This is a genomic window from Pseudomonas sp. Tav-5-1A (assembly GCF_055755055.1).
On record NZ_CM146901.1, the window covers coordinates 1,809,315 to 1,914,717 of the forward strand.

At 63.6% G+C, this 105,403-nt stretch carries 128 protein-coding genes and 7 tRNA genes (2 of these 135 only partly in view); 100 read left to right on the forward strand and 35 right to left on the reverse strand.

Annotation, left to right across the window (positions count from 1 at the left end; translation table 11 throughout):
* Window positions 1–349, forward strand: the end of a protein-coding gene (locus AC0J42_RS08020; protein WP_416423092.1) for an alpha-E domain-containing protein. 602 nt of this gene lie to the left of the window's left edge; only the last 349 of its 951 coding nucleotides appear in the window; its start codon lies off the left edge, out of view; its stop codon occupies window positions 347–349.
* Window positions 346–1,149: a transglutaminase family protein gene (locus AC0J42_RS08025; RefSeq protein WP_473005744.1), complete on the forward strand. Its 804-nt coding sequence runs from the start codon at window positions 346–348 to the stop codon at window positions 1,147–1,149. The genes AC0J42_RS08020 and AC0J42_RS08025 overlap by 4 nt, the downstream gene beginning before the upstream one ends.
* Window positions 1,150–1,225: 76 nt before the next feature.
* Here AC0J42_RS08025 and AC0J42_RS08030 read toward each other — a convergent pair whose 3' ends face one another.
* Window positions 1,226–1,642: a rhodanese-like domain-containing protein gene (locus AC0J42_RS08030; protein ID WP_416423094.1), complete on the reverse strand. Its 417-nt coding sequence runs from the start codon at window positions 1,640–1,642 to the stop codon at window positions 1,226–1,228.
* A gap of 609 nt (window positions 1,643–2,251) precedes the next feature.
* Between AC0J42_RS08030 and AC0J42_RS08035 the strand changes: the two genes are divergently transcribed.
* Window positions 2,252–2,965, forward strand: coding sequence for an amidotransferase (locus AC0J42_RS08035; protein ID WP_416423095.1), 714 nt, complete (start codon window positions 2,252–2,254; stop codon window positions 2,963–2,965).
* A 99-nt stretch (window positions 2,966–3,064) separates the two neighbouring features.
* Here AC0J42_RS08035 and AC0J42_RS08040 read toward each other — a convergent pair whose 3' ends face one another.
* The 3 genes from AC0J42_RS08040 to AC0J42_RS08050 form a co-directional block, all read right to left on the reverse strand.
* Window positions 3,065–4,036 carry a magnesium and cobalt transport protein CorA gene (locus tag AC0J42_RS08040; RefSeq protein ID WP_416423096.1) on the reverse strand — a complete coding sequence of 324 codons (972 nt, stop codon included), beginning with the start codon at window positions 4,034–4,036 and terminating at the stop codon, window positions 3,065–3,067.
* Window positions 4,037–4,109: 73 nt separating this feature from the next.
* Window positions 4,110–4,829 carry a lysophospholipid acyltransferase family protein gene (locus AC0J42_RS08045; protein WP_416423097.1) on the reverse strand — a complete coding sequence of 240 codons (720 nt, stop codon included), beginning with the start codon at window positions 4,827–4,829 and terminating at the stop codon, window positions 4,110–4,112.
* A gap of 156 nt (window positions 4,830–4,985) precedes the next feature.
* Window positions 4,986–5,681: a crotonase/enoyl-CoA hydratase family protein gene (locus AC0J42_RS08050; RefSeq protein WP_416423098.1), complete on the reverse strand. Its 696-nt coding sequence runs from the start codon at window positions 5,679–5,681 to the stop codon at window positions 4,986–4,988.
* A 271-nt stretch (window positions 5,682–5,952) separates the two neighbouring features.
* On the opposite strand from AC0J42_RS08050, the gene AC0J42_RS08055 reads away from it, so the two are divergent.
* A tRNA-Ser gene (locus AC0J42_RS08055) sits at window positions 5,953–6,042 on the forward strand.
* Window positions 6,043–6,122: 80 nt separating this feature from the next.
* Here AC0J42_RS08055 and AC0J42_RS08060 read toward each other — a convergent pair.
* From AC0J42_RS08060 to AC0J42_RS08105, 10 genes are all read right to left on the reverse strand, one after another.
* Window positions 6,123–7,382, reverse strand: coding sequence for an Arm DNA-binding domain-containing protein (locus AC0J42_RS08060; RefSeq protein ID WP_473005746.1), 1,260 nt, complete (start codon window positions 7,380–7,382; stop codon window positions 6,123–6,125).
* On the reverse strand, window positions 7,375–7,590 hold the full coding sequence (locus AC0J42_RS08065) for a DNA-binding protein (RefSeq protein WP_473005747.1): 216 nt from the start codon (window positions 7,588–7,590) through the stop codon (window positions 7,375–7,377). The genes AC0J42_RS08060 and AC0J42_RS08065 overlap by 8 nt, the downstream gene beginning before the upstream one ends.
* Before the next feature lie 2 nt (window positions 7,591–7,592).
* Complete coding sequence (locus tag AC0J42_RS08070) at window positions 7,593–7,961, reverse strand: hypothetical protein (protein WP_473005748.1); 369 nt, start codon at window positions 7,959–7,961, stop codon at window positions 7,593–7,595.
* Window positions 7,945–8,244, reverse strand: coding sequence for a hypothetical protein (locus tag AC0J42_RS08075; RefSeq protein WP_473005750.1), 300 nt, complete (start codon window positions 8,242–8,244; stop codon window positions 7,945–7,947). The genes AC0J42_RS08070 and AC0J42_RS08075 overlap by 17 nt, the downstream gene beginning before the upstream one ends.
* A 2-nt stretch (window positions 8,245–8,246) precedes the next feature.
* The gene (locus tag AC0J42_RS08080; protein ID WP_473005751.1) at window positions 8,247–8,432 is read right to left on the reverse strand and encodes a hypothetical protein; all 186 of its coding nucleotides are present in this window, start codon (window positions 8,430–8,432) and stop codon (window positions 8,247–8,249) included.
* Entirely contained in the window at window positions 8,429–8,758 is a 330-nt protein-coding gene (locus AC0J42_RS08085) for a hypothetical protein (protein WP_473005752.1), read from the reverse strand. Before AC0J42_RS08085 ends, AC0J42_RS08080 begins: the two co-directional genes overlap by 4 nt.
* Window positions 8,755–9,387, reverse strand: a complete 633-nt coding sequence (locus AC0J42_RS08090) for a hypothetical protein (protein ID WP_473005754.1) — start codon at window positions 9,385–9,387, stop codon at window positions 8,755–8,757. The genes AC0J42_RS08085 and AC0J42_RS08090 overlap by 4 nt, the downstream gene beginning before the upstream one ends.
* Entirely contained in the window at window positions 9,374–9,571 is a 198-nt protein-coding gene (locus AC0J42_RS08095; protein ID WP_473005755.1) for a carbon storage regulator, read from the reverse strand. Before AC0J42_RS08095 ends, AC0J42_RS08090 begins: the two co-directional genes overlap by 14 nt.
* Window positions 9,572–9,697: 126 nt before the next feature.
* Complete coding sequence (locus AC0J42_RS08100) at window positions 9,698–10,009, reverse strand: LuxR C-terminal-related transcriptional regulator (RefSeq protein ID WP_473005756.1); 312 nt, start codon at window positions 10,007–10,009, stop codon at window positions 9,698–9,700.
* Between the two features lie 167 nt (window positions 10,010–10,176).
* Window positions 10,177–10,851, reverse strand: coding sequence for a LexA family protein (locus AC0J42_RS08105; protein ID WP_473005757.1), 675 nt, complete (start codon window positions 10,849–10,851; stop codon window positions 10,177–10,179).
* Between the two features lie 94 nt (window positions 10,852–10,945).
* On the opposite strand from AC0J42_RS08105, the gene AC0J42_RS08110 reads away from it, so the two are divergent.
* The 49 genes from AC0J42_RS08110 (at window position 10,946) to AC0J42_RS08350 (ending at window position 45,694) form a co-directional block, all read left to right on the forward strand.
* Window positions 10,946–11,236 carry a YdaS family helix-turn-helix protein gene (locus AC0J42_RS08110; RefSeq protein ID WP_473005759.1) on the forward strand — a complete coding sequence of 97 codons (291 nt, stop codon included), beginning with the start codon at window positions 10,946–10,948 and terminating at the stop codon, window positions 11,234–11,236.
* Window positions 11,237–11,488: 252 nt separating this feature from the next.
* A complete protein-coding gene (locus AC0J42_RS08115; RefSeq protein ID WP_473005760.1) occupies window positions 11,489–11,926 on the forward strand; it encodes a hypothetical protein in 438 nt (145 codons plus the stop codon).
* On the forward strand, window positions 11,923–12,174 hold the full coding sequence (locus tag AC0J42_RS08120; RefSeq protein WP_473005761.1) for a hypothetical protein: 252 nt from the start codon (window positions 11,923–11,925) through the stop codon (window positions 12,172–12,174). The genes AC0J42_RS08115 and AC0J42_RS08120 overlap by 4 nt, the downstream gene beginning before the upstream one ends.
* Window positions 12,171–12,419 (forward strand): hypothetical protein, encoded by a 249-nt coding sequence (locus AC0J42_RS08125; protein WP_473005762.1) that lies wholly within the window; start codon window positions 12,171–12,173, stop codon window positions 12,417–12,419. Before AC0J42_RS08120 ends, AC0J42_RS08125 begins: the two co-directional genes overlap by 4 nt.
* Window positions 12,416–12,715, forward strand: a complete 300-nt coding sequence (locus tag AC0J42_RS08130) for a hypothetical protein (protein ID WP_473005763.1) — start codon at window positions 12,416–12,418, stop codon at window positions 12,713–12,715. The genes AC0J42_RS08125 and AC0J42_RS08130 overlap by 4 nt, the downstream gene beginning before the upstream one ends.
* Window positions 12,712–13,539: an ORF6N domain-containing protein gene (locus tag AC0J42_RS08135; RefSeq protein ID WP_473005764.1), complete on the forward strand. Its 828-nt coding sequence runs from the start codon at window positions 12,712–12,714 to the stop codon at window positions 13,537–13,539. The genes AC0J42_RS08130 and AC0J42_RS08135 overlap by 4 nt, the downstream gene beginning before the upstream one ends.
* Window positions 13,536–13,847, forward strand: a complete 312-nt coding sequence (locus AC0J42_RS08140; RefSeq protein ID WP_473005765.1) for a hypothetical protein — start codon at window positions 13,536–13,538, stop codon at window positions 13,845–13,847. Before AC0J42_RS08135 ends, AC0J42_RS08140 begins: the two co-directional genes overlap by 4 nt.
* Window positions 13,844–14,440, forward strand: a complete 597-nt coding sequence (locus AC0J42_RS08145; protein WP_473005766.1) for a hypothetical protein — start codon at window positions 13,844–13,846, stop codon at window positions 14,438–14,440. Before AC0J42_RS08140 ends, AC0J42_RS08145 begins: the two co-directional genes overlap by 4 nt.
* Window positions 14,437–14,859: a GIY-YIG nuclease family protein gene (locus AC0J42_RS08150; RefSeq protein WP_473005767.1), complete on the forward strand. Its 423-nt coding sequence runs from the start codon at window positions 14,437–14,439 to the stop codon at window positions 14,857–14,859. Before AC0J42_RS08145 ends, AC0J42_RS08150 begins: the two co-directional genes overlap by 4 nt.
* Window positions 14,856–15,659 (forward strand): helix-turn-helix domain-containing protein, encoded by an 804-nt coding sequence (locus AC0J42_RS08155; RefSeq protein WP_473005768.1) that lies wholly within the window; start codon window positions 14,856–14,858, stop codon window positions 15,657–15,659. The genes AC0J42_RS08150 and AC0J42_RS08155 overlap by 4 nt, the downstream gene beginning before the upstream one ends.
* Window positions 15,640–16,458 carry an ATP-binding protein gene (locus AC0J42_RS08160; protein WP_473005769.1) on the forward strand — a complete coding sequence of 273 codons (819 nt, stop codon included), beginning with the start codon at window positions 15,640–15,642 and terminating at the stop codon, window positions 16,456–16,458. The genes AC0J42_RS08155 and AC0J42_RS08160 overlap by 20 nt, the downstream gene beginning before the upstream one ends.
* The gene (locus AC0J42_RS08165) at window positions 16,455–17,852 is read left to right on the forward strand and encodes a replicative DNA helicase (RefSeq protein WP_473005770.1); all 1,398 of its coding nucleotides are present in this window, start codon (window positions 16,455–16,457) and stop codon (window positions 17,850–17,852) included. The genes AC0J42_RS08160 and AC0J42_RS08165 overlap by 4 nt, the downstream gene beginning before the upstream one ends.
* On the forward strand, window positions 17,845–18,456 hold the full coding sequence (locus AC0J42_RS08170; RefSeq protein WP_473005771.1) for a hypothetical protein: 612 nt from the start codon (window positions 17,845–17,847) through the stop codon (window positions 18,454–18,456). Before AC0J42_RS08165 ends, AC0J42_RS08170 begins: the two co-directional genes overlap by 8 nt.
* Before the next feature lie 179 nt (window positions 18,457–18,635).
* The gene (locus tag AC0J42_RS08175) at window positions 18,636–18,950 is read left to right on the forward strand and encodes an FxLYD domain-containing protein (RefSeq protein WP_473005772.1); all 315 of its coding nucleotides are present in this window, start codon (window positions 18,636–18,638) and stop codon (window positions 18,948–18,950) included.
* Window positions 18,951–19,000: 50 nt separating this feature from the next.
* Window positions 19,001–19,077: transfer RNA gene (locus AC0J42_RS08180), tRNA-Met, on the forward strand.
* Window positions 19,078–19,415: 338 nt separating this feature from the next.
* Window positions 19,416–19,919 carry a hypothetical protein gene (locus AC0J42_RS08185; RefSeq protein WP_473005774.1) on the forward strand — a complete coding sequence of 168 codons (504 nt, stop codon included), beginning with the start codon at window positions 19,416–19,418 and terminating at the stop codon, window positions 19,917–19,919.
* A 51-nt stretch (window positions 19,920–19,970) separates the two neighbouring features.
* Window positions 19,971–20,285: a peptidase M48, Ste24p gene (locus AC0J42_RS08190; RefSeq protein WP_473005775.1), complete on the forward strand. Its 315-nt coding sequence runs from the start codon at window positions 19,971–19,973 to the stop codon at window positions 20,283–20,285.
* Window positions 20,282–20,566, forward strand: a complete 285-nt coding sequence (locus tag AC0J42_RS08195) for a hypothetical protein (protein ID WP_473005777.1) — start codon at window positions 20,282–20,284, stop codon at window positions 20,564–20,566. Before AC0J42_RS08190 ends, AC0J42_RS08195 begins: the two co-directional genes overlap by 4 nt.
* Complete coding sequence (locus AC0J42_RS08200) at window positions 20,566–20,823, forward strand: hypothetical protein (protein ID WP_473005778.1); 258 nt, start codon at window positions 20,566–20,568, stop codon at window positions 20,821–20,823. Before AC0J42_RS08195 ends, AC0J42_RS08200 begins: the two co-directional genes overlap by 1 nt.
* Before the next feature lie 63 nt (window positions 20,824–20,886).
* Window positions 20,887–21,249: a hypothetical protein gene (locus AC0J42_RS08205; RefSeq protein ID WP_473005781.1), complete on the forward strand. Its 363-nt coding sequence runs from the start codon at window positions 20,887–20,889 to the stop codon at window positions 21,247–21,249.
* Window positions 21,249–21,587: an HNH endonuclease gene (locus AC0J42_RS08210; protein ID WP_473005782.1), complete on the forward strand. Its 339-nt coding sequence runs from the start codon at window positions 21,249–21,251 to the stop codon at window positions 21,585–21,587. Before AC0J42_RS08205 ends, AC0J42_RS08210 begins: the two co-directional genes overlap by 1 nt.
* A 149-nt stretch (window positions 21,588–21,736) precedes the next feature.
* Entirely contained in the window at window positions 21,737–22,210 is a 474-nt protein-coding gene (locus tag AC0J42_RS08215) for a terminase small subunit (protein ID WP_473005783.1), read from the forward strand.
* Entirely contained in the window at window positions 22,207–23,904 is a 1,698-nt protein-coding gene (locus AC0J42_RS08220) for a terminase large subunit (RefSeq protein ID WP_473005784.1), read from the forward strand. Before AC0J42_RS08215 ends, AC0J42_RS08220 begins: the two co-directional genes overlap by 4 nt.
* Window positions 23,904–25,301, forward strand: a complete 1,398-nt coding sequence (locus AC0J42_RS08225) for a phage portal protein (protein WP_473005785.1) — start codon at window positions 23,904–23,906, stop codon at window positions 25,299–25,301. The genes AC0J42_RS08220 and AC0J42_RS08225 overlap by 1 nt, the downstream gene beginning before the upstream one ends.
* A gap of 14 nt (window positions 25,302–25,315) precedes the next feature.
* Window positions 25,316–26,194, forward strand: coding sequence for a head maturation protease, ClpP-related (locus tag AC0J42_RS08230; protein ID WP_473005786.1), 879 nt, complete (start codon window positions 25,316–25,318; stop codon window positions 26,192–26,194).
* Between the two features lie 2 nt (window positions 26,195–26,196).
* A complete protein-coding gene (locus AC0J42_RS08235) occupies window positions 26,197–27,411 on the forward strand; it encodes a phage major capsid protein (protein WP_473005787.1) in 1,215 nt (404 codons plus the stop codon).
* 41 nt (window positions 27,412–27,452) lie between these two features.
* Window positions 27,453–27,890, forward strand: a complete 438-nt coding sequence (locus tag AC0J42_RS08240) for a hypothetical protein (protein WP_473005788.1) — start codon at window positions 27,453–27,455, stop codon at window positions 27,888–27,890.
* 3 nt (window positions 27,891–27,893) lie between these two features.
* A complete protein-coding gene (locus AC0J42_RS08245) occupies window positions 27,894–28,370 on the forward strand; it encodes a head-tail connector protein (RefSeq protein WP_473005791.1) in 477 nt (158 codons plus the stop codon).
* A complete protein-coding gene (locus AC0J42_RS08250; RefSeq protein ID WP_473006825.1) occupies window positions 28,370–28,711 on the forward strand; it encodes a phage head closure protein in 342 nt (113 codons plus the stop codon). Before AC0J42_RS08245 ends, AC0J42_RS08250 begins: the two co-directional genes overlap by 1 nt.
* Window positions 28,704–29,165 (forward strand): HK97-gp10 family putative phage morphogenesis protein, encoded by a 462-nt coding sequence (locus AC0J42_RS08255; protein WP_473005792.1) that lies wholly within the window; start codon window positions 28,704–28,706, stop codon window positions 29,163–29,165. The genes AC0J42_RS08250 and AC0J42_RS08255 overlap by 8 nt, the downstream gene beginning before the upstream one ends.
* Window positions 29,166–29,167: 2 nt before the next feature.
* Window positions 29,168–29,536: a DUF3168 domain-containing protein gene (locus tag AC0J42_RS08260; protein ID WP_473005793.1), complete on the forward strand. Its 369-nt coding sequence runs from the start codon at window positions 29,168–29,170 to the stop codon at window positions 29,534–29,536.
* A gap of 64 nt (window positions 29,537–29,600) precedes the next feature.
* A complete protein-coding gene (locus AC0J42_RS08265) occupies window positions 29,601–30,092 on the forward strand; it encodes a phage tail tube protein (protein ID WP_473005794.1) in 492 nt (163 codons plus the stop codon).
* Window positions 30,093–30,101: 9 nt separating this feature from the next.
* Window positions 30,102–30,467, forward strand: coding sequence for a phage tail assembly chaperone family protein, TAC (locus AC0J42_RS08270; protein ID WP_473005795.1), 366 nt, complete (start codon window positions 30,102–30,104; stop codon window positions 30,465–30,467).
* Between the two features lie 17 nt (window positions 30,468–30,484).
* Window positions 30,485–30,751, forward strand: a complete 267-nt coding sequence (locus AC0J42_RS08275) for a phage tail assembly protein T (protein ID WP_473005796.1) — start codon at window positions 30,485–30,487, stop codon at window positions 30,749–30,751.
* Between the two features lie 53 nt (window positions 30,752–30,804).
* The gene (locus AC0J42_RS08280) at window positions 30,805–31,176 is read left to right on the forward strand and encodes a hypothetical protein (protein WP_473005797.1); all 372 of its coding nucleotides are present in this window, start codon (window positions 30,805–30,807) and stop codon (window positions 31,174–31,176) included.
* A 57-nt stretch (window positions 31,177–31,233) separates the two neighbouring features.
* The gene (locus tag AC0J42_RS08285) at window positions 31,234–34,767 is read left to right on the forward strand and encodes a phage tail tape measure protein (RefSeq protein ID WP_473005798.1); all 3,534 of its coding nucleotides are present in this window, start codon (window positions 31,234–31,236) and stop codon (window positions 34,765–34,767) included.
* A 17-nt stretch (window positions 34,768–34,784) separates the two neighbouring features.
* The gene (locus tag AC0J42_RS08290) at window positions 34,785–35,369 is read left to right on the forward strand and encodes a hypothetical protein (RefSeq protein ID WP_473005799.1); all 585 of its coding nucleotides are present in this window, start codon (window positions 34,785–34,787) and stop codon (window positions 35,367–35,369) included.
* Entirely contained in the window at window positions 35,369–35,971 is a 603-nt protein-coding gene (locus AC0J42_RS08295; RefSeq protein WP_473005800.1) for a hypothetical protein, read from the forward strand. Before AC0J42_RS08290 ends, AC0J42_RS08295 begins: the two co-directional genes overlap by 1 nt.
* Before the next feature lie 4 nt (window positions 35,972–35,975).
* Window positions 35,976–36,374 carry a DUF6950 family protein gene (locus AC0J42_RS08300; RefSeq protein ID WP_473005801.1) on the forward strand — a complete coding sequence of 133 codons (399 nt, stop codon included), beginning with the start codon at window positions 35,976–35,978 and terminating at the stop codon, window positions 36,372–36,374.
* Window positions 36,374–41,665: a phage tail tip fiber protein gene (locus tag AC0J42_RS08305; protein ID WP_473005802.1), complete on the forward strand. Its 5,292-nt coding sequence runs from the start codon at window positions 36,374–36,376 to the stop codon at window positions 41,663–41,665. The genes AC0J42_RS08300 and AC0J42_RS08305 overlap by 1 nt, the downstream gene beginning before the upstream one ends.
* Window positions 41,662–41,997 (forward strand): hypothetical protein, encoded by a 336-nt coding sequence (locus AC0J42_RS08310; RefSeq protein ID WP_473005803.1) that lies wholly within the window; start codon window positions 41,662–41,664, stop codon window positions 41,995–41,997. Before AC0J42_RS08305 ends, AC0J42_RS08310 begins: the two co-directional genes overlap by 4 nt.
* On the forward strand, window positions 41,997–42,680 hold the full coding sequence (locus AC0J42_RS08315) for a hypothetical protein (RefSeq protein WP_473005804.1): 684 nt from the start codon (window positions 41,997–41,999) through the stop codon (window positions 42,678–42,680). The genes AC0J42_RS08310 and AC0J42_RS08315 overlap by 1 nt, the downstream gene beginning before the upstream one ends.
* Before the next feature lie 9 nt (window positions 42,681–42,689).
* Complete coding sequence (locus AC0J42_RS08320; protein ID WP_473005806.1) at window positions 42,690–43,238, forward strand: hypothetical protein; 549 nt, start codon at window positions 42,690–42,692, stop codon at window positions 43,236–43,238.
* The gene (locus tag AC0J42_RS08325; RefSeq protein ID WP_473005807.1) at window positions 43,238–43,555 is read left to right on the forward strand and encodes a hypothetical protein; all 318 of its coding nucleotides are present in this window, start codon (window positions 43,238–43,240) and stop codon (window positions 43,553–43,555) included. Before AC0J42_RS08320 ends, AC0J42_RS08325 begins: the two co-directional genes overlap by 1 nt.
* The gene (locus AC0J42_RS08330; RefSeq protein ID WP_473005809.1) at window positions 43,552–43,827 is read left to right on the forward strand and encodes a tail fiber assembly protein; all 276 of its coding nucleotides are present in this window, start codon (window positions 43,552–43,554) and stop codon (window positions 43,825–43,827) included. Before AC0J42_RS08325 ends, AC0J42_RS08330 begins: the two co-directional genes overlap by 4 nt.
* Window positions 43,828–43,901: 74 nt before the next feature.
* Complete coding sequence (locus tag AC0J42_RS08335) at window positions 43,902–44,117, forward strand: hypothetical protein (RefSeq protein ID WP_473005811.1); 216 nt, start codon at window positions 43,902–43,904, stop codon at window positions 44,115–44,117.
* Window positions 44,118–44,178: 61 nt separating this feature from the next.
* The gene (locus tag AC0J42_RS08340) at window positions 44,179–44,706 is read left to right on the forward strand and encodes an HNH endonuclease (RefSeq protein WP_473005813.1); all 528 of its coding nucleotides are present in this window, start codon (window positions 44,179–44,181) and stop codon (window positions 44,704–44,706) included.
* Window positions 44,703–45,131 (forward strand): structural protein, encoded by a 429-nt coding sequence (locus tag AC0J42_RS08345; RefSeq protein ID WP_473005814.1) that lies wholly within the window; start codon window positions 44,703–44,705, stop codon window positions 45,129–45,131. Before AC0J42_RS08340 ends, AC0J42_RS08345 begins: the two co-directional genes overlap by 4 nt.
* Window positions 45,128–45,694 carry a lysis system i-spanin subunit Rz gene (locus AC0J42_RS08350; protein WP_473005815.1) on the forward strand — a complete coding sequence of 189 codons (567 nt, stop codon included), beginning with the start codon at window positions 45,128–45,130 and terminating at the stop codon, window positions 45,692–45,694. The genes AC0J42_RS08345 and AC0J42_RS08350 overlap by 4 nt, the downstream gene beginning before the upstream one ends.
* A 440-nt stretch (window positions 45,695–46,134) precedes the next feature.
* On the opposite strand, the gene AC0J42_RS08355 is transcribed toward AC0J42_RS08350, so the two are convergent.
* From AC0J42_RS08355 to AC0J42_RS08365, 3 genes are all read right to left on the reverse strand, one after another.
* Complete coding sequence (locus tag AC0J42_RS08355; protein WP_473005816.1) at window positions 46,135–46,638, reverse strand: GNAT family N-acetyltransferase; 504 nt, start codon at window positions 46,636–46,638, stop codon at window positions 46,135–46,137.
* Between the two features lie 340 nt (window positions 46,639–46,978).
* A complete protein-coding gene (locus AC0J42_RS08360; protein WP_416423100.1) occupies window positions 46,979–47,371 on the reverse strand; it encodes a hypothetical protein in 393 nt (130 codons plus the stop codon).
* Window positions 47,372–47,407: 36 nt separating this feature from the next.
* Window positions 47,408–48,607 carry an MFS transporter gene (locus AC0J42_RS08365; RefSeq protein ID WP_473005817.1) on the reverse strand — a complete coding sequence of 400 codons (1,200 nt, stop codon included), beginning with the start codon at window positions 48,605–48,607 and terminating at the stop codon, window positions 47,408–47,410.
* A gap of 105 nt (window positions 48,608–48,712) precedes the next feature.
* Here AC0J42_RS08365 and AC0J42_RS08370 point away from each other — a divergent pair, with 105 nt between their 5' ends.
* On the forward strand, window positions 48,713–49,633 hold the full coding sequence (locus tag AC0J42_RS08370) for a LysR family transcriptional regulator (protein ID WP_473005818.1): 921 nt from the start codon (window positions 48,713–48,715) through the stop codon (window positions 49,631–49,633).
* Here AC0J42_RS08370 and AC0J42_RS08375 read toward each other — a convergent pair.
* Window positions 49,585–50,334 carry a 3-oxoacyl-ACP reductase family protein gene (locus AC0J42_RS08375; protein WP_473005820.1) on the reverse strand — a complete coding sequence of 250 codons (750 nt, stop codon included), beginning with the start codon at window positions 50,332–50,334 and terminating at the stop codon, window positions 49,585–49,587. The genes AC0J42_RS08370 and AC0J42_RS08375 overlap by 49 nt on opposite strands.
* A 124-nt stretch (window positions 50,335–50,458) precedes the next feature.
* Here AC0J42_RS08375 and AC0J42_RS08380 point away from each other — a divergent pair, with 124 nt between their 5' ends.
* Window positions 50,459–51,379 carry a LysR family transcriptional regulator gene (locus AC0J42_RS08380; RefSeq protein WP_416423104.1) on the forward strand — a complete coding sequence of 307 codons (921 nt, stop codon included), beginning with the start codon at window positions 50,459–50,461 and terminating at the stop codon, window positions 51,377–51,379.
* A 174-nt stretch (window positions 51,380–51,553) separates the two neighbouring features.
* On the opposite strand, the gene AC0J42_RS08385 is transcribed toward AC0J42_RS08380, so the two are convergent.
* Together AC0J42_RS08385 and AC0J42_RS08390 are read right to left on the reverse strand one after the other, a co-directional pair.
* Window positions 51,554–52,036, reverse strand: a complete 483-nt coding sequence (locus AC0J42_RS08385; RefSeq protein ID WP_473005821.1) for a GreA/GreB family elongation factor — start codon at window positions 52,034–52,036, stop codon at window positions 51,554–51,556.
* A 1-nt stretch (window position 52,037) separates the two neighbouring features.
* Complete coding sequence (locus AC0J42_RS08390; RefSeq protein ID WP_473005822.1) at window positions 52,038–52,406, reverse strand: hypothetical protein; 369 nt, start codon at window positions 52,404–52,406, stop codon at window positions 52,038–52,040.
* Window positions 52,407–52,509: 103 nt separating this feature from the next.
* Here AC0J42_RS08390 and earP point away from each other — a divergent pair, with 103 nt between their 5' ends.
* Entirely contained in the window at window positions 52,510–53,643 is a 1,134-nt protein-coding gene (gene earP, locus AC0J42_RS08395) for an elongation factor P maturation arginine rhamnosyltransferase EarP (RefSeq protein ID WP_473005823.1), read from the forward strand.
* 47 nt (window positions 53,644–53,690) lie between these two features.
* Window positions 53,691–54,260, forward strand: coding sequence for an elongation factor P (locus AC0J42_RS08400; protein ID WP_008370499.1), 570 nt, complete (start codon window positions 53,691–53,693; stop codon window positions 54,258–54,260).
* A 77-nt stretch (window positions 54,261–54,337) separates the two neighbouring features.
* Here AC0J42_RS08400 and AC0J42_RS08405 read toward each other — a convergent pair whose 3' ends face one another.
* The 3 genes from AC0J42_RS08405 to AC0J42_RS08415 form a co-directional block, all read right to left on the reverse strand.
* The gene (locus tag AC0J42_RS08405) at window positions 54,338–54,757 is read right to left on the reverse strand and encodes an organic hydroperoxide resistance protein (protein WP_416423108.1); all 420 of its coding nucleotides are present in this window, start codon (window positions 54,755–54,757) and stop codon (window positions 54,338–54,340) included.
* Between the two features lie 126 nt (window positions 54,758–54,883).
* A complete protein-coding gene (locus AC0J42_RS08410; RefSeq protein ID WP_416423109.1) occupies window positions 54,884–55,357 on the reverse strand; it encodes a MarR family winged helix-turn-helix transcriptional regulator in 474 nt (157 codons plus the stop codon).
* A gap of 131 nt (window positions 55,358–55,488) precedes the next feature.
* Window positions 55,489–56,343 carry a LysR family transcriptional regulator gene (locus AC0J42_RS08415; RefSeq protein WP_416423110.1) on the reverse strand — a complete coding sequence of 285 codons (855 nt, stop codon included), beginning with the start codon at window positions 56,341–56,343 and terminating at the stop codon, window positions 55,489–55,491.
* Window positions 56,344–56,439: 96 nt separating this feature from the next.
* Here AC0J42_RS08415 and AC0J42_RS08420 point away from each other — a divergent pair, with 96 nt between their 5' ends.
* Together AC0J42_RS08420 and AC0J42_RS08425 are read left to right on the forward strand one after the other, a co-directional pair.
* Window positions 56,440–56,661: a DUF1127 domain-containing protein gene (locus AC0J42_RS08420; protein ID WP_416427557.1), complete on the forward strand. Its 222-nt coding sequence runs from the start codon at window positions 56,440–56,442 to the stop codon at window positions 56,659–56,661.
* A gap of 58 nt (window positions 56,662–56,719) precedes the next feature.
* A complete protein-coding gene (locus tag AC0J42_RS08425; RefSeq protein WP_473005824.1) occupies window positions 56,720–57,910 on the forward strand; it encodes a winged helix-turn-helix domain-containing protein in 1,191 nt (396 codons plus the stop codon).
* Between the two features lie 7 nt (window positions 57,911–57,917).
* Here AC0J42_RS08425 and AC0J42_RS08430 read toward each other — a convergent pair whose 3' ends face one another.
* A complete protein-coding gene (locus tag AC0J42_RS08430; protein WP_473005825.1) occupies window positions 57,918–59,264 on the reverse strand; it encodes a class II 3-deoxy-7-phosphoheptulonate synthase in 1,347 nt (448 codons plus the stop codon).
* Between the two features lie 271 nt (window positions 59,265–59,535).
* Here AC0J42_RS08430 and AC0J42_RS08435 point away from each other — a divergent pair, with 271 nt between their 5' ends.
* Window positions 59,536–60,237 (forward strand): spermidine synthase, encoded by a 702-nt coding sequence (locus tag AC0J42_RS08435; protein ID WP_416427558.1) that lies wholly within the window; start codon window positions 59,536–59,538, stop codon window positions 60,235–60,237.
* 1 nt (window position 60,238) lies between these two features.
* Here AC0J42_RS08435 and AC0J42_RS08440 read toward each other — a convergent pair whose 3' ends face one another.
* The gene (locus AC0J42_RS08440) at window positions 60,239–61,030 is read right to left on the reverse strand and encodes a crotonase/enoyl-CoA hydratase family protein (protein ID WP_416423113.1); all 792 of its coding nucleotides are present in this window, start codon (window positions 61,028–61,030) and stop codon (window positions 60,239–60,241) included.
* Window positions 61,031–61,422: 392 nt separating this feature from the next.
* On the opposite strand from AC0J42_RS08440, the gene AC0J42_RS08445 reads away from it, so the two are divergent.
* Window positions 61,423–63,087, forward strand: coding sequence for a DEAD/DEAH box helicase (locus AC0J42_RS08445; protein WP_473005826.1), 1,665 nt, complete (start codon window positions 61,423–61,425; stop codon window positions 63,085–63,087).
* Between the two features lie 139 nt (window positions 63,088–63,226).
* On the opposite strand, the gene AC0J42_RS08450 is transcribed toward AC0J42_RS08445, so the two are convergent.
* Window positions 63,227–63,994, reverse strand: a complete 768-nt coding sequence (locus AC0J42_RS08450) for a DODA-type extradiol aromatic ring-opening family dioxygenase (protein WP_416423114.1) — start codon at window positions 63,992–63,994, stop codon at window positions 63,227–63,229.
* A 102-nt stretch (window positions 63,995–64,096) separates the two neighbouring features.
* On the opposite strand from AC0J42_RS08450, the gene AC0J42_RS08455 reads away from it, so the two are divergent.
* Complete coding sequence (locus AC0J42_RS08455) at window positions 64,097–64,750, forward strand: thiopurine S-methyltransferase (protein ID WP_416423115.1); 654 nt, start codon at window positions 64,097–64,099, stop codon at window positions 64,748–64,750.
* A 105-nt stretch (window positions 64,751–64,855) separates the two neighbouring features.
* Here the strand turns inward: AC0J42_RS08455 and htpX are convergent, their stop codons facing one another.
* Window positions 64,856–65,743, reverse strand: coding sequence for a protease HtpX (htpX, locus tag AC0J42_RS08460; protein WP_473005828.1), 888 nt, complete (start codon window positions 65,741–65,743; stop codon window positions 64,856–64,858).
* A gap of 260 nt (window positions 65,744–66,003) precedes the next feature.
* Window positions 66,004–67,215, reverse strand: a complete 1,212-nt coding sequence (locus AC0J42_RS08465; RefSeq protein ID WP_416423117.1) for a pyridoxal phosphate-dependent aminotransferase — start codon at window positions 67,213–67,215, stop codon at window positions 66,004–66,006.
* 167 nt (window positions 67,216–67,382) lie between these two features.
* On the opposite strand from AC0J42_RS08465, the gene msrB reads away from it, so the two are divergent.
* The 3 genes from msrB to AC0J42_RS08480 all read left to right on the forward strand — a co-directional run bounded on the left by msrB (window position 67,383) and on the right by AC0J42_RS08480 (window position 68,860).
* A complete protein-coding gene (gene msrB / locus AC0J42_RS08470; protein WP_416423118.1) occupies window positions 67,383–67,778 on the forward strand; it encodes a peptide-methionine (R)-S-oxide reductase MsrB in 396 nt (131 codons plus the stop codon).
* Window positions 67,779–67,931: 153 nt separating this feature from the next.
* Window positions 67,932–68,417, forward strand: a complete 486-nt coding sequence (locus tag AC0J42_RS08475; RefSeq protein ID WP_416423119.1) for a glutathione peroxidase — start codon at window positions 67,932–67,934, stop codon at window positions 68,415–68,417.
* Window positions 68,414–68,860: a MarR family winged helix-turn-helix transcriptional regulator gene (locus tag AC0J42_RS08480; protein WP_416423120.1), complete on the forward strand. Its 447-nt coding sequence runs from the start codon at window positions 68,414–68,416 to the stop codon at window positions 68,858–68,860. The genes AC0J42_RS08475 and AC0J42_RS08480 overlap by 4 nt, the downstream gene beginning before the upstream one ends.
* On the opposite strand, the gene AC0J42_RS08485 is transcribed toward AC0J42_RS08480, so the two are convergent.
* Entirely contained in the window at window positions 68,844–71,165 is a 2,322-nt protein-coding gene (locus AC0J42_RS08485) for a hybrid sensor histidine kinase/response regulator (RefSeq protein ID WP_416423121.1), read from the reverse strand. The two genes, AC0J42_RS08480 and AC0J42_RS08485, sit on opposite strands and share 17 nt — an antisense overlap.
* Window positions 71,166–71,300: 135 nt before the next feature.
* Here AC0J42_RS08485 and AC0J42_RS08490 point away from each other — a divergent pair, with 135 nt between their 5' ends.
* Together AC0J42_RS08490 and AC0J42_RS08495 are read left to right on the forward strand one after the other, a co-directional pair.
* The gene (locus AC0J42_RS08490; RefSeq protein ID WP_473005832.1) at window positions 71,301–72,191 is read left to right on the forward strand and encodes an ATP-binding protein; all 891 of its coding nucleotides are present in this window, start codon (window positions 71,301–71,303) and stop codon (window positions 72,189–72,191) included.
* A complete protein-coding gene (locus AC0J42_RS08495; RefSeq protein ID WP_416423123.1) occupies window positions 72,188–72,670 on the forward strand; it encodes a GAF domain-containing protein in 483 nt (160 codons plus the stop codon). The genes AC0J42_RS08490 and AC0J42_RS08495 overlap by 4 nt, the downstream gene beginning before the upstream one ends.
* A gap of 76 nt (window positions 72,671–72,746) precedes the next feature.
* Here AC0J42_RS08495 and AC0J42_RS08500 read toward each other — a convergent pair whose 3' ends face one another.
* A complete protein-coding gene (locus AC0J42_RS08500) occupies window positions 72,747–73,511 on the reverse strand; it encodes a hypothetical protein (protein WP_416423124.1) in 765 nt (254 codons plus the stop codon).
* Window positions 73,512–73,764: 253 nt separating this feature from the next.
* Here AC0J42_RS08500 and AC0J42_RS08505 point away from each other — a divergent pair.
* The 5 genes from AC0J42_RS08505 (at window position 73,765) to AC0J42_RS08525 (ending at window position 74,569) form a co-directional block, all read left to right on the forward strand.
* Window positions 73,765–73,840, forward strand: a tRNA-Glu gene (locus AC0J42_RS08505).
* 2 nt (window positions 73,841–73,842) lie between these two features.
* Window positions 73,843–73,918 (forward strand) — tRNA-Gly (locus tag AC0J42_RS08510).
* A 104-nt stretch (window positions 73,919–74,022) separates the two neighbouring features.
* Window positions 74,023–74,098: transfer RNA gene (locus AC0J42_RS08515), tRNA-Glu, on the forward strand.
* Between the two features lie 3 nt (window positions 74,099–74,101).
* Window positions 74,102–74,177, forward strand: a tRNA-Gly gene (locus tag AC0J42_RS08520).
* Between the two features lie 316 nt (window positions 74,178–74,493).
* Window positions 74,494–74,569, forward strand: a tRNA-Gly gene (locus AC0J42_RS08525).
* A gap of 115 nt (window positions 74,570–74,684) precedes the next feature.
* Here AC0J42_RS08525 and AC0J42_RS08530 read toward each other — a convergent pair.
* The gene (locus AC0J42_RS08530) at window positions 74,685–75,098 is read right to left on the reverse strand and encodes a PA2817 family protein (protein WP_416423125.1); all 414 of its coding nucleotides are present in this window, start codon (window positions 75,096–75,098) and stop codon (window positions 74,685–74,687) included.
* A gap of 59 nt (window positions 75,099–75,157) precedes the next feature.
* A complete protein-coding gene (locus tag AC0J42_RS08535; protein ID WP_473005833.1) occupies window positions 75,158–77,605 on the reverse strand; it encodes an acyl-CoA dehydrogenase in 2,448 nt (815 codons plus the stop codon).
* Window positions 77,606–77,788: 183 nt separating this feature from the next.
* Between AC0J42_RS08535 and AC0J42_RS08540 the strand changes: the two genes are divergently transcribed.
* From AC0J42_RS08540 to AC0J42_RS08550, 3 genes are all read left to right on the forward strand, one after another.
* Window positions 77,789–78,412 (forward strand): glutathione S-transferase, encoded by a 624-nt coding sequence (locus AC0J42_RS08540; RefSeq protein WP_473005835.1) that lies wholly within the window; start codon window positions 77,789–77,791, stop codon window positions 78,410–78,412.
* Between the two features lie 143 nt (window positions 78,413–78,555).
* Window positions 78,556–79,488, forward strand: coding sequence for an ABC transporter ATP-binding protein (locus AC0J42_RS08545; protein WP_416423128.1), 933 nt, complete (start codon window positions 78,556–78,558; stop codon window positions 79,486–79,488).
* A complete protein-coding gene (locus tag AC0J42_RS08550) occupies window positions 79,485–80,264 on the forward strand; it encodes an ABC transporter permease (protein WP_416423129.1) in 780 nt (259 codons plus the stop codon). The genes AC0J42_RS08545 and AC0J42_RS08550 overlap by 4 nt, the downstream gene beginning before the upstream one ends.
* A 52-nt stretch (window positions 80,265–80,316) precedes the next feature.
* Here the strand turns inward: AC0J42_RS08550 and AC0J42_RS08555 are convergent, their stop codons facing one another.
* The gene (locus tag AC0J42_RS08555; RefSeq protein ID WP_473005837.1) at window positions 80,317–80,868 is read right to left on the reverse strand and encodes a DUF2062 domain-containing protein; all 552 of its coding nucleotides are present in this window, start codon (window positions 80,866–80,868) and stop codon (window positions 80,317–80,319) included.
* 147 nt (window positions 80,869–81,015) lie between these two features.
* Here AC0J42_RS08555 and AC0J42_RS08560 point away from each other — a divergent pair, with 147 nt between their 5' ends.
* The 9 genes from AC0J42_RS08560 (at window position 81,016) to AC0J42_RS08600 (ending at window position 88,442) form a co-directional block, all read left to right on the forward strand.
* The gene (locus AC0J42_RS08560; protein WP_473005839.1) at window positions 81,016–83,238 is read left to right on the forward strand and encodes a DNA internalization-related competence protein ComEC/Rec2; all 2,223 of its coding nucleotides are present in this window, start codon (window positions 81,016–81,018) and stop codon (window positions 83,236–83,238) included.
* Between the two features lie 62 nt (window positions 83,239–83,300).
* Entirely contained in the window at window positions 83,301–83,936 is a 636-nt protein-coding gene (locus AC0J42_RS08565; protein ID WP_473005840.1) for a MotA/TolQ/ExbB proton channel family protein, read from the forward strand.
* Window positions 83,933–84,358: an ExbD/TolR family protein gene (locus AC0J42_RS08570; protein ID WP_416423133.1), complete on the forward strand. Its 426-nt coding sequence runs from the start codon at window positions 83,933–83,935 to the stop codon at window positions 84,356–84,358. Before AC0J42_RS08565 ends, AC0J42_RS08570 begins: the two co-directional genes overlap by 4 nt.
* Window positions 84,358–85,359: a tetraacyldisaccharide 4'-kinase gene (gene lpxK, locus AC0J42_RS08575; RefSeq protein WP_473005841.1), complete on the forward strand. Its 1,002-nt coding sequence runs from the start codon at window positions 84,358–84,360 to the stop codon at window positions 85,357–85,359. The genes AC0J42_RS08570 and lpxK overlap by 1 nt, the downstream gene beginning before the upstream one ends.
* Window positions 85,360–85,400: 41 nt before the next feature.
* Window positions 85,401–85,586 (forward strand): Trm112 family protein, encoded by a 186-nt coding sequence (locus AC0J42_RS08580; RefSeq protein ID WP_027977460.1) that lies wholly within the window; start codon window positions 85,401–85,403, stop codon window positions 85,584–85,586.
* Entirely contained in the window at window positions 85,583–86,347 is a 765-nt protein-coding gene (gene kdsB, locus AC0J42_RS08585; RefSeq protein ID WP_416423135.1) for a 3-deoxy-manno-octulosonate cytidylyltransferase, read from the forward strand. The genes AC0J42_RS08580 and kdsB overlap by 4 nt, the downstream gene beginning before the upstream one ends.
* On the forward strand, window positions 86,347–86,811 hold the full coding sequence (locus AC0J42_RS08590; protein WP_473005842.1) for a low molecular weight protein-tyrosine-phosphatase: 465 nt from the start codon (window positions 86,347–86,349) through the stop codon (window positions 86,809–86,811). The genes kdsB and AC0J42_RS08590 overlap by 1 nt, the downstream gene beginning before the upstream one ends.
* Window positions 86,808–87,827, forward strand: coding sequence for a UDP-N-acetylmuramate dehydrogenase (murB, locus tag AC0J42_RS08595; RefSeq protein WP_473005844.1), 1,020 nt, complete (start codon window positions 86,808–86,810; stop codon window positions 87,825–87,827). The genes AC0J42_RS08590 and murB overlap by 4 nt, the downstream gene beginning before the upstream one ends.
* Before the next feature lie 21 nt (window positions 87,828–87,848).
* Window positions 87,849–88,442, forward strand: coding sequence for a nucleotidyltransferase family protein (locus tag AC0J42_RS08600; RefSeq protein ID WP_473005845.1), 594 nt, complete (start codon window positions 87,849–87,851; stop codon window positions 88,440–88,442).
* Between the two features lie 178 nt (window positions 88,443–88,620).
* Here AC0J42_RS08600 and rne read toward each other — a convergent pair whose 3' ends face one another.
* Window positions 88,621–91,947, reverse strand: coding sequence for a ribonuclease E (gene rne / locus AC0J42_RS08605; protein WP_473005846.1), 3,327 nt, complete (start codon window positions 91,945–91,947; stop codon window positions 88,621–88,623).
* A gap of 740 nt (window positions 91,948–92,687) precedes the next feature.
* Here rne and rluC point away from each other — a divergent pair.
* Genes rluC through AC0J42_RS08620 form a run of 3 tightly spaced genes read left to right on the forward strand, consistent with a single transcriptional unit; the run spans window position 92,688 to window position 95,306 of the window.
* Complete coding sequence (gene rluC, locus AC0J42_RS08610) at window positions 92,688–93,647, forward strand: 23S rRNA pseudouridine(955/2504/2580) synthase RluC (protein ID WP_416423140.1); 960 nt, start codon at window positions 92,688–92,690, stop codon at window positions 93,645–93,647.
* Window positions 93,637–94,299, forward strand: coding sequence for an HAD-IA family hydrolase (locus AC0J42_RS08615; protein ID WP_473005847.1), 663 nt, complete (start codon window positions 93,637–93,639; stop codon window positions 94,297–94,299). Before rluC ends, AC0J42_RS08615 begins: the two co-directional genes overlap by 11 nt.
* 23 nt (window positions 94,300–94,322) lie before the next feature.
* Entirely contained in the window at window positions 94,323–95,306 is a 984-nt protein-coding gene (locus tag AC0J42_RS08620) for a S49 family peptidase (protein WP_473005848.1), read from the forward strand.
* A 47-nt stretch (window positions 95,307–95,353) separates the two neighbouring features.
* Here AC0J42_RS08620 and AC0J42_RS08625 read toward each other — a convergent pair whose 3' ends face one another.
* Window positions 95,354–95,932 (reverse strand): Maf family protein, encoded by a 579-nt coding sequence (locus tag AC0J42_RS08625; protein WP_473005849.1) that lies wholly within the window; start codon window positions 95,930–95,932, stop codon window positions 95,354–95,356.
* Between the two features lie 94 nt (window positions 95,933–96,026).
* On the opposite strand from AC0J42_RS08625, the gene AC0J42_RS08630 reads away from it, so the two are divergent.
* The 13 genes from AC0J42_RS08630 to AC0J42_RS08690 all read left to right on the forward strand — a co-directional run.
* On the forward strand, window positions 96,027–96,554 hold the full coding sequence (locus AC0J42_RS08630) for a YceD family protein (RefSeq protein WP_158155984.1): 528 nt from the start codon (window positions 96,027–96,029) through the stop codon (window positions 96,552–96,554).
* A gap of 13 nt (window positions 96,555–96,567) precedes the next feature.
* Window positions 96,568–96,750, forward strand: coding sequence for a 50S ribosomal protein L32 (rpmF, locus tag AC0J42_RS08635; protein WP_008375086.1), 183 nt, complete (start codon window positions 96,568–96,570; stop codon window positions 96,748–96,750).
* 3 nt (window positions 96,751–96,753) lie between these two features.
* A complete protein-coding gene (plsX, locus tag AC0J42_RS08640) occupies window positions 96,754–97,764 on the forward strand; it encodes a phosphate acyltransferase PlsX (protein WP_473005850.1) in 1,011 nt (336 codons plus the stop codon).
* 127 nt (window positions 97,765–97,891) lie between these two features.
* Complete coding sequence (gene fabD / locus AC0J42_RS08645) at window positions 97,892–98,833, forward strand: ACP S-malonyltransferase (RefSeq protein ID WP_416423145.1); 942 nt, start codon at window positions 97,892–97,894, stop codon at window positions 98,831–98,833.
* A 16-nt stretch (window positions 98,834–98,849) separates the two neighbouring features.
* Window positions 98,850–99,590 carry a 3-oxoacyl-ACP reductase FabG gene (fabG, locus tag AC0J42_RS08650; protein ID WP_416423146.1) on the forward strand — a complete coding sequence of 247 codons (741 nt, stop codon included), beginning with the start codon at window positions 98,850–98,852 and terminating at the stop codon, window positions 99,588–99,590.
* A 196-nt stretch (window positions 99,591–99,786) separates the two neighbouring features.
* The gene (gene acpP / locus AC0J42_RS08655) at window positions 99,787–100,023 is read left to right on the forward strand and encodes an acyl carrier protein (RefSeq protein ID WP_003175607.1); all 237 of its coding nucleotides are present in this window, start codon (window positions 99,787–99,789) and stop codon (window positions 100,021–100,023) included.
* 110 nt (window positions 100,024–100,133) lie between these two features.
* Window positions 100,134–101,378 (forward strand): beta-ketoacyl-ACP synthase II, encoded by a 1,245-nt coding sequence (fabF, locus tag AC0J42_RS08660; protein WP_416423147.1) that lies wholly within the window; start codon window positions 100,134–100,136, stop codon window positions 101,376–101,378.
* Entirely contained in the window at window positions 101,378–102,193 is an 816-nt protein-coding gene (pabC, locus tag AC0J42_RS08665; RefSeq protein WP_473005851.1) for an aminodeoxychorismate lyase, read from the forward strand. The genes fabF and pabC overlap by 1 nt, the downstream gene beginning before the upstream one ends.
* Before the next feature lie 3 nt (window positions 102,194–102,196).
* Entirely contained in the window at window positions 102,197–103,354 is a 1,158-nt protein-coding gene (mltG, locus tag AC0J42_RS08670; protein ID WP_473005852.1) for an endolytic transglycosylase MltG, read from the forward strand.
* Window positions 103,351–103,983, forward strand: a complete 633-nt coding sequence (tmk, locus tag AC0J42_RS08675; protein ID WP_416423150.1) for a dTMP kinase — start codon at window positions 103,351–103,353, stop codon at window positions 103,981–103,983. Before mltG ends, tmk begins: the two co-directional genes overlap by 4 nt.
* Window positions 103,976–104,962, forward strand: a complete 987-nt coding sequence (locus tag AC0J42_RS08680) for a DNA polymerase III subunit delta' (protein WP_416423151.1) — start codon at window positions 103,976–103,978, stop codon at window positions 104,960–104,962. The genes tmk and AC0J42_RS08680 overlap by 8 nt, the downstream gene beginning before the upstream one ends.
* 60 nt (window positions 104,963–105,022) lie before the next feature.
* Entirely contained in the window at window positions 105,023–105,379 is a 357-nt protein-coding gene (locus AC0J42_RS08685) for a PilZ domain-containing protein (RefSeq protein ID WP_416423152.1), read from the forward strand.
* A gap of 14 nt (window positions 105,380–105,393) precedes the next feature.
* Window positions 105,394–105,403: the beginning of a TatD family hydrolase gene (locus tag AC0J42_RS08690; protein ID WP_473005853.1), read on the forward strand. 776 nt of this gene lie beyond the right edge of the window; only the first 10 of its 786 coding nucleotides appear in the window; the start codon lies at window positions 105,394–105,396; the stop codon falls past the right edge of the window.

Genomic DNA, 105,403 nt, shown 5'->3' on the forward strand with positions numbered 1-105,403 from the left:
CTACCAGTGGAGCGCGCTGCTGCGGGCGTTGTCGTCGTTCGAGGCCTACACCGAGATCTACCGCGACGCGCCCTCGGCCAACAACGTGGCGGAGATGTTGCTGCTGCGCGCCGACGTGCCGCGCTCGCTGCGCGCCTGCACCGAGGAAATCGACCAGATCCTGGCCTCGCTGCCCGGCCTCAACGGCCGCCCGGCCCAGCGCCTGGCCGCCGAGCTGGACGCGCGCCTGCGCTACACCGGCATCGGCGAGATCCTCGACGAAGGGCTGCACGCCTGGCTCACCGAATTCATCCCGCTGGTGGCACAGTTGGGCAACGCCATTCACAGTTCCTACCTGGAGGCAGTATGAGACTCTCCATCAGCCACGAGACCGCCTACCACTACGATGACGAAGTGCGCGCCAGCATCCAGTACCTGCGCCTGACGCCCCACGACAGCGAGCGCCAGCACGTGCTCAGCTGGCAGTTGGACCTGCCACGCCATGTGCGCGCGCAGATCGACCCGTTCGGCAACATCCTCCACGTACTGACCCTGGACGAGCCGCACCACGACATCATCATCGGCGCCCGCGGCCAGGTCGACATCGACGAGACCCGCGAGGCCGAGCACGAATCGCAGTCGCCATTGCCGTTCCGCCGCTTTACCCGCCTGACCGAGGCCGACGAGGCGCTACGTACGTTCGCCGCGAAAGAATGCGGGCAGCGTACTGACCGTACGGCGCTGATCGACCTGATGCAGGCGCTGAACCAGCACATCACCTACAGCCCCGGCGCCACCGAGGTGGACACCAGCGCCGCCCAGGCCTTCGCCGCCCGTGCCGGCGTGTGCCAGGACCACACCCACGCGTTCCTGGCCTGCGCCCGCAGCCTGGGCGTGCCGGCGCGTTATGTGTCGGGGTACCTGTTCAGTGGGGACAGCGAGCACCTGGCCAGCCACGCCTGGGCCGAGGCCTGGCTGGACGACGCCTGGTACAGTTTCGACGTGACCAACCAGCTGGCGCGCCCCGAGCGCCACCTGAAGCTGGCCGTGGGCCTGGACTACCTGGACGCCTGCCCGGTGCGCGGCATGCGCCGTGGTGGTGGTTTCGAGCAGATGCACGCCAAGGTGCACGTGACCCCGACGCCGATGGTGCAAGTGCAGGTGCAGTAACCCCCAGGCCATCGGCAGCCGCTACGCCCTGTAGCCGCTGCCGTAGGCTGCGCGGGCCCTGGAGGCCCCTCGCAGGTCAGCAGTAGAAACTGTCCTTCTGGCACAGCCGGAACAGCGCCGAGTTCAAGTCCATGTAATTGCCGCCGTTGACGATGGCCAGGAACCCGGCTTTCTTCAGCGCCGCTTCCGCCTTGTTGGCGTTCGCGTCGGTGTCGCTGTACAGCACCACGACCTGGGCCTTGTTCTGGATCGCCTTGCCCAACTGGTAGGCCAGGCCGCGCGCGTCGGTGTCGCTGGAGGAGAGCGGGCGCAGCGACATGTCGACTTGCAGCGCGTTGTTGATGTGGCCAGCAGAGTACTGGTCATCGGTGCGCACATCGAGAATCATCACGCCGTTTCCGATCTGGTCCACCGCCTCGTCAATGTCGACGTAGGCGTGGGCCTGGGTGCTGATCAGCAGTGAAAGGGAAAAGGGGGCAATCCATCTGCGCATGGGCCAATCTCCAGGAATTCAACCTGAAGATTGGCACAGATGCGCAGCGCCCGGTAGCAACGGGTGGCAAATTTTATTCGGCAACCGGTCGGTTGTGTTCAGCCGAACAACCGGGTGAGGTTGGGGAGGATGAGTAGCAGGGTGGTGATGGCGACGATAATGCCCGCCTGGCGTACTTTGTCGTGTTTGAACATGGTTGGCTGCCTTCTTGTTATTCTTCCTTTGCGCCGACTGCGGGCCTTTGGGCCGGGCGAAGACGTGCACCTTTACCGCGATCGCCTGGCGTGCTCGAAAAAGGTCTCGGGCAGCTGAAGCGATATTTCTAACAGTAGGGCCCGGGAAGCCTGTGGCTTAGAACGCTTTGGTCTGGCTTATTCGATAAATAATCGCCAATTTGTCTAGCAGTGGTCTGAACATCTGCTTGATACCCATGCTAGAGAGGCTGCCTGCCTCTGAAGTCAGCTTTGTCGGCCTTGCACCGTTCGTCAGGCGCCGCCCAACGGTACAAAAAGCGCGGTGATCAGCCTTCATGGTCTTGCAAGGCCGCGTCGATTCGCGCAGTCTCAGCGCCGTGCACTGTTGCCTCTAATCGTGTCGGGTATTCTTTCTATGTCGTTACGCATCTGCATCCTGGAAACCGATGTCCTGCGGCCTGAGCTGGTCGAGCAATACCAGGGCTACGGCCGGATGTTCGAACAGCTGTTCGCGCGCCAGCCCGTTGCCGCGCAGTTTTCCATCTATAACGTGCTGAACGGCGAGTACCCGCCCGAGGGCGAGGTGTTCGACGCCTACCTGGTCACCGGCAGCAAGGCCGACTCCTTCGGCACCGACCCCTGGATCCAGACCCTCAAGACCTTCCTGCTGGAGCGCTACAAGCGCGGTGACAAGCTGCTGGGCGTGTGCTTCGGCCACCAACTGCTGGCGCTGCTGCTGGGCGGCCGTGCCGAGCGGGCCAACCAGGGCTGGGGCGTGGGCGTGCATGACTACCAGGTGGACACCACTGCCGAGTGGATGAGCCCACCCGCCAGCGAACTGGCGCTGCTGATCAGCCACCAGGACCAGGTCACCGCGCTGCCCGAAGGCGCCACCGTGGTGGCGTCCAGCGCGTTCTGCCCGAACGCCGCTTACCACATCGGTGATCAGGTGCTGTGCTTCCAGGGCCACCCGGAGTTCATGCATGACTATTCCCGCGCGCTGCTGGACCTGCGCGTGCAGAGCCTGGGTGAAGCAGTGCACGGCAAGGCCGTGGCCAGCCTGGCGCGCGAACACCAGGGCACCCTGGTAGGCGAATGGATGATGCGCTTCGTCGCGCAGGGCCGCTAACGTCGCTGTGACGCTGTGTGTGGGAGCTGGCTTGCCAGCGAGCTTTTAGGGCCTCAACAGCTCGCTGGCAAGCCAGCTCCCACATGATCGAGTGTTTTGTTACAACCAGCCGGAGCGCTTGAAGCTGGCGTACAACGCCCCACACCCCACCGCAATCGCCCCCAGCACCACGAAGTAGCCGTACTGCCAGTGCAGCTCCGGCATGTTCTGGAAGTTCATTCCGTAGATGCCCGCCACCGCCGTGGGAAACGCCAGGATGGCCGCCCAGGCGGCGAACTTGCGCTGCACGATGCTTTGCCGCGACGACTCCAGCAGCATGCCCACCTCGATGGTCTGGCTGGCGATGTCGCGCATGGTGCCCAGGTCTTCCATCTGCCGCGTCACGTGGATCTCCACGTCGCGGAAATAAGGGCGCATGTTCCGGTCGATGAACGGGAAGTCCAGGCGCTGCAGTTCCTCGCTGATCTCCACCATGGGCGCGACGTAGCGGCGCAGGCGCAGCAGCTCGCGGCGCAGGCTGTGCAGGCGCTGCACGTCGGCCTCGCGCAGGCAGTCGGCGAGCACCGCGGCCTCGATCTGCTCGATCTCGGCGTGGATGGCCTCGCTCACCGGCTGGTAGTTCTCGGTGACGAAGTCCAGCAGCGCGTACAGCACGAAGTCCTCGCCGTGCTCCAGCAGCAACGGCCGCGCCTCGCAGCGCTGGCGCACCAGCGAGTACGAGGCCGAGTGGCCGTTGCGGGCGGTGATGATGTAGCCCTTGCCGGCAAAAATGTGGGTTTCGATGAACTCCAGCTTGCCGTCCTGGCGCACCGGCGAATAGGTGACGATGAACAGCGCGTCGCCGAAGGTTTCCAGCTTCGGCCGGCTGTGTTTTTCCAGCGCGTCCTCTATGGCCAGTTCGTGCAGGCCGAACTGGCGCTGCAGGTTGGCCAGTTCCGCGGCATTGGGCTGTTCCAGCCCGATCCACACGAAGTGCCCGGGCTTCTTGGCCCAGGCAGCGCCTTGATCAAGGCTGATATCAACGACTTTCTTCCCGGCGCTGTAGACCGCCGCGGCAACGACTCGACCCATGGCTTGGCTCTTGTTCTGGTGGCAGTGAATGCAGCTTGGCCTCAGTGTTGAGAGTCGGCAAGCGGCGCGGGGTTCAAGCGCTTCGCACGTCCTGGTCGAGGCCGTCGATGCACTGCTGCATCTGCTCGCGGCACTGGCGCATCAGTTCCGGGATGTCCTTGCTGGTCAGCCCCTGGGTGGAAATGGCCGGCAGCGAGCGCACGGCAATGCGCCCGGCGCGCCAGCGGTTCAGACGCACACTGCGGGTGTAGCGGCTCACGCACAGCGGCACGATGGGCACGCCGGCGTCGATGGCCATCTGGAACGCGCCTTTCTTGAAGGGCAGCAGGTCGTTGCTGGCGTTGCGCGTGCCTTCGGGGAACACCCAGATCGAGGTATCGCGCTGCAGGGTGCGGGTGGTGGTCTGCAGCGCGCGGCGCGCCTGGTAGGCGTTGCCGCGGTTGATCAGCACGTTGCCGCCCAACCAGAACAGCTGGCCGAAGAACGGCACCCACTTCAGGCTCTTCTTGCCGATGCACACCGTGCGGCGTGGCACCACCTTGCCGAGCATGAACAGGTCGTAGTTGGACTGGTGGTTGGCGATGATCACGCAGCCGGGCGGCTGGTCGAACAGCGGGCCCACCTGGGCGTCCAGGTCGACCCCAAGGATCTTGAGGGCCGGTCGCGAATACAGGCGGGCGAACACCCGGCTGTTGTCGGGATGAAAGGGGCGGCACAGCCCTATCACCAGGCCCACGCCACCCACTGCAAGAAAATGCAGCCCCATCAGAAACATGCGAACGATAAAAAGCATCCAGCGACTCACCTTTGGCAGAGCGCTGGAGTTTAAGGGCGGGGTGGCGATTGGATCAATTAACTATATGGATAGCCCTGACGCGGCCCACGGGCCGCTGCTACACCCCAGTCCCGTAGCAGCGGCCGCCAGGCCGCGTCCGGCCACACCTCAACCTCACGCCGTAACCGAATGCTCCTGGTCGCGGATGATCGCGTCGTCCAGCAACTCCAGCAGCGCCTTGCGTACCTTGAGCTTGGTCTTGCGATGGGCGCTCATGTTGATCTTCTTCAACTGCTGCGCCGCCGCCAGCGCCTGCTCGCGCAATTGCTCGGCCGGCACCACCACGTCGAGGAAGCCTGCGTCCACGGCCGTCTTGGGCGTGAACATCTCGCCATTGATCACCGAGCGGTGGAAAGCCGCCTTGCCCAGGCGGTCACGGGCCAGCTCGATGCCGGCGTGGTGCATGGTCATGCCGATCTGCACCTCGTTCAAGCCAATGCTGAACGGCCCCTCGACGCCGATGCGGTAATCCACCGACAACAGCAGGAACGCACCCTTGGCCACGGCATGGCCCGGGCAGGCGACGACGACGGGGAAGGGGTGCGACAGCAACCGGCGCGCCAGGGTCGAGCCCGACGTGACCAGGCCGATGGCCTGCTGCGGGCCAGCGGTCATGACCTTGAGGTCATAGCCGCCGCTCAGGATGCCAGGCTGGCCGGTGATGATGACCACGGCGCGATCCTGCTCGGCACGGTCCAGCGCTGCATTGAAGGCGGCGATGACCTCCGGGGAAATCGCGTTGACCTTGCCGTTGCTCAGCGTCAGCGTGGCAATGCCATCTTCCAGGTGGTAATCGATCAACTCGCTCATGACGGTGTTCCTTGTTAGGGTTTTGCCGCTGACGTTACCCAGCCCGCAGGGCCAGGTAAAGCGCCGTGACTGACCCACCAGTCACGCTTGCCGCCGCTACCCGCACCGGCCGGGCAACCCCCGCTCGCCATGGCCGGTTTGCCCCGAACACAGGCCATTTTCCCCGGATCGGCATAACTGCATGAAAAAATTGAAAAAAATGTTTGCCATCAGAAAAGCTTTCGACTACATTAGCGCGCCTCGACAGACAGAACATGTTTGAAGAGAAAACGGTGAAGTGTCCGAGTGGCTGAAGGAGCACGCCTGGAAAGTGTGTATACAGGAAACTGTATCAAGGGTTCGAATCCCTTCTTCACCGCCATATTCGATACGTCAGAGACCCCCGGAAAGCCTAGGCTTCCGGGGGTTTTTGGTTTCTGGCCTCGGTGGTTTAGGGCAAATTTAGGGCAAAATTGGGGTTTTCCAGTCCGCCCCAGTCCCTGCTTCGGCAGCCCTGAAGCCCATCATCTGAGAGACCAGGCCTGCCAGGCTTTTGGTGTCGCTGGGGATCCACCGGCCGTAATGCTTCTTCACCATGGTTGTATCGGTGTGCCCAAGCTGGCGCGATACCCATTCAACTGGCACGTAACTCGACAGAGCCTGGCTGGCAAATGTGTGCCGGCATTGGTTGGGCCCGCGATGGCGAACTCCAACTTTCTTCAAGTGGCTGGTGAACCAGCGGCCCAGACTTGAGCCGTACCATGGTTCACCGCTCACGCCATTTCGGAATACGAACTTCACGTTCTCGCGCTTTATCGTGATGTTGTCCCGCTGAGTTACATTGACCGAAATTGGCGGCAAGTGGCCGGTGTATTGCCACTGCTTGCGCAGGTACTCAATTGCCGGGTCGATAAGTTCCAGCGTCCTTGCGCGACTCTTCTCTTTTGGAATCTTGAATTCCGTGTTCACCTTGGCTCGGCGGACATGCACCGTGCCTCCCTCCAGATCCACATCATCCCAACTAAGCGCAATCAGTTCGGATACTGAAAGTCCGGCCCAGCAATCGAACAGGATCATGTTCGCGTCTTGGGCGCGTGATGCTTTGATCTTGCCGAGCTTCTCAATCTCCTCCCTGGTAAACGGATCTGCACTGTCCTCGTCGTTGTCCCGCTCGATATTTCGAATGCGGTCAAGTGGGTTCGCCCGGATCACCCCGTCGTCGAAGGCGTCCGCCCATACCCCGCGCACGATCGTGAAGATGTCATTCACTGTCTTGGGGGCCAGGCCCTCTTTCAGCAGATGCGCCTGGAACAACTCCAGGTCGCTCTTGGTCACCTCGGCCAGGCGCCGGCTGCCGAGCTTTTCCACCACCCGGTTGGCCTTGTACTGGTAGTTGCGGCTGGTGCTGCTCGCCTTCTTGACGTTCTGCACCTCCATCCAGCGCATCACGCCATCCTTCACGGTCATTTTGCTGTTCAGGCCGGGGCGGCCGGCGAGCTCCGCGCCTCGGCGCGAGTCAGGGAAGTGGGCCAGGTAGTCGAAGCGCCCCTCCTTGATTTCAGCCAGGATCGTGCGGCGCTTGTTGTCGGCGTAGGCGAGGGAGGCCTTGTTGATCTTGACGACCCCGGCCAATGGCTCGCGGCAGCGCTGCCCATTGAGCATGAACACGATGCGCAGTTGCTTGCCGTTGATCTCGACCCCGGTGGGCAGCTTGTCAGTCATGGCCGGCCATCCAGGCTTCAATGGCGGTGCGGTTGTAGACGATGCGCCCGGCAGGGTCCTTGCGCCAATGCTTCCCCTCCAGCCAGACGCCGCGCTCACGGTATTTGCGGGCGGCCTCCGGCGTGATGCCGAAGATGTGTGGCATGAGTTCAGGGCGGAACCAGGCGCCCGGGTGTGTAAATGTCGAAATCTTCTGTGCTGCTGCCACGGCTATTCCCCCTGACTCGTCAGTTTTACTACGGTTGCACCAACTAGCGCGCTGGCCTCCTTCAACGCACGGACGACCGAATCGATACCGCTGGCATAGCTGCCTGGGCGGCCTGCTGCTGCCCCTTCCAGGCGCTCGATTACGGTGTCCACCGGGCTGGCTCGCAGTGATTTCACCAGGTCAAGCGCCCAGGCGCGTCCCTCGCGGAACATCACCTTGTTGATGGGCCCGGTGATCTCATGTCGAGCGCCGGCGGCACGCGCAGGCGGCGCGATGACCTTCTCGACCCGTGATGCAAGCCTACGCAGTGATTTCTTTGGCGTGAGGCTGGCGCGCGCCTTGGCCAGGGCCTGGTTAGCGAGATTGCCCATGGCTGCCCTCCGAGCCTTGAACTACGTGGGTTTCAGGCGTTACTTCACCCTGGTGGTGGCCGGCCTCAAGCGAGTGATCAACGGTCACCTCGATCTGCCAGCTGTGCCTGCAGCCGGTCGAGGAGTCCTCCGACTTGTGGTAGCCCCGACAGCGCACGCTGGCGCTATCCAGAGTGATCCCCTGCTGTTCTGCCAGGATCTTGCACAGGGCCTCGGTGATCTCGCGCTCCGGAACCGTGGCGGAGTAGGTGGTGACGTTGGTGCGGGTGGCAATGAGCTTCACGGTTATGCCTCCAGGCTGCCGACTTTCACCGCCGGCGCTGCAAAGTGGTTGGCCAGCACCTGGCGACCGTCAATGCCGCAGGCGGTGGAAAGGCTTAGGATCTGCCCGAACGTCGTGTCACGGCGCTGCAAGGCCTGGTAGAGCTCGACCAGCAGCAGGCCGAGCGGGCCGTTGATGTGGCGTGTCATAGCTGAAATACCTCCCGATGCCTGCGCGGGGTGGGGGTGCTCGCTGGGTTCACCCCGTCCTGGGGCTGGCCGGCGGCCGGGGCAGCGCGGTTCTGGAGCGGCAGGGCGACCGGGCTATTGTCGCCGTGCAGGTGCTGCAGGTGCTGCAGGTGCTGCAGGTGCTGCAACTGGCTGTCGGGCAGGCAGCTCAGCGCAGTATCGTTCAGCACCCAGCAGGTAACGCCGCGGTAGGTGTCGTGCTGAACGCTGATGACGTTCAGGTCCTGGCTGGCGCTGGCACCGGTGGCGACCAGCAGTAGGACCAGCAGCAGTTGGGCGCGCTTCACGATTCCACCCCCTGCGCGGCCCGGAAGCCGGCCAAGAAAATCAGGTAATCGGCGTGAGTGCGCTCATCCACGAAGCCATTGCGACCCTTCTCCAGTTCATCGCTGGAAGCGCCGATCGGGTTCGCAGCGACGAACAGGTCGCGCGGGTCCATGGCGGACTCCTCGATTTTCAGGAGCCCAGGTTGGTGATTGGCGCCAGGCGACTCTTCGGCCACGGGGTACTTGTTCATGGTGTGATCCATGAGCCTATCCAGCGCATCGCCCCGGAACGGGTCGCCGATGCCACTGCGCACCATCGGCACATTGGCGTTGCCCGTTTGTAAGGTGTGGTCGCGCAGGAACTCGTAGCGGCGCGAGTTGGCCACCGTAGCGATCCAGTCGTCGATGCGCAGCCCGCAGCCCGGGCGCACGCCGCGCTTGATGGTGTGTTCGGCCAGCACCAACTGCTGCTCGAGCTGGTGTGCCTGTTCGATCTGGTCGCCCTCGCTGGCGGCTGTGACAACAGCGCCATGGCGGCCTACCAGCACGGTCGCGCCCAGGCTGATGAAAGGGGCGACGTGCTGCGCCAGTGACTCGCCTTCGCGAGCCCGCAGCGTGACGGTGATGCGTGACAGTTCAGGCGTCAGCATGGCGGCGGCCCTCCTGGCGGGGATTGGTCAGCTTGGCGGTGCGCACTTCGGCGCGGTCAACGGCAACATCCGCAGGGGCATCAATGCCCAGGCGCACCTGGCCATCGCGGGTGCTGATAACGGTGACGGTGATGCCGTCGCCGATGACAATCGATTCGCCAAAGCGGCGGGTGAGACAGAGCATGGGTGAACTCCTTGTGGTTTTCTTCAGGCAAGCCGGCGCCCGGCCGCGTTGTTGGCTTTCGCAAAAATTTGAAGGGGTGGTGGTTACATCACCGGACTGCGCCCGCGCACCGGCGCACGCCGGTACTTACGCCACGAGCACGCCCTGATGCTGGTTCTGGTCTTCATCTTGGTGGCGCTGCGGGGAGGGCATCATGCTGCCGGTGAAGGCGATCAGGCCCAGCCGAAATGCCTCAGCTACCAGCGCCGCCCGGCGCGTAACCCCGAGTTTTGTGGTTGCGGAAAGCAGGCGCTTGTCGACCGTATCTGGAGCAACGCCCAATTCCTTCGCTGCTTCCTTGCTGGTCATGCCTGCCGCCACTGCGATCAGGCACTGGAGCTCGCGAGGCGCCAAGCCTTTGTCGAGGATGCCGGTGATGCCGTGGGCGGTAACGTTCATGATTCGGTGCTCCGTGCTGGTTTGGATGATTGAAATCTACAACCAAAACCAGATATCTACAATATAAAATTGTAAAAAGATTCACGGCAAGCCGGTCCTGAGTTGCTCAGGCCGGCCGATCTTGAAATTTTGAAGTGAAGCTGGCGAGGGCGAGGGTCAGTGAAGACTCAAAAGAAAGCCGACTTCGGCATTTTGCCATCCACCACGGTACCGACGATTTCCCACTCGTCGTCCATAGGTGTCGTCGGGTAGGAGGGGTTTAATGGCTTGAGGTAGAAGCGGCCAGTGTCACGTATGAATTGCTTGAAGGTTGCCTCATTGGAGTCAACCATCCTGGCGACAACGAACTGGCCTGAGCGAGGCTCGGCTTCTGGCGCCACCAAAATCAAAAAACCTTCAGGAAAAGAAGTACCTACGGGACTAGTCATCGACGATCCAACAACGCGCAGCCAAAAACCATCCTCCCCAGCCCAAACGTCTGAAGTGTGTCGAGGGCAGGATGCGATGTTTGTGATCTCCATTGCCTCTGAAGCAGCTCCTGCTTGGACCCAACTGATTTCTGGATACTGGAAATATCGAGTCGGCGCCAAGGCTGCCTGGACATTTGAGTCAATTGCCTCCATTGCGGGGGTGCGGCCTTGCTCGCCCATCAGGTAAGCAGCAGACACACCAAGTGCGTCGCCGATCTCCTTGAGCTTTTTGTGCCGGGGCAGGTTCTTGTCTGCCTCCCAAGCTTGGACGGATTGAGGCGTCACTCCGACCCGCCTTGCGAGCTCGGATTGATTGATGCCCAGTTGTTCGCGGGCAAGCGCGATGAGTTGGCCAGTCGTTCGATTTTTCATGATGCAAAAATACAACTTTGGATTGTAGTTAGCATTGCAATTCTCAATTTCAGTGAGTAACCTGACCTGTAATTTAAACTTGTAGGCGCTGAAGATGAGCGAACAAACTGCGATTCAGGTGGCTGTTTCGGTGGCAGGCGGGCAGTCCGCCTTGGCCAGGATCTTGGCCTGCACCCCGCAGCACGTGCAAAAAATGTGCGCCACCGGTCATGTTCCTGCCAGCCGGGTCTTGAAGATTGAGCTTGCCACCGGCGTCTCTCGCCATTTGCTTCGCCCCGACCTTTATCCAGAAAGCTTTCACGCCATGGATCAAACGATACCAGTCGGCCGCCACGCTTCGAAGTCCCCGGATCCTGCTGGTTTTTCATCCAGTAATCCACGGTGACACCAAACCACAAGCACTACCCGCTGCGCATCTTATCTTGAGGATGAAATTTGTGATCGAACGCATCGCTTCGCTCTCTCCCCCTTTGGGCTAGGAGCACCACCCCAGCAGGGGGCTACATCTGATTTTTTGTGGGCGGCAGTTTGGAGAGCACAAATTCCGGACACAAAAAAACCCGCTTGCCGGCGGGTTTCTTAACCCCACTCCTTGCCGGGAGTGGTTCGTACTGCATCGTCTGTAGGAGACGAAACTATGTCGCACCCAGAAAATAGCACTGCACGCACCCTGTTGCAAGAGCCCGGGCATCTCGAGGCGGAAACATCGCCGAAGGTTCCAGCATTCTCGCGCGAGCAGAAGTCATTCATCGTGGGCCTGCTCAAGGCTGAACGCGCCCACGCCAGCCGTTGGTGGACGTTTTGCAACGAACTGAGGCTGCGCGGGGATCTTCCTGAATGGGTAGCCCGACAGGAGGTTGGCCGCCACGCCGATTACGACCGCTGGAACGAAGACTGCCAGACCACAAACCGGGAGCTCCTCGGGATCATCCACCATTTGAATGGCTTCGACCCAGACAATCTGGTGGATGAGACCGTGGGGACTTGGCTGCGCAACGAGATTGTCCCGGAGGATTTCGCGCCACAAAACACCAGCCTGCCAATTCGTGGCGCGGAAGTGGAGGGCGGGCAATGAGTGCTCATTCCGCATCTTTCGACGACTTCGAATGCCTGGCCGAACAGATGCATGAGCTCGCTTGTGATCGCTCGACCATCACAGGCACACCCTTGGGCGCCGTCCTCGGCGGGGTGATCTTCCATCTGGCAGTCGAAGCGCAACTCAACGGCGTTCCTGCTGATCTGCTCATCGCGACCATTGGCGCTGCGGCTGGTCGCTACCAGGGCTATGAGCATGACGCGGAAGTCGCGGAGGCTCACCAATGAAAAAGCCAATCTCTGCATACACCGAGGTCGCCAGGCGGGTCGAAGACACGCTCGACACCATCCGTTTGTTGACGGAAGTACTGCTGAACAATGGTGGGTACAAAGGCGATCCAGAAAACTGCGATCCGCCTGCTCAGATCGACGACCGTGGCGAGTCGGGCATTCAGCAAGCCATTAACTTGCTTGCTTCAGCGGCGCACCGCGATTTCTGCCAACTGGCTACTGAGCTGGGGATTCCACAATGAAGCAGCCTATCCCCGACACGCCCGCCAGGCTCCACGGCTCGTTCAATTACGGCACCAAGAAACTATCGGCTGAGGAGGTCGTCGATGAGTTCTTGCGCCGCGTTGAGATCACCACAGAACCATCCGAGAAAGCCATGCAGGCCCAGCGTACGGTCGGTGCGCTGATGGCTCTCACTGCCTTGGCCGCGCCAGGCGCTGGCTCTGGTTTTTTTCACAAGGACGTTTTCCGCCGTCTTGCCGAACTGACCGGCGAGACCCCAAACAGCCTCGTGACGATGGCAGGAGCAGCCCTATGAACCAGATCACTATCCACAACGCCACCATGCCCATCGTCGAGTACCGCGGCCAGCGTGTCGTCACTTTGGCAATGATCGATCAGGTGCATGAACGGCCTGAAGGTACTGCGCGCCGGAACTTCAACGAGAACCGCGATCGCTTTATTGAGGGTGAAGATTTCTTCCAGGTCCTGGGTGAAGAAATTCGTACGCAGTCGGACCTGGCCGGGGTCTTCGCTGCTCGGACTCCAAAAGGCACATTAGTGACTGAGCAAGGCTACTTGATGATCGTGAAGTCGCTTACTGATGACCTCGCATGGTCTGTTCAGCGACAGCTCGTGAGCAGTTACTTCCGCCCGACTCAACCTCCATCACTCCCACAAGATCTGCCCGCCGCTCTCCGCCTCGCCGCTGACCTTGCAGAAGAGAAGGCCGTGCTGGCGCTGGAAAACAAGCAGCAGGCCAAGAAGATCGAGGCCTTGGAAAACCTGTTCATGCCTGGCGAAACAGTTCCGCAATTCGCCAAGCGGCTGAACGGCGTGAACTCGCAGCTCGTCTTGGGATTTCTAGCTGAGCTCAAGTGGATCTACAACACCGAAGCAGATCCTGAGCACTCGCCAAAGTACCGAGTGTACGCCATGGCCCGCGATAAGCACCTACTCACCGAAAAGCCCTACAAGGTGAGCGCGGAGGGTATCCCAGGCTTCATCCGCTATGCCCCTGTGATGCTCGAGAAAGGCGCCCAACGTCTGCACGATCTCTACATGGCTGGTCGTCTGCCCATGAAGAAAACGTGGGACGGCCAGTTCTTTTACGAAAAATTCAACCCGGAGAAGTCCCTGTGAGCAAGAAAATCACCTACGAGCAACTCATGGGGCAAATCGCCGAGGCAGCCGTTGCCTTCCAGCACGCCGAGATCTTGCGCAACTCCCTGAAGCGCGAGCTGAGTGCGATGTACGCCACCTATTTTCGGGCGCACGGCCGCCCAGGGAACGGCGAGCGCACGCGTTTCGACTTCGAAGACCCGGCGTATCGCGGAGTGGTGGAGTTCACCCAAGCGGCCTATAGCCGTTGGTTTGATCAGCGTGCCCTCACCACCAAACTCAAACGCAAACTGCGCACGCTTGTTGAGCGCCTGGAGCGTGCGCAATGAGCAAGGTGATCGATTTTCCAAGGACGCCTGCCGTTGAAGTTATCAACGAGGATTTCTTCGAGCGGTTCGATGACGCCGCGCTCATGCTGACGGCATTCGAGAGCTTGGCAAATGCGGTGGAGGTGCTCGAAGAGGGCAGCGAGATCCATCTGCGCGACGAAAACCACGTTGGCCTGGTGGAAGCGTGCATGGCTTTGGCGGTGATGTTCAGGCGCAGGACGGGGCACGACGTGCAGACAGTTTCCGCCGATCACCTTGCGCATCAGCGGCAGTGCCTTATGGATGGGGTTGAACTCACGTCCCTGCCTATTCCGATAAGGCCTCCTGCGATACGACCTCTCCCAGTTGAGGCCTTCCGGGGGGTTGCAACCGCTGACCTGGCCCAAGTCGGATTCAACTACGTCAGTCGCGTGCACGAGCATATCAAAGGGAATTGCCCGCAGCTGATCGAGTTGGATCTCGCCCGTGCGCACTCGCTTGATGCCATGGGCTCCCTCACCGTTCTGATCGAAAGGCTGTCTGGCGGGGTGGTTTCGGCTCCCGCCGGCGAGACCCCCATTGCCAATGCCCCGGGCCCGGAGACCTTGCAATGAGCGGCTGGGGATTCGTTTACATCATGGGTAACCAGTCGATGCCAGGCATTTACAAGGTGGGAACGACTAAGTTCTCGCCTCACCGGCGTGCTCAGGAGCTCTCGCGTGGAACTGGCGTACCTCAAGAATACGAGGTGTTTTATTACGCCGAATTTGAACATGCCTCTGCTTGGGAAAAATCGGTTCATCGCCAGCTAGTAGATCGCCGCGTCTCTGAGCATCGCGAGTTCTTCAAAGGCCCCCTAATTGACATCATTCGCGCCGTTGAGGGTGATGGCGAGACGCACAGTGATTGGGATTCGGACGAGGCGAAAGAGGCTCGCCAGCCTGGCTGCATCAATCGTCGTGCCCCCCTCTGGTTTGAGGTCAATCTCTACCCGCCAGGTTACATAGAGCGCCTCCGGAGGGCTCACGAATGAGCGTACAAGCAATGTCCTGGGCGCTATCTCAGCAGGTCGTCACCGAGTCCCACGCTCGTCATGTGCTGCTGTGCTTGGCCAACTACGCGGATCAGTCGGGCAGGGCAGCGTTTCCCGCTGTATCGAGCCTTGCATTGGACACTGGCCTGGCGCCTCGCACGGTTCAATATCGCCTGCGCGAGCTCGAATCCATTGGGCTGATCAAGCGTGGAAATCAGGCGATCGCCGCGGCTTACATCACGCAGCGGGACCGCATCCCAGTGTGCTACGACCTGGACCTTTCACGGGGTGCACAGGATGCACCCCGTACTGAACGGGGTGCACACGAGGACGCAACGGGGTGCACGCCAGAACAGAACGGGGTGCACGCCACGACAGAACGGGGTGCACAGCGTGCACCCAATCCATCCATTAACCACCCATTAACCATCCATAACCAAAAAGAAGGCGCGGACGCCCCAGTGAAGGGGAAATCCAAGGCCGGGAAGTTTGATCCGCTGACCGCAAAGCCAAGCAACGTTTCCATGGATGCCTGGACTGGATTCTGTGAGATGCGAAAGGCGAAGCGCGCACCGTTGACACAGCGCGCCTGTGAATCCATAGCCAAGCGCCTGATCAACCATGCCGAGCCTGATGCAGTGCTCGACAAATCCACCACCAACAGCTGGAGCGATATCTATCCCGAATCGGTGTTGCCAGGTAGTGGCGCCAAGGCTGGAAAGCCCTCGGCTTACCACGGCTTGTCCAAGCACACCCCCGATATGTACCAGGAGGCGCCAGATGGCCAAGCAAACTTCTAACTTCAGCCCGGCGCCTCGCATTGATGACCGTGAGAGCCTGCTGGAAAACTGCCCCCATGCTGGGCACGCGCCATTCATCAACGTGCACGTCGAGCAGTTCGACGGCACCTGGCTGGCTACTGGCTGCCCAAGCTGCAACTGGGCCGCACTGAACACTGCGCCTACCGACAGCCTGGCCCACAAGGCCGAGAAATCGCGCAGGAGCGCCGAACACCTGAATACCCTGCTGGTGGCCTCCGGTATCACGCCGCGCTTCCGTGGCTGCACGCTGGACACGTTCGTGACCGGTGGTGATCGGGAGAAGGTGAAGGCGCTGGAGACTTGCCGGGGCTATGTCGACCGTTTCGAGGAGAACTTCCTGGCCGGCCGTTCACTGATCCTGGCGGGCGGTGTGGGCACCGGCAAGACCCACCTGGCATCCGGCATGGCCCAGGCTGTGATCCGGCAGCACGGCGTCAAGGCCCTGGTGGTGCCCGTCGCTGAGATCGTCCGGGTGGCGAAGGGCACGATGGCCAAGGGCGCGACCTACAACGAGCGCGACTTGATCAACGAACTGGCCGAGGCCGATCTGCTGGTCATCGATGAGGTTGGCGCCCAGCGCGGCAGCGACTACGAGCTGGGCCTGGTCCATGAGGTGATCGACCGCCGGTATCAGCTGATCCTGCCCACGGTGGTGGTGTCGAACCTGCTGGTGGAGGACTTGAAGACCTACATCGGCGAGCGCGCCATTGACCGGCTGCGCCAGGGTGGCGGCAAGGCCGTGGGGTTCACTTGGGCATCGGCGAGGGCGAGCGTATGAGCCAAGAGCGTGAGCTGTACCTGCCTGAGGCCGAGCACGGCGTGCTGGGGGCCATCATGATTGCCTCGCTGGACGGCAATCGGGCGCTGATGGACGACATCGTTGGCCAACTGACCTCGGCGGACTTCTACCACCCGGACAACGCCGCGCTGTTCGACACGATCAGCGACTGCATGTCGCAGGACATGCCGGTGGACCCGGTTACCGTGTCGGCTGTCCAGCGGCTGCTGCCCAGCGGCGAGCCTACCCTGGTCTACGCGGCGATCATCAGCGACAACGTGCCGTCGACAGCCAACGCCTTGGTCTATGCACGGCACGTCAGGGAGTGGTCTGTACTGCGCCGGATTATCGATATCGGCAGGCTGGCCGCGCACCAGGTCCAGGAGGGCGCTCCGGCGCCGCAGATCATCATTGAGGCCCAGCAGGCCATGGCTGACCTGCGCGATCTGCAGGCGGCCGGCAAGGCCGGGTACAAGCGTATGGCCGATGTGATCCCCATGGTGCTCGACAAGATGGATGACGTGCTGAACGACAAGGCCCCGCCGAAGCTATCCACGGGCCTGGTCGATCTGGACAAGCTGATCGGCTTCCTGCGCCCCAAGAGCATGGTCGTGATCGCCGGCCGGCCTGCCAGCGGCAAGACGATGCTCGGTCTGCAGATCGTCAACCATGTGGCCATCCGTGGGCGTGGGGTTGGCCTGGTCATCTCCCTGGAGATGGGCGAGGAGGAGCTGACGGTCCGCACCATCGCCTCCCAGGGCGGAATCGACCTTCGTCGCATGGAGCAGGTGAAGTGCCTGGAGCAGGACGAATGGAATCGTATTGGTGTGGCAGCCAGCCAGATCAAAGGTGCAGAGCTCTACCTGAACGACACCCCGGGCCTGACCATGGGCGCCATCCGCATGGAGGCGCGCCGCCTCAAGCGGGAAAAGGGGCTCGATATCCTGATGGTCGACTACCTGGGCCTGGTGGGCACCGACGCGAAGGCGCAGAACCGCGCCGATGCGGTGGCCAAGGTGTCGATCGCCATGAAGAACCTCGCTAAGGAACTGGACGTGCCGCTGCTGGTTCTGGCGCAGCTCAACCGGAACCCGGCAGCCCGGCCGGACAAGAAACCCAAGTCCAGCGACCTGCGGGACTCTGGGCAGATCGAGCAGGACGCCGACGCGGTGATCCTTGTGCACCACGATCCAGAGTCGGAGGCCGGGCAGCAGGGGGTAACTGAGCTGATCCTCGACAAGGGCCGCCAGGCGCCGCCTGGGTCGTGCCTTGTCCAGCGCCAGGGCCAGTACGCCCGATTCGTCAATTTTGCAGGCCGCGAGCCCAGTTGGGAGGAGGTCGAGCAAGGCCGATCCTTCGCTGATCGCGCCAGGGGGAGAAAAAACAATGGGTAACCAAGCAAGCGCCGAAGCTGGCAAAACCATGGAAATCTACAGCCCGGGCATCTACCGGGGCGTCATGTCGGCAATCGTCCGGGTGCTGGCGGCTGACAGCATCGACAACTCGACCAAGCAGAGCTGGCAAAAGCTGATCGATTCCGGCGCGAGTACGGGGGGCTTCAGGGCGCTCCTGTCTGCCCGGGATCAGTTCGATTACGACTGCTGCCTGCACGCGCTCCTGCACCGCGAGCTGAGCGCGGCGCATTGGGACATTCTGGTGGGCAAGTACTCAACCGCCAAAGGTAACCGGGTCGGGGCGATCTCGCGGACCATCCCGCGCATCAGTTCTCCGGCGCCTGCTCTGTTCGTCTACAAGGCGACGACGGTGTGGTTCATCCCGAAGATGAAGGGCAGGCAGGGCAAGCGATCCACCGACGTTGCTGTGCTGCCTGACGAATTTTACGACATCAATACTTGGGACACGGAAGCCCGGCCAGACTCGACCCGTGGGCGCTGGCGCCTTGGAATTCACAAGTGCTTGGCAGCGATGGAGGAGGCCGCAGTGGTCCATGTCACGGAGATTCTGGACAGGGAGCAATTGCTTGATGAAGTGTGTTGACAGTAGTGAGCAAATGAGCGAAATTGCTACCCATCAATTGATCCCTGCGCGTTAAGGGGATCGACAGAAAGCCCGGCCTTTGAGTCGGGCTTTTTTGTATGTGTCATTTCCCCTCTTGATTGACACGATTGTCGGCGATAGGCGATGGTGTCTTTTTTCAATAGGTGAGAGGCCACGGAATGAAAAAATTAATCGCCATCGCGGTATTGCTCCTCGCTGGTGCAGCGTCAGCGAGCGATAAGGTCGAGGTTCGGGATATTCATGTGGTTGCCGCGCCTGGCGGTTTTGCAGTGCAAGGTATCGCGCACAACAATACAGACGCTGTCATCAAGAACATGTTTGTGAACTTCAAGCTTTATGATGAGCAGGGAAATGTTGTAGGCAACACCCTTGCCAATGGGCAGGACATCGGCCCAGGCGAAAACTTCAAGTTTTCAGCCCTCACTCCTTTGAGATTTGCTGAGGCTCGACTCAGTGGCGTTGATACGTACTAGCCGCTTTCCGGTTTAGAAGGCCCAGCCACTGCGCTGGGCTTTTTCGTTTTTGCGGGGTGGAACAGCCTGGTAGCTCGTTGGGCTCATAACCCAAAGGTCGCTGGTTCAAATCCAGCCCCCGCAACCATATTTTCAGGCCTCGCCATCGTGCGGGGCCTTTTCGTTTTTGATGTGGAGCCACAGCCAGGGTGGGCCTTCGGGCAGTCCTGGACACGGTATAGCCGGTAGTCACGTGTTGCAGAAGAACACCGGCAGTCAAGGAGCCCCAGTCCTCGTTGTGCTAATGGGGCGGCCTTGGCGGGCAGCGTGGGAAGACACGCACGTTATGCAGATGAGAGCGCAGGCTGATGCGCAGAGCCGTGCACGGGCAATGAACCTGCACAACCGGGCCGATCAGCACCCGGCATCTGCACCTATTTTGAGCCTCGGCATCTACCGGGGCTTTTTGCCATCTGGAGCGCAACCATGCAGAGCAAGAACTACGCGCCGGGCGTCTCCGGCTGGAAGCTTCACGCCGACACCGGGTTCCTGGAGGTAAACGGTGTGATGAGGATGGGCGGCCTACTCGGCGCTGACGTGAAAGCGCCAGAGCCTGCGCCATTCATTATTGTCGACGGCGTGACTTATATCCGCCGGGCGGAGGTGGATGCAGGAACGGTCAACCAAGCAAAGCTCGACAGCAACTGGTCGCTGAAGATGTCCATCAATTCGAATGGCCAGATCGTCGCCGCAGGGGTTGGTCTGGGCTCTAAGTTTCTGGCAGACGTTGACCGGCTTGCGTTCGAACAATCACAGCGCGACGCGACCAAGCTTCTGGACGATCTTGCTGCCCAGATTTCCAAAACCGAGGTTGGTAGCGAGCTCGCCGAACACCTTGAGCGGTGCTCCAGTGAGGAACAACTCGCTGAGCAGGTCCGCAAAGTGATCTGCAAGGAGCTTCGGCCCGGCGGGCTGCTGCATCGCCGCTGAACCACCTCACCCGTCGCTATGCGGGCTTTTTTATTCCTGCCGGAGTTTCCAATGGAACCAGCCACTACTGCCACAGGAGCACTGTTGGCGAAGTACGGCGTTGCCATCGCTGGATTCGCCGGCGCCATCCTCTCGCTCACCTTCCTCCGCGGACTGACTCGCAAGCAGGCAGCCGCAGCGGTGGTCACGGGCTTTGTGTCCGCGATCTTCACCACGCAACTCGTCGTTGCCTACTTCAAGCTGCCGACTGACGCAGACTCACAAAATGGGGTGGCCTTCCTGATCGGCCTGCTGGCGATGAACATCATCCCCGGCCTCAAGGCCATTGCTGGGCAGATCGGGTCTTTCAGAGGTACCGGACCATGAACACCATCTTGAGTGCAGTCGACGCGGTGCTGTGCAGCCTGGTCATCCTGGCTGCGATTGACTACCTGCGGCGCATCCATCCGTTTGAACAGCCCATGCTGGCCGTGTCGTTCTACCTAGTCGCCGTGAGCGCGTTCGCCCTGCTGGCTGCTCAGTTGCGAGGCCACGCTACCCACCCGGCTGAGGTCTCGCTGCATGCGGGCATCGTCATGTACGCCTGGGCACGGCGCCACCACATCTTCGTATGGCGCGGCCAGGAGCGGCGCAAGGCAGGCACTTGATGACCATCCGCGCCATCATCGAATCCATCCGCGCCTGGTTCGCCGGGCCAACTACCCAGAAGGAGCCAGTCATGGCTGATGAAGCTGCTGCACAACAATCCGCCAATGCACCTGCCACCGCCGTTTCCTCTCTCTCGGCTCGGACCACCGCGCCGACTACGGACACCGACCTGCTCAAGAAGCTGCTCACCACCCTGGGCCACGACGTGGAAGCCGAGTGGGAACACCTGGTCGCTCTGTCGCAGAAGGCTGCCTAACCATGGCCTGCGCCGGGTGCGCCGCCCGGCGCGAGTGGATTTCCAAGTGGAGCAAGGTGGCCTATGAACGAGCCCAACGATTATTCGAGCCAGGTCCAGCAGCTCAGGCCCAGCCCGGGCGACCTGCTGGTGATTTACCCGAAGAGCGCGATGACCAGGGAGCAGCACCAGCTGACGGTCAAGACCCTGAAGCCTCTAGCTGAAAGGCTCGGCTGTACGATCCTGGTGTCTCAGCCTGATATCAAAGTCGCGATCCAGCCTGGTTCCGCCGCGCTGCTGGCTGAGATGCAGAAGCAGACGGCGATACTTGAGGCCATGGCCGAGCAGCAGGCCATCCTCCTCCAGGAGTTGGCCGGCGATGAAGGCGATGATGACCGGCAACCGTTGGCCTACATGGATGGCTCACCCATCAAAGGCAGTACCTGATGAAGCTGACCACGCTCAAGACCAGGGTGCAGACCAGCCCGGACCGACTTTCCACCATCAACGCTGACTCCTGGCGCGCGGGCAAAGAGACGGCAGCCCAGCGTGGCTACGGCTACAAGTGGCAGAAGGCTCGGCTGGTGCACCTGCAGGCTCACCCGCTGTGCGCCTACTGCGAGAAGGCAGGCCGCGTGACCGCAGCCAACGTGGTCGACCACGCCATCCCGCACCGTGGCGACATGACTCTGTTCTGGGACAGGTCGAACTGGGTGTCCCTGTGCACGACCTGCCACTCCTCGGTGAAGCAGCGCGAGGAGGCAGAGGCCCGCGGCGCGCGGTAAGCACGTCAATGGCGTGCCACAAATGCACCTTTTCGGTGCGGCACGTCACTTCCCCGATGGGGGGAGGGTAAAAAGTTCGGACCTTTTCGTTCCAAGACCACCCGCCCCCGCACGCGTGAATTTTTTTCCCGTTTCAGAGGTTTTTGTTAATGGCGTTAACAGAGAAAAAGCGCCGTTTTGTCGAATCCAAGGCCGCTGGTGCCTCGAATCGCGAAGCGGCTGAAGCCGCAGGTTACGCGGCGGGCAGCGCATCGGCGGCAGGTTCTCGGCTCGCCAAAGACCCTGATGTGGCTGCCGCCCTGGAAAAGTTAAAGGCGCCCCGAAATGTTAAGCCGGAACCGGGAGGCGAGACCCTCGGTGACGCCTCGCTGGGGGATGACTCCAGCGACCTGGTCAACCTGCCCAACACTGATGACCCGCTCGTTTGGTTGCTGGCTCTGATGAACGATCCCCAGGCCAAGATCTTTGACCGGCGCAACGCGGCCCAGTCGGCGCTGCCTTACTTCCACGGCAAGAAATCCGGTATGGGCAAGAAAGAACAGAAGCTCGAAGAAGCTGCGAAGGTGGGTTCCAGCGGTAGCCGCTTCGGGCTGCGTGAGCGTCATTTGAAGGCCGTCAAATGAATAGGTGGACTACCGCGTGTCCCGACTGGGAAAGCCGGATCGTCCGCGGGCAGTCGCTTGTGCCGTTAGAGCCCATCTTCCCCGAGCAGGCAGAAGACGCTCTAGACGTGTTCGGTAACCTTCGAATGGTTGATGCCGACGGCAGTCCTCTGATGGGGGATACCTGCCGCAGTTGGGTGCTCGACTTGGTGGCCGCGCTCTTCGGCGCGTATGACGCGGAGACCGGCCGTCGACTGATCACCAACTACTTCTTGATGGTCAGCAAGAAGAACGGCAAGTCGACGATCGCTGCGGGAATCATGCTGACGGCGCTGATCCTGAACACCCGGCCGTCCGGCGAGTTCCTGATCCTGGCGCCGACGAAGGAAGCGGCAGACAACGCATTCAAGCCGATTCGGGACATGATCGATGCGGACGAGGATCTGCAGGCGAGGTTCCATGTGCAGGAATACAACCGGATCGTAACCGACAACTTGAACAAGGCAACCTTGAAGGTGGTAGCGGCTGATTCGGCCACCGTCACCGGCAAGAAAGCCACTGGCGTGTTCATCGACGAACTCTGGGAGTTCGGCAAGCAGGCCAAATCGGCGAAGATGCTGGTTGAGGCCACCGGCGGGTTGGCATCACGTCCAGAGGGTTTCGTTTTCTACTGCACCACCCAATCTGATGAGCCACCGGCCGGCGCTTTCAAGGCCAAACTGGACTATGCGCGCAAAGTGCGTGACGGAGAAATCGAGGACCGGCGCTTCCTGCCGGTGATCTACGAATTCCCGAAAGGGATGATTAATCGGAACGAGCACCGCGACCTGGCAAACGCCCATGTGACCAACCCCAACTGGGGGCTTTCTGTCGATCGGGAGGTCATCGAGCAGAAGTACCAGGAGGCTCAGGCAGAAGGCGAGGGGGCTATACGCGGCTTCCTGGCGAAGCATCTCAATGTCGAGATCGGCCTGGACCTGCGCTCAGACCGATGGGCAGGCGCCGATCATTGGGAATCTGCAGCTGAGACGGGCCTAACCCTGGAGAGCCTGCTGCAGCGATCTGAAGTGGTGACGGTAGGCATCGACGGTGGCGGTCTAGACGACTTGTTGGGGTTAACCGTCATCGGCCGGGAGATCGAGACACGTCGTTGGCTGCATTGGTCGCACGCTTGGGCCCACAAGATCGTGTTTGAGCGTAGGAAGGATATTGCCAGCGTGCTGCACGACTTCGAGCGGGATGGAGACCTAACCGTCGTTGAGCGACCAGGCGATGACGTCCAAGCCGTCGCCGACATCATCTGCGATATCCGTGATCGGGGCCTCCTGCCTGAGAAGATGGCAATCGGTGTCGACGCTGCGGGTATCGGTGACATCGTCGATGAGCTCACAACCGAGGAGCGTGGCATCGAGATGGAGCAGATTGTCGCCATCTCGCAGGGTTGGAAGCTGAACGGGGCTATCAAGACGACTGAACGCAAGGTGGCAGGGGGCGAGTTGGTGCACTGCGGCAGCGCGTTAATGAGCTGGTGCGTGGGTAACGCTCGGGTTGTCCCCCAGGGCAACGCGATAACCATCACCAAGCAGGCCAGCGGATCGGCCAAGATCGACCCTCTGATGTCCACATTTGACGCCGTCTCACTGATGGCCCTCAACCCTGAAGGTGCTGGCGACCTCCAGGGCTTCTTCGACAACCCGATCATGGTAGGAATGTGATGGCCAACAAGAAACCAGGCCGGGTGAAGGCTGCGCTGCAAAATTGGCTCGGCGTCCCTATTGGCCTAAAGGATGGGGCTTTCTGGCAGGAGTGGTTCGGCACCTCCGCCGCGGGCAAGCATGTTTCAGTGGACAAAGCGATGCAGCTATCCACTGTCTGGGCTTGTGTTCGCCTGCTGTCGGAGTCGGTCTCGACGCTTCCGCTGAAGTTGTACCAGCGCATGCCAGATGGTTCGCGCACGCCGGCCAAGGATCACCCGCTCTACCGGGTGCTCTGCCGCACACCTAACTCAGAAATGACCCCGCAGCGGTTCATGCTACTGGTCGTTGCCAGCATCTGCTTGCGTGGCAATGCCTTTGTCGAGAAGAAGATGATTGGCAGCCGGATCATTGCCCTGGTGCCGCTTCTGCCACAGTGCATGCGGGTAAAGCGCGATGACACCGGCCGGCTGAAATACACCTACACCGAGGATGGTGTCGAGCGAGACATCCCCGAAAAAAACCTGATGCACATCCGCGGCTTTGGCTTGGATGGCGTCTGCGGCATGCTGCCAATTACCACCGGCCGCGAAATCTTTGGTTCAGCTATGGCTGTTGAGGAGGCTGCCGCCAAGGTATTTGCTCAGGGTATGCAGGCCTCTGGCATTTTGAGTAGCGACACGAAAATTACTTCGCTGCAGCGGGAGCAGATCCGGAAAAGCCTGCAGGCGTTTATGGGGTCCACGAACGCCGGGAAGATCATGGTTGCCGAGGCTGGCTTCAAGTACCAGGGCATCACGATGGACCCCGAGGCGGCGCAAATGCTGGAGTCGCGCTCGTTCAACATCGAGGAAATGTGCCGCTGGTTCCGCGTGCCGCCTTTCATGGTTGGGCACATGGACAAGCAGTCAAGCTGGGCCAGTTCGGTCGAAGCGCAGAATCTGCACTTCCTGACTAACAGCCTGCGGCCTCTGCTCGTGAATATTGAGCAGGAAATCACGCGGTGCCTGATCGGTGACAGCGCTGCTGATGAGTTCTTCGCCGAGTTCTCGGTTGAGGGCCTGCTGCGTGCGGACAGTGCCGGCCGCGGTGCCTGGTACAACACCGCGCTGCAAAACGGCTGGATGTGCCGAAATGAGGTGCGGCGGCTGGAGAACCTGCCGCCGATCCCCGGCGGCGACACCTATACGGTGCAGTCGGCCCTGGTGCCTTTGGACCAGCTTGGCAAACAATCCGCGGGTATGTCCCCCGCAGCCACGGCCTTTATGCTGCGCATTGCCGCAGCCAACCAGACTGGCGATCAGGCGACCATCCGCGATGCCTTCGACCTGGCCAACAAGGCGCTTGAGGCCGGCAACCCTGACGGGCCGGTGATGGCGCACGCGCTGATATCGCTGCCATTGCTCAAAGCAGCCTGAATCTGGAGTAACCCATGACCCTGAAGTCCATTCCGGCCGCGCCGGCGGCTCGCCCGTGCGCGCAGGTTCACTGCGACCTGATGCCCAAGGCCTTGGAGCGCTGGAACCCATCGATCAAGGCCGCGGCAACGGACGACAACACCATCACCATGTACGACCCGATCGGGTACGACTGGTGGACCGGCGACGGCGTCACTGCCAAGCGCGTCAGTGCGGCGCTGCGCACCATTGGCGACAGCGACGTGACGGTGAAGATCAACAGCCCGGGCGGCGACGTATTCGAAGGCCTGGCAATTTACAACCTGCTGCGCGAGCACAAAGGAAAGGTCACCGTCCAGGTGCTGGGCCTGGCTGCCTCGGCGGCCTCGTTCATCGCGATGGCGGCGGATGAGGTACAGATCGCACGCGCTGGCTTCCTGATGATCTACAACAGCTGGACCATGGCCGCAGGCGACCGGAATGAGCTGCGCGAGGTTGCCGATTTCCTTGAGCAGATCGACGGCACCCTGGCTGACATCTATGCGGTTCGCACGGGCGACAAGGCCGACGATATCCGCAAACTCATGGATGTCGAGACCTGGATGGGGGGCAGTGACGCAATCGAAGCCGGCTTCGCCGACTCGCTGCTGGCCTCCGACGCCACAAAAGAAGACCCCGAGGTTGAGCCACACCAGGCGGCCGCGCGCCGACTGGACACCATCCTCGCGAAGCAGGGTATGCCGCGCAGCGAGCGCCGGGCCCTCATCAAAGAACTCAAGGCGGGTATGCCTGGCGCTACCCCCTCCGGCAAGCAAAACGCTGCCGAAACACCGGCCGACTTGGCCACACCAATTGCCGAACTACAGGCCGCGCTATCGCGGTTTTCGGCAGCAGCTATCAATACCGGAGAATGAAAATGCCTGAATCTACTGCTGACCTGCTGAAGAACGTCTCGGCCGAGCTGAAAAAAGCGACTGACGATTTCAGCAAGCAGGCGGAAAACGCCCTGAACGAAGCCAAAAAGGCCGGCAGCCTGTCCGCCGAAACCAAAAACGCTGTCGACGAACTGGCGACCAAGTTCAACAGCCTCACCGAAGCCGAGAAGCAGCTGAAGGCGCAGCTGGGCGAGCTCGAGCAAGAATTCGCCCGGCTTCCATCGCAGTCGCGCCAGAGCGCGCAGGACACCCTGGGCGGTGTGGTGATCAAGAGCGAGGCGCTGAAGGATTTCGCCAAGAACATCGAAGCTTCCAAGCGCTTGAGCGTCCCGGTTAGTGCCGCATTGCTGACCGCCAACGTGCCGGGCACCATCGTTGCCCCGGATCGTCAGCCTGGCATCGACGTCATGCCGAAGCAGCGCCTGTTCATCCGCGATCTGATCGCCCCAGGTCGAACCGTCTCGAACACCATCTACTGGGTTCAGCAGACTGGCTTCACCAACGCCGCGAAGGCGGTGGTCGAAAACACCCAGAAGCCGTACAGCGACATCACCTTTGCCGAGAAGATCACCCCGGTTCGTACTCTTGCGCACATGTTCAAGGCATCCAAGCAGATCCTGGATGACTTCGCACAGCTGTCGTCCACCCTGGATACCGAAATGCGCTTTGGTCTGAAGTACGTCGAAGAGCAGGAAATTCTGTTCGGCGACGGCACCGGTGCGCATCTGGAAGGCATTGTGCCGCAGGCCAGCGCTTTCGATGCTGCCTTCGAGGTAGCCAACCAATCCGGCATCGATGACCTGCGCCTGGCCATGCTGCAGGCCCAGCTGGCTCGCCTGCCGGCCTCCGGCCACGTCCTGCACTTCATTGACTGGGCGAAGATCGAGCTGACCAAGGACAGCCTGGGCCGTTACATCCTTGCAAACCCCCTGGGCCTGGCCGGGCCGCTGCTCTGGGGCCTGCCAGTTGTGGCCACCGAGATCGCAGCATTCCAGGGCAAGTTCCTGACCGGTGCGTTCCAGACCGGCGCGCAGATCTTCGACCGTGAAGACGCCAACGTGGTGATCTCGACCGAGAACGCCGACGACTTCGAGAAAAACATGATCTCGATCCGTTGCGAGGAGCGTCTGGCATTGGCCTGCAAGCGTCCAGAGGCGTTCATCTACGGCACCTTCACCGCTCCAACTACCCCTTGACCTGACAGGGCCGCCCAGGCGGCGGCCCACTGGAGACAGTCATGAAATTGAAGACCACAAAACCGCTCTACCTGGGTGGCAAGACCTTGGTCGAGGGGACGCCGTTTATCACTGACGAGCAGCATGGCCGGCAGCTTCTCGCGAAGAAGTTCGCCGAGCTTCATGAAACTGACGAAAGCCCTGTGATCGACCTGACGGCCGATCCTGCTACCTCCAAGGCCCTCACTTCGGATTCTCTCGGGCCTCAGGCGCCTGCTTTCGAGTTGAAGCAGCTCGAGCGTGGCAACTGGATCATTGTCGACGCTTCAGGCGAGCAGGTCGGTGTCTTCGCCGGCACCAAGGCCGAGGCCACCACCGAGCTATCGCGCCTGGTCGCAGGTGGCGAGCCGCTGGCGGCCAAGGATGAATCAGAGCCGGTGCTAGGTGACGGTGAAGCTCCGCCACCAGCTGAAGAACCGCCGCCAGCTCCTCAGGAGTAATTCATGAGCCTGATCGACATTGAACGTGCCATGAGGCACGTGCTGGCGGAGCCTGAAGATCAGGACCTGGTCCAGGACAAGCTCGAAGCTGCAGAAGAAGCAGCCATGGCGTTCCTGAACCGCCGCGTGTTTTCCGACCAGGCTGAGCTCGATGCTGCCCGGGCTGGCATGGCTGCCAGTATGGAGTCGGCCCGGGCAGCTCATTCGGCTGCTGTGGAAGCGGCGAATGCCGTCTCGGATCAGCATGACCGTCGCCGCTTGTTGGACCATGCCCGGCAGGCCTTGGCGGATGCGCATGATGCAGTAGATGCCGTGGCCTACGGGATGGTGCTGAACGCTTCGATCACATCCGCGTGCCTGCTGATCGTCGGGCACCTCTTTGCCAACCGCGAGGAGGTTGTCGTGGGGGTGGTTGCAACGGAATTACCGATGGCATCCAAGTCGCTGCTCGGGCCGTACCGGACGAGGCTGGCCGTATGATTCGCGCCGGCCGGTTGCGACACAGGATCGACATTCAGCAAAAGGTGGCGGGTCGAGATCCCAAAACCGGGGAAATGCTGGGCGAACAGTGGGTCGCCGTTTGGGAGAAGTGCCCGGCCGCCTTTGAGCCGCTCAGCAGCCGGGAATTCCTTGCGGCGAAGGCTGAGCAGGCGGAAGCGACGGCTCGCGTTGTCATCCGGTACCGGCCTGGAGTTCTCGCGACCATGCGAATCCTTTACCGCGGTGAGATTTACAGCATTGTCGGGCCGCCTCTGGCTGACGCCGTGTCCGGCAAGGATTACTTGAGCATCCTGGTGGCGACGGGGGTGAACGATGGGTGAATTTCGCATTCAGGGGGCGGATGGCGTAGTCGGCAAGATGCGCGGGCTGGCGCCGAAGCTGCAGCGGTCCGGGCTGAAGAAGGCGGCCCGCCGCGCGATGAATATCGTTCGTGACGCCGCCAAGGCCCGGGCGAAGGCGCTGGACGACCCTGCCACCGCCGAGAAGATCTGGAAGAACATCGTCACCCAGGATTCGCCCAAGGAGGGCAGCCAGGTGGGCGGTGTGGTGATGCGTGTTGGCGTCCGTGGCGGCGCCGGCTCCAACCAGTACAGCAAGGATGCATCCGGCAACCCTGGTGGCGACACCAGGCACTGGCGGTACATCGAGTTCGGCACTGAGCACAATCCCGCAGCGCCGTTCATGCGCCCGGCGCTTTCCGAGAATATCGGGCCTGTCACTGAGCGTTTCGTCACCGAACTGAACGCCGAAATTGATGCCGCGCTGAGGGGGTAGGGATGTACGCACCCATTTTTGAGGTCTGCGCTGCTGATCCTGGTGTCGGCGCGCTGATTGGTGCCGGAGTGGACTGCCGCCTGTATCTGTTTGGCGAGGCGCCCGCAGGCGTGGCCAAGCCCTACGCGGTTTGGCAGGTTGTGGGCGGTGAGCCAGAAGATTACCTGGCGGACCGGCCAGATTCGGACCGATTTGAGCTGCAAATCGACGTGTATGGCACGGCTGCCACTCAAACACGCAACGTTGCCGCTGCCATCCGTGATGCCATCGAACTGAAGGCCTACATCACCCGCTGGAATGGCGATTCTCGCGACGAGCAGACGAAAATTTACCGCTACAGCTTCGACGTGGACTGGTGGGTTTACCGCTGACCACCCGATTTGACCGATGCCCGCCCAGTGCGGGCTTTTATTTGCCCGACATTCGGAGAAAACCATGTCGATTTTGACCCAAGGCACCAAGATTTATGCGCTGGTTCCGCCGGTGACCGGCACCGCGCCGCTCAGCGTCCTGCCTATCGACTGCGCGACCGCTTTCAACCCTGGCGGCTCCCCGGCCGACCAGATCGACGACACTTGCCTCGAGGACACCGTCCGCAAGTCGAAAAAAGGCATGCGCACCCCTGGCCAGGCTTCGATGACCGTCCTGGCCGACCCGCGGAACGCGAGCCACATCCGCCTCCACCAGCTTTCCGAAGCTGACGGTGAGACCACCATCAAATGGGCGGTGGGCTGGTCTGATGGTACCGAGCCGCCAACCCTGAACACTGCTGGCGATGATTTCGAGCTTCCCGAATCGCGCACCTGGTTTGTCTTCGAAGGTTACGTCGCGGACTTCCCGTTCGACTTCGCCGCAAACGCGAACGTCAGCACCGCGGTATCCATCCAGCGTTCGGGCGGCTCCGCCTGGATCCCGAAAACCGCATAAGGGCTGGCCATGAATCTGGATGACCTGAAGAAAAAGGGCGGCGTGATCGCCGACGCCTTCGTCAAGAAGGAAGTGACCTGGACCCGCCTCGATCCAGCTGCGCCGAAATCTGCCAAGCCGAACGGCAAGCCGAAGATGTTGACCGACAAGTTTGTGGTCCACATCCGCCGGCACGCGTTCGGCGTGATGGAGTCCATGTTCACCGGTGGTGATGATCAGAAGTACCGCAACGCGCGGTACCTGGCCGCCAGCGTGTTCTTCGGCCCGGAAGGCGAGGAGGAACTGCCGTTTGAGGACGCCGTCAACCTCGACCCTGGCCTCGGTGTGGCTTTGCTGCAGGCGGTTAACGAGGTGAACTCCCCGGTAAAAAACTGACGGCCGCCGATGAGTTGTTGCACGAACTGGTGCTCAACGGAGTCGGCGGGCGCACGGTTGCAGAGCTCAGGCAGAACATGAGCTACGTGGAGATGACGGCCTGGGCGGCGTATCGGGCGAAACACGGATCGTTCAACACGATGCAGCGCCAGGAGCAGATGGCCGCGATTATTGCCCTACAGGTGCACAGACTGGGGGCCGGTAAGTCCGACCTCATCGACTTCATGCCCAACGCCGAGCGGCCACCGGTTACGCTGGTGCAGGCAATGGAGGAGTGGGTCTGATTGGTTGCAGCCAAAACCGGTGCTATTGTTGTGCCATAAATCAAGGAGGACCTATGGCCACAATCAAAGTTGAAGCGGGAGATATCGATAAGGGGGCTTGGCAGTTTAACGGCACGTTCGGCGTCGCCCTGATGAGCAAAGCGAGTACCAAGGATCATCCGTGGAAGGGTGAGTCCATAAACCTCGGACTCGAATTGGATCGAACCGAGATATTGGATGAGGAAAAGGTGAAGAAGCTCGCAGGGACCGCTGGTTGGGGGGTTGCAGGTGCTGTGCTGCTCGGTCCGCTGGGCGCGATCGGAGGCATCCTGCTTGGCGGGAACAAGAAGGAGGTGGCATTCGCCGCTTACTTGAAGGATGGCCGGAAATTCATGGCTACCACCGATGGTGGGACCTGGAAAAAGCTGATGGCCGTAACTTTTTAGGCCGAAATTGAACACAAAACCCGCTCAGGCGGGTTTTTTTATGCCTGGAGAAAATGTATGGCTTCGCGATCGCTGGGCACGCTGACGCTCGACCTGGTCGCCAAAATTGGTGGCTTTCAGCAGGGCATGGATCAAGCGTCCAGGTCCGTGGCCAGCACTGCGTCGGCGGCCACCAAGGCTTCTAGTCAGCTGCAAGCGCTCGAGAGTCAATTCACATCCCTGGCAAGCGTGGCCGCAGGTTTGGCGGCACCACTCGCCGCAGCCTTTAGCCTGCACGGCATCTATGAAGCTACCGAGGCCTACGGTTCGCTCACCAACCGCTTGAAACTGGTGACTGACGGCTCGTATGAGCTGGCGCAGGCTCAGAACGCAGTGTTTGGGATTGCCCAGAGCGCCCGGCAGCCACTTGATGCGACGGCGGAGCTCTACCAGCGCATTGCCACCAATCAGGATGCCCTCAAGCTGTCCAGCCAGGGAGTGGCCGGCGTCGTGGGCACCATCAGTAAAACCCTGGCGATCTCCGGGGCATCTGCGGAGAGCGCGAATGCTGCGCTGATCCAACTCGGCCAGGCTTTTGCCTCCGGCGTGCTGCGCGGCGAAGAGCTGAACTCCGTGCTGGAACAAGCACCTGCTTTGGCCCAGGCCATCGCGAAAGGCATGGGGAAAACCGTTGGCGATCTGCGCAACCTAGGGGCTCAGGGGCTGCTGACGGCAGATGCGGTCGTCAAAGCGCTTCAGGCCCAGGCTGGGGCGGTCGACTCGTTGTTCTCCAAAATGAGCGCAACGATTGGCGGTAGCTTGACGGTAGTTGGGAACTCCGTGACTAGGTTCATTGGTGAAATCGACCAAATGTCGGGGGCTAGCGGCAAGGTCGCAGGGGAAATTCTCACCGCGTCCAAGACGATTGACGGGAGTCTACCCACGGTGCTGGACGGCATCCGTGAAAACTCCGATGCCCTATCGCAAGCATTCACGACCGGTCTGTATGTGGCTCTTGCCCGGGTGGCTGGCGGCTTTACCCAGCAGGGGGCCGAAGCGCTATATGCGGCGAAGGCTAACCAAACGGCTTTGGCTACCACTGCCAAGGTCGCCCAGCAGGACCTGCTGGCCGCGCAGGCGAAGCAGATCGATGCCAAGGCATCCCTGGAGCGAGCAAACCTCGAGCTGAGCGCTGCCCAAGGGAAAGTATCCTCGGACCGTGTTCGGCAAGCCTCAGAGCTAGCCAACATCAAATCTGTCGAATCTGCGCTGGCGGCCGAGCTGGCGCTCGAGCAGGAACGGCTCAAAGCGCAGATCAACGAGCAAGGCCGCGCCGCTTCGGTTGCCCGCCTGGCCGAGATTCGCCTTGCTCAGGTCGCTGTGATCAAGCAAGTCGAGGCCGCCGAGCGGTCCTTGGCCACGACTACCGTTGCTTCGTCAGCACTGATTGAAAAGGCGTATGCAGGTCGTACTGCTGCAACCTTGGCTCTGGGTGAGACCACTGCCGCAGTGAATGCGCTGAGCGTGGCGTCAGCAGATGCTGCTGCCGCTGCAAGCGTGACCGGAAGAGCGCTGGGCGCCCTGGCGACCGCCGGCAAGGGTGCGCTGGCGCTGTTCGGCGGGCCGGTCGGCCTGGTGTTCATCGCTGCCGCCGCAGCATTGTCGTTCATGGACTTCCGCAGCAGCACCGACAAGGCGGCCGAAGGGTTGGAAAGCCTCAAGGGCCCGCTGGACGATGTCATCGCCAAGTTCAAGACGCTGACCCGCGACCAGAAGGCTGCGGCCCTGGTTAAGTGGGGGGAAGCCGAAGCCGAGGGCGTGAAGGCCGCCGGCGAGGAATACGCAAAGCTGCAGAACATGCTGAAGACCGGCCTTGTCGGTCCACGGTCCAGTGAAACCGGCACCACCGTCTATAAGGATTACGCCAAGCAACTGGATGACGCGAAGGCCGCCGGCCAGTCGCTGTCCCCGATCCTCGAAAAGCTCAAGACCGATGCCCGGGTGGACCCCAAGATATCGGACGCGCTCATCAAGCAGGCCGGGGCTTACTCCACCGTTCAGGAATCCGTAACCCAGGCCCAGGACCGCATCAACGCTATCAACGGCGAGATGAACAAAGGCAGCGCGGCTGCCAACGGTAATGCTCAGGCCACGGCTGGCATGACCACCGCCGGGGAAAAGTATCTCCAGACCATGCAGACCCAGCTGGGCAAACTGCAGGACAACAACGACGCGGTGAAAGAGGCGACCCGCTACCTCGACCAGCACAAGGACCTGTCCGAAGCTGACCGCACGGCTATCATGTCCACCGCCTATGCGCTGAAGTCCCAGACCGAAGCCAACAAGGCAGCCACCAAGGAAACCAGAGACGCTTCCAAGGCTCAGACCACGCTCAAGGAGCAGCTGAAGCAGGCGGCCACCGGTTACCTGGAGCTGAAAAAGTCCTTCGACCCGGTGGGCGCTGCATCGGCCCAGTTCCAGAAAACCACGGCACAGCTGAACTTGCTGTACAAGAACGGCAAGATCACCCAGGCCGAGTACGCACAGGGCACCGCCTGGCTCGCCGAGCAGTTCAACACGGCCACCAAGGCCGCGATGGGGCTTTCTCAGGCCGAGCAGTACCGCGGCGAGCTCGAGAAGAAGCTCAACAACGACCGGGCCCAGTACGCCAACCAGGCTGCTGCCATCGGGCAGGGCGACAAAGAAGCAGAGCGCGCCCAGCAGCGCCTGGAGCTTGAGCGGGAGACCAACGAGAAGCTGCTCTCGCTGCGCACCGAGTTGGCCAACGCCACCACGGAGAAGCAGCGTAACGACCTGCAGGCCCAGATCGACCTGACCAATGAGTATCTGCCCAAGCAGGTCTCCGCGATGGAGGATGGCTTCAAGCAGATCGATGCAGCCCAGGGCGACTGGATGAATGGGGCCCGGTCGGCATTCCAGAACTATGCCGACCAGGCCGCCGACGTGGCCGGGCAGACCAAGACGCTATTTTCGAACGCCTTCACCAACATGGAAGACGGCATCATCAATTTCGTGAAGACCGGCAAGCTGTCCTTCAAGGACTTTGCTGACGGTGTGATCGAGGATCTGATTCGCATCCAGGTACGGCAGGCAGCGGCCGGATTCCTTGGCACCGCATTCAGCTTCCTGACGGGTGGCAGCGCTGCGCTGGGCACTGGGACAATGACCGGCAGTAGCACGCCGCTGGCGCTAGTGGCCAACGCCAAGGGCGGGGTGTATGACTCGCCCAGCCTTTCCGCATTCTCGAACGAGGTCCACAACAGTCCGCAAATGTTCGCATTTGCCAAAGGCGCGGGGATATTCGCGGAGGCTGGCCCTGAGGCCATCATGCCGCTCACGCGTGCCGCTGATGGCTCGCTCGGCGTTCGTGCGCTAGGAATGGGCGACACCTCTTCTGCTGAAGCGGCGGTAGGCTCAACGACATCCATTGGCGGAATCACACAACACATCAGTGTTGGCGGCAACGCTGATGCTGCAACGGTCCAGCAAGTCCAGGCAGCGGCCAAGCAGGGGGCAGTCGATGGATACAACCTGGTGCTGCGCGACCTCAAACAGAACGGCCCGGCCCGCCAGCTGATCGCCAAGCGATAGAGCCTCAGGAGAAGTGAATGGCTACCACATGGCCGGCAACGCTGTGCCCCAACGAAATGAGCTGGGGCATGGTCTACAACAACCGCGGGTTCACTTCGACGCTGTCGAATGCCCAGCAGGTGGTCGGTTATCCGGGCGCCTACTGGCAGTGCACGCTGACCTTCAGCGGCCTGACACGGGCGAAGGAGCGCGAGCTCACCGCCGTCATCGGACGGCTGCTGGGAATGTTTGGCACGGTGAACCTTCCGGCCTTCACACGGCGCCGCACAGACAACATCGGCGCAGCGGTAGTGGTCACGGGCAATGCCCAGGCCACCACCATGACCATCGGTGGCGTCACGGCCAGCAAGCAGGTTTTCAGCCTGGGCGATTACATCAGCGTCAACGGGGAGATGTTTGAGGTGGTGGACAACGCCGCTTCCAATGCCCAGGGCCAGGTTGTGGTCTCGCTGAACAAACGTATCCGCCGCGCGTTGGCCGCTGGCGCCGTAGTCGAGTACCGCAATCCCTATTCAGAAATGCGCCGGACCGACGATTCCAACAGCCTGACCATCCAGCCCATGGTGGCCAATGGCACGCTGCAACTGCGGGAGGCCTTCTGATGGCTGCTGTGTTTCCGTTTAGCCAGAGCGTCGTGAACATCATCGCGACCGGCAAATTCATGGTGGTCTATGCCTGCCAGCTGGATTTCCAAGACGGCATGGTGTTCGCGCACACCGGCACCGGGCAGTTGGTGCTGGACGGCATCACCTACGACGGCGTGGGCACGTTCGGGGAGGTAGGCCAGGCCCAGGAAAGCGACAACTCGGGATCGCCTATGTCCATCGACCTGACGCTGACCGGCCTGGATGCCTACATCCTGCAAGAAACCAACATCCGCGGGTGTCGTGGGCGATCCGGGAAGCTGCTGTTCGTAGTGTTCGACGAGGCCGGCAACTACGCCGCCGACATTCTGTTCTCCGGCCGCATGGATGCCGCCCAGTTCGCGTTTGGTGGCAATGGTTCGGACGGCAACAAAATCTCGGTACCCATCATCGACCGGATGGCCGAATGGAGCCGCACGGGCACCGAGCGCTGGACCGATGAAAACCACCGGGCGCGCCATGAGGGCGACCGCTTCTTCTACGCCGTCGCGCAGATGGCTGAATGGCCCATTTACTGGGGGGCCAGCAAGGACGCGCCGTCCTTTACCTACGACAAGTGACCCTATGCGAATTCGAGATTGGTCCACCGCGCTTCACGACACCATCAAGGCCGCCTTCGAGCGGCCTTTTTCATGGGGCGAATTTGACTGCTGCCTGTTCGCGGCTGACTGCGCCGTTGCGGTATGCGGGACCGATCCGGCAGTCCTGTACCGCGGCAAGTACTCCACCGAGACCGCCGCCAAGCGGCTGCTCAAGCAGAACCACGGCAGCCTGGAGGCAGCCTGGGATGCGTGTTTCGCCCGGGTACCACCGGCCTTCATCCAGCGCGGCGACGTGGCGCTGTATGAGGGCCCAGGCGGGCGCAGCGTGGCGGTGTTCTGGGCCAACGAATATTGGTCCGTCACAGAAATCGGGGTAGGGCGCATCGCCTGTACCCCGCTGGCGGTGTGGAGAGTCGAATAATGGGCCAAGCGGTTTCCAAAATTGCCCAGGTTGCGGTCGGGGCGGTCATCGGTTTTGTTCAGGGCGGCCCGATGGGTGCGGCCATTGGCGCCGGCCTGGCGCTGTATGTCGCCACCCAGCAGGATGCCCTCAGCACCAGTTCCTCCCTACGTGACAGCGAGCCCTCAGCGCAGACCGTGCGGTCGTCCAAGGCGCCGATCCGTTTCATCCTCGGCCGGGCCAGTACCGGCGGGGTGCTGGTGTGGGCCCAGGAGCAAAGCGGCACCCAAACCACAGGCGAACTGGTGCACTTGGTATACGTGCTCAGCGAGGGGCCGGTCGACGCCCTGGAGGATATTTTGCTGGGCGAAGAGTCGATCAGCACCTTCGGCGATGACGCCACCTATGAGCTGGTGGTGAACCCCACGGCCGTGAACGCCTTTCTGTTGGCCAACTGCCCGGACTGGAAAGACACCCAGATTGGCCGGGGCCTGTCGTTTGTGCGGCTGTCGCTGCGCTACAACGCGGAGAAGTTTCCCTCCGGCATACCCGATGTGCGCTTTGTCGTGCGCGGGCGCAACGATATCTACGATCCGCGCTCGGGCGCCGTGGGCTACTCGCAGAACACCGCGCTGCACGCGCTGTGGTATCTGCGCAACCGCTGTGGCATCCCCGACGACGAAATCATTTTTGAGACCTTCGCCAGCGCCGCGAACGTCTGCGATGAGGCCGTCACCAACGCCGACGGCACCGTCAGCCAGCGCTACACCTCGTCGTGCGTAATCGGTGCCGATGAACAGCGGACCTCGGTCATGCAGAAGCTGGAAGCGGCCTGCGCCGGCAAGCTGATCCGTGTGGGCGGCCGGTGGATGCTGCAGGTGGGCGCGTATTACGGCCCGTACGATTTCGAAATCACCGAAGACATGGTGGTGGGCACCATCACCGGCGGTACCGAGCCGACCAACGATGCCGCCATCAACACCGTGCGCGGCACTTTCATCGACACCACCCAGGCGTGGGCCGAGACCGACTACCCCGAGGTGGTGGTGGACGACTGGGTCACCCAGGACGGCGGGGAAGCGGCGGAGACGCTGAGCTTTTCCTACGTCACCGACCCGTACCAGGCACAGCGCTTGGCCAACATCGAACTGCGCCGCCGGCGCGCGGGTGGCACCATCAGCCTGCCCATGCACTTCGCCGGCTACAACTGCAGGCCGGGCCGCGTGGTGCGCTTGAACCTGCCGTCGCTGAACATCCTGGGCGAGTTTATCGTCACCAGCTGGAACATGGGCGCGACCGAGGGTTGCACCGTAGCCCTGGCCCAGTATGAGCAGGCGATTTTCGGCGATGCCGTGGGCCAGCCGTACAACCCGCTGGGCTTCATCAGCCTGCCGGCCGGCGGCCTGGGCAGCCCAACAAACCTTGCTTGGGCGCCCAGCGATCACGCTGAAGTTGTGCAGGGTGTGCTGTCGTGGACTCAACCAGCCGGGATCGTGACTGAATATGCCGTTGTAGTGCGCCAGGGCACAGCGGTAATCCAGGCGCAGACGTTGCCGGCGCCGACCACCCAGGCGAATATCGCGGCCCTACCGGCTGGCAACTACACCATGGGCGTTGCCAGCGTCGGCCCTCTGGCGCGCTCAGGCGAAGTTACCATCAGCGTCAGCATAAGCGGTCCGCCAATCCCCGAAGCCTGCGTGGTTCAGTCGACCATCGACGCGATCACCCTGATTCCCAGCAACACCCTGCACGGGCTGAACGGCGGCACCTACGAATATTTCTTCAGCACCAACGCGCAGGATTCCGCTGCTGAAGCCGTTTACCTGGGCCAGGGGCTGAGCTTCACGCACACGGGCCTGGCGTTCTACACCAACTATTACTACTTCGTCCGCTCCACCAACGCCTACGGCAAGAGCGCATTTCTGTCCGTTCCGGCGGCCACGTCCAACGACGTTTCGGCCTTCCTCGCGGCGCTGGGGGGCAAGGTCAGCGAAACAGAGCTATCGAAGGAGATCAACGACCAGATTGACCTGATCTCTGGCCCGGCCAGCCTGCCAGGCTCGGTCAACAGCCGTGTGGAGGAGGCGAAACAGGCCGCCACGGACCAGGTCCAGGCCGTGAGCGATCAACTCGACGTTGTGAACGGGCAGGTGTCGGCTGTGCAGGACTCGGTGACGGAGATCAACGCTCAGGTCGCCGAGCTCAACCAGCAGGTCAACGACATCATTGATGCTGCCGAATACCAGGCGGACAAGGCCTACGATGCTGGCGCCTCCACTCGCAAGGACGGCCGCCTGTACCAGGCCAAGATCGCGGTACCGGCCGATGCCACCGGTGCCAAGGCGCCACCGAACAGCACTTACTGGTTGGACGTGGGGCAGATCGTCAGCGATTCGAACGGCCTGGCCGCGCGCATCAGCACTGCCGAAAGCAAGATCACCAGCATTGAAGGGGTGAACACCAGCCAGGGCACGGCCATCACCGGCCTGCAGAACTCGCTGTCCGGTAAAGCTGACGCGTCGGCGCTGGACGCCCTGACGACTCGCGTCACCTCGTCTGAAGGCAGCCTCACCAGCCAGGGCAACCGCGTAACTTCGCTGGAGAACAGTGTCAACAGCACCACATCTGGCTTGGCGACGAAAGCCAGTACCACGGCACTCAACAGCCTGGCCGGCCGCGTGACGGCCGCCGAGGGGACGCTGACCTCGCAGTCGACGGCGGTCACCAACCTGACCGCTGCAGTCAACGGCCTGGGGGCCAGTGGTGTGAACCTGCTGCCGGGGGAATACTCCGTCTACAGCGCCACGCTGCCGACACTGGCCGGCACCAATTTCACGGCAACGGCAGTTGCTGATGCGGTGGCGCTGCGTGGCTACGCGCTGAAGTTGGACTGGACGACAACCACCACCACCTTGGCCGTGCACTTCAGCACCGGCGCGACGGTGGACGGCTGCAACATGTCGTTCAAAAACCAGAAATACATCGTCTCCTACTGGGCCAAGGCCAGCGTGTCAGGGCACCAGGTGGCGCAGTTCTTCCGCGAGGTGCAGGCTGACGGCGTCACCCTGGTCACTGGCCCGGCTACCTTGGTGACGCTGACGGACGCCTGGGCGCGCTACTCGGTGGTGGTGGATATGAGCAATACCACCACGTTCACCGGCTCCAAGATGCAGATGTCCTTCCAGATGAACCGCTCTGGCGTGGCCAACCGCTCAGTGTGGCTGGACCGGATCATGGTCGAGCCGGTCGTCAACGGCGTCACTGAGCCATCGGCGTTCGTTCCGGGCAGCAGCTACGACCAGAGCGTGGCGAACGCCTCCGCGACTTCGAGCCTGGACGCCCGGGTAACGGCGGCTGAAGGGGTAAACACCAGCCAGTCGAGCCAGATCGTTTCGCTGGGCAACAGCCTGACGACCACCAACAGCAATGTGGCGGCCGCGCAGACTGCGGCGACCAACGCGGCGACCCTGGCGGGCTCAAAGGGCAAGGTGCTGGTGCAGGCCGATACGCCGGCCGCCGCTGATCAGTTGGCGCAGAACCTGTGGATTGACATCACCGGTGGCGCGAACACGCCCAAGCGGTGGAACGGCAGCGCCTGGACCGCGGTGACCGACAAGGTGGCGACGGACGCCGCTGCTGCGGCTGCCAATGCCCTGGCCGTGGCCAACACCAAGGCCAGCGCCGACAGCGTCACGGCGCTGACTAACACGGTGACTCAGCAGGGGAACACCATCACCGCGCAGGGCAACTCGCTGACCAGCGTCCAGGCGGCTGTCGGCACGCTCGGTGCCAGCGGCATCAACCTCCTGCCGGCGGAGTACACGGTGTTTGGCCCGACGCCTCCCGCGCCGCTGACCACCGGCACCTTTACGGTGGCCACCGAGGCGGATGCGCTGGCTATGCGCGGCTACGCGCTCAAGTTCACCTCGACGAACACCACTGGCACCACGGTGACCTTCGGGGCTGCACTGACGGCAGCGGCCTGCAACATGTCGTTCAAGGCCCAGAAATACATCGTGTCGTACTGGGCGAAAGCCAGTGTGGCCGGTCACCAGATCGCGAGCTACCTGCGCGTGCTGAACGCCGACGGCACGTCTTTCAACACCGGCCCGGCCACCCTGGTCACCCTGACGGATACCTGGGCGCGCTATTCGGTGGTGATGGACGTGTCGAACGCGGCGACCTACTCGGGCAACCAGTGCCAGCTGAGCATTCAGCTCAACCGGTCGGCGGTGAACGGGCGGGTGGTGTGGTTCGACCGCATCATGGTCGAGCCTGTGGTGAACAATGTCACCGAGCCGTCGGCATTTGTAATTGGGGCCAGCTACGACCAGGCCGTGGCCAACGCTTCGGCCACATCTGCGCTGGATGCGCGGGTGACCACTGCCGAGGGGACGATCACCAGCCAGGGGAGCAGCATCACCCAACTCACCAACTCGGTGGCGTCCAAGGCCGACAACAGCGCGCTGCAAGCGCTGACTTCGACCGTAACGCAGCAGGGCAGCACGATCACCAGCCAAGGCTCGGCCCTGACCAGTCTGACGAGCCGGGTAACAGATGCCGAAAGCGTCAACGCCGGGCAGGCATCGGCGATCAGCTCCATCGATACCCGGGTGACCAGCACCGAGGCGGCCATCACCGCCCAGGCGCAGCGCACGGACGGGCTGTTCGTGCAGATCACGCCGGACTACACGGGCGACGATGACTGGAACGTGGGCGAGAACACCGTCTACGCTGGTACTGTCACGGTGCAGTCGGTTCTGGCCGACGCTACTGGCGCGGTGTCGCGCAAGGTGGACACCGTGCAGGCCCAGGTCAACGACACCAACGCGGCTGTGCAGCAGGTGAGCCAGGCGCAGGTGACGGCTGACGGCAAGGCCTCGGCCATGTGGGCGGTGAAGCTGCAGGTCAATGCCCAGGGCCAGTATGTGGTCGCGGGTATCGGCGCCGGCATCGAGAACGTGGCAGGGAAGCTGCAGAGCAACATCATCTTCCAGGCCGACCAGATCTCGTTTGCCAGCCCCAAAGGGGACGGGACGTTGACCTATCCGTTCATCATTTCGGGTGGGGTCAACTACCTCAACTCGACCTTCATCCAGGACGGCACCATCACCAACGCCAAGATCGGCAACTACATCCAGTCCAACAACTTCGTTGCTGGCTCTACGGGGTGGAGGCTGTATTTCGACGGGACGTTCGAGATCAACTCGGCGCTAGGTGGGGGCGGCCGGCAGGTCATCAATGGGGCCGGCGGCAAGGTTTTTGACGCCTCCGGGATCAAACGCTACCAGTGGGGGAATTTGGACGCATGAGTTATGGAATGCGGATCTGGGGCGCCGACGGCGCGCTCCAGATCGATGAGACCTCGTTCACCATGCGGGTGGTGTATTCGACCTTGGTCAATTTCACGGAGACCACCCAGGCTACCAGAACGTTTTCTGTGCCCGGGGTGACCACGGCCAATGCCGTCGCCGTGTGCATCCCCGTGGGTGCCTACGACAACGACGTACTGCTGGCCTTCCAGTATGAAACCGAGCTGCTCACGGACCAGGTGAAGGTCTACAACTACAACCGCGGGTACGCCGCCAGCACGGCGTCACGCAATTCCGGGAACCAGCGCCTGCTGGTCATAAGGTTTTCCTGATGGGCTACGGAGTCGAGTTCACCAACGACAGCAACACCGTGGTGTTGGATTCGGTCTACGCCCGGCTATGCGTCATCTGCAGCGGGCGTTACGCGCCCACGCAGGAGTCGGGACTGGGTTCGGTGACCACATTCCCCGTGGTGATCACCACCCAGGAGCCGCCGCTGATCTTCTGCCGGCCCGACAACTCGTCGGTCCCGGCGAGTATCAGCATGGTGCAGCCGTACGGATCGCCAGGCGCTTGGACTGGGTTCTACCTGCGCACTATCGACGTCAACTATGCCCAGCCAAACGGCAAGTATTTCGCGGCTGCCTTCCAGGCCAAGCCGCTGGCTTCATTCGGCATGCGGCTGTGGGACGAAACCGGGGCGCTGATCTTCGACTCGGGCACGCCGTGCGCGGTCTTCACCCGCGCGCTGCAAAACTGGACTTTCGTGAGCTCCACTCCCAACAGCGCGAACGGCGCCTACGACAACCTCTATACCGTGCCCACCACGTATCCAGCCAACGAGTACATGCTGGTCAACAACTTCTCCATGAAGATGGCAAACGGCTCAACGGCGGGGCGGATCATCAAAAACGTATGGGACTTCAGCGGCAGCACCATGAAGGCCGTATTGACCGGTACGTCAAACCCCACCGCCTTCTACCTTCCAGCCCTGTTCGCCAAGATCAATGTCTAAGGACTCTGCATGGCCAGACAAGTTATCGACCTGACCACCGTTCAATCGAACGGCAAGAAGGGTGAGGCCGCCACCACGGCCTTCAACAAAATCAACCTATCCCTTGCCGAGTTGTATGCCTGGCTCGGTGGGGACACGCTGCCCTCCGTCATCCCTGTGGCGCGGGGCTTCGCTCGATCGAATATCCTGGGCTCTGTGAGCCAGGCCAGCGGCGTGCCCACCGGCGCGCTCATTGAATCGGGCAGCAACGTCAATGGGCGCTACGCGAAGTTTGCCGACGGCACCATGATCTGCATGGGCGTGATGCCTGCGGCCTACACCACGTCTTCGTCGCTGGCCGCACCGATCTACATGAGTGGGGTGTGGGCATTCACCTTCCCGGTCGCCTTTGCCTCAGTTCCGTACGTTACGTTTGGGGTTAACTCAGCCTCTGGCAACCCATGTTGGCCGATCAGCGACACCACCCTCACCGTCAACGGGGGCGGGGTAAGGGCAGCGTCATGCCTGTCCACCGCCACGGCCACAATTTCCTACGTCGCCCACGGGAGATGGTTCTGATGATCATTCGCTTATCACCTCAGCGCCGGGAGGACAGTCTCGAGATCATCTGCAATGGTGACGTGCTGACCCTCAACAGTGAGCAGTTTGACCTGTCCCAGGTTCAGGAAGGGGACACGCTCCCGGCGTCGGCCATCACCTCCGGCTGGTTCGCCGGCGATGTGGACCGCACCAACGGGGAATTGAGCCTCACCTTGATCCTGCCGCTGCCGGCGAACTACAGCCAGGAGCAGGCGTTTCCGGTGCCCATCATCGTGAGCGCAGACGGCCCCGTGGCGCTGCCTCAACCTCTGCCTGAGGAGGCAATCGAGCAATGAACATCGACTGGAGCCAGCTGATCACCAAGGCAATGAAGGACGCGGCCGCGCTTGAGCTGCAGGTGGCGATCACCACGGCAGAAGTGGCGCGGCTGCGCGGGATCGCCGACCAGGCTGTTTCCGACCTGCAGGACGCCGTGGACACCGACCAGGCCACGGACGAGCAGCTGACGCTGCTGAAGGACTGGAAGAAATACCGCGTGCTGCTCAGCAAGGTACCCGCCCAGGCGGGGTATCCCACCGAAGTCGATTGGCCCGCTGCCCCCACCTGATCCCTATTTAGGGAAAGCCTACCCGCCATCGAGCGGGTTTATTTTTGCCTAAATTCTGAAACCGGAGATCCCCCATGCCCTTCATCGTCATCAACTCGGCCAACGCTTTCGACCCGGCCAACCAGCAGACCTTCGCCACCGTCGAGGAGGCCGACGCCAAAGCCCGCGAGATCCTGGCGGCCCAGCCCCAGGCGACCGTGCGCACCGCACAGCTGATCAGCACCTACAGCGCCCAGGTCACCGTCACCGCCACGCCCGTGCCGGATGCCGAGCCCGACACCGCAGCCTGATCCCGGCCCGCCCACCACCGCCCGCCACTGCGCGGGCTTTTTTTCGTCTGGAGAAAAGTACATGCCAGAACCTACTTGGGCCGTCATCGACGGCTTTGGTGACTACGACGTTGCCAGTGATGGCCGCGTGCGCAGCCGACGCGGCGGGAAATGCCGAATTCTTACCGGCACCGTTACCTCACTCGGCTATGTCGCATTCATCCTGCGCGAGGATCACACCGGCAAACCTTACAGGCGTTTATCACATCGGCTGGTGGCCCATGCATTTCTGCCGAAGCCCGAGGTGGGCCAGACTGACGTTTGCCACAACGACGGCAACCCCCCCAATAACCGGGTGGACAACCTGCGCTGGGATACCCACCAGGCCAACCAGATGGATATGCGTCGCCACGGCACCATGCAGGACGGTGAAAAGTGCGTGAGTGCAGTTCTCACCGCTGCCCAGGTGCTCGATATACGCGAGACGATTTCCAGGGAAGGGCGCGGATCGGGGCGTCGCATGTGCAAGAAGTACGGCGTCTCACCCGGCCAGATCAGCCGCATTAAAAATGGCAAGAGCTGGGCATCATTGAGCGAGGTGGCCGCATGACCCCAACAATCCCCCGCGGTGTTCGCTGCAACAATCCGGGCAACATCGACTACAGCAAAACCAACAACTGGCTGGGCCAGCTCCCCTACGATCCGGCAATCGAATCCCGCTTCTGCCGTTTCGATACCGCCGAGAACGGCATCCGCGCCTTGGGCAAGCTGCTGCAGACCTACTTCAACAAGTACGGTCGCAAGACGGTTCGGGCGCTCATCACGCCGTATGCGCCGAGCTTTGAGAACGACACCGAGGCCTACATCAAGGCGGTAGCGCAGCGCTGCGGGCTTGCCCCGGACCAGGTGATCACCAACATCAAGGATCCTGTGGTGTTGGGTGCGCTGCTGCGCAACGTCATCAAACACGAATGCGCCAACTACGAGTACCCGGACGCGGTGTTCAATGAAGGCCTGCGCAGGGCACTGGTATGAGCGAAACCGCGATCAAGTGGGTCGTGGCCGCCGGCCTGGTGCTGCTGCTCATGGCTGGCAGCTTCTACGTAGCCTGGGCCTGGCAGGCCAACAGCTACGGCAAGCAACTGGCCGCGCAGTCGGCCGGGTACCAGGCGGACCTGACCGCCATCAACAATGCCGGCGCCGCGCAGACCAGCAAGGCCTTGGCCCAACAGCAGGCGGCCGAGCAGAAGGCTGCCGATATCGACGCCCAGCGCACCCAGGAGAAAACCGATGCTCTCGCCGAAAACGAAACCCTGCGCCAACGGTACGCCGCGACCCAAGCTGCCAATGACAAGCTGCGCGCTGATGTTGCTGCTGGCACTCAGCGGCTGCGGATCGCGGGCAGTTGCACCGCAAACGGTAGCGGTAGCGGCGGGGTGCCCAGTACCTCCAGCACCCCCGGCGTGGGCAATGCAGGAACAGTCGAACTCAGTGGAGAAGCTGGACAAGCTGTTTTCGATCTCCGCGCCGACCTCATCCGCGAGCGCTCAGCCCTGAGGGCGCTGCAGGACTATGCGAGGATCTGTCATCCGGGTTGATACTGAGGAGTGGATGGGGGAGCGGATGAAAGGTTCGAACGGCCATGCCCGCCAGCACGACCGCCCTAGCCTTAAACTGTCGCGAGTACGATAGCAGCGATTAGACCAAGTACAACAGCGGTGACCGGGTCGAGACCGTGAGAGCAGAGCTCCCCGACTACGCTGCCAAACGCCGTGAGGCGTCCAGCCAAAGCTGCTGAACCAGCCTGATTCAAAGCACCCATAGGTGTCCTCCTCTAAGCTGTTCTCCAAGTCTCATAAAGCAGTTGGCGAGGAGGTTCAGACTGTCTCTGCCTATTTCCTTTTTCCGCTCGCGCGGGGTTTCCAGGAGGTCGGTGGCAGATACCCAACTGGACCGTTTGCAGCACGACTCAGGTCATCGTGTGGCTGGCATTCAGATAGTGGCGGAAAGATATCAAATGGATCCTCCTTGCGAAAGGCTAATTTGAGGATCGCTTGGTAGCGAAGCGGGCGGTATACCGTACCGCCGGTCGCCCCGAAAACTGGTCAGTTATTTTTTCCTGGGGGCTATTAAAAACCGCTCCTGCAACGCTTATAGAAGGTGCATTCTCCTCATCTATCACCGCCTCTACATAGATCTCTCTATAGCCGACGTTGCCTGCCTGGATGGTTTGATCGGCAATTACGTCGCTCAAAATCTGTTTCGCGTAACCTTGATTGCGAAAATCCTCCGGGACAGCGTAACCGAGAGCAACGCATGGGTTGCCCTCGATTTCCCCATTCATTACGCATGCGACAAAGGCTTTCACAGTTTTTTTATCTGAGCTGAGGCGGACATACGTTAAACGCTGCACACCAGGCGTAGGCTCATCCACATGGCTATAAAGATTTTCGAAGTTTGGAACAGGGCCGATGTCCAATATCCCGGCCCGCAAAGCAGCCTGGAAGGAGATCATTCCAACATGAGGGTCCACCATTTCCATTTGCTATCATCCTTGTTTGGCGTGTAATGGAATATATCTAGCACAGGTGGTGGCAAAATGCCTGTTCTGAGGGCCTGGTAGCCGATCGCGTTTAGGGCAAATTTAGGGCAAAACCCAGTCCTTCACTGTCCGCCCCTGTCCTCGCGAGTTTCGCGAAGCCCCCGTAAAATGTGGACTGGAGCGGACTGGGGTGGCGACAAATAGGGTTCGAATCCCTTCTTCACCGCCATATTCGATACGCAAGAGACCCCTGAAACGGCAACGTTTCAGGGGTTTTTTGTTTGTGTCGCGTTTGTGTGAGCAAGATGGGTAGCCGATCGGCTACCGGGAGAGAGCTTCCTTACGCATGCAACCCCTGCAACCTCCCATTCAACTTCGAAAACGTCCGGCTATCTGCCACCGCCGTCAGTTTGCGGCCGTCCTTCAAGGTGGCGATGAACGTCACCTGTTCTTCCTTGCCGCCCAGCCACAGGCCCGCCACCAGCCCGATGGGGCCGGCGACCAGGGCGCCGGCGAAGCCCCAGCCGATGGCGCCGCCCAGGCTGCGGTTGACCTCGTGGTTGGCGACGGTGATGTTCTTGATGCGGTTGAGGGGGATCCGTTCCCCGGGGGAAGGGTGGTTGGCAGTCTTGAGTGTGAGCGATCCATTGCTGTACTCGCCTTCGCACTGCAAGAAATCACCGGCTTTTATTGTCAGCTTCATGGTGGGGATTTCCAGGTTGAATGCATTCATTTTCAAACCTTTGGAATAGCTCAACGCTGACGCAAGTCAATGTCGCGCGACGAGAGGCGACGATTTCGGGCTGCTGCGCCACAGCCACAGGCCGAGGGCCAACAAGCTGATGGCGGTGCCTGCGGCGACGATGCCCGGCCAGCCGAAGCGGCTGAACAATTGCGTGCCGAGGGCCGAGCCCATGGCGCCGCCAATGAAGTAGCAGGTGATGTAGCCGGCGTTCAGGCGGTTGCGCGCCTGGGGGCGCAGGGCGTAGACGGCGTTCTGGTTGCTGACGTGGGTCAGTTGCACGGCCAGGTCGAGGATCAGCACGCCGGCCAGCAGGGCCCACAGTGATTGCCCGGCGAGTGCCAGGGGCAGCCAGGCCGCGAGCAGGGCGGCGAGGCCGATGAGGGTGGCCAGGTTGCCCTTGCCGCGGTCGGCCAGGCGGCCGGCAGCGCTGGCAGCCAGGGCGCCGGCGGCACCCGCCAGGCCAAACAGGCCGATGGCGGCATCTGAATAGCCATAGGGCGGGGCGGCCAGCAGGAACGCCAGGGGTGTCCAGAACAGGCCGAACAGGCAGAACGACAGCAGGCCCAGCCAGGCGCGCAGGCGCAGCACCGGTTCTTCCACGAACAGGGTCAGCACCGAGGCCAACAGTTGCGGGTAGCTGAGCCCGGCCGACTGTTGCCGGCGCGGCAGCGACAGCCCCAGGGCAATGGCGCACAGGCTCAGCAACGCGGCAGCCAGCAGGTAGATGGTGCGCCAGTCGGCCAGTGAAGACACCAGCCCGGCCGCCGTGCGCGCCAGCAGGATGCCCAGCAGCAGGCCGCTCATCAGCGTGCCCACCACCCGGCCGCGATGCTCGGGCGCCGCCAGGCTGGCGGCCATGGGCACCAGCACCTGGGCCACCACCGAGAACAGCCCGGTCATGGCGGTGCCCAGCAACAGCAGCGGCAGGTTGGGGGCGAAGGCGCTGATCAGCAGCCCGGCGGCGCTGAGCAGGGTCATGGTGACGATCAGGCGGCGCTGCTCCAGCAGGTCGCCCAGGGGCACCAGCAGGAACAGCCCGGCGCCGTAGCTCAGTTGTGCGGTGATGACGATGGTGCCGGCGCTGGCGGCGCTCAGGCCCAAGTGCTGGGCAATGGTGTGCAGCAACGGCTGGGCGTAATAGTTGCTGGCTACTGTAAGGCCGGTGGCGATGGCCATCAGCAGGATCAGGGCGCTGCTCAACGGTTTTTCACGGGGCGAAGACATGGCGGCTTTCCAAGGCAGTGGCAGTCGGGGCAAGTATCGGTACTGGCTATCCATGACACCAATGTATTGTTGTCATCGAAATGATCGTGAAACGAGATGGGTGCCATGAACCTCAAGCAGATCGAATACGCCCTGGCGGTGGCCGACGAAGGCAGCTTCACCCGCGCGGCGGCGCGCTGCCACACGGTGCAGTCGGCGCTCAGCCACCAGATCGCCCGGTTGGAGCGCCAGCTGGGTGCGCAATTGTTCGAGCGCACCTCGCGGCGGGTGGCCTTGACCCCGGCGGGCGAGGCGTTCGTGCGCAGCGCCCGTGCCGCGCTGGACGCCACCCGGCGCATTGGCGACGACGTGGCGGCGGCCTGCGGCCAGGTGCGCGGGCGCTTGAGCCTGGGCATGATCTCGTCGCTGACCGGGTTGGACCTGGTGGAGCACATCGCTGCCTTCCACCAGCAATACCCCCAGGTGGATATCCACCTGAATGTGGGGCGCAGTGAATGGATGGTGGAGGAGGTGCGCGGGCGGCGCATGGACGTGGCCATGATCGGCGTGTGGCCGGGTGCGCCGGTGGAGGGGGTGGCGCTCAGGGCGTTGGTGGATGAAGAACTGGTGGTGGTGCTGGCGCCGGGGCATCCGTTGGCGGCCGCGCAGCGCTTGTTGTTGGCGCAGTTGGCAGATCAGCCGTTGGTGGATTTTGCGGCGGGCACCGGCGCGCGGCGGCAGACGGACGAGGCGTTTGCGGCGGCCAACCTGGCGCACCGGGTGCAGTTCGAGATCACCGACATGCGCCTGGTGGAGCAATTCGTGCGCCGTGGCCTGGCGGTAGGGCTCGTGCCTGCCGCCGTGGCCCAGGGGTTCGAAGGGGTAGTGGCGGTGCCGATCAGCGATGCGCCGGTGCGCCGCGTCTACGCCATCTGGTCGAACACCCCGACCCCGGCCGCCCAGGCCTTTGTCGCGATGCTCGAACAGACCTTGGCCGATCAGGCGCCGAAGCCACCGTCGATGGTCAGGCTGGCGCCGGTGATGTAGCCCGCTTCCGGGCCGGCCAGGTAGCTGACGAAGCTGGCGATCTCGTCGGCATGGCCGTAGCGTTTCACCGCCATGAAGCCCAGCATGATGTCGGCAAAGTCGCCGTTGGCCGGGTTCATGTCGGTGTCCACCGGGCCGGGCTGGACGTTGTTGATGGTGATGCCGCGCGGGCCGAGGTCGCGGGCCAGGCCTTTCACCAGGCCCACCAGCGCCGATTTGCTCATGGCGTAGGCGGCACCGCCTTCAAAGGGCATGCGGTCGGCGTTGGTGCTGCCGATGTTGATGATGCGCCCGCCGTCGCCCATGTGCCTGGCAGCCGCCTGGCTGGCGATGAACACGCTGCGCACGTTGACGGCGTAGGTGCGGTCGAAGTCTTCCAGGCTGAACTCGGCCAATGGGCCGAGGGCCAGCACGCCGGCGTTGTTGACCAGGATGTCCACGCGGCCGAAGGTTTGCACGGTCTGTTCCACGGCGCCGCGAATGGCGTCGGCGTCGGCGCTGTCGGCCTTGATGGCCAGGGCCTTGCCGCCCTCGGCGGTGATGCTGTCGGCCAGTGCCTGGGCCGGGGCCTGGGAGCTGACGTAGGTGAAGGCCACGGCAGCGCCTTCGCTGGCCAGGCGCTTGACGATGGCGGCGCCGATGCCGCGGGAACCGCCTTGTACCAAGGCCACTTTGCCGCTGAGTTTCGCTTGATTCGACATGAGGGTGCTCCAGTTGCCAAGGCGGAATGCCTTGGTTGATGGGTTCAGTATCGACTGCTGATTATGCTGCCGGTAGACCATGGTTGAGATAGGCTGTGTAAACCAATGGTATCGAATGGCGGCCATGGAAACCTTCAGCAGCATAGAGTGTTTTGTCCGCAGCGCCGAAGCCGGTAGCTTCGCCGAGGCGGCGCGGCGCCTGCACCTGACTCCCGCAGCGGTGGGCAAGAACGTGGCGCGGCTGGAAGCGCGCATGGGCGTGCGCCTGTTCCAGCGCAGCACCCGGCGCTTGACCCTGACCGAGGCGGGGCAGCGCTTCCTCGCGGAGGTCAGCGCCAGTTTCGGGGTGATCCAGAATGCCGTGGCCAACTTGGCCGGCGCCCAGGGGCAGCCGGCGGGCACCTTGCGGGTCAGCATGGGCACGGTGTTCGGGCGCCTGTACGTGGTGCCGCTGCTGGGTGAGTTCCTGCGCCGTTACCCGGACATTGCCCCGGACTGGCATTTCGACAACCGCCAGGTCGATCTGATTGGCCAGGGCTTCGATGCCGCCATCGGCGGCGGGTTCGAGCTGCCCCAGGGCGTGGTGGCGCGCAAGCTGGCGCCGGCCCATCGGGTGCTGGTGGCGTCAGCCGGCTACCTGGCGCGGCGCGGACCGGTGCGCACCCCCGAAGACCTGGAGCAGCAGGACGGCATCCTGATCCGCTCGCCGCAGACCGGGCGGGTGCGCAGTTGGCCGTTGACCGGGCGCCAGCAGGCGCAGGCAGAATTGCGTTTGCCGGCGCGCATGACCCTCAGCGATTCCGACGCGGCGTGCGTGGCGGCGCAGCAGGATTTGGGCATTGCCCTGGTGAGCATGCCGTTCGCGGTGCCGTACCTGCAGGCGGGGACGTTGCAGCGGGTGCTGCCGGACTGGTACGTGGATGATGGGCATATCTGGCTGTACTACGCCGAGCACAAGTTGCTGCCGGGCAAGACCCGGGCGTTCATCGATTATCTGCTGGAGCAGTTCACAGCCCAGCGCTTGGCCGAGCGTTTCACCGCCTGACGGCTCCCGTACCTGCACTTGCCTTCCTTGCGTGGGAGTGGGCTCTGCCCACGAAAAGGACGCCACCGGGTGTCAGGTATTGCGCAGGGTTCTTTTCGCGGGTAGAACCCGCTCCCACAGGCTATGGAAAAAGCACGGTGCCTGGGGACGCGGCCTGGTGGCCGCTGCTACGGGTCATGTGACGTGGATGACGGTATAGGCCTGGCGCACGGCTGCCACGGTGATGTTGACCTCGTCATCCTCGCGCTTGCCCAGCAGGCTCTGCCCCAGCGGCGAGCGCGGGGTGATGACGGTGACCAGGCGCCCGTCCAGGGTGATCTTCAGGCCAGCCGCCTCGGGCCCCAGGAACAGCCATTGCAGCTGGCCGTTCTCCGCTTCCAGGGTCACCAGCGCGCCGACTTCGATGCCGCGCTGTTCGTCGTATGCTCGCAGGGTCAGCTGCTGGTACAGCCCCTGCGCCTGGCGGATTTCTTCCATGCGCCGCGCCTGCCCGGTGGCCAGGTACGAAGCCTCCAGGCCCAGGGTGTCGTATTTGTTTTCGGCGACGTTCTCTTCGTGGGTCGCGGTTTCGTAGGCGGTCTGGGCGGCGCGCTGCAGCACGTCGAAGTCTTGCGCCAGGCGTTCGACGATCAGCTGCCGCAGGGCGTGCTTGTCCATTTCAGTTGCAGAACTTGAGTGCATTGGTGCGGCTCTTGTCGGTCGGGGCGGTGCGGTCCTGCTGCAGCCAGAACTGGCACTTGGGGTCCTGGTTGTGGTTCTGCGCGTCGCCCTGGCCCTGTTCCTGGCGGCGCAGGTTGTCCTTGTACTGGTCGAACATGGCCGAGCTGTCGTCCGGGGCGCGCATGGCTGGCGGCGGTGGCACCGGGGTGGCCACGGCCAGCGGCGCGTTGAAGAACAGCTTGTAGCCCAGCCAGGTGGTCAGGGCGATGGCCAGGAACCCCAGCCAGATACCCAGGGCAATGCAGCCCACCAGTTGCGCGGGGTTGAGGGTGACGAGCAATTGGCGGTGATTGGGGCGGTAAGGCATGACGGGCCTCCTGGCGGCGCGGGCAGGGTTATGATTGTCTCATGAGCGATGACTTTGCCTCTACAATGCCCGATTTTGCCCGGAGGGCGTGATGGAAGCGAACATGAAAGCCTCCTGGGACATTTTCTGCTGTGTGGTCGACAACTTCGGCGACATTGGCGTGACCTGGCGCCTGGCCCGGCAGCTGGCCGCCGAACATGACGTGGCCGTGCGCCTGTGGGTCGACGACCTGAAATCGTTCGAGCGGCTGTGGCCGGTGGTGCAGCCGAGCCTGGCCAGCCAGCGCCACGAAGGCGTGGAGATTTGCCAGTGGCCGCAGCAGTGGCCCGCCGTGCAGGCCGCCGATGTGGTCATCGAAGCCTTCGGCTGCAAACTGCCGGCCGACTATCGCGCGGCGATGGCCGCCCGCGATGTACCTGCGCTGTGGCTGAACCTGGAATACCTTAGCGCCGAAGGCTGGGTGTCGGGTTGCCATGGCCTGCCATCGCCGCAGCCGGACCGCCTGCAGAAGTATTTCTTCTTTCCCGGCTTTGTCGAGAAAACCGGTGGGTTGTTGCGTGAAAGCGGCTTGCTGGCGCGCCGCCAGGCGTTTCAGGCCGACCCCGAGGCGCGTCGCGCGTTCCTGGCCAGCCTGGGCGTGACGGTGGCCCCAGGCGCCCGGCTGGTGTCGTTGTTTGCCTACGAGAACGCCAGCCTGGCCGGGTGGTTCGACGCCATGGCCGCCGATGCCTCGCCCACCCACGTGCTGGTGCCCCAGGGCCGTGTGCTGGGGGACGTGCAGGCGTGGCTGGCAGTGGATGAGCTGGCGGTGGGCGCCGTGCATCGTCGTGGCGCCCTGACCGTGCAGGTGGTGCCGTTCGTCCGCCAGGACCAGTACGACCTGCTGCTGTGGAGCTGCGACTTCAACGCCGTGCGCGGCGAAGACTCGTTCGTGCGCGCGCAATGGGCCGGGCAACCACTGTTGTGGCACATCTATGAACAGGAAGAGTACGCGCACTGGGAGAAGCTCGAAGCCTTCCTGGCGCTCTATGTCGAGGCCTTGAGCCCGGCGGCGGGGCAGGCGCTGACCGACCTGTGGCGCGCCTGGAACCAGGGCCTGGCCATGGCCGACAGCTGGCGGCGGGTGCTGGAACACTGGCCGGAGCTGGCCGCCAATGCCCGCCAATGGGGCGAAAAGCAGGCCGCTCAGCCTGATCTTGCGACGGCGCTGGTACAGTTTTACCGAAATTGGATATGATACGCGGCCTAGATTTTTGTAAATCCATCCAAATTCGGATATTCGCAATGAAAACTGGTAAAGAGCTTAAACCCGGTACCGTGATCCGTATCGACAACGACCCTTGGCTGGTTCAGAAAGCTGAATTCACCAAGTCGGGCCGTAACAGCGCGATCATGAAGACCAAGCTGAAGAACCTGCTGACCGGCTACAAGACTGAAACCGTCTACAGCGCCGACGACAAGCTGGACGACGTGATCCTGGATCGCAAGGAAGCCACCCTGTCCTTCATCAGCGGTGACTCCTACACGTTCATGGACACCACTGACTACACCATGTACGAGCTGAACGCCGAAGACATCGAATCGGTACTGCCATTCGTTGAAGAAGGCATGACCGACGTCTGCGAAGCCGTATTCTTCGAAGGCCGCCTGGTTTCCGTTGAGCTGCCGACCACTATCGTGCGTCAGATCGACTACACCGAAGGTTCGGCTCGTGGCGACACTTCCGGCAAGGTCATGAAGCCTGCCAAACTGAAGAACGGCACCGAGCTGAGCGTTGCCGACTTCATCGAGATCGGCGACATGATCGAGATCGATACCCGCGAAGGCGGTTCGTACAAAGGTCGCGCCAAGTAATTCTGGCCCTTCCTGCGTAACAAAAAGCCCGACCATGAGTCGGGCTTTTTTGTGCCTGGGATTTGTGCGCCGCAGGCTTACACCGCCACGTGCAGGCGAACGTCGACATTGCCGCGGGTGGCGTTGGAGTACGGGCACACCAGGTGGGCGGCGTCTACCAGCGCCTGGGCGTCGGCTTGTTCCAGGCCCGGCAGGCTGATGCGCAGGTCGATGTCCAGGCCGAAACCGCCAGGGATCTGGCCGATGCCCACTTCGGCGGTGATGCGGGTGTCGGCGGGCAGGGCGCGCTTGGCCTGGCCGGCGACGAATTTCAGCGCGCCGATGAAGCAGGCCGAGTAGCCGGCGGCGAACAGCTGCTCAGGGTTGGTGGCTTCGCCGCCGGCGCCGCCCAGTGCCTTGGGGGTGGCCAGTTTCACGTCAAGGATGTTGTCGCTGGACACGGCGCGGCCATCACGACCACCGGTAGCAGTTACGGTTGCGGTATAGAGCGTTTGCATGGTGACACCTCAAGGCTGAATGTTTGGGGGTGTTGTCTGGGTACGGGGTTAGATTAGTGCGCTAATAGTTTGCGCGCAAGATAAATAATCGAAGGGCACGACGAACGGCGCACCCGTGGGCGGGAATTAGAGGCTTTCGTGCAGGTTGCCGCGCAGCTCCAGCAGGTCGCCCTGCAGCTTTTTCAGGCGTTCCACGGTCTCGCCGGTGGCGGCCAGGATGCAGCCGGGGATGGTCTTGGCCTTCTCGCGCAGGGCGCGGCCCTGGTCGGTGAGTTGCACGATCACCACGCGCTCGTCTTCCCGGCTGCGGGTGCGGCTGAGCAGGCCCTCGGCTTCCAGGCGCTTGAGCAGCGGGGTCAGCGAGCCGGGGTCGGTCAGCAGCCGGGTGCTGATTTCGCCCACGGTCAAACCGTCCTTTTCCCACAGCACCATCATGGTCAGGTACTGCGGGTAGGTGAGCTCCAGGGCTTGCAACAGCGGTTTGTAGACCTTGGTCATCAGCAGGGAGGTGGAGTACAGGGCAAAGCACAATTGGCTGTCGAGCAGCAGATCGTCGCAATGGCCTTCGGCAGCGCTGGAAGTGGGGCGGTCGGCGTTCATGCTGATCCTTGATTCAATTGAAGCGGGCGAATTTAGCGTCGAGGTGTTTAACGCGCCAGCTAATTCATCATGGCCGTATGGGCGGCTTCTTGAAAGGTTTGAGCCACGGACCGCGTCCATAGTTCGTTAAATTACAACTTGAAGCCCTCGGCGATATGGTCGGCCAGGCAGTCGGTGATCGCGTTCTGCGTGCTGTCGTTGCGCAGCAGCATAATGCTCGCCATGGGCAGCTGCGGCAGGCCCTCGGCTTCACCGAGGATGCGCAGGTCCGGGGTAATCAGGCTCTGCAGCTGCGCGGTCACCGCAAGGCCGGCGCTGACCACTGCCATGATCGCCGCCAGGCTGGGGCTGGAGTAGGCGATGCGGTAGGGCTTTTGCCGTGCGTCCAGGGCGTTGCAGGCCCAGATGCGGCAGAAGCAGTCGTTGTTGAACATGGCCAGCGGGATGGGGTTCTGCTCCACGGGGTTGAAGCCGATGGCCTGGGCCCACACGAAGCGTTCGTGGCGCAGCATCTGGCCAATCTCGCTGCCGGGCTCGCGGGTGACGATGGTCAGGTCCAGGTCCTGGCGCTGCATCAGTTGCTTCGAGCTTTCGCAATGCACCTCCACCTGCACCAGCGGGTAGGCCTGGGCGAATTGCGAGAGGATGCCGGGCAGGAAACGCATGGCGTAGTCGTCCGGCGTGCCGATGCGCACCGTGCCGACCATGTGCGGCTCGCGCAGGGTGGTGAACACTTCGCTGTGCAGCTTGAGGATGCGCCGCGCATAGCCCAGCAGGATCTGGCCTTCGGCGGTCAGGCGTACCTGGCGGCCGTCGCGCTCGAACAGCTGGCGCTGGAGGATGTCTTCCTCCAGGCGTTTCATCTGCATGCTCACCGCCGACTGGGTGCGGTTGACGCGCTCGCCGGCACGGGTAAAGCCGCCCTCATCGGCGATGGCGACGAAGGTGCGCAACACCTCTGAGTCGATGCTCTGGTACTGGGACATTCATCAATCTCCGAGATGAGAGGCATAAGAAACATTCGTTGGATTGATCATATGCCCGGCGCGACACTGAGTCATCCCCAACTGGAGGGTCGGATGATGAAAGGTCAAAAGGGTTATGTGCTGGTGATGCGGGTGCCGTTCCACGGCGTGTCGTTCCAGGGCCTGTTGCAGCGTGTGCGGCGCTGGCGGCAGTTGGCCTGGGAGCGCCGGCAACTGGCGGCCATGAGTGACGACATGCTCAAGGACATCGGCATGTCCAGGGCCGACGTCAGTCGCGAGACCGAACGGCCGTTCTGGGATGATCCACTGAAGAAATAAGCGCTGGCGAGGCGCCGGTGCCAGGGCTACCGTAGGGCAGGTTCACAAGGAGTGGTGCATGCCCGACTCATTGTCCATTGCCCAGGCCCGGCGCCTCGCGCTGGCCGCCCAGGGGTTCGCCCCGCGGCCGTTGCGCACGGCGCTTGGGCCCGGGCACCTGCTGAAGATGGTGCAGCGCCTGGGCGTGCTGCAGATCGACTCGGTGAACGCCGTGGTGCGTTCGCATTACCTGCCGCTGTTTTCGCGCCTGGGCCCTTACTCCCACGGCCTGCTTGATGACATGGCCTGGGGCCGTGGGCGCCAGCGCAAACTGTTCGAATACTGGGGGCACGAAGCCTCGCTGCTGCCCCTGGAGCTTTACCCGGCCATGGCCTGGCGCATGGCCAGGGCTGCCCAGGGCAAGGGCATCTACAAGCAGCTGGCGCGCTTTGGCCTGGAACAGAAGCCGGTGCTGGCGCGGGTGCTGGATGCCGTGCGCGAGCAGGGCGCCCTTGGCGCTGGCAGCCTGTCCACCCGCCAGGAGCGCGCCGGGCCCTGGTGGGACTGGAGCGCGGAAAAACATGCGCTGGAATGGCTGTTCGCCGCCGGCGAGCTGACGGTGGCGGGGCGGCGTGGCTTCGAGCGTCTTTATGACTTGCCCGAACGGGTGATCCCGGCGGCGGTGCTGGCAGCGCCTGCGCCCAATCTGGCCCAGGCCCAGCGTCAGCTGTTGCTGCACGCGGCCACTGCTTTGGGTGTGGCCACCGAGAAAGACCTGCGTGATTACTTTCGCCTGGAGCCTGGCGACACTCGTGCGCGCCTGGCCGAGCTGGTGGAAGACCGCCAGCTGCAGCGTTGCACGGTAGAGGGCTGGTCACAGCCGGCGTACCTGCTGCGTCAGGTGCGCATCCCGCGCCAGGTCACGGCCAGCGCCTTGCTGTCGCCTTTCGATTCGCTGGTGTGGGAGCGCGACCGCACCGAGCGGCTGTTCGATTTTCGCTACCGGCTGGAGATCTACACGCCGTCGCACAAGCGCGTGTACGGCTATTACGTGCTGCCGTTCCTGCACAACGAGCAGATCGTCGCCCGGGTGGACGTGCGGGCAGCACGCGCCACGGGTGAGCTGCGCGTGCTGGCGGTGCACGATGAACAAGGGCACCTGGACGCCGAGGGCCTGGCGGCCCTGGCCGGGCAGTTGAAGGCGATGGCAGGGTGGCTGGGCCTGGCGTCGGTCACCCTGGAGTGCCAGCGCCACGCCCCGTTCCTGTAGCCGTGGCCTAGCGGCGGACCTGCTTCAGCGTCTCGGCAATCATGAACGCCAGTTCCAGCGACTGGTCGGCGTTCATGCGTGGGTCGCAGTGGGTGTGGTAGCGGTCCGACAGGCCATCTTCGGTGATCGGCCGCGCGCCGCCGATGCATTCGGTGACGTTCTGCCCGGTCATCTCGATATGGATGCCGCCGGCGTAGGTGCCCTCGGCCTCGTGGGCCTGGAAGAACTGCTTCACCTCGCTGAGGATCTGCGCGAAGTCACGGGTCTTGTAGCCGCTGCTGGCCTTGATGGTGTTGCCATGCATGGGGTCGGAACTCCACAGCACCTGGCGGCCCTCGGCCTTCACCGTGCGCAGCAGGCGGGGCAGGTGGTCGGCGACCTTGCCGGCGCCCATGCGCGCGATCAGGTTCAGGCGGCCGGGGTCGTTGTCCGGGTTGAGGGCGTCGATCAGGCGGATCAGCTCGTCGGGCTGCATGCTCGGGCCGACCTTGACGCCGATGGGGTTGTTCACCCCGCGCAAGAACTCCACGTGGGCGCCGTCGAGCTGGCGGGTGCGGTCGCCGATCCACAGCATGTGCGCCGAGCAGTCGTAGTAGTCGTTGGTCAGACTGTCGCGGCGCACGAAGGCTTCTTCGTAGTTGAGCAGCAGCGCCTCGTGGGCGGTGAAGAAGCTGGTCTCGCGCAGTTGCGGCGCGCTGTCCAAGCCGCAGGCACGCATGAACGCCAGGGTTTCGTCGATGCGGTCGGCCAGCTGGTGGTATTTGTGCGCCAGCGCCGATTCGGCGATGAAGTCCAGGTTCCACTTGTGCACCTGGTGCAGGTCGGCGAAACCGCCCTGGGCGAAGGCGCGCAGCAGGTTGAGGCTGGCGGTGGACTGGTGGTAGGCCTGCAGCAGGCGCTCCGGGTCGGGGGTGCGGCTTTTCTCGTCGAAGCCGATGCCGTTGACGATGTCGCCGCGGTAGGCGGGCAGGGTGACGCCGTCGATGCTTTCGTCATTGGCCGAACGCGGCTTGGCGAACTGCCCGGCCATGCGTCCCACCTTCACCACCGGGCAGCCGGCGGCGAAGGTCATGACAATGGCCATCTGCAGCAGCACCTTGAAGGTGTCGCGGATCTTCGCCGCCGAGAACTCGGCGAAGCTTTCCGCGCAGTCGCCGCCCTGCAGCAGGAATGCGCGGCCCTGGGTAACCTCGGCGAACTGCCGGCGCAGCTCGCGGGCCTCGCCGGCGAACACCAGCGGCGGGTAGCTGGCCAGGGTCTGCTCCACGTGGGCCAGGCGGCTGGCATCGGGGTAGAAGGGTTGTTGCTGGATCGGCAAGGCGCGCCAGCTGTCGGGGCTCCACGGAAGGCTCATGACAGGCTCTTATGCAAGGTGTTGATAGGTGAGTCGATGGTACCACCGTCACGTCCTGTGGGAGCTGGCTTGCCAGCGAGCTTTTAATGCTCAACAGCTCGCTGGCAAGCCAGCTCCCACAAGGGCCGCTGCTACGGTGTGCGCTGGGCCAATAAATGCGACAATCGCATTTTTCCAGGCTTGATGAGCGCCCGTGGTGCAAGACAACGAACCCGAAGTAACCCGTGAGCGCGTCGAGCGTCTGCTGGCCGAAGTGCATGATCAGTTCGGCATGATCCGTGTGCTGGAAGTGGAGGATTACCGCTTCCTGGAGTTTGGCGATGCCATCGAGCAGAGCTGTGTGTTCACCGCCGACCCCAGCTGGCTGGAGTATGACTACACCCGCGCCATGCTGATTGGCGCGCTGTGCCACGAACAGCCCGAGAGCGCGCTGTTCCTGGGGCTGGGCGCCGGCACCCTGACCCAGGCGTGCCTGAAGTTCCTGCCGCTGGAGGACGTCGAGGCCATCGAGCTGCGCCCCGACGTGCCGCGCCTGGCCATCGAGTACCTGGGCCTGGACGACGACCCGCGGCTGTACATCCGCACCGGCGACGCCATCGAGCTGTTGCCCACCGCGGAGCCGGCGGACCTGATTTTCGTCGACCTGTACACCGACCACGGCCCGGGCGTGGGCCACCTGGCCTGGCGTTTCCTGGAAGACTGCCAGAAGCGCCTGAACCCGGGCGGCTGGCTGGTCATCAACCAGTGGGCGGGCGACGACGGCAAGCCGTTGGGCGCGGCGCTGCTGCGCGGCCTGTACCACCGCCACTACTGGGAGCTGCCGGTGACCGAGGGCAACGTGATCCTGATCATTCCCGCCGAGCTGGACCAGGACCTCGACCTCGACGGCCTGAAAGCCCGCGCCGATGCCCTGGCGCCGCGCCTGGGCTACTCGCTGCAGGCGCTGATCGCGCAGCTGCGCCCGGCCTCCTGAGTCACTGCCCGGTAAAGGTGCCGGGCCGGCGTTCGTGAAACGCCGCCAGGCCTTCGCGGGCGTCGTCGCTGCCCAGCAGCAGGTGCGCCTGGGCGTGCAGGGTGGCGACGCTGGCCGCCTCGCCCTCCAGCACCGCCAGCCGCGCCGACGCCAGGGTGGCCTTGACGCCCAGCGGCGCCTGGGCGGCAATCCGTTCGGCCAGGTGCAGGGCGTTGGGCAGCAGGTCCTCGCTGGCCATCACTTCCTGCACCAGCCCCAGGCGCAGGGCCTCGTGGGCGTCGAACTCGTCACCGGTCAGCAGCCAGCGCATGGCGTTGCCCCAGCCGGCTATCTGTTGCAGGCGCACGGTGGCGCCGCCGAAGGGGAACAGGCCGCGCTGCACTTCCATCTGCGCGAAGCGCGTGTTGCTGGCGCACAGGTTGATGTCGGCGGCCAGCATCAGCTCGATGCCGATGGTCAGGCAATAGCCTTGGGCGGCGACGATCAGCGGTTTGCTCAAGGTCGGCCCCAGGCCCACGCGCCACGGGTCCAGGCCGCCTTCCGGTAGCTTCCAGCCCTGCACGAAGGCGGTGTTCACCGCCGCCAGGTCGAGGCCAGCGCTAAAGTGCTCGCCGTGGCCGTACAGCACCGCGGCGCGGGCGGCGGGCTCGCGCTCGTACTCGCCGTAGGCCAGGCTCAATTGTTCCAGCAGGGGCAGGTCGAAGGCGTTGCGCTTGGCGGCGCGGTCCAGGCCGATCAACATCACGTTGCCGCGCAGTTCGCGGCTGACGTGGCCGGGGCAGGGTTGGCTCATATCGGCATCCTCGGGGGCAAGGGGTGAAACGATTAAGCCGGGGCGCCGGGCGCGCAGGTCTCTAGCAAAATAGACGCGTGGCCGATGTTGCGCAAAGCCTGTGACAATCGTGGGTTCAGCCGTCTGATAACAATAAAAAACTCTCACGTGCACGGCGATTTCAGGTATAGTGCGCGCCGGTCTTTAATCAGGCCACGTTTAGGTAGCGCAATCCCCCGAAGACAACTTCGACTGCACGTCCGTTCCGCGGACTCTTCCTAACGTTTCTTTTTTTTCATTCAATCGTTTTCGCAAATCCCCGCCGACAAAGCTGCCAGGGTGACTCTCGAGTCTTACAAGGCATGCGCAGCTTTGGAGCATGGGTCTTTGCGGATGCACTTAGAGGCAGACCCATGACCCAGGAAACCGGCGGCTTCGCCGCTCTCGGACTTAACCCGAACATTGTTGCAGCCGTCATCGCGACTGGCTACGAAGAGCCGTCGGCTATTCAGCAGCAATCGATCCCAATCATCCTGGAAGGTCATGACATGATCGGCCAGGCGCAGACTGGTACCGGTAAAACCGCTGCCTTCGCACTGCCGATTCTGAATCGCATCGACCCGAGCAAGCGCGAGCCGCAAGCCCTGATCCTGGCGCCAACCCGTGAGTTGGCGCTGCAAGTAGCCACTGCATTCGAAACCTACGCCAAGCAGATGCCTGGCGTTACCGTAGTGGCCGTGTATGGCGGTGCCCCGATGGGCCCGCAACTGAAAGCTATCCGCAACGGCGCGCAAATCGTCGTGGCAACCCCTGGCCGTCTGTGCGACCACCTGCGTCGTGACGAGAAGGTCCTGGCCACCGTGAACCACCTGGTTCTCGACGAAGCCGACGAAATGCTCAAGCTGGGCTTCATGGACGACCTGGAAGTCATCTTCAAGGCCATGCCCGAGTCGCGTCAGACCGTACTGTTCTCGGCTACCCTGCCGCAGTCGATCCGCGCAATCGCCGAGCGTCACCTGAAAGACCCGAAACACGTCAAGATCCAGAGCAAGACCCAGACCGTTACCGCGATCGAGCAGGCTCACCTGCTGGTTCACGCTGACCAGAAGACTTCCGCTGTCCTGCGCCTGCTGGAAGTGGAAGAGTTCGACGCCCTGATCGCCTTCGTGCGTACCAAGCAAGCCACCCTGGACCTGGCCAGCGCCCTTGAAGCCAAAGGCTACAAGGCTGCCGCCCTGAACGGCGACATTGCCCAGAACCAGCGTGAGCGCGTCATCGACTCGCTGAAGGATGGCCGCCTGGATATCGTCGTCGCTACCGACGTCGCTGCCCGTGGCCTGGACGTACCGCGCATCACTCACGTGTTCAACGTCGACATGCCGTACGACCCAGAGTCCTACGTTCACCGTATCGGCCGTACTGGCCGTGCCGGTCGCGAAGGCCGTGCCCTGCTGCTGGTTACCCCGCGTGAGCGCCGCATGCTGCAGGTTATCGAGCGTGTAACTGGCCAGAAGGTTGCCGAAGTTCGCCTGCCGAACGCCCAGGCTGTGCTTGATGCCCGCATCAAGAAGCTGACCAACGGCCTGGCGCCGCTGGTTGCCGACGCAGAAGCCACCCATGGCGACCTGCTGGACCGCCTGACCGCTGACATCGGCTGCACTCCACGTGCCCTGGCCGCTGCCCTGTTGCGCAAGGCCACCAATGGCCAGGCGCTGACCCTGGAAGCGGTAGAGCGCGAGCAGCCACTGGTGCCGACCAGCGCGCCGCGTGAGCGTACCGGTGGTGACCGTCCTGAGCGTGGTGACCGCGAGCGTCGCGCGCCAATGCCTCTGGGCGAAGGCCGTGCACGCTGCCGTACTGCCCTGGGTGCTCGCGACGGTATCGCCGCGAAGAACCTGCTGGGCGCTATCCTCAACGAAGGCGGCCTGGCCCGCGAAGCGATCGGCCGTATCCAGGTACGCGACAGCTTCAGCCTGGTCGAGCTGCCTGAGGAAGGCCTGGAGAAGCTGCTGGCCAAGCTCAAGGACACTCGCGTTGCCGGCAAGCAGCTGAAGCTGCGTCGCTATCGCGAAGACTGATCCTGCCTTGCGGCTGATCTGAAATGAAAAATCCCCGGCCTGGTGCCGGGGATTTTTTTTGCCTGCGTGTGGGGCGGGACGCGGCCTGTGGCCGCTGCTACAGAGGCCCTGCGTAGCAGCTGCCGCCAGGCGGCGTCTGTCAATCGAAGCGATAGATATCCATGCCGAGCGCGCCCAGGGTCCAGCCCGCGTGGGCCAGGCCGAAGGTGTCGCCAGCGCCGCGGGCGAAGTACAGCGGCAACAAGTGCTCGTCGCTGGGGTGGTTCTTCGCCGCAAAGGGCGCCTGCTGGCGGTAGTCGAACAGCGCGGCCTGGTCATCGGCCTGCAGTTTCTCCAGCATCCAGTCGCGGAAGGCCTTGGCCCACGGCGTGGCGCTTTCCGGGCCGGCGTGCCAGTCCAGTTCGCGCAGGTTGTGGGTGATACTGCCCGAGCCGATCAGCAGCACGCCTTCGCCGCGCAAGCCGGCCAGGGCCTGGCCCACTAGGTGTTGCAGCTGCGGCCCCAGGCGGCTGGGCAGCGACACCTGCACCACCGGAATGTCGGCCGCCGGGTACATCAGCGACAACGGCACCCAGGCGCCGTGGTCGAACGGCCTTTGTGGGTCCAGGCGCGCCGGCAGGCCGGCGTCGGTCAGGCGCTGGGCAATGTCCGCGGCCAGGGCCGGTTCGCCGGGCGCCGGGTACTGCACGGCAAACAGCTCGGGCGGGAAGCCGCCGAAGTCGTGCCAGGTTTCCGGGGCCGGGCTGCTGGCCACCAGCAGCTCGCGGCTTTCCCAGTGCGCCGACACCACCACGATGGCTTTTGGGCGCGGCAGTTCGGCGGCCAGCCTGGCCAGTGCCGGGCCGCTGGCGCCGGGCTGCAGGGCGAGCATGGGCGAACCGTGGGAGATGAACAGGCTGGGCAGCATGATTGAAGTCCTGAGCGTTGAGATGGGATTATCATCGGCCAGTGATTGATCTAAATCTAATATAAGTTTTAGTGCCGTTTGATCGAATTGATGGGGTAAAGCATGCAGGCTGATTTTTGGCAGGAGCGCTGGCAGCGCAACCAGATCGGTTTTCACCAGGCGCAGGTCAACCCGTACCTGCAGCGCCATTGGCCGGCCCTGGGCGTTGCGCCTGGCGCCCAGGTGCTGGTGCCCTTGTGCGGCAAGAGCCTGGACCTGGCGTGGCTGGCGGGGCAGGGCGTGCGGGTGCTGGGCGTGGAGCTGGCGGAGAAGGCCGTGCAGGCATTTTTCCATGAGCGGCAGCTGCAACCCCAAGTACACGCCGAGGGCGCGTTCACGCGCTACCAGGCGGGTGATGTGCAGCTGTGGTGCGGGGATTTTTTCGCGCTGACGGCGCAGGACGTGGCCGGTTGTACGGCGCTGTACGACCGCGCTGCGCTGATTGCCTTGCCGCCGGAGATGCGTCGCCGCTACGTGCAGCACCTGACGGCGATTCTGCCCAAAGGCTGCGCGGGGCTGCTGGTGACGCTGGATTACGACCAGGACGTGCTCCCCGGGCCGCCGTTCGCGGTGCCGGATGATGAAGTGCAGGCGTTGTGGGGCGGCCAGTGGCAGGTCGAGCAGCTGGAGTGCCGGGACATCCTGGGGGAGGGCGGCAAGTTCGTCGATGCCGGCGCCCAGCGCCTGCACGAGCGCGCCTACCACCTCACCTCGTAGCCGCTGCCGCAGGCTGCGCTGGCCCTTGTGTACGCTGGAGATCTCCAGTGTGGCTCAGGGCCAGCGCAGCCTACGGCAGCGGCTACAGGTGGTGTTGCGCCTCCATCAACCGCGGCGGCGCAGCGCCTCGATGCGGTCTTCCAGCGGTGGGTGGCTCATGAACAGGCCAGCCAGGCCGTGCTTGAGGCCGCCGTTGATGCCGAAGGCGGTCAGGGTGTCAGGCATGTGCACTGGCACGCCCTGTTCCGAGCGCAGGCGCTGCAGGGCGCCGATCATCGCCCCGGTGCCCGCCAGGCGAGCGCCGGCTTCGTCGGCGCGGAATTCACGCTTGCGCGAGAACCACATGACGATGACGCTGGCCAGGACACCCAGCACCAGTTCGGCGAAGATGGTCGCGATGTAGTAGGCCATGCCCTGGCCTTCCTCGTTCTTGAAAATGACCTTGTCGACGAAGTTGCCGATGATGCGCGCGAAGAACATCACGAAGGTGTTCACCACGCCCTGCACCAGCGCCAGGGTGACCATGTCGCCGTTGGCCACGTGGCCGATCTCGTGGGCCAGCACCGCTTTCACCTCGTCGGGCGAGAAGCGCTCCAGCAGGCCCTGGCTGACCGCCACCAGGGCATCGTTCTTGTTCCAGCCGGTGGCGAAGGCGTTGGCCTCGTAGGCCGGGAAGATACCCACCTCGGGCATCTTGATGCCGGCCTCGCGGGACAGCTGTTCAACGGTCGCCAGCAGCCACTGTTCGTGGCGGGTGCGTGGCTGGCTGATGATTTGCGTGCTGGTGCTCATTTTCGCCATCCACTTGGAGATGAACAGCGAGAACAGCGAGCCGGCGAAGCCGAACACGGCGCAGAAGACCAGCAGTTGTTTGAGGTTCAGATCCACGCCGTTGGCTGCCATGAACCCGTTGAAGCCAAAAAGGCTCAGGGTGATGCTGGCAATCAGCACGACCGCAAGGTTGGTGGCTAGAAACAGCAAGATGCGCATCATGGTTGTTACGTACTCCTGACGGAAGAAATTGTCGCGTTGACGGGTATATAAGGGGAGGGCCCCGGCGATTCAACAGCGCGACTATTTCAAACTGTGTCACAACCATGATTCTAGACAGCAGGGCGCTACCGCCGTGGGGTGGCGGGATCAGTGGTTGTTCGGAGAAGTGTTACCAAATGCGTAGCAGCTGCCGCCAGGCTGCGTCAGGGCTCCACGGGGTGGGGCTGACGCAGCCTGGCGGCAGCTGCTACGGGGGGGTATTACTGCTTGTAGTTCTTCAGGAAGCCGCCGATGCGGCCGATGGCCTGTTCCAGGTCGTCGACGCGCGGCAGGGTGACCACGCGGAAGTGGTCAGGCCATGGCCAGTTGAACGCGGTGCCTTGCACCACCAGCAGTTTTTCCGACAGCAGCAGGTCCAGCACGAACTTCTCGTCGTTGTGGATCGGGCACACTTTCGGGTCGATGCGCGGGAACGCGTACAGCGCGCCCATGGGCTTCACGCAGCTCACGCCAGGAATGTCGTTGAGCAGTTCCCAGGTGCGGTTGCGCTGCTCCAGCAGGCGGCCGTTGGGCAGTACCAGGTCGTTGATGCTCTGGTAGCCGCCCAGGGCGGTCTGGATGGCGTGTTGGCTCGGCACGTTGGCACACAGGCGCATGTTGGCCAGGATGTCGATGCCTTCGATGTAGCTCTGGGCGTTGTGCTTGGGCCCGGAGATGGCGATCCAGCCGGAACGGAAACCGGCCACGCGGTAGGACTTGGACAGGCCGTTGAAGGTCAGGCACAGCAGGTCCGGGGCCAGCGAAGCGGTGCACACGTGCACGGCGTCGTCGTAGAGGATCTTGTCGTAGATCTCGTCGGAGAACACCACCAGGTTGTGCTGGCGGGCGATTTCCAGCATGCCCAGCAGCACTTCCTTCGAATACACCGCGCCGGTGGGGTTGTTCGGGTTGATGATCACCATGGCCTTGGTGTTGGGGGTGATCTTGGCCTTGATGTCGTCCAGGTCAGGCCACCAGTTGGCCTGCTCGTCGCACAGGTAGTGCACGGCGTGGCCGCCGGCCAGGCTCACCGAGGCGGTCCACAGCGGGTAGTCGGGCGCCGGTACCAGCACCTCGTCGCCGTTGTTGAGCAGGGCCTGCAGGGCCATCACGATCAGCTCGGAGACGCCGTTGCCCAGGTAGATGTCCTCGATGCCGATGCCTTCCACCTGCTTCTGCTGGTAGTACTGCATCACGGCCTTGCGCGCGCTGAACAGGCCCTTGGAGTCGCTGTAGCCTTGGGCGGTGGGCAGGTTGCGGATCACGTCCTGGAGGATTTCGTCCGGCGCCTCGAAGCCAAACGGCGCCGGGTTGCCGATGTTCAGCTTGAGGATGCGGTGGCCTTCCTCCTCCAGGCGTTTGGCGTGCTTGAGCACCGGCCCGCGAATGTCATAGCAGACGTTGGCGAGCTTGTTCGATTTGCTGACCTGCATGATGGAATCCCAAGGAAAAAAAGTGCCGCGAGATGGCGCGGTGAAAATGAAATTGAATGCGCCTGGCGTGGGTGACAGACTGGGGTCTGAACAAGGCGCAATCATACGTGCCACCCGATCCCCGGAAAAGGGACAGATCGGGGTTTTTCAGCTGCCGAGGTAACCCGATGACCAAGTTCACCAAGACCGAGGAAGAATGGAAGGCGATGCTCGACCCCGAGCAATACAACGTCTGCCGCCTCAAGGCCACCGAACGCCCGTTCACGGGCAAGTACAACAGCACCAAGACCGATGGCGTGTACCATTGCGTGTGCTGTAATGCCGCACTGTTCGATTCGACCACCAAGTTCGATTCAGGTTGCGGCTGGCCGAGCTTCTACGCGCCGATCGAAGACAGTGCGATGATCGAGATCCGTGACACCAGCCACGGCATGATCCGCACCGAAGTCACCTGCGCGACCTGCGACGCCCACCTGGGCCACGTGTTCCCCGACGGCCCGCCGCCGACCGGCCTGCGCTACTGCATCAACTCGGTGTGCCTGGACCTGGTACCCCGCGAGTAACCCCACCCGTAGCAGCGGCCAAAGGCCGCGTCCCCAGGCGCCGCGCATTACTGGCCAGGACGCGGCCTTCGGCCGCCGCTACGGGATGTTATTTAAATTGTGTGCAATTGAATTGCACGCTATGGTTATCCTTCCACCCACGGAGGACCTGCCATGAGCGACGCCCTGCTGAACATTCCTTGCGCCACCATCACCGGTGAGCAGAAAACCCTGGCCGATTTCGCCGGCAAGGCCATCCTGGTGGTCAACACCGCCAGCAAGTGCGGCTTCACCCCGCAATACAAGGGGCTGGAGCAGCTGTGGCAGGACTACAAGGACCAGGGCCTGGTGGTGCTGGGCTTTCCCTGCAACCAGTTCGGCAAGCAGGAGCCGGGCAGTGAAGACCAGATCTCGCAGTTCTGCGAGCTGAACTTCGGCGTTACCTTTCCTTTATTCAAGAAGATCGACGTCAATGGCGCCCACGCCCACCCGCTGTTCGTACAGCTGAAAAAGCGCGCGCCGGGCCTGCTGGGGTCCCAGGGCATCAAGTGGAACTTCACCAAGTTCCTGATTGGCAAGGACGGCAAGCTGGTCAAGCGCTTCGGCCCCACCACCAAGCCCCAGGAGCTGGACGGCGAGATCCAAGCGCTGCTGAAATGACCGGCCTGCTGCTGGACGACCAGTTGTGTTTCAAGCTGTATGCCGCCTCCCGCGCCGTGACCCGTGGCTACAAGCCGATGCTCGACGCCTTGGGCCTCACCTACCCGCAGTACCTGGCCATGCTGGTGCTGTGGGAGTGGCACGCCAGCGCGCCGGAACAGCCCACGGTGAAGGCTTTGGGCGAGCGGCTGATGCTGGATTCAGGCACCCTCACGCCGTTGCTCAAGCGCATCGAACAGTTGGGCCTGGTAGTGCGCCGGCGTGCCGTGCACGACGAACGTGAAGTGCACCTGGGCCTGACCGATCAGGGCTTGGCGCTGCGCGACCAGGCCGCTGCATTGCGCGAGCGGCTGATTTGCGCCAGTGGGCTGGACCTCAACCAGCTGCAGCCCTTGCAGCAGGGGCTGGAGCACCTGCTGGCGCAGCTCACGGCGCGAGGTTGAGTGGGATCCAGTGGTCGATCAGGGTGATCAGCTCTTCGCGACGGAACGGCTTGGCCAGGTAATCGCTCATGCCCGCCGCACGGCAGCGCTCGCGCTCCTCGGGCATGGCGTTGGCGGTCAGCGCCACGATGGGTAGCTGCGGCCAGCGCCCGCTCTGGCGGATGCGCCGGCTGGCCTCGTAGCCGTCCATTACCGGCATGTTGCAGTCCATCAGCACCAGGTCGTATTCCTTGTCTTCCAGCGCCGCCAGGGCCTCGCCACCGTGGGCGGCCACCGTCACCTCGCAGCCCAGCTTGCTGAGCATGCCCTTGGCCACCAGCTGGTTCACCGGGTTGTCCTCCACCAGCAGGATGCGCGCGCGGCGGGGCAGCGCCTCGCCGCGCTCCAGCGCCAGTTGCTGGCTGGGCTCGTCACCCAGCAGGGTGCGCCGCAGGGTCTGGTACAGGGCGTTGCGCGCCAGTGGCCGGGCCTGTTGTTGCAGCGGGCTGAGGGCCGTGGCCTGTTCGCTGGGCAGGAAGTTGCCGTAGGCGGTCACCAGCAGGATCGGCGCGGTAATGGCCGGGCGCAGGCCGAACAGGCAGTCCAGGCAGTCGGTAATCAGCAGGTCGGGGTTCAGGCCTTCCAGCGGCGCGTCGGTGCTCAGCCGCTGGTAGTCCAGGCCCCAGCCGGGCAGCAGGCTCTGCAGCAGCTCGGCGAGGCCGCTGCTGGCCGGGCTGATGGCAATGACCTTGCCCTTCAATAAAGGCGGGGCGACGGCCGGCGTATGGGTCAGCAGTGGCAGGTCGGCGCTGAAGCGGCTGCCGAAACCGGCCTCGGAGCTGATGCTCAGGCGCCCCTGCATGGCCTCGCACAGGTTGTTGGTGAGTGCCAGGCCCAGGCCGGTGCCGCCATATTGGCGGGTGATGCCGGCGCCGGCCTGGGTAAACGGCTGGAAGATCTTGACCTGGGCTTCCTGGGGAATGCCGATGCCGGTGTCGCACACCTCGATGCTGACGCCACCGGGGTAGGTGCTCAGGCGCACATCCACGCGGCCGAAGCGGGTGAACTTCAGGGCGTTGGACAGCAGGTTGCTGACGATCTGCCGCACCCGGGTCGGGTCGCCCAGCACCATGGCGGGGAACCGGGGGTCGATCAGGCAGGCCAGCTCGACGCTGGGCGCAGCGTTCTGCGACAGCAGGTTGGCGGTGTCTTCCACCAGCGCGCCGAGGTCGAAGGGAATGCGTTCCAGCTCCAGTTGGCCGGCGTCGAATTTCGACAGGTCGAGAATGTCGTTCAACAGTTCCACCAGCACCTTGCCCGAGTCATGGGCGATGGACAGCTGCTGGCGCTGCTCGGCGTTCAGCGGGCTGTCCAGCGACAGCGCGATCATGCCCAGCAGGCCGTTGAGCGGGGTGCGGATCTCGTGGCTCATGTTGGCCAGGAACGCCGCTCGGGCCTGGGCCATTTCCATGGCCGTGCGGCGGGCGTTCTCCAGCTCTTCGTTGGACAGGCTCAGGCGGATGTTGCTGGCCTTGAGCTCGGTGGTGCGCGCCGAAACGATGTTCTCCAGCTCGGCCAGGTAGTCGGTAAGGCGGTTTTCGGCCGTGCGCCGTTGCTGGATCTCGGTGCTCATGCTGACGAACTGCTGGTTGGCCGCACGCACCAGCACGCCGATTTCATCGTTCTCGTGGCCAGGCGGGTAGTCGAGCTTGGTAGGCTTGGCCGCGTGGGGGTTGGAGTTGCTCAGGGCGCTGATCACCCGCACCAGCGGCTTGGTCAGCATGGTGTAGAACAACGCCAGCATGATGGCCGCCAGCAGCAGGCTGCGCAGGAAGCCGGAGAACAGGGTGATCTCGGCGCGGCGCAGGAAGCGCGTGCCGAAGGCCAGGGTGTCGACGTCCAGGTGCAGGGTGCCCAGGCGCTCGGTGGGCATGTGGCTGAGGAACAGCGCGTCATCGTAGGTACGGCGCTCGCCGAACAGGAAGTCGCTGACGAAGCGGTAGCGGCTTTCCAGGCGCGGCCGGCTGACGTTGGCCAGCACGGTATTGTTGTTGTCGGACAGGCGTGCGCCGACAATGGATTCGGAATGCAGCAGCCCTGCGGCCAGTTCCTTGGCCAGCTCGGCGTCGATGTTGTAGGCGATGCGTGAAGCGGGGTTGTGGCTGATCTCGAGCAGCGAGACCATTTCGCGGTTGATGGCCGCGTCGACGTTGGCATAATCGATGCCGATCTGCACAATGCTCAGCAATGTCCCGATAATGAAACCGACCACTACTGTCAGTCGAGCCTGCTTGTATGACAGTCTGTGGGTGAACTTTATATCCATATATACCGGGCCAAGGGTTCGTTCCGTACGCGCTGGGCAAGCATAGCTGATGTCGTGTCCTTATCGGCGCTGTGATTTCAGTATATCGACAGCGTCCGCGCGCGTTTTACTGTGAAAATGTGCAAAGGAGAAGTCATGGATTCGCGTCTGGAGGCATTCCTGCAACGCGCCGAATCGGTGCTGGCGCGTTTGGAGCCGTTGTTGCCCGCCGTGCGCCCGGCGCTCGACTGGGAACAATGCCTGGCCGCGCGCTGGCAGCGCGACGGCCGCACGGGCTATTTGCTGCCGTTGCAGGTCAGCCTGAGCACGCGGCTCACCGACCTGATCGGCGTGGACTGCCAGCGCGACCAGCTGGGTGGCAATACCCGCCAGTTCCTCCAGGGCTTGCCGGCCAACCACGCCTTACTGTGGGGCTCGCGGGGCACCGGCAAGTCGTCGCTGGTGCGCGCGCTGCTGGCTGAGTACGCGGGGCAGGGGCTGCGGCTGATCGAAATCGAGCGCGACCATCTGGCCGACCTGCCGCGCGTGGTGGAGCAACTGGCGGGCCTGCCCCAGCGCTTCGTGCTGTTCTGCGACGATTTGTCATTCGAGGCGGGGGAGGGTGATTACCGTATCCTCAAGAGCGTGCTCGACGGTTCACTTGAGTCGGCACCGGATAACGTGCTGCTGTACGCTACCTCCAACCGCCGGCACCTGGTGCCGGAGAAGGAGAGCGACAACGCCCACTGGCAAAACGTCGATGGCGAGATCCACCCCAGCGAGGCGGTGGAAGACAAGATCGCCCTGTCGGACCGGTTTGGCCTGTGGTTGTCGTTCTACCCGTTCAGCCAGGAGCATTATCTCAACGTGGTCGAGCACTGGATCGGCGAATTCGCCCGCCAGGCCGGCCTGCAGTGGCAGCGCACCGCGGAGCTGGACATCCTGGCGGCACGCTGGGCCACCGGCCGTGGCAACCGCAATGGCCGCTGCGCCTATCAATTTGCCCGTTACTGGGTAGGTCTCACATTACTGGAGCAACCGCAATGATCGATTTGAACAGCACCGGCCAGGGCCTCGAAGGCTACGCGATGCTGACCGCGCAACTGGAATCGCTGCTCGCCGACGAGCGCGACTTCATTGCCAACGCCTCGCAGTTCTCGGCGTTCCTCTACAACTATGTGGACGACCTGAACTGGGCCGGCTTCTACATCAACCGCAATGAAGAACTGGTGCTGGGGCCGTTCCAGGGCCAGGTGGCCTGCGTGCGCATTCCGTTCAGCAAGGGCGTGTGCGGCGCCGCGGCGGCCACCCGCCAGACCCAGCGCGTGGAAGACGTGCACGCGTTCCCCGGCCATATCGCCTGCGACAGTGCCTCGAACAGTGAGCTGGTGATTCCGCTGGTGAAGGATGGCCGCCTGATTGGCGTGCTGGACCTGGACAGCCCCAAGCTGGCGCGCTTCAGCGAAGCGGACCAGGCGGGGATGGAAAAGATGGTGGAGATTTTCCTGCGTTCCACCGATTGCTGATTCGGTGACGCAACCCCTGTAGCAGCTGCCGAAGGCGGCGTCGGCAGCGACGCGGCCCTGGGGCCGCTGCTACAGGTCAATCGTAGATGACTTTCTTCTTCCACTCGGGCTCGACTTCCTTCAGCCCCTCGGTCAATTCGTTGTGGTCGTCTTCGCTCGGTGCAGTGCTGTCCAGCACCAGGGCGTTGGCCCGCGCCAGCAATTTCTCCATGTACTTGAGCTGTTCCTGGTAAACCGCGGGCTCCGGCTGCTTGCGCAGGTATTGGGCGCCGCGCTCGAACGCCAGGCGCGCCTGGCCCGGTTGTTCGGCCTGCAGCGCCGCCTGCCCCAGGTTGTTGAAGAACTCGATGTGCAGCAGCACCAATATATGACGAATCTCGCGGATCCAGTGCTTGGCCTCGTTGGCCGGCAGGAAGCCGTCCTGGGCCGCGCGGGTCACCTGGGCGTGCAGGGCTTCGAGCAGGAAACGCACGTCCTTGGCCTTGACCTCGGTCTGGATAGGGATAGGTGCATTCTTTACAGCAATGCCTTCGCCCTTGGCGATTTCCGCTTCCAGTTCCACCAGGCGCGCCTTGATGGCGGCGTTGCCCTTGTCCTGGGCCAGGATGCGTTGGTTGAGGTTGAGTTCCAGGCGGGTCAGCAGCAGCTTCAATGCCGGTGTCATGAATTGCCCGGGGAAGGTCTCGGTGATCTCGCCACAGCGGCGCAAGCGGTCGGCCAGCTCATGCTTGAGCTTGGTCTTCTCCAGCTTGTTGGTCTCCACCACGTTATTGAGATAACCGATGGCGATCAATGCAACGATCCCCGCTACTATAATCAGGGTGATCATGAGTGGTGTCACCGTGTAAGCCTCGTCAGATTGTCGTCCATTTGAGTGTAGTGGCTAAGCCACGGCCCGGATAGAGGCTATCGCCTGAAGGCCGCCACGCCGGGCCGGCGAACGCCGCTCCCGGTCAGGCTATCGGCAGGGAAGTCATTGATTTAAATAAATTTATCATTGGGGGTTGACGACTTCCCAAACCACCCCTAGAATGCGCGCCACTTGCAGCGTAAAGCACACAGCGAAACGCAGCAGGGAGTGAATGTTGTAGTGTGTCCCCTTCGTCTAGTGGCCTAGGACACCGCCCTTTCACGGCGGTAACAGGGGTTCGAGTCCCCTAGGGGACGCCAATGCGGGAATAGCTCAGTTGGTAGAGCACGACCTTGCCAAGGTCGGGGTCGCGAGTTCGAGTCTCGTTTCCCGCTCCATTTTTAAACAGCTTCGCTTTCGGGTGGGGTTGAGTGAAACCAGAACCAAGCCTAAGGGTGCGGATCTGGGCACCGAAACACACACCATGTGTTCCGGGCAGCGTGTCCCCTTCGTCTAGTGGCCTAGGACACCGCCCTTTCACGGCGGTAACAGGGGTTCGAGTCCCCTAGGGGACGCCATTTGCGGGAATAGCTCAGTTGGTAGAGCACGACCTTGCCAAGGTCGGGGTCGCGAGTTCGAGTCTCGTTTCCCGCTCCATATTCATCAAGAACGCCGCTCATTGAGCGGCGTTTTTGTTTGTGCGAAAAAATAGTCATTGTTATGGGCGGACCGTAGCCGCTGCCGAAGGCTGCGTCCCGGACGCGTCAGGTTCACCGTCCGCGCCCGAGACGCAGCCTTCGGCAGCGGCTACGGGGGCCTTTAACCGGCTATTTCGCTAACCCTGTGAAAAAAAACGATTTTTTTGAAAAAAGTGCTTGCCAAGATCTTCAAATAGCTTCAAAATCTGCCCCATCGAAACGCTGATGAACATCAACGGTTCGAACAAGATGGCTGATACACGAAGTTGTCTTCTGCGGGAATAGCTCAGTTGGTAGAGCACGACCTTGCCAAGGTCGGGGTCGCGAGTTCGAGTCTCGTTTCCCGCTCCAAATTAAATCAAGAACGCCGCTCACTGAGCGGCGTTTTTGTTTGCCTCGAGAAAATATCGCCGTCGCAGGCAAAAAAAAGCCGCTCATCGAGCGGCTTTTTCGTGAGCGGTGGCAATCAGTGCTTGCTGCTGTCCTGCAGCGACAGGGCCAGCAATTGCTTCTCCTGGTTCCAGTCGAACGGTTCCTCGTTCTCCTCCGCTTCGAAGCGGCGCTCTTCCAGGGCCTGGTACAGGTCGATCTCTTCGTCGGGCATGTAGTGCAGGCAGTCGCCGCCGAAGAACCACAGCAGGTCGCGGGGGATCAGGTGGGCGATTTGCGGGTAGCGCTGGATGATCTGGCACATCAGGTCCTGGCCCAGGTAGGCGCTGGCGACCGGGTCGATGGGCAGTTCCATGCGCAGTTCGTCGTAGCGCTCCAGGAACAGGGCGTGGCTTTCGTCGGGTACCTGTTCGGCTTCACCCAGGGCGACCAGGATGCCGCGCAGGTGATCGAGCAGCACAAGCTGGTGGTCGATGTAGGGGGTGGCCATGTTGAAGGTCCTCTTGGGTAAAACGGGCGCGGGAGTATACGCGCCCGGGAGGAGGTGTGTCATCGAACCAGGCCGTCGCCCGGCTTGAGTTGCGCCTTGTCGAAGTCGTCCACGTCGATGACCTTGCGCCGCGCGGTTTCGGCCTGGCGAAGGGTCTCGGCTTCGCCTGCCTGCAGCACGCCGGCCTGCAGGGCCGCGTCTATCAGGGTTTCTTCCGGCGCGGGGGTGAACTGGCCGGCCTTGTAGGCGGTGTGCAGTTTTTTCTGCAGGGGGCGGCTGGCGGCCAACAGGTCGCAGGCCGTCTGCAGCGCGGCCACCGGGTCGCCTTCGGCGGTGGGGCGGTAGCAACCCGCCAGCAGTTCTTCCAGCGCCGGGTCACCCTTGGCGCGGCCGATCACTTCGGCCACTTCGGCGTCCAGGCGGTCGGAAGGCCCGGTGTGGCGGCGGCCGAACGGGAACACCACAACGCGCAGCAGGCAGCCCAGAATACGGCTGGGGAAATTCTTCAGCAGCTCGTCCAGCGCGCGCTCGGCCTGGCCCAGGCTTTCTTCCATGGCCCAGTGCAACAGTGGTTGCAGGTGTTCCGGCGAGCCCTGGTCGTGGTAGCGCTTGAGCGCCGCCGAGCCCAGGTAGAGATTGCTGAGCACGTCGCCCAGGCGCGCCGACAGGCGTTCGCGGCGTTTGAGCTCGCCGCCCAGCAGCATCATGCTCAGGTCGGCCAGCAGGGCGAAGGCCGCGGCCTGGCGGTTCAGGGCGCGGAAATAGCCCTGGCTGATGGCGTCGCCGGGGGCGTGCTCGAAATGCCCCAGGCCCAGGTTGAGCACCCAGGTGCTGGCCGCGTTGCCGATGGCGAAGCCGATGTGGTTGAGCAGCAGGGCGTCGAACTCCACCAGCGCCTGGGCCTTGTCTTCGCGGGCGGCCAGGGCCATTTCCTTGAGGACGAAGGGGTGGCAGCGAATGGCGCCCTGGCCGAAGATCATCAGGTTGCGCGAAAGGATGTTGGCGCCTTCCACGGTGATGAAGATGGGCGCCCCTTGCCAGTTGCGGCCCAGGTAGTTGTTGGGCCCCATGATGATGCCCTTGCCGCCGTGCACGTCCATGGCGTGGCTGATGCATTCGCGGCCACGCTCGGTGAGGTGGTACTTGAGAATCGCCGACAATACCGAGGGTTTTTCCCCAAGATCCACGGCGTTCGCCGTGAGCATGCGCGCCGCGTCCATCAGCCAGGCGTTGCCGCCGATGCGGGCCATGGCGGCCTGAATGCCTTCGAACGCCGCCAGCGGCACGTTGAACTGTTCGCGCACCTGGGTGTACTGGCCGGTGACCAGGCTGGTGTACTTGGCCGCACCGGTGCCCACCGCCGGCAGCGAAATGGAACGGCCCACGGACAGGCAGTTCATCAGCATCATCCAGCCCTTGCCGAGCATGGCCTGGCCGCCGATCAGGTAGTCCAGCGGCACGAACACGTCCTTGCCGGAGTTGGGGCCGTTCATGAAGGCGGCGCCCAGCGGCAGGTGGCGGCGGCCGATGGTCACGCCGGGCGTGTCGGTGGGAATCAACGCCAGGGTGATGCCCAGGTCCGTCTCTTCACCCAGCAGGTGGTCGGGGTCGTGGGCCTTGAAGGCCAGGCCCAGCAGGGTCGCGACCGGCCCCAAGGTGATGTAGCGCTTCTCCCAGTTCAGGCGCAGGCCGATGACTTCCTCGCCCTGCCATTGCCCTTTGCAGATGACCCCGGTGTCAGGCATGGCGCCGGCGTCGGAGCCGGCCAGCGGGCCGGTGAGGGCGAAGCAGGGGATGTCGTCACCGCGGGCCAGGCGCGGCAGGTAATGGTTGCGTTGTTCGTCGGTGCCGTAGTGCAGCAGCAGTTCGGCCGGGCCCAGGGAGTTGGGGACCATGACCGTGGACGCCAGGTCGCCGCTGCGGGTGGCCAGTTTCATCGCCACCTGGGAGTGGGCGTAGGCGGAGAAGCCCTTGCCGCCGTACTCCTTGGGAATGATCAGGGCGAAGAAGCCGTGTTCCTTTATATGCGCCCAGGCTTCGGGCGGCAGGTCGAGGTCCTGGCCGATCTGCCAGTCGCTGACCATGGCACACAGCGCTTCGGTAGGGCCGTCGATGAACGCCTGTTCCTCGGCGGTCAGTTGCGCCTTGGGGTAGCCCAGCAGGGTGTGCCAGTCGGGGCGGCCGCTGAACAGCTGGCCGTCCCACCACACGGTGCCGGCGTCGATGGCTTCGCGCTCGGTCTGCGACATGGGCGGCAGCGTGCGCTGGAACCAGTTGAACAGCGGGGCGGTGAACAGCTTGCGGCGCAGGTCGGGCAACAGCAGGGGCAGGGCACTGGCAATCAGCAACACCCAGAATATCGCCAGCAGCCAGCCCGGCGCGTGGCTGAACATGCCCATGGCCAGCAGGTACACGGCAATGATGCCCAAGGCGGGCAGGGGCGCCACGCGCCGATGGAACATCCAGGCCTTGCCGACGACCAGTACCACGATCCACAACAACAGCATATTCAGTCCTCCATGATGACGGGGCGGCGCACTGAGGAAGCGTAGACCGCTTGCCAGACTAATGACCCCCGCATTGCCGGGGAGTTCGTTGCCAGCTGTTGCCGCCACGGGGTGGAAAAAATCATGGGGGGCGCTCGCCGACCGGTAGTAGACTCCTCGGACTATTCAGCCGGGAGACACAGAATGCTCAAGGTGTGGGGACGCAAGAACTCGTCCAACGTGCGCAAGGTGCTGTGGTGCGCAGAAGAATTGCAGCTGCCGTACCAGGCCATCGATGCCGGCGGTGCGTTCGGCCTGGTCAACGAGGCGCAGTACCGCAGCAAGAACCCCAACGGCCGGGTGCCGATGATCGAGGATGGCGAGCTGGTGCTGTGGGAGTCCAACGCCATCGTTCGCTACCTGTGCGCGCAATATGGCGGTGAATCACCGTGGTTCAACGCCGATGCCGCCGCGCGCGCCAGCGCCGACAAATGGATGGACTGGACCACCTCGACCCTGGCCGACCCCTTCAAGCCGCTGTTCTGGGGCGTGCTGCGCACCCCTGCCGAGCAGCAGGACTGGGTGCAGATCAACGCCGCGTTCAAGGCCGTGGTCGAGGTGCTGGCCGTGGCGAACGAGGCGCTGGCGCAGCAGCCCTACCTGTCGGGCAACGAAGTGGGCATGGGCGACATTCCCTTGGGCTGCTTCATCTATGCCTGGTTCGAGATGCCCATCGAACGGCCGCCCATGCCGCACCTGGAAGCCTGGTACGAGCGCCTGAAACAGCGCCCGGCCTATCGCAAGGCGGTCATGACCGCGTTGACCTGATAAGTATTATCGATGTTGATCACTGTACATGTGCGCCGCGTGCTAGCACCATTGGTCATGCCCGCCGCACCTTGTGACGGTGATCGGCGTCTTTATTAAGGTTTATCGACCCTTCCTTTCTTTTTTCGGTGCATGGTTCAACTATGAGTTCTGCTCTGTCCATCCGGCAGCTGACCAAGACCTACGGCAACGGTTTCCAGGCCCTCAAGGGCATTGACCTGGACGTTGCCGAAGGCGACTTCTTCGCATTGCTGGGGCCCAACGGCGCTGGCAAGTCCACCACCATCGGCATTCTCTCCACCCTGGTGAACAAGACCAGTGGCACGGTGAATATCTTCGGCCACGACCTGGATCGCGACCCGGCGGCGCTCAAGCGCAGCATCGGCGTGGTGCCCCAGGAGTTCAACTTCAACCAGTTCGAGAAGACCTTCGACATCGTCGTGACCCAGGCGGGCTACTACGGCATCCCGCCGCGCATCGCCAAGGAACGCTCGGAGCAATACCTGACCCAGCTGGGCCTGTGGGACAAGCGCGACGTGCCCTCGCGGTCGCTGTCGGGCGGCATGAAGCGGCGGCTGATGATCGCCCGCGCACTCATCCACAACCCGCGCCTGCTGATTCTCGACGAGCCCACCGCGGGCGTGGACATCGAGCTGCGCCGGTCGATGTGGAGCTTCCTCACCGAGCTGAACCAGCAGGGCACCACCATCATCCTCACCACGCATTACCTGGAGGAGGCCGAGCAGCTGTGCCGCAACATCGGCATCATCGACCACGGCACCATCGTCGAGAACACCAGCATGCGCAACCTGCTGGGCAAGTTGCACGTGGAGACCTTCCTGCTGGACCTCAAGGCCGACCTGGCCGAGGCGCCCGTGCTCGAGGGTTACCCTTGCCGGTTGATTGACCCGCACACCCTGGAGGTGCAGGTGGACAAGGAAGTGGGCATTACCGCGCTGTTCGGCCAGTTGGCCTTGAAACACATCGAGGTGCTGAGCCTGCGCAACAAAACCAACCGGCTGGAGGAGCTGTTCGTGTCCCTGGTGGAGAAAAACCTGGCGAAGGTGGCCGTATGAGTTTCGAAGTCAAAGCCAACTGGGTCGCGTTGAACACCATCGTCTACCGCGAAGTGCGCCGTTTCATGCGCATCTGGCCGCAGACCCTGCTGCCCCCGGCCATCACCATGGTCCTGTATTTCGTGATCTTCGGTAACCTGATCGGCCGACAGATCGGCGGCATGGGTGGCTTCACCTACATGGAGTACATCGTGCCGGGGCTGATCATGATGTCGGTGATCACCAACTCCTATGGCAACGTGGTGTCGAGCTTCTTCGGCAGCAAGTTCCAGCGCTCCATCGAGGAGCTGATGGTGTCGCCGGTGTCGCCGCACATCATTCTGACCGGCTACGTGATCGGTGGCGTGTTGCGCGGCTTGATGGTGGGCATCATCGTCACGCTGCTGTCGCTGTTCTTCACCCACCTGCAGGTGCACCACCTGGGCATCACCCTGCTGGTGGTGATCCTGACGGCGACGATTTTCTCGCTGCTGGGCTTCATCAACGCGGTGTTTGCGCGCAACTTCGATGATATTTCCATCATCCCGACCTTCGTGCTGACGCCGCTGACCTACCTGGGCGGGGTGTTCTACTCCATTACCCTGCTGCCGCCGTTCTGGCAGACCGTGTCGCTGGTGAACCCGGTGTTGCACATGGTCAACGCCTTCCGCTACGGCATTCTGGGCGTGTCGGACATCCGCATCAGCATCGCGGTGGCGTTCATGCTGGTGGCCACGGTGGTGCTGTACATCGGCTGTGCGCGCCTGCTGGTCAGCGGCCGCGGCATGCGCAGTTAAGCACCGCTCCCCCGTAGCAGCGGCCAAAGGCCGCGTCCCCCGGCGCCGCGCATCATCTGGCGCCGCGCCGACCCCGGACGCCGCCTGCGGCAGCTGCTACGGGGTGGCGGCGGCGCCATTGGCGGGCCACCCACCAGCGCCAGTAGCCCTGGGTGGCCACGTATCCCAGGGCGCCCATCACTAGCCCCGTCACCACTGACCCCAGCACGAACGGCTGCCACAAGGTGGCCAGCTGGCTGCTCACCCATTCCCAGCTCAGGTCGTCCGGCAGGCTGCGCGGCGGCGTGCCCATCAGCCATGCCCCCACCTGGTAGGTGACGAAGAACACCGGCGCCATGGTCAGCGGGTTGGTCAGCCATACCAGGCTCACCGCAATGGCCAGGTTGCCACGCACCAGCGCCGCCAGCGCGGCCGCCACCAGCATCTGCAAGGGAATGGGCAGGAAAGCGGCGAACAGCCCCACCGCCATGGCCCGGGACACCCCCCGGCGGTTCAGGTGCCACAGGTTCGGGTCATGCAACAGGCGCCCGAGAAAGCGTAGCGACTTGTTGCCGCGCAAGCGCTCGGGGTCGGGCATGTAGCGTTTGAACAGGCGGCGTGGCATCCAGGTTCTCGCGGCGCGGGCAGGGAGGGTGGCCCTCAGTATGCCCGGCTTTGCTGACAGCTCCGTTCAGACTTTGTGACAAATATTGAGCAGCGCTTCCCCGGGTTTGCGCGGATGCTGGTCGCCCTGCTGCTCAAGGATGAGTGTATGCGTACTGCGATGCTGGCACTGGCCACGGGCCTGGTGGCGCTGCGTTTTCTCCCGGTGCTGCCAGGCACCCCGCTGTTGCTGGGGCTCGTGGCGCTGGGCCTGGCGCTGTGCTGGTGGCGTTGGGCGCGCCTGGGGCTGCTGGTGCTGGGCCTGGCCTGGGCGGCCTGGCAAGGGCAGCGTGCGCTGGATGACCGTCTGTCGCCCGCCTTGGATGGCCAGACCCTGTGGCTGGAGGGGCGAGTCAGCGGGCTGCCGGACAACCAGGGCGCCTCCGTGCGTTTCGAGGTGAGCGACCCGCAGGCGCGGCGCCATGCCCTGCCAGCCACGGTGCGCCTGTCGTGGTTCAACGGGCCGCTGGTCAATGCCGGTGAGCGCTGGCGCCTGGCGGTGACGTTGAAGCGGCCGCGGGGGCTGGTCAGCCCGGCGGGCCTGGATGCCGAAGCCTGGATGCTGGCCCGGCGCATCGGCGCCACCGGCAGCGTCAAGGATGGCCAGCTGCAGGCCCCGGCGCAAGGAGCCTGGCGCGACGGCCTGCGCCAACGCCTGCTGGCGGTGGATGCCCAGGGCTACCAGGGCGTGCTGGTGGCGCTGGTGATGGGCGACGGTTCGGGCATCAGTCGCGAGCAATGGAACGTGCTGCAAGCCACTGGCACCGTGCACCTGCTGGTGATTTCCGGCACGCACATCGGCCTGCTGGTCGGCCTGGTCTACGGCCTCGTGGCAGCGCTGGCGCGTTTCGGGCTGTGGCCGCGGGCGCTGCCCTGGCTGCCCTGGGCGTGTGGCCTGGCCTTCGCCGCAGCACTGGGCTACGGGCTGCTGGCCGGGTTCCAGGTGCCGGTGCGGCGGGCGTGCATCATGCTCGGGCTGGTGCTGTTGTGGCGCTTGCGCTTCCGCCACCTGGGGGTGTGGCTGCCGCTGCTGGTGGCGTTGAACGCGGTGTTGCTGAGCGACCCACTGGTGAGCCTGCTGCCTGGGTTCTGGCTGTCGTTCGCGGCGGTGGCGGTGTTGATGCTGGTGTTTTCCGGCAGGCTGGGTGCCTGGCCGTGGTGGCGCGCCTGGACCCGCGCGCAGTGGCTGATGGCCGTGGGTTTGCTGCCGGCGATGCTGGCGCTGGGGTTGCCCGTGAGCCTCGGCGGCCCGCTGGCCAATCTGCTGGCGGTGCCGTGGGTGAGCCTGGCGGTGTTGCCCACGGCGCTGCTGGGCGCCCTGTTGCTGCCGCTGCCGTGGGTGGGGGAAGGGCTGCTGTGGCTGGCGGGCGGCCTGCTGACCGTGTTGTTCGACGCCCTGGGCTGGTTGGCGGCGCGGGTGCCGGCGTGGTTGCCGCCGGCGTTGCCCCTGGGCGTGTGGCTGCTGGTGGTGGCCGGCACGTTGCTGCTGTTGCTGCCAGCTGGCATGCCCTTGCGTCCGCTGGGCTGGCCGCTGGTGCTGCTGGCGGCGCTGCCGCCCCAGGCGTCAGTGCCCCATGGCCAGGCCCAGGTGACCCAGCTGGACGTGGGGCAAGGCCTGGCGGTGCTGGTGCGTACGCGCAATCACGCACTGTTGTACGACACCGGCCCGCGCACGCCGGGGCAGGACGCCGGTGAGCGGGTGGTGTTGCCCAACCTGCATGGCCTGGGCGTGCGGCGCCTGGACCTGATGCTGATCAGTCACGCGCACATGGACCACGCCGGTGGCGCCCCGGCGGTGATGCGCGGGGTGCCGGTGGCCGCAGTGTGGAGCGGCGAGGCTGGGCAATTGCCGGCGCAGCTGGGCGCGCAGCCCTGCGAGGCCGGGCACCAGTGGCAGTGGGATGGGGTGCAGTTCACCGTGTGGCGCTGGGCGGCGGCGCGGGAGAGCAATCCGTCGTCCTGCGTGCTGCTGGTGGAGGCGAATGGCGAGAAGCTGCTGTTGGGTGGGGATATCGACGCCGCTGCCGAGCGTGCGTTGGTGGCCAGTGGCCTGGACCTGGCCGGGCACTGGTTGCAGTCGCCGCACCACGGCAGCCGCACCTCGTCATCGCAACTGCTGCTGACGGCCATGAAACCGCGCGGCGCGCTTATTTCCCGCGGCCATAACAACTCGTTCGGGCATCCGCACCCGCTGGTGGTCGAGCGTTACCGCGCCAACGGCATCGAAGTCCACGACAACGCCGTGCAGGGTGCGCTGCACCTGCGCCTGGGGCGCTTCGACGGGGTGCGTGGCGAGCGCGAGCGGCGGCGCTTCTGGCGTGACCCGACATGACGGTCTACGACCCCCGGCCCCCCTATGTTAGAGTGGCGAACTTTTTCGAGGGGGTCCTTACTGTGTGGGAATTGGTCAAATCCGGCGGCTGGATGATGTTGCCGATCATTCTGAGTTCCATTGCCGCGCTGGGCATCACCGCCGAGCGCTTGTGGACCTTGCGTGCCAGCCGCGTGACCCCGCCGCACCTGCTGGGTCAGGTCTGGCGCTGGATCCGCGACAAGCAGCTGGACAAGGAAAAGCTCAAGGAGCTGCGCGCCGATTCGCCGCTGGGTGAAATTCTCGCCGCGGGCCTGGCCAACTCGCGCCATGGCCGCGAAATCATGAAGGAATGCATCGAGGAGGCCGCGGCCCGCGTCATTCACGAAATGGAACGCTACATCAGCACCCTGGGCACCATCGCCGCCATGGCGCCGCTGCTGGGCCTGCTGGGTACCGTGCTGGGCATGATCGAAATCTTCAGCTCGTTCATGGGCACCAACATGGCCACTAACCCGGCGGTGCTGGCCGGTGGTATCTCCAAGGCGCTGGTGACCACCGCCTCGGGCCTGATGGTGGGTATCCCGGCGGTGTTCTTCCACCGTTTCCTGCAACGCCGCATCGACGAGCTGGTGGTGGGCATGGAGCAGGAAGCGATCAAGCTGGTGGAAATGGTGCAGGGTGACCGCGAGGTCGATCTGGCCGAGGACAAAGCGTGAAGTTCCGCCGCAAGCAACGAGAGCAGATCGACATCAACCTGGTGTCGCTGATCGACGTGGTGTTCGTGTTGCTGCTGTTCTTCGTGGTCACCACCACCTTCACCAAGCAGACGCAGCTGCGCGTGGACCTGCCCGAAGCTGTCAGCGGCAGCCCCGAGCAGGACGCCGGCAAGACCCTGGACATCGCCATCAGCGCCGACGGCGTCTACTCGGTGAACAACAAGCTGCTGCCCAAGAGTGACCTGAACACCCTGATGGATGCCTTGCAGGCAGAGTCTGGCGGCGACAGCAAGTTGCCGCTGTCGATCAGCGCCGACGGCAAGACCCCGCACCAGGCGGTGATCACCGCCATGGACGCCGCCGGCAAGCTGGGCTTCAGCCACCTGAGCATGACCACGGTCGAGGCGCAGGCGAACAACTGATGGCCTTTTCCGATCGCATGTTGGCGGCCTGGTATAACGGTCACCCGGCGCTGGCGCTGCTGCGCCCGCTGGAGTGCCTGTACCGCCGCGTCGTGGCTGGCAAGCGCCAGCGTTTCTTGCGCGGGGAGGGCACTATCTACCGTTCCCCGGTGCCGGTGCTGGTGGTGGGCAACGTCACCGTCGGTGGCACCGGCAAGACGCCGATGATTCTCTGGCTGATCGAGCACTGCCGGCGCCAGGGCCTCAAGGTCGGCGTGGTCAGCCGTGGCTACGGTGCCAAGCCGCCGCAGCTGCCGTGGCGCGTTGGCGCCAGCGACAACGCGGCGATGGCCGGTGACGAGCCGCTGCTCATCGTGCAGCGCAGCGGCGTGCCCCTGATGATCGACCCCGACCGCAGCCGTGCCGTGCAGGCGCTGACGGCGGCCGAGCCGCTGGACCTGATTCTCTCCGACGACGGCCTGCAGCATTACCGCCTGGCCCGTGACCTGGAGCTGGTGCTGATCGATGCCGCCCGCGGCCTGGGCAACCAGCGCTGCCTGCCCGCCGGCCCACTGCGCGAACCCGTCGAGCGCTTGCAGACGGTGGATGCCGTGCTGTTCAACGGCGCCGAGCAGGACCGCGACCAGGGTTTCGCCTTCACCCTGCAACCTATCGCGCTGGTCAACGTGCTGACCGGCGAGCGCCGCGGCCTCGACCTGTTCGCCCCCGGCCAGGCCGTGCATGCGGTAGCCGGCATCGGCAACCCGCAACGTTTCTTCAATACCCTGCAGGCGCTACACTGGCGGCCACAGGCCCACGCATTCGCCGACCACGCCGAATACAGCCTGGCGGCGCTGACGTTCAGCCCGTCGCTGCCGCTGGTCATGACCGAGAAGGACGCCGTCAAATGCCGCGCCTTCGCCCGGGACGACTGGTGGTACCTGGCCGTCGACGCACAGCCCTCGCCGGGCTTCGTCGCCTGGTTCGACGCCCGCCTGCCCAGCCTGCTGGCGCGTACCTGACCCTTTTCGCTTCACGCTTGCTCTTTTGCCAAGGACCTAACATGGACACCAAACTGCTCGACATCCTCGCCTGCCCAATCTGCAAGGGCCCGCTGAAACTCAGCGCCGACAAGACCGAGCTGATCAGCAAGGGCGCTGGCCTGGCCTACCCGATCCGCGACGGCATCCCGGTGATGCTGGAAAGCGAAGCACGCACCCTGACCGACGAAGAGCGCCTGGATAAATGAGCCAGGCGTTCACGGTTGTCATTCCGGCGCGTTTCTCTTCAACGCGCCTGCCGGGCAAGCCACTGCAGCTGATCGCCGGCAAGCCGATGGTCCAGCATGTCTGGGAACAGGCGCGCAAGAGCGCGGCCCAGCGCGTGGTGGTCGCCACTGACGATGCGCGCATCGTCGAAGCCTGCCAGGCCTTCGGCGCCGAAGTGCTGCTGACCCGTGCCGACCATGAGTCGGGCACCGACCGCCTGGCCGAAGTGGCCCAGGCCCTGGGCCTGGCTGCCGATGCCATCGTGGTCAACGTACAGGGCGACGAGCCGCTGATTCCACCGGCGGTGATCGACCAGGTGGCCGCCAACCTGGCCGCCCACGCCGAAGCGGGCATGGCCACCCTGGCCGAGCCCATCGAGGACGTCGAATCGCTGTTCAACCCCAACGTGGTGAAAGTGGTCGCCGACCTCAATGGCCTGGCGCTGACCTTCAGCCGCGCCACGCTGCCGTGGGCCCGCGACCAGTTCGCCAACGACCGTGACAGCCTGCCTGCCGGCGTGCCGTTCCGTCGCCACATTGGCATCTACGCCTACCGCGCCGGCTTCCTGCAGGACTTCGTGGCCTGGGGCCCCTGCTGGCTGGAAGAGACCGAGCGCCTGGAGCAACTGCGTGCCCTGTGGCACGGCGTGCGCATCCACGTCGCCGACGCCGTCGAAGCACCGCCTGCCGGTGTCGACACCCCGCAGGACCTGGAGCGCGTACGGCGCCTGCTGGAGGCGTGATGCGCGTCCTGTTCGTGTGCCTGGGCAATATCTGCCGCTCGCCCACCGCCGAAGGCGTGCTGCGCCATCAGTTGCGCGCGGCCGGCCTGGCCGAGCAGGTGCAGGTGGCGTCGGCCGGCACCGGCGACTGGCACGTGGGCAAGCCGCCGGACAGCCGCACCCGTGCCGCGGCCCTGCGCCGCGGCTACGACCTGTCGGCCCAGCGCGCCCAGCAGGTCAGTGCTGCCGATTTCGGCCGCTATGACCTGATCCTGGCGATGGACCACAGCAACCTGGGCAACCTCAAGCGCCTGCAGCCGGCCAACGGCCGTGCCGAACTGGACCTGTTCCTGCGCCGTTACGACGGCGCGGTGGACGAGGTGCCCGACCCGTATTACGGCGGCGAGCAGGGCTTCGAGCAGGTATTGGACCTGATCGAGCTGGCGTGCGCCGGCCTGGTCAATGAATTGAAGGGGCGGCTATGAGCCTGCAGATCCGTGAGCAGGTATCGCTCAAGCCGTTCAACACCTTTGGCATCGACGTCAAGGCACGCTGGTTCGTCGAAGTCGACAGCGACGACCAGGTGCGCCAGGCGCTGGCCTGGGCCAAGGAGTGCCAGGTGCCGGTGCTGCCCATTGGCGGGGGCAGCAACCTGCTGCTGACCGCCGACGTGCAGCAGTTGGTGATGCGCATGGCCAGCACCGGCGTGCGCGTGCTTGCCGATGATGGCCAGCAGCTGGTGATCGAGGCCGAGGCCGGTGAGCCGTGGCACCCGTTTGTCCTGCAAACCCTGGCCATGGGCCTGGCCGGGCTGGAGAACCTCAGCCTGATCCCCGGCACCGTAGGCGCGGCGCCCATGCAGAACATCGGCGCCTATGGCGTCGAGATCAAGGACGTGTTCCACGGCCTCACCGCCCTGGACCGCCACACCGGCGCGCTGCGTGACTTCAGCCTGGCCGAGTGCGCCTTTGGCTACCGTGACAGCCTGTTCAAGCGCGAGCCTGGGCGTTGGCTGATCCTGCGCGTGCGCTTCACCCTGGCCCGCGCGGCGCAGCTGCACCTGGACTACGGCCCGGTGCGCCAGCGCCTGGCCGAGCAAGGCATCGAGGCGCCGACGCCCACTGATGTGAGCGCGGCGATCTGCAGCATTCGTCGGGAGAAGCTGCCTGATCCTGCCGAGCTGGGCAATGCCGGCAGTTTCTTCAAGAACCCGGTGGTGCCGGCAGCGCTGGCCGAACGGATCAAGGCCGAGCACCCTGACCTGGTGGGCTATCCCCAGGCCGATGGCCAGGTCAAGCTGGCCGCGGGTTGGCTGATCGAGCGCGCAGGCTGGAAAGGCTTCCGCGACGGTGATGCCGGCGTGCATCGCCTGCAATCGCTGGTGCTGGTCAACTATGGCGCGGCCACCGGGCAGCAACTGCATGGCCTGGCCATGCGTATCCAGGCCGATATCCTCCAGCGCTTCGGTGTGGCGCTGGAGATGGAGCCGAACCTCTACTGAAGCCAACCTGGAGGCGCCAGCGTGACACCGTGCATCGTGGTATTGGCAGCGGGGCAGGGCGCGCGCTTCCAGGCGCAGGCGCAGGCGGGGGCGGGGCAGAGCAAGCTGCTGGCGCCATGCCCTGGCCTGGACGGGGTCGAGCGCCCCGTGCTGGCGCAGACCCTGCGCAGCCTCGATGGGCTGCCCGGCGAGCGGGTGCTGGTCACGCGCCCGGATCGTCCGGAAATCGCCGAGCTGGGTCGCCTGCATGGCTTCCAGGTCATCCTTGTTCCCTCTCCCGGCATGGGTGACAGCCTGGCGGCTGCCGTCGCGGCGGCGCCATTGGCGGCTGGCTGGCTAGTGGTGTTGGGCGACATGCCGTTCATTCGGCCCGATACCTGCCGACAGGTGTCGATGGCTGTTCACGATCAAATCATCTGCGTGCCGGTTGCAGGGCACGGCTATGGGCATCCAGTGGCCTTTGGCAGCGCTTTTGCGGCTGGCTTGAAGGGCCTGAGTGGCGACCAGGGGGCGCGGCGGTTGTTTGCGGGGGCGACGGTCGTCGAGATCGCGGTTGCCGACCCTGGCATCTATCGCGATATCGACCTGCCTTCTGACCTTTTGCGGCCCCTGTGACGCTACAGGTCGGCGCGCCCGTAGCAGCTGCCGCCAGGCGGCGTCTGCTTCATGCGGTGAACCAGGCACACCGTAGGGGCCATGACGCGGCCTGCGGCCGCTGCTACAGGTGTAATCGATAGACGAAAAAAAGCCCCCGCTGCATTGCTGCAGCGGGGGCTTTTTTAACGCTTCAAGGTCAGACGAACGGCTTGTGCTCGTGCTGCTCTTCTACTGCGTGTGGCGCGTGTGCAGCTTCGGCGGCCTGGGCGGCAGCGGCGGCTGCAGCGGCGGCGGCTTCGGCTTCACGCTTGCGGCGACGCACTTCACGTGGGTCGTTCGGCGCGCGGCCGTTGCTGGCCAGCACTACGGCCGGGGCTTCCACTACAGGCTCGGCAACCACTTCGGGCTGGGCTTCGACAACCGGCTCAACCGCAGCTTCAACCACAGGGGCAGCTTCGACCACTGGCGCAGGGGCGGCTTCCACCACCTCGGCAATCGGCTCAGGCTGGATGTCGACCACAGGGGCGGCAGCTTCTTCGACGGTCTTCGGCGCTGGCGCCTCGAACACGAAGGAAGGCTGCTCAACCACCGGGGCGGCGAACGCTTCAGGCTCAGGCTTGGCTTCGACTACCGGGGCAGGTTCAACCACTGGGGTGACTTCAACCGGTGCTTCGCTGGCTGGGGTCTCGACCACTGGGGTCACTTCGACCGGCTGGTCGGCAACCACTTCGGCGTGAACCACCGGAGCAGCAGCTTCTTCAGCGGCTTCGACAACCGGGGCCGGGGCCTCGATCACTTCAGCGGCAGCTTGCACAGCCACTTCAGCAGGGGCTTCAACAGGCGCCCCAACAGCAGCTGGCTCTTCTACCGCAGCAGTGGCGCGCTCGGCTTGAACGGCGGCTTCGGCTTCGGCCGGGGCGCTGATCTCGCTGTGGGCGACGGCTTCGGTCACGGCCAGGCCGGCAGCCAGTTCGGCGCCCGATGGCTCGGTGCCTTCTTCCTGGCCTTCTTCGCTGCCTTCAACCACGTTGCCGTTGGCGTCACGCTGGCGCTCACGACGGTTGCTGCGGCGACGCTGGCCACGGGAGCGGCGGCGAGGGCGTTCGCCGTCGGTGCCTTCCTGGTTCTCGTCCTGCAGCAGCTCTTCGTTGCTCGGCAGTGCCTCGTCGGCTTCGGCTGCAGCCACGGTAGCGGCAACGGCGGCCACGGCTACGGCTTCACCTTCAACCTGCTCGGGACGCAGCACGCGCTCGCGCGGGGCACGTTCTTCACGTGGCGCACGCTCTTCGCGTGGGGCGCGTTCTTCGCGTGGGGCACGCTCTTCACGTGGGGCACGTTCTTCGCGTGGAGCACGCTCTTCGCGAGGGGCGCGCTCTTCACGTGGCGCACGTTCCTCACGCGGGGCGCGTTCTTCACGCGGTGCACGCTCTTCGCGTGGGGCGCGTTCTTCACGTGGCGCGCGCTCAGGGCGCTCTTCACGTACGGCCGGGGCTACGGCGTCCAGCGGCTCGCGCAGTTCGCGGACCGGGCGGTCTTCACGGCTGCGACGGTCTTCACGCGGTGCACGCGGCTCGCGCGGCTGCCGTGGAGCACGTTCTTCACGGGCGGCCGGGGCGTCCTCGCGGGCTTCGCGCGGTGCACGTTCTTCACGTGGCGCACGCTCTTCGCGCGGCTTGCGGTCTTCGTCGCGGCGGCCGTTACGGCTGCGGCTCTGCTGACGGCCGTTGCGGCGCTCTTCGTTGCGCTGTGGGCGCTCTGGAGCGGCTGGTTTTTCAACCACGACCGGGGCAGCAGGCTCTTCCTTGGTGGCGAACAGGCTGACCAGCGACTTCACCAGGCCCTTGAACAGGCTTGGCTCAGGCACGACTGGCGCCGGCGCAACCGGGGCGGCAGGTGCAGCCGGGGCTTCAACCGGCACCGGCGCGGAAGTGCGCGGCGGGGCGGTCTTGACCGCGGCTTCCTGGCGTACCAGGGTGCGGGTGGCGGCCACTGGCTGGGCTTCTTCGACTTCGGCGGCAGCGATCTCGTAGCTCGACTGGGCGCTCTGGGCTTCCGGGCTGTCGTCGCGCAGGCGCTGCACTTCGAAATGCGGGGTTTCCAGGTGGTCGTTCGGCAGGATCACGATGCGGGCGCGGGTGCGCAGTTCGATCTTGGTGATCGAGTTGCGCTTTTCGTTCAGCAGGAACGCGGCGACCGGGATCGGCACCTGGGCGCGGACCTCGGCGGTGCGGTCCTTCAGGGCTTCTTCTTCGATCAGGCGCAGGATGGCCAGCGACAGCGATTCGACGTCACGGATGATGCCGGTGCCGTTGCAGCGTGGGCAGACGATGCCGCTGCTTTCGCCCAGGGATGGACGCAGGCGCTGACGGGACATTTCCAGCAGGCCGAAGCGCGAGATGCGGCCGATCTGCACGCGGGCGCGGTCGGCTTCCAGGCATTCGCGGACTTTTTCTTCCACGGCGCGCTGGTTCTTGGCCGGGGTCATGTCGATGAAGTCGATCACGATCAGGCCGCCGATGTCACGCAGGCGCAGTTGGCGAGCGATCTCTTCGGCCGCTTCCAGGTTGGTCTGCAGGGCGGTTTCTTCGATGTCGCTGCCTTTGGTGGCGCGCGCCGAGTTGATGTCGATGGACACCAGGGCTTCGGTCGGGTCGATCACGATCGAGCCGCCGGACGGCAGTTCGACCACGCGCTGGAAGGCGGTCTCGATCTGGCTTTCGATCTGGAAACGGTTGAACAGCGGCACGCTGTCTTCGTACAGCTTGATCTTGCTGGCGTACTGCGGCATCACCTGGCGGATGAAGGTCAGGGCTTCTTCCTGGGCCTCGACGCTGTCGATCAGCACTTCGCCGATGTCCTGGCGCAGGTAGTCGCGGATGGCGCGGATGATGACGTTGCTTTCCTGGTAGATCAGGAAAGGCGCGGAACGGTCCAGGGAAGCTTCCTTGATCGCGGTCCACAGTTGCAGCAGGTAGTCCAGGTCCCACTGCATCTCTTCGCTGCTGCGGCCCAGGCCGGCAGTGCGCACGATCAGGCCCATGTCGGCCGGGGCTACCAGGCCGTTCAGCGCTTCGCGCAGTTCGTTGCGCTCTTCGCCTTCGATGCGGCGCGAGATGCCGCCGGCACGTGGGTTGTTGGGCATCAGCACCAGGTAACGACCGGCCAGGCTGATGAAGGTGGTCAGGGCGGCGCCCTTGTTGCCACGTTCTTCTTTTTCGACCTGGACGATGACTTCCTGGCCTTCGCTCAGGACGTCCTTGATGTTGACGCGGCCTTCAGGGGATTTCTTGAAGTATTCGCGGGAGATTTCTTTGAGTGGCAGGAAGCCGTGACGCTCGGAGCCGAAGTCGACGAAGGCGGCTTCCAGGCTCGGTTCGATGCGAGTGATCCGGCCCTTGTAGATGTTGGCCTTCTTCTGCTCGCGGGCGCCGGACTCGATGTCCAGGTCGTAGAGGCGCTGGCCGTCTACCAGTGCAACGCGCAACTCTTCAGGTTGGGTTGCGTTAATCAGCATTCTTTTCATGTAGTACCGTCGGTTTCCGGGCTGCCGGAAACGGCGTTCGGCACACACGACTTCTCACGGTCGGTGTCAGGTGCGTCAGCAGGGGCGAGGCCACTGCAGTGTCTAGCGAGGTTCATCCAACGGGGATGAAGTCGCGACGACGCGTCCTGCTTGCTGTGGTGTCAAAAGCACTCAGTCAGGAGGAGGAATCAATTGTCCTGCGTGGACGCCGGTAGGCGTCTGAATCAAGCCCGGGTCGTGTCGTGAGGCGCCTGTGGCAGTACTCGACATGACGCGGTGCTACACGGTCCGACGATTGTGCATCTCCACCCTACACGTATCCCTGATAATTCGGGTGCTGCCGCGCGCTGAATCCGCAACGGGTTGGCATTTATCGCAAGCACCGATGGGGTGCTGGCGCATTTATGGCTAAGGCTTTGTGTTTCCGAAGCATTCGCCGTTACCGGATGACAACGACCGCGTGGGATGAGAGTGGCATCGAAAAAAAACTGAAAATGAGTGCAAAAACACCGCTCTTTTTGGCTTTCTCTCGGTCTTCTCACATCTGCGCCGGTTACGTTGCGTACCACCCCGTAATCAAGCAAAAACCCCGTCGGACGGCCTCGCGTCCTCATGAATTGCGTTGGCAAGGGCCGGTCTACTACCGCATATCCGCTTGCCCGCCACTTTTGGCGGCGTTCGCGACTATAGCAGCAATCATTAAGTGCTTCAAATCCATAAAAAATTGTTATTATGGAGGAATGACGACTACAACCCCTCCAACCTCCGGCGTCCAGCTGCTCGAGGTTGCGCCGGAATATGCCGGCCAAAGAATCGACAATTTCCTCATCACTGCACTCAAGGGCGTGCCCAAAACCTTGGTCTACCGCATCCTTCGCAAAGGCGAAGTGCGGGTGAACAAGGGGCGCATCAAGCCCGAATACAAGTTGCAGGCCGGGGACATTATCCGTATTCCACCTGTGCGCCTGCCCGAGCGCGACGAGCCCGTGCCGCTGGCCCAGGGCCTGCTGCAGCGCCTGGAAGCCTCGATCGTGTACGAGGACAAGGGCCTGCTGGTGATCAACAAGCCGGCCGGCATTGCCGTACACGGCGGCAGCGGCCTGAACTACGGGGTGATCGAAGCCTTCCGTCAGTTGCGCCCTGATACCAAGGAACTGGAGCTGGTGCACCGCCTGGACCGCGACACCTCCGGGCTGCTGATGATCGCCAAGAAGCGCAGCATGTTGCGCCACCTGCACGCCGCCCTGCGTGGCGATGGCGTCGACAAGCGCTACATGGCGCTGGTGCGCGGCCGCTGGGATTCGGCGCGCAAGCAGGTCAACGCGCCGCTACAGAAGAGCAACCTGCGTTCGGGCGAACGCATGGTCGAGATCGACGAAGAGGGCAAAGAAGCCCTGACCCTGTTCAAGGTGCTGCGCCGCTTCGGCGACTTCGCCACCATGGTCGAGGCCCGGCCGATCACCGGTCGCACCCACCAGATTCGCGTGCACGCCCTGCATGCCGGTCACAGCATTGCGGGTGACAGCAAGTACGGCGACGAGGAGTTCAGCAAGGAAATCCGCGACCTGGGCGGCAAACGCCTGTTCCTGCATGCCTACGCCCTGACCGTGCCGCTGCCCGATGGCGGCGCGCTGAAGCTCGAGGCGCCGGTGGACGAAATGTGGGCCAAGACCGTGGAGCGCCTCGCCAGTGCGCCGTGACTATGACCTGCTGATCTTCGACTGGGACGGCACTCTGTCCGATTCCATTGGTCGGATTGTCGAGGCCATGAAAGTGGCGGCGCGCGCCGCGGGTTATGCCGAGCGCAGCGACGAAGCGATCAAGGGCATCATCGGCCTGGCGTTGCCAGAGGCAATTCTTACGCTGTATCCGGAAATGGATGACAGCCAGGTCGTAGCTTTTCGTCAACACTATGCCGATTGCTACATGGCCATGGATGTCGAGCCGTCGGCGCTGTTCCCTGGCGTGCCGGAGGCGCTGGAAGCCTTCCGTGCCCAGGGTTACCGCCTGGCGGTGGCCACGGGCAAGGCGCGTCGCGGCCTGGATCGGGTGCTCAAGGCGCACGGCTGGGAAGCGTACTTCGACATTACCCGGGCCGCCGATGAAACCCGCAGCAAGCCGCACCCGCTGATGCTGGAAGAAATCCTCGCCCACTGCCAGGTGCCGCGCGAACGCGCGCTGATGGTGGGGGATGCGGCGTTCGACCTGCTGATGGCGCGCAACGCGGGCATGGATGCCGTGGCCGTGGGTTACGGGGCGATGCCGCTGGAGGCGCTGCTGGTGCATGAGCCGGTGCTGGCCATCGAGCGTTTCAGCCAATTGCATGAGTGGTTGGCCAGTTCGACGAATTGAATTTTTCCCGAGGGAGCTGAACGATGTCTGATGAATGGAAAGCGCCCGACGCCGAAAAGCGTGGTGATGACAAGAGCTGGCAATTGCTGGAAAGGACGTTGCAAGCCAATGTCATCGAGCATCGGCGGACCCGGCGCTGGGGGATTTTCTTCAAGCTGCTGACCTTCGTTTACCTGTTCCTGGCCTTTGCCGCGTTCACGCCGCTGATGGACATGGAAAAGAGTGCCACGCGCGGCTCCCATTACACCGCGTTGATCGAGGTGCGAGGGGTGATCGCCGATCAGGAAGCAGCCAGCGCCGACAACATCATCGGCAGCCTGCGCGCCGCCTTCGAAGACCCCAAGGTCAAGGCCGTGGTGCTGCGCATCAATAGCCCTGGCGGCAGCCCGGTGCAGGCTGGCTACGTGGTCGACGAGATTCATCGGCTGCGCAAGGAACACCCGGACACCAAGCTGTACGCGGTGATCAGTGACCTGGGTGCCTCGGGCGCCTACTACATCGCCAGCGCCGCCGACCAGATCTACGCCGACAAGGCCAGCCTGGTGGGTTCCATTGGCGTGACGGCGGCCGGCTACGGCTTCGTCGGCACCATGGAGAAGCTGGGCGTGGAGCGTCGCGCCTACACCTCGGGTGAGCACAAGTCGTTCCTCGACCCGTTCCAGCCGGCCAAGCCGGACGAGACCAAGTTCTGGCAGGGTGTGCTGGATACCACGCACAACCAGTTCATCTCGGTGGTGAAGCAGGGGCGTGGCGACCGCCTGAAGGACAAGGAGCATCCGGAGATGTTCTCCGGCCTGATCTGGTCGGGCGAGCAGGCGCTGCCGCTGGGGCTGATCGACGGTCTGGGCAACGCCAGCTACGTGGCGCGCGAGGTGGTGGGCGAGAAGGAGTTGGTCGACTTCACTGTCGAGGATTCGGCCCTGGACCGCTTCTCCAAGAAGCTGGGCGCCAGCGTGGCGGAGAAGCTGGCGCTGTACATGGGCTTCAGCGGTCCTTCGTTGCGTTGAAATAGGGGGGGGGTGTGACGCGGCCTGCGGCCGCTGCTACGGGCGATCTATGGCACCTGCACCCCTTCCTGCAACAACATATCCACCAGCCGGATCAGCGGCAGCCCCACCAGGCTGGTCGCGTCCGGCCCGTGGGTGCGCTTGAACAAACTCACCCCCAGCCCTTCGGCCTTGAAGCTGCCCGCGCAATCGTAGGGTTGCTCGGCCCGCAGGTAGCGCTGGATGGTCGCCAGGTCCAGCTCGCGCATCTCCACGGTAAACGGCACGCAATCCACCTGGCAGTGCCCTGTGGCGCTGTTGAGCAGCGCCAGGCCGGTGAGGAAGGTGACGCTGGTGCCGCTGGCTTCCAGCAGTTGCGCGCAGGCGCGGTCGAAATCGTGGGGCTTGCCCAGGATCTGCTCGCCCAGCACCGCCACCTGGTCGGAGCCGATGATCAGGTGGCTGGGGTGGCTGGGGGCCAGGGCGCGAGCTTTTTGTTCGGCCAGGCGCTTGATCAGGGCTTCGGCGGGCTCGTCCGCCAGGCGGCTCTCGTCGATATCAGGGCTGGCGCAGGTGAAGGGCAGGCGCAGGCGGCCCAGCAATTCCCGGCGGTAAGGCGAGCTCGAGGCAAGTAACAAGGGCAGCATGGCGGTCTCCTGTGGATGAATGGTCATTCTATCATTGGGTTAGGGCCTAATTTCCTTTGACAGGGGAGGGGGTCGTCCCTAGAATGCTGCGCCTATGTTGAATGACCCGATTCCACCTCACGTTGACCCGCGCAAATTGGCCGATCGTGGCGTAACCCTTGAAGGTTCGCTGCCATTATCCGATTTGGAGAGACTCTGCGACCCGCTTTCCGACAATGTCGGTACGGTGCAGGCTAAATTCGTTTTCGAACGAGACGAGCGAAAGGCCGTGGTTATCCACAGCCATCTCGACGTCGAAGTCAAGATGGTATGCCAGCGTTGTCTTGAGCTGGTCACCCTGCCGATCCACAGCGAATGCAGTTATGCTGTGGTGAAGGAGGGTGCAAATACCCAGTCGTTACCGAAAGGTTATGACGTGCTGGAACTGGGCGAAGATCCTTTGGATCTGCAGGCATTGATCGAGGAGGAGCTTCTGCTCGCCTTGCCCATTGTGCCTGCTCATCATCCGGAAGAATGCCAGCAGCCGGCGGGCGCAGATGAGCCCGAGCCGAGCGAGGACGAGGTAACGCGGTCCAACCCGTTCAGTGTATTGGCGCAGTTAAAGCGTGACCCAAACGTTTAGGAGTTAATCAATTATGGCTGTTCAGCAGAACAAAAAATCCCGCTCTGCCCGTGACATGCGCCGTTCGCACGACGCCCTGTCGGCTAGCACCCTGTCGGTCGAGAAGACCACTGGCGAAGTACACCTGCGCCACCACGTTTCGCCAGAAGGCGTATACCGTGGCCGTAAAGTGATCGACAAGGGCGCTGACGAGTAATCCTTGTCCGCTCAAGTCATCGCGATTGACGCAATGGGCGGGGACTTCGGTCCCCGCAACATTGTCCAGGCCAGCCTTGCCTGCCTGTCTGCTACCCCCTCGCTGTACCTGACCCTCGTCGGTCACCCCCTACTCCTTGAAGAATTGATCGCCAGCCAACCCGGTGTGGATCGCGCGCGCCTGCAGATTGCTGCAGCCAGCGAAGTCATCGGCATGGACGAGCGGCCGTCCCAGGCCTTGCGTGGCAAGCCGGACTCTTCGATGCGGGTGGCGCTGGAGTTGCTGCGTGACGGCAAGGTGCAGGCGTGCGTGAGTGCTGGCAACACCGGTGCGCTGATGGCCTTGTCGCGCCACGTGCTCAAGACCTTGCCCGGCGTCGATCGCCCGGCGATGGTGGCCGCCATTCCCACGCAAACCGGCTCGTGCCAGTTGCTGGACCTGGGCGCCAACGTCGATTGCAGCGTCGAACACCTGTTCCAGTTCGCCGTGATGGGCTCGGTGGCCGCCGAGGCGCTGGGCGTGGTGCGCCCGCGGGTGGCGCTGCTCAACGTCGGCACCGAGGACATCAAGGGCAACCAGCAGGTGAAGCTGGCTGCGAGCCTGTTGCAGGGCGCGCGCGGGTTGAACTACATCGGCTTCATCGAGGGCGATGGCGTGTACCGCGGCGAGGCGGACGTGGTGGTGTGCGACGGTTTTGTCGGCAACGTGCTGCTCAAGTCCAGCGAAGGCCTGGCGACCATGATCAGCGGGCGCATCGAGGCATTGTTTCGACACAATTTGCTGTCGCGGGCCGTCGGTGCCCTGGCCATGCCGCTGCTCAAGCGCTTGCAGGCCGACCTGGCGCCCGCGCGGCACAACGGCGCGAGCTTCCTGGGCCTGCAGGGCATCGTGGTGAAAAGCCACGGTTCGGCCGGTGTGCAGGGCTTCCAGAGCGCGATTTCGCGGGCGTTGGCCGAAATTCAGGAAAATCTTCCCCAGCGCCTGCACGGGCAGCTGGAAAATCTGTTGCTTTAGGCATATCCGCCAAGGAGTGCTTAAATGTGACCACCCGGTTCTCTCTGTCATCCAACTGTCAGTTTCTTGCGTTCAACTCCGGTTGCACGTCAATTCTCCGACGACAAGATCAATAAGGGCTTGTTAAATGTCTGCATCCCTCGCATTTGTCTTTCCAGGGCAAGGTTCCCAGTCCCTGGGCATGCTCGCCGAGCTGGGCGCCCAGTACCCGCTGGTGCTGGAAACGTTCAAGGAAGCTTCCGACGCGCTGGGTTACGACCTGTGGGCGTTGATCCAGGAAGGTCCGGTAGAAAGCCTCAACCAGACTGACAAGACCCAGCCTGCCATCCTGGCCGCCTCGGTGGCCTTGTGGCGCCTGTGGCTGGCCGAAGGTGGCGAGCGCCCGGCATTCGTCGCCGGCCACAGCCTGGGCGAATACAGCGCCCTGGTGGCCGCTGGCTGCCTGAGCCTGGCTGACGCGGTCAAGCTGGTGGAGCGCCGTGGCCAACTGATGCAAGAAGCCGTGCCCGCTGGGCAGGGCGCCATGGCTGCCATCCTGGGCCTGGACGACGCCGTAGTGGTCAACGCCTGCGCCGAAGCGGCCCAGGGCGAGGTGGTCAGCGCGGTGAACTTCAACTCCCCGGGCCAGGTGGTGATTGCCGGCTCGGCGGCTGCCGTGGAGCGTGCCATCGAGCTGCTCAAGGCGGCCGGTGCCAAGCGCGCCCTGCCGCTGCCGGTCAGCGTGCCGTCGCACTGCGCGCTGATGAAGCCTGCTGCCGAACGCTTCGCCGAGTCGATCAACGCCATCGACTGGCAGGCCCCGCAGATCCCGGTGGTGCAGAACGTCAGCGCCGCGGTGCCGGCAGACCTGGACACCCTCAAGCGCGACCTGCTGGAGCAGCTGTACAAGCCGGTCCGCTGGGTCGAGTCGGTGCAGTACCTGGCTGCCAACGGCGCCCCGCGCCTGGTCGAATGCGGCCCGGGCAAGGTCCTGGCTGGCCTGAACAAGCGCTGCGCCGATGGCGTCAGCACTGAAAACCTGAATACCCCAGACGCGTTCGCTGCCGCTGTTGCGGCGGCGAAGGCCTGAAATAGGAGAAGCCTGCATGAGCCTGCAAGGTAAAGTTGCACTGGTTACCGGCGCCAGCCGTGGCATTGGCCAGGCTATCGCCCTGGAACTGGGCCGTATGGGCGCTACCGTCATCGGTACCGCCACGTCGGCCTCGGGCGCCGAGCGCATCGCCGCCACCCTCAAGGAAAACGGCGTGCAGGGCACCGGCCTCGAGCTGAACGTGACCAGCGACGAATCCGTCGCCGCCGTACTGGCGACCATCACTGAACAGTTCGGTGCACCCACCATCCTGGTCAACAACGCCGGCATCACCCGCGACAATTTGATGCTGCGCATGAAGGATGATGAGTGGCATGATGTCATCGATACCAACCTCAACAGCCTGTACCGGCTGTCCAAGGGCGTGCTGCGCGGCATGACCAAGGCGCGCTGGGGTCGTATCATCAGCATTGGTTCGGTCGTCGGTGCCATGGGCAACGTCGGCCAGGTGAACTACGCTGCTGCCAAGGCGGGCCTCGAGGGCTTCAGCCGCGCGCTGGCCCGTGAAGTGGGCTCGCGTGCAATCACGGTCAACTCGGTGGCCCCTGGTTTCATCGACACCGACATGACCCGTGAGCTGCCTGAAGCGCAGCGTGAAGCCTTGCAGACCCAGATCCCTCTGGGTCGCCTGGGCCAGGCCGAAGAAATCGCGAAAGTGGTGGCTTTCCTGGCCTCGGAAGGTGCAGCCTATGTGACCGGTGCTACTATCCCGGTCAACGGCGGCATGTACATGTAAGTGAAATGTGACGGATTGCTTCAAAAAAATGTCATACGTGTCGTTCAAAATCCGTTATAAAGCTGCATCCAAATTCTAGGTGGCGGGTGAGTGTGATCGGGAGCCGACGCTTTCAGCTTGAAATGCCGAAGCCTTCCTATAAACTTGCACACTGGCCAGCTGCCTGACTTATGTCCATTAGGAGTGAAAACAAGGTATGAGCACCATCGAAGAACGCGTCAAGAAAATCGTCGCCGAGCAACTGGGCGTTAAAGAAGAAGAAGTCGTGAACACTGCTTCCTTCGTAGAAGATCTGGGTGCCGATTCCCTTGACACCGTTGAGCTGGTGATGGCTCTGGAAGAGGAATTCGAGACCGAAATCCCTGACGAAGAAGCTGAGAAGATCACTACTGTTCAAGCCGCTATCGATTACGTCACCAGCCACCAGGCTTAAGACTTTGTAATCGCAGCTTCTTGTCATGGAAAAACCGCACTGCCTTTGCTGGCGTGCGGTTTTTTCTTTAGATGAGATGTAAAGGTTGTTCCTAGAATAAGGAGAGCGCTGTGTCGCGTAGACGCGTCGTGGTCACCGGTATGGGTATGCTGTCGCCACTGGGCACGGATGTGCCGAGCACCTGGCAGGGCATTCTGGCTGGCCGCAGTGGCATTGGTCTGATCGAGCATACCGACCTTTCTGCCTACTCCACCCGTTTTGGCGGCTCGGTCAAAGGCTTCAACGTCGAGGAGTATCTGTCGGTCAAGGAAGCCCGCAAGCTCGACCTGTTCATTCAGTACGGCCTGGCGGCCGGTTTCCAGGCAGTGCGTAACGCCGGCCTGGAAGTGACCGATGCCAACCGTGAGCGCATTGGCGTGGCCATGGGCTCGGGTATCGGTGGCCTGACCAACATCGAGGAAACCTGCAAGATCCTGCACGCCTCCGGGCCGCGTCGGATTTCGCCGTTCTTCGTGCCGGGTTCGATCATCAACATGATTTCCGGTTTCCTGTCCATCCACCTGGGCGTGCAGGGGCCCAACTACGCCATCGCCACGGCGTGTACCACCGGTACGCACTGCATCGGCATGGCGGCGCGCAACATCGCCTACGGCGAAGCCGACGTGATGATTGCCGGTGGCGCCGAAATGGCTGCCTGTGGCCTGGGCATGGGCGGCTTCGGTGCCTCCCGCGCGCTGTCCACCCGCAACGACGAGCCAACCCGGGCCAGCCGCCCGTGGGACAAGGGCCGTGATGGCTTCGTATTGTCCGACGGTGCCGGCGCCCTGGTGCTCGAGGAGCTGGAGCACGCCAAGGCGCGTGGTGCCACCATCTACGCCGAGCTCGTGGGCTTTGGCATGAGCGGTGACGCCTACCACATGACCTCGCCGCCCGAAGACGGCGCGGGTGCCGCCCGCTGCATGGCCAACGCCCTGCGCGACGCTGGCGTGAACGGCAGCGATGTGCAGTACATCAACGCCCACGGTACCTCCACCTCGGCGGGTGACCTGGCGGAAGCCTCGGCCATCAAGTCGGTGTTCGGCGACCACGCCTACAAGCTCGCGGTCAGCTCGACCAAGTCCATGACCGGTCACCTGCTGGGTGCCGCGGGCGCGGTGGAAGCGATCTTCAGCGTCCTGGCCATCAACAGCCAGGTGGCGCCGCCCACCATCAACCTGGACGAGCCTGACGAAGGCTGCGACCTGGACTTCGTCCCGCATCAGGCGCGCAACATGCCGATCGACGTGGTGCTGTCCAACTCGTTCGGCTTTGGTGGCACCAACGGCTCGCTGGTGTTCCGCCGGTTCAACGGCTGATGCTCAGCTGGGTCGACGGCGTGCCGGCGGACACGCTGGCGCTGAAGAACCGCGGCCTGGCCTATGGCGATGGGCTGTTCGAGACCATCGCCGTCAAGGCCGGCCAGCCGCTGTTGCTGGCGCGCCACCTGCAGCGCCTGCTGCAGGGTTGCCAGCGCCTGGCAATCAGCCTTGACGCGGCCCTGGTCGAGGCTGAACTGGCGGCCTGTGCCGCGCAGCTGGGCGAGGGTGTGCTCAAGCTCATCGTCACCCGTGGCGACAGCCAGCGCGGCTACGCCGCCGACCCCCAGGCGCCGGCCCGGCGCCTGGTCCAGGGCAACCCGCCAGCCGCTTACCCCGCTGCCCATGCCGAGCAAGGCGTGCGCCTGTTCGACTGCGCCACGCGCCTGGCCGAACAGCCACTGCTGGCGGGTCTCAAGCACCTCAACCGCCTGGAGCAGGTGCTGGCCCGCGCCGAATGGTCCGGCCCGGACTTTGCCGAAGGTTTGATGCGGGATATGTCCGGGCGCCTGGTCGAAGGCGTGTTCAGCAACCTGTTCCTGGTGCGTGACGGTCAGTTGCTGACCGCTGATCTGGTGCGCTGTGGCGTCGCCGGGGTCATGCGCGCCGAGCTGTTGGCCCAGGCGGCTGCCCTGGGCATTCCCGTGCAGGTCCGCGACCTGTGGCCTGAAGACCTGTGGCAGGCCGACGAAGTGTTCGTCTGCAACAGCGTGTATGGCATCTGGCCCGTTCGCGCTTTCGCGTCACTGAACTGGTCGCCGGGGCCGCTCACCCGTAAACTGCAGAGCCTTGCCCGCGCACTATTGGATGTGTGATTCGTGAGACGTAAATTCTTGGTGCTGCTGGAGACCCTGGTTATCCTGGCAGGCCTGACGCTGGGCGTTGCCGCCTGGAAAGTGCACAGCGCACTGGACCAAACCCTTAATGTCGCCCAGGAAGACCTCCTGGACGTGCCCAATGGCTCCACGCCCACCGGCACCTTCATGCGCATGCAGGCCAAGGGCACGCTGCGCGATGCCTTCTGGCTGCGCCTGTACTGGCGCTTCAACCTGGCCGGCACGCCGCTGCACAGCGGCGAGTACCGCCTGACCCCGGGCATGACCCTCAAGGACCTGCTGGGCGTGTGGCAGCGCGGTGAAGTGGTGCAGTACAACCTGACCCTGGTGGAAGGCTGGAACTTCCGCCAGGTGCGCGCTGCCCTCGACAAGCAGGAGAAGCTCAAGCACACCCTGGCCGGGCTGAGCGATGCCGAGGTCATGACCCGCCTGGGCCATGAAGGCGTGTTCCCCGAAGGCCGGTTCTTCCCCGACACCTACAAGTACGTGCGCGGCATGACCGACGCCGAGTTGCTGGGCCAGGCCTATAGCCGCCTGGACGAGGTGCTGGCCAAGGAGTGGACCGACCGTGCCCCTGATGCGCCCTACGATCAGCCCTACCAGGCGCTGATCATGGCCTCGCTGGTGGAGAAGGAAACCGGCGTGCCCCAGGAGCGCTCGCAGATCGCCGGCGTGTTCGTGCGCCGCCTGGCCACCGGCATGCTGCTGCAGACCGACCCCACGGTGATCTACGGCATGGGCGAGCGCTACACCGGCAAGCTGACCCGCGCCGACCTGCACGAGCCAACGCCGTACAACACCTACACCAACGCCGGCCTGCCACCCACGCCGATCGCCATGGTCGGCCGCGAGGCGCTGCATGCCGCGTTGAACCCGGCCAGCGGCACCAGCCTGTATTTCGTCGCGCGCGGCGACGGCAGCCATGTGTTCTCCGACGACCTCGACGAGCACAACAACGCCGTGCGCGAGTTCCAGCTCAAGCGCCGCGCCGACTACCGGTCCAGCCCTGCGCCCACCCCGGCACCCGCGCCGGGCCAGGATGCGGCCACGCAGCCGCCGACGGTACCGGCGGCAAGCCCCGACACGGCCACCGACAGCAAAGCCGGTGCGCCCCAAGACACTCAGAAGGACAGCCAGTGAGCGGTTTATTCATTACCCTTGAAGGCCCCGAAGGCGCGGGCAAGAGCACCAATCGCGAGTACCTGGCCGAGCGCCTGCGCGCCGCCGGCCTGGACGTGGTGCTGACCCGCGAACCGGGCGGCACGCCGCTGGCCGAGGGCATCCGCGAACTGCTGCTGGCCCCCAGCGACGAAGCCATGCACGCCGACACCGAGCTGCTGCTGGTGTTCGCCGCCCGCGCCCAGCACCTGAGCGAAGTGATTCGCCCGGCGCTGGCCCGTGGCGCGGTGGTGCTGTGCGATCGCTTCACCGATGCCACCTACGCCTACCAGGGCGGCGGCCGCGGCCTCAGCCACGCGCGCATCGCCAGCCTGGAAGCCTTCGTCCAGGGTGACCTGCGCCCCGACCTGACCCTGGTGTTCGACCTGCCGGTGGAAGTGGGCCTGGCCCGCGCCACCGCGCGTGGCCGCCTGGACCGCTTCGAGCAGGAAGGCCGGGCCTTCTTCGACGCGGTGCGCAACACCTACCTGCAACGGGCCGCCGCGGCGCCCGAGCGCTACACCCTGGTCAACGCCGCCCTGACCCTGGGCGAGGTGCAGCAGCAACTCGACAGCCTGCTGCCTGGCATCGAGGCGCGCGCCCGTGGCTGAGGCCTACCCGTGGCAGGACAGCCTCTGGCAGCACCTGGCCGGCCGTAGCCAGCACGCCCACGCGTACCTGCTGCATGGCCCCCAGGGCATCGGCAAGCGTGCCCTGGCCGAGCGCCTGATGGCCTTGCTGTTGTGCCAGCAGCCCCAGGGGCTGGCCGCCTGCGGGCAGTGCAAGTCCTGCCACCTGCTGGCAGCAGGCAGCCACCCGGACAACTACATCCTGGAACCCGAGGAGGCCGACAAGGCCATCAAGGTCGACCAGGTGCGCGACCTGGTCAGCTTCGTGGTGCAGACCGCCCAGTTGGGCGGGCGCAAGGTGGTGCTGATCGAGCCGGTGGAGGCCATGAACATCAACGCCGCCAACGCCTTGCTCAAAAGCCTTGAGGAACCCTCGGGCAATACCGTGCTGCTCCTGGTCAGCCACCAGCCCAGCCGCCTGCTGCCCACCATCAAGAGCCGTTGCGTGCAGCAGGCCTGCCCGCTGCCCAGCCAGGCCATGAGCCTGGACTGGCTGGCCGGCGCCTTGCCCGAGTGCACGCCCGAGCAGCGCGAAGAGCTGCTGACCCTGGCCGCCGGCTCGCCGCTGGTGGCGGTGCGCCTGCAGGCCCAGGGCGTGGTCGAACAGCGCGCGCTGGTGGTGGACGGGGTGAAGAAGCTGCTCAAGCAGCAGGCCTCGCCCACGCAGTTGGCGGAAAGCTGGAACGCCATCCCGTTGCTGCTGCTGTTCGACTGGTTCTGCGACTGGTCCAACCTGATCCTGCGCTACCAGTTGACGCAGGACGAGGAGGGGTTAGGCTTGGGGGACATGCGCAAGGTGGTGCAGTACCTGGCGCAGAAGAGCGGGCAGGGCAAGGTCCTGGCCGCGCAGGACTGGATCCTGGCGCAGCGCCAGAAGGTGCTGGCCAAGGCCAACCTCAACCGGGTGTTGTTGCTCGAAGCGTTGCTGGTGTCCTGGGCAGGCTTGCCCGGCCAGGCTTGAAGAGCGTAGCGGGGCCCACCGGGGTGGGCCCTCAGTAGTTGGCGCAATCGAGGAATTTCAATGAATCAGCCAGTCAATCCCGGCCCGCGCAACGGCATCCTGTCCCTGACCATCAAGGACAAGTCGGTGCTCTACGCCGCCTACATGCCGTTCATCAAGAACGGCGGGCTGTTCATCCCCACCAGCAAGAGCTACAAGCTGGGCGATGAGCTGTTCATGCTGCTGAACCTGATGGACGAGCCGGAGAAGATCCCGGTCGCCGGCCGCGTCGCCTGGATCACCCCCAAGGGCGCCCAGGGCAACCGAGCCGCCGGTGTCGGCGTGCAGTTCAACGACGGTGACAACACCGCCCGTAACAAGATCGAAACCTACCTGGCCGGCGCCATCAAGTCCGACCGCCCCACTCATACGATGTAAGTTGCCCAATGCCCATGCTTGTCG

What these genes read in the sequence shown, in the direction of transcription:
- AC0J42_RS08025 (WP_473005744.1), top strand. Translation starts at nt 346, where the DNA reads ATGAGACTCTCCATCAGCCACGAGACCGCCTACCACTACGATGACGAA.
- AC0J42_RS08030 (WP_416423094.1), bottom strand. Translation starts at nt 1,642, where the DNA reads ATGCGCAGATGGATTGCCCCCTTTTCCCTTTCACTGCTGATCAGCACC.
- AC0J42_RS08035 (WP_416423095.1), top strand. Translation starts at nt 2,252, where the DNA reads ATGTCGTTACGCATCTGCATCCTGGAAACCGATGTCCTGCGGCCTGAG.
- AC0J42_RS08040 (WP_416423096.1), bottom strand. Translation starts at nt 4,036, where the DNA reads ATGGGTCGAGTCGTTGCCGCGGCGGTCTACAGCGCCGGGAAGAAAGTC.
- AC0J42_RS08045 (WP_416423097.1), bottom strand. Translation starts at nt 4,829, where the DNA reads ATGCTTTTTATCGTTCGCATGTTTCTGATGGGGCTGCATTTTCTTGCA.
- AC0J42_RS08050 (WP_416423098.1), bottom strand. Translation starts at nt 5,681, where the DNA reads ATGAGCGAGTTGATCGATTACCACCTGGAAGATGGCATTGCCACGCTG.
- AC0J42_RS08060 (WP_473005746.1), bottom strand. Translation starts at nt 7,382, where the DNA reads ATGACTGACAAGCTGCCCACCGGGGTCGAGATCAACGGCAAGCAACTG.
- AC0J42_RS08070 (WP_473005748.1), bottom strand. Translation starts at nt 7,961, where the DNA reads ATGGGCAATCTCGCTAACCAGGCCCTGGCCAAGGCGCGCGCCAGCCTC.
- AC0J42_RS08080 (WP_473005751.1), bottom strand. Translation starts at nt 8,432, where the DNA reads ATGACACGCCACATCAACGGCCCGCTCGGCCTGCTGCTGGTCGAGCTC.
- AC0J42_RS08090 (WP_473005754.1), bottom strand. Translation starts at nt 9,387, where the DNA reads ATGCTGACGCCTGAACTGTCACGCATCACCGTCACGCTGCGGGCTCGC.
- AC0J42_RS08095 (WP_473005755.1), bottom strand. Translation starts at nt 9,571, where the DNA reads ATGCTCTGTCTCACCCGCCGCTTTGGCGAATCGATTGTCATCGGCGAC.
- AC0J42_RS08100 (WP_473005756.1), bottom strand. Translation starts at nt 10,009, where the DNA reads ATGAACGTTACCGCCCACGGCATCACCGGCATCCTCGACAAAGGCTTG.
- AC0J42_RS08105 (WP_473005757.1), bottom strand. Translation starts at nt 10,851, where the DNA reads ATGAAAAATCGAACGACTGGCCAACTCATCGCGCTTGCCCGCGAACAA.
- AC0J42_RS08110 (WP_473005759.1), top strand. Translation starts at nt 10,946, where the DNA reads ATGAGCGAACAAACTGCGATTCAGGTGGCTGTTTCGGTGGCAGGCGGG.
- AC0J42_RS08115 (WP_473005760.1), top strand. Translation starts at nt 11,489, where the DNA reads ATGTCGCACCCAGAAAATAGCACTGCACGCACCCTGTTGCAAGAGCCC.
- AC0J42_RS08120 (WP_473005761.1), top strand. Translation starts at nt 11,923, where the DNA reads ATGAGTGCTCATTCCGCATCTTTCGACGACTTCGAATGCCTGGCCGAA.
- AC0J42_RS08125 (WP_473005762.1), top strand. Translation starts at nt 12,171, where the DNA reads ATGAAAAAGCCAATCTCTGCATACACCGAGGTCGCCAGGCGGGTCGAA.
- AC0J42_RS08130 (WP_473005763.1), top strand. Translation starts at nt 12,416, where the DNA reads ATGAAGCAGCCTATCCCCGACACGCCCGCCAGGCTCCACGGCTCGTTC.
- AC0J42_RS08135 (WP_473005764.1), top strand. Translation starts at nt 12,712, where the DNA reads ATGAACCAGATCACTATCCACAACGCCACCATGCCCATCGTCGAGTAC.
- AC0J42_RS08145 (WP_473005766.1), top strand. Translation starts at nt 13,844, where the DNA reads ATGAGCAAGGTGATCGATTTTCCAAGGACGCCTGCCGTTGAAGTTATC.
- AC0J42_RS08150 (WP_473005767.1), top strand. Translation starts at nt 14,437, where the DNA reads ATGAGCGGCTGGGGATTCGTTTACATCATGGGTAACCAGTCGATGCCA.
- AC0J42_RS08155 (WP_473005768.1), top strand. Translation starts at nt 14,856, where the DNA reads ATGAGCGTACAAGCAATGTCCTGGGCGCTATCTCAGCAGGTCGTCACC.
- AC0J42_RS08160 (WP_473005769.1), top strand. Translation starts at nt 15,640, where the DNA reads ATGGCCAAGCAAACTTCTAACTTCAGCCCGGCGCCTCGCATTGATGAC.
- AC0J42_RS08165 (WP_473005770.1), top strand. Translation starts at nt 16,455, where the DNA reads ATGAGCCAAGAGCGTGAGCTGTACCTGCCTGAGGCCGAGCACGGCGTG.
- AC0J42_RS08170 (WP_473005771.1), top strand. Translation starts at nt 17,845, where the DNA reads ATGGGTAACCAAGCAAGCGCCGAAGCTGGCAAAACCATGGAAATCTAC.
- AC0J42_RS08175 (WP_473005772.1), top strand. Translation starts at nt 18,636, where the DNA reads ATGAAAAAATTAATCGCCATCGCGGTATTGCTCCTCGCTGGTGCAGCG.
- AC0J42_RS08185 (WP_473005774.1), top strand. Translation starts at nt 19,416, where the DNA reads ATGCAGAGCAAGAACTACGCGCCGGGCGTCTCCGGCTGGAAGCTTCAC.
- AC0J42_RS08190 (WP_473005775.1), top strand. Translation starts at nt 19,971, where the DNA reads ATGGAACCAGCCACTACTGCCACAGGAGCACTGTTGGCGAAGTACGGC.
- AC0J42_RS08195 (WP_473005777.1), top strand. Translation starts at nt 20,282, where the DNA reads ATGAACACCATCTTGAGTGCAGTCGACGCGGTGCTGTGCAGCCTGGTC.
- AC0J42_RS08200 (WP_473005778.1), top strand. Translation starts at nt 20,566, where the DNA reads ATGACCATCCGCGCCATCATCGAATCCATCCGCGCCTGGTTCGCCGGG.
- AC0J42_RS08205 (WP_473005781.1), top strand. Translation starts at nt 20,887, where the DNA reads ATGAACGAGCCCAACGATTATTCGAGCCAGGTCCAGCAGCTCAGGCCC.
- AC0J42_RS08210 (WP_473005782.1), top strand. Translation starts at nt 21,249, where the DNA reads ATGAAGCTGACCACGCTCAAGACCAGGGTGCAGACCAGCCCGGACCGA.
- AC0J42_RS08215 (WP_473005783.1), top strand. Translation starts at nt 21,737, where the DNA reads ATGGCGTTAACAGAGAAAAAGCGCCGTTTTGTCGAATCCAAGGCCGCT.
- AC0J42_RS08220 (WP_473005784.1), top strand. Translation starts at nt 22,207, where the DNA reads ATGAATAGGTGGACTACCGCGTGTCCCGACTGGGAAAGCCGGATCGTC.
- AC0J42_RS08225 (WP_473005785.1), top strand. Translation starts at nt 23,904, where the DNA reads ATGGCCAACAAGAAACCAGGCCGGGTGAAGGCTGCGCTGCAAAATTGG.
- AC0J42_RS08230 (WP_473005786.1), top strand. Translation starts at nt 25,316, where the DNA reads ATGACCCTGAAGTCCATTCCGGCCGCGCCGGCGGCTCGCCCGTGCGCG.
- AC0J42_RS08235 (WP_473005787.1), top strand. Translation starts at nt 26,197, where the DNA reads ATGCCTGAATCTACTGCTGACCTGCTGAAGAACGTCTCGGCCGAGCTG.
- AC0J42_RS08240 (WP_473005788.1), top strand. Translation starts at nt 27,453, where the DNA reads ATGAAATTGAAGACCACAAAACCGCTCTACCTGGGTGGCAAGACCTTG.
- AC0J42_RS08245 (WP_473005791.1), top strand. Translation starts at nt 27,894, where the DNA reads ATGAGCCTGATCGACATTGAACGTGCCATGAGGCACGTGCTGGCGGAG.
- AC0J42_RS08255 (WP_473005792.1), top strand. Translation starts at nt 28,704, where the DNA reads ATGGGTGAATTTCGCATTCAGGGGGCGGATGGCGTAGTCGGCAAGATG.
- AC0J42_RS08260 (WP_473005793.1), top strand. Translation starts at nt 29,168, where the DNA reads ATGTACGCACCCATTTTTGAGGTCTGCGCTGCTGATCCTGGTGTCGGC.
- AC0J42_RS08265 (WP_473005794.1), top strand. Translation starts at nt 29,601, where the DNA reads ATGTCGATTTTGACCCAAGGCACCAAGATTTATGCGCTGGTTCCGCCG.
- AC0J42_RS08270 (WP_473005795.1), top strand. Translation starts at nt 30,102, where the DNA reads ATGAATCTGGATGACCTGAAGAAAAAGGGCGGCGTGATCGCCGACGCC.
- AC0J42_RS08280 (WP_473005797.1), top strand. Translation starts at nt 30,805, where the DNA reads ATGGCCACAATCAAAGTTGAAGCGGGAGATATCGATAAGGGGGCTTGG.
- AC0J42_RS08285 (WP_473005798.1), top strand. Translation starts at nt 31,234, where the DNA reads ATGGCTTCGCGATCGCTGGGCACGCTGACGCTCGACCTGGTCGCCAAA.
- AC0J42_RS08290 (WP_473005799.1), top strand. Translation starts at nt 34,785, where the DNA reads ATGGCTACCACATGGCCGGCAACGCTGTGCCCCAACGAAATGAGCTGG.
- AC0J42_RS08295 (WP_473005800.1), top strand. Translation starts at nt 35,369, where the DNA reads ATGGCTGCTGTGTTTCCGTTTAGCCAGAGCGTCGTGAACATCATCGCG.
- AC0J42_RS08300 (WP_473005801.1), top strand. Translation starts at nt 35,976, where the DNA reads ATGCGAATTCGAGATTGGTCCACCGCGCTTCACGACACCATCAAGGCC.
- AC0J42_RS08305 (WP_473005802.1), top strand. Translation starts at nt 36,374, where the DNA reads ATGGGCCAAGCGGTTTCCAAAATTGCCCAGGTTGCGGTCGGGGCGGTC.
- AC0J42_RS08310 (WP_473005803.1), top strand. Translation starts at nt 41,662, where the DNA reads ATGAGTTATGGAATGCGGATCTGGGGCGCCGACGGCGCGCTCCAGATC.
- AC0J42_RS08315 (WP_473005804.1), top strand. Translation starts at nt 41,997, where the DNA reads ATGGGCTACGGAGTCGAGTTCACCAACGACAGCAACACCGTGGTGTTG.
- AC0J42_RS08320 (WP_473005806.1), top strand. Translation starts at nt 42,690, where the DNA reads ATGGCCAGACAAGTTATCGACCTGACCACCGTTCAATCGAACGGCAAG.
- AC0J42_RS08325 (WP_473005807.1), top strand. Translation starts at nt 43,238, where the DNA reads ATGATCATTCGCTTATCACCTCAGCGCCGGGAGGACAGTCTCGAGATC.
- AC0J42_RS08330 (WP_473005809.1), top strand. Translation starts at nt 43,552, where the DNA reads ATGAACATCGACTGGAGCCAGCTGATCACCAAGGCAATGAAGGACGCG.
- AC0J42_RS08335 (WP_473005811.1), top strand. Translation starts at nt 43,902, where the DNA reads ATGCCCTTCATCGTCATCAACTCGGCCAACGCTTTCGACCCGGCCAAC.
- AC0J42_RS08340 (WP_473005813.1), top strand. Translation starts at nt 44,179, where the DNA reads ATGCCAGAACCTACTTGGGCCGTCATCGACGGCTTTGGTGACTACGAC.
- AC0J42_RS08345 (WP_473005814.1), top strand. Translation starts at nt 44,703, where the DNA reads ATGACCCCAACAATCCCCCGCGGTGTTCGCTGCAACAATCCGGGCAAC.
- AC0J42_RS08350 (WP_473005815.1), top strand. Translation starts at nt 45,128, where the DNA reads ATGAGCGAAACCGCGATCAAGTGGGTCGTGGCCGCCGGCCTGGTGCTG.
- AC0J42_RS08355 (WP_473005816.1), bottom strand. Translation starts at nt 46,638, where the DNA reads ATGGAAATGGTGGACCCTCATGTTGGAATGATCTCCTTCCAGGCTGCT.
- AC0J42_RS08360 (WP_416423100.1), bottom strand. Translation starts at nt 47,371, where the DNA reads ATGAATGCATTCAACCTGGAAATCCCCACCATGAAGCTGACAATAAAA.
- AC0J42_RS08365 (WP_473005817.1), bottom strand. Translation starts at nt 48,607, where the DNA reads ATGTCTTCGCCCCGTGAAAAACCGTTGAGCAGCGCCCTGATCCTGCTG.
- AC0J42_RS08370 (WP_473005818.1), top strand. Translation starts at nt 48,713, where the DNA reads ATGAACCTCAAGCAGATCGAATACGCCCTGGCGGTGGCCGACGAAGGC.
- AC0J42_RS08375 (WP_473005820.1), bottom strand. Translation starts at nt 50,334, where the DNA reads ATGTCGAATCAAGCGAAACTCAGCGGCAAAGTGGCCTTGGTACAAGGC.
- AC0J42_RS08380 (WP_416423104.1), top strand. Translation starts at nt 50,459, where the DNA reads ATGGAAACCTTCAGCAGCATAGAGTGTTTTGTCCGCAGCGCCGAAGCC.
- AC0J42_RS08385 (WP_473005821.1), bottom strand. Translation starts at nt 52,036, where the DNA reads ATGGACAAGCACGCCCTGCGGCAGCTGATCGTCGAACGCCTGGCGCAA.
- AC0J42_RS08390 (WP_473005822.1), bottom strand. Translation starts at nt 52,406, where the DNA reads ATGCCTTACCGCCCCAATCACCGCCAATTGCTCGTCACCCTCAACCCC.
- earP (WP_473005823.1), top strand. Translation starts at nt 52,510, where the DNA reads ATGAAAGCCTCCTGGGACATTTTCTGCTGTGTGGTCGACAACTTCGGC.
- AC0J42_RS08400 (WP_008370499.1), top strand. Translation starts at nt 53,691, where the DNA reads ATGAAAACTGGTAAAGAGCTTAAACCCGGTACCGTGATCCGTATCGAC.
- AC0J42_RS08405 (WP_416423108.1), bottom strand. Translation starts at nt 54,757, where the DNA reads ATGCAAACGCTCTATACCGCAACCGTAACTGCTACCGGTGGTCGTGAT.
- AC0J42_RS08410 (WP_416423109.1), bottom strand. Translation starts at nt 55,357, where the DNA reads ATGAACGCCGACCGCCCCACTTCCAGCGCTGCCGAAGGCCATTGCGAC.
- AC0J42_RS08415 (WP_416423110.1), bottom strand. Translation starts at nt 56,343, where the DNA reads ATGTCCCAGTACCAGAGCATCGACTCAGAGGTGTTGCGCACCTTCGTC.
- AC0J42_RS08420 (WP_416427557.1), top strand. Translation starts at nt 56,440, where the DNA reads ATGAAAGGTCAAAAGGGTTATGTGCTGGTGATGCGGGTGCCGTTCCAC.
- AC0J42_RS08425 (WP_473005824.1), top strand. Translation starts at nt 56,720, where the DNA reads ATGCCCGACTCATTGTCCATTGCCCAGGCCCGGCGCCTCGCGCTGGCC.
- AC0J42_RS08430 (WP_473005825.1), bottom strand. Translation starts at nt 59,264, where the DNA reads ATGAGCCTTCCGTGGAGCCCCGACAGCTGGCGCGCCTTGCCGATCCAG.
- AC0J42_RS08435 (WP_416427558.1), top strand. Translation starts at nt 59,536, where the DNA reads ATGATCCGTGTGCTGGAAGTGGAGGATTACCGCTTCCTGGAGTTTGGC.
- AC0J42_RS08440 (WP_416423113.1), bottom strand. Translation starts at nt 61,030, where the DNA reads ATGAGCCAACCCTGCCCCGGCCACGTCAGCCGCGAACTGCGCGGCAAC.
- AC0J42_RS08445 (WP_473005826.1), top strand. Translation starts at nt 61,423, where the DNA reads ATGACCCAGGAAACCGGCGGCTTCGCCGCTCTCGGACTTAACCCGAAC.
- AC0J42_RS08450 (WP_416423114.1), bottom strand. Translation starts at nt 63,994, where the DNA reads ATGCTGCCCAGCCTGTTCATCTCCCACGGTTCGCCCATGCTCGCCCTG.
- AC0J42_RS08455 (WP_416423115.1), top strand. Translation starts at nt 64,097, where the DNA reads ATGCAGGCTGATTTTTGGCAGGAGCGCTGGCAGCGCAACCAGATCGGT.
- htpX (WP_473005828.1), bottom strand. Translation starts at nt 65,743, where the DNA reads ATGATGCGCATCTTGCTGTTTCTAGCCACCAACCTTGCGGTCGTGCTG.
- AC0J42_RS08465 (WP_416423117.1), bottom strand. Translation starts at nt 67,215, where the DNA reads ATGCAGGTCAGCAAATCGAACAAGCTCGCCAACGTCTGCTATGACATT.
- msrB (WP_416423118.1), top strand. Translation starts at nt 67,383, where the DNA reads ATGACCAAGTTCACCAAGACCGAGGAAGAATGGAAGGCGATGCTCGAC.
- AC0J42_RS08475 (WP_416423119.1), top strand. Translation starts at nt 67,932, where the DNA reads ATGAGCGACGCCCTGCTGAACATTCCTTGCGCCACCATCACCGGTGAG.
- AC0J42_RS08480 (WP_416423120.1), top strand. Translation starts at nt 68,414, where the DNA reads ATGACCGGCCTGCTGCTGGACGACCAGTTGTGTTTCAAGCTGTATGCC.
- AC0J42_RS08485 (WP_416423121.1), bottom strand. Translation starts at nt 71,165, where the DNA reads ATGGATATAAAGTTCACCCACAGACTGTCATACAAGCAGGCTCGACTG.
- AC0J42_RS08490 (WP_473005832.1), top strand. Translation starts at nt 71,301, where the DNA reads ATGGATTCGCGTCTGGAGGCATTCCTGCAACGCGCCGAATCGGTGCTG.
- AC0J42_RS08495 (WP_416423123.1), top strand. Translation starts at nt 72,188, where the DNA reads ATGATCGATTTGAACAGCACCGGCCAGGGCCTCGAAGGCTACGCGATG.
- AC0J42_RS08530 (WP_416423125.1), bottom strand. Translation starts at nt 75,098, where the DNA reads ATGGCCACCCCCTACATCGACCACCAGCTTGTGCTGCTCGATCACCTG.
- AC0J42_RS08535 (WP_473005833.1), bottom strand. Translation starts at nt 77,605, where the DNA reads ATGCTGTTGTTGTGGATCGTGGTACTGGTCGTCGGCAAGGCCTGGATG.
- AC0J42_RS08540 (WP_473005835.1), top strand. Translation starts at nt 77,789, where the DNA reads ATGCTCAAGGTGTGGGGACGCAAGAACTCGTCCAACGTGCGCAAGGTG.
- AC0J42_RS08545 (WP_416423128.1), top strand. Translation starts at nt 78,556, where the DNA reads ATGAGTTCTGCTCTGTCCATCCGGCAGCTGACCAAGACCTACGGCAAC.
- AC0J42_RS08550 (WP_416423129.1), top strand. Translation starts at nt 79,485, where the DNA reads ATGAGTTTCGAAGTCAAAGCCAACTGGGTCGCGTTGAACACCATCGTC.
- AC0J42_RS08555 (WP_473005837.1), bottom strand. Translation starts at nt 80,868, where the DNA reads ATGCCACGCCGCCTGTTCAAACGCTACATGCCCGACCCCGAGCGCTTG.
- AC0J42_RS08560 (WP_473005839.1), top strand. Translation starts at nt 81,016, where the DNA reads ATGCGTACTGCGATGCTGGCACTGGCCACGGGCCTGGTGGCGCTGCGT.
- lpxK (WP_473005841.1), top strand. Translation starts at nt 84,358, where the DNA reads ATGGCCTTTTCCGATCGCATGTTGGCGGCCTGGTATAACGGTCACCCG.
- AC0J42_RS08580 (WP_027977460.1), top strand. Translation starts at nt 85,401, where the DNA reads ATGGACACCAAACTGCTCGACATCCTCGCCTGCCCAATCTGCAAGGGC.
- kdsB (WP_416423135.1), top strand. Translation starts at nt 85,583, where the DNA reads ATGAGCCAGGCGTTCACGGTTGTCATTCCGGCGCGTTTCTCTTCAACG.
- AC0J42_RS08590 (WP_473005842.1), top strand. Translation starts at nt 86,347, where the DNA reads ATGCGCGTCCTGTTCGTGTGCCTGGGCAATATCTGCCGCTCGCCCACC.
- murB (WP_473005844.1), top strand. Translation starts at nt 86,808, where the DNA reads ATGAGCCTGCAGATCCGTGAGCAGGTATCGCTCAAGCCGTTCAACACC.
- rne (WP_473005846.1), bottom strand. Translation starts at nt 91,947, where the DNA reads ATGAAAAGAATGCTGATTAACGCAACCCAACCTGAAGAGTTGCGCGTT.
- rluC (WP_416423140.1), top strand. Translation starts at nt 92,688, where the DNA reads ATGACGACTACAACCCCTCCAACCTCCGGCGTCCAGCTGCTCGAGGTT.
- AC0J42_RS08620 (WP_473005848.1), top strand. Translation starts at nt 94,323, where the DNA reads ATGTCTGATGAATGGAAAGCGCCCGACGCCGAAAAGCGTGGTGATGAC.
- AC0J42_RS08625 (WP_473005849.1), bottom strand. Translation starts at nt 95,932, where the DNA reads ATGCTGCCCTTGTTACTTGCCTCGAGCTCGCCTTACCGCCGGGAATTG.
- AC0J42_RS08630 (WP_158155984.1), top strand. Translation starts at nt 96,027, where the DNA reads ATGTTGAATGACCCGATTCCACCTCACGTTGACCCGCGCAAATTGGCC.
- rpmF (WP_008375086.1), top strand. Translation starts at nt 96,568, where the DNA reads ATGGCTGTTCAGCAGAACAAAAAATCCCGCTCTGCCCGTGACATGCGC.
- fabD (WP_416423145.1), top strand. Translation starts at nt 97,892, where the DNA reads ATGTCTGCATCCCTCGCATTTGTCTTTCCAGGGCAAGGTTCCCAGTCC.
- fabG (WP_416423146.1), top strand. Translation starts at nt 98,850, where the DNA reads ATGAGCCTGCAAGGTAAAGTTGCACTGGTTACCGGCGCCAGCCGTGGC.
- acpP (WP_003175607.1), top strand. Translation starts at nt 99,787, where the DNA reads ATGAGCACCATCGAAGAACGCGTCAAGAAAATCGTCGCCGAGCAACTG.
- pabC (WP_473005851.1), top strand. Translation starts at nt 101,378, where the DNA reads ATGCTCAGCTGGGTCGACGGCGTGCCGGCGGACACGCTGGCGCTGAAG.
- AC0J42_RS08685 (WP_416423152.1), top strand. Translation starts at nt 105,023, where the DNA reads ATGAATCAGCCAGTCAATCCCGGCCCGCGCAACGGCATCCTGTCCCTG.